Raw genomic sequence first — 115,343 nt, 5'->3', positions numbered from 1 at the left:
ATCTAATTGAATAAAATAGGCCAATAGCTGTGGTCCTGACATTAACTGACCAAACCATGGCTCTTTGAAGGAATTACCTCCGGATTCCACCAGTTCATTTAGTAAAGTTCGATTGAATAATTCGTATAGTACCGAGGACTTATCTGTTAATATCTCCTTCAATTGATGTTGAACAGCACGTGTATATTCTGGATTATGGGTTTTTGGATACGGACTTTTCTTACGATAGAGTACTTCATCAGGAATAATTCCTTCAAATGCTTTTCTTAAAATCCCCTTTTCCCTGCCATGAACCATTTTTATATCCCACGGTATGTTCCAGACGTATTCCACAAGACGATGGTCCGCAAAAGGGACTCTGACTTCTAGACTTGCTCCCATACTCATTCTATCTTTACGGTCAAGGAGCGTTGTCATAAAATGTGTCATATTAATATAAAAAAGCTCCCGCCGTTTTGCTTCTTCGATGCTTTCTCCATCCAATTTAGGAGTTTCCTGTACGGCTTGCTTATACTTTTCAATCACGTAATCCGTTAATTTAAGTCTTTGCTGCCAATCCGCTCTTAATAAGTTATTTCTTTCATTAACCGAACGCATCCAAGGGAAACCTGGTCTCTCTAAATCTTCCTTGCGGTGAAACCAAGGGTAACCGCCAAAAATCTCATCCGCACATTCCCCAGAAAGACTAACAACAAAGTCCTTTTTTATTTCCTTACAAAACCAAAGCAAGGAAGAATCAATGTCAGCCATACCAGGACAGTCACGAACATGAACCGCTTCTGTTAAGTCTTTCACTAATTGCTCCTGAGAAATGGTTTTAAAATGGTGTCTTGTATCAAACTCGCTTGTCACAATTTTAATCCACTTCTCATCCGCATTTGGCTGGAATTCGTTTGCTTTGAAAAAGCGGTCGTTTCCTTCATAGTCAATAGAATACGTATGAAGCTGACCTTTACCTTGGTTCTTAAAGCCTTGTGCAGCAATAGCGGTAATAATACTTGAATCAAGCCCGCCTGATAAGAAGGTAGAAAGCGGAACATCGGATACAAGCTGTCTTGTTACAGCATCTGTTACCAAATAACGTACTTTTTCAGCTGTTTCTTCTACACTATCCCTGTGCACATCACTCTTTACATTCCAATAGCGCCAAATCTTTAAGCCCTTTTTTGAAAATGTCATGGCGTGTGCCGGCCGCAGCTCCTTAATGCCTTTAAAAATTCCAGATCCTGGAGTCCTTGAAGGTCCTAAACCAAAAATTTCAGCAAGCCCCTCATATTCTAGCTCTGTTTTCATTCCAGGGTTCGCAAGAATTGCCTTTATTTCCGAAGCAAATACAATCCCATTATTTAATTCTGTAAAAAACAATGGTTTAACTCCTAATCGATCCCGTCCAATAAAAAGCTGCTCTCTCTTTTGGTCCCAAATAGCAAAAGCATAGATACCATTTAAATGATTTACGCACTCTTCTGCCCATTCTATATAGGCATTTAACAGAACTTCTGTATCAGAATGACCTTTGAAAGAATATCCTTTAGTAAGGAGAATTTTGCGGATATCTTCAGTATTGTACAACTCCCCATTGTAACAAATCGTATATTGTATACCATCTTTTTGTTTAGTCATTGGCTGTCTTCCCCCTTCAGGGTCCACAACTATCAGCCGCTTATGACCAAAGCCAACATGAGTTTTCAGCCAAAGGTTAGTCTCATCTGGCCCCCTTTTCGCAAGGGTATTTGCCATTTTTTCCAATGTATCTTTTTCACTCTTAATATCAATTGTAAAATCAACCCACCCTGTTACTCCGCACATAATATACTCTCCTCTCTCCAGTTTATAAGCTGGATAAACGTTACATGTTTTATAGTATTCAGCCCAATTTATTTGGTAAATTGTCCAAATTAAAGATAAACAAGTTATAAAATCTCATAAAGATGTCTACAAAGAAAATGAAGTATTAGGCACGGAGGTTAAACATGAATCGACAACAAAGAACGAAACTTTTGGATTTTCAACTGAGGGCCTATAACGAAGGAACAGTTGAACAAATAAGTGATCAATGGATATTTTTTGATCAAGAAACAGAAGAAGCAGCAATGCTGGATGACTTTCTTCAACAAGAGATTGAAATATTTCGCGTTAATCGATGGAAGAAAGGAATTTTAATTGAAACTGGGAAGATACGAAGTGGAAATGAGGTCATTATGCTTCGTGACCATGATTTGGTTAGAATAAGGAAGCATTTAATCTACTCGTTGGAAAGACTTTTAGAGGGAATGAATGATGACGCCTTTTTTCAATTTGTCACAACATTAAACTCGTTAGATTTTTCTATATATGATTGTATCTATTGTTACAATCACCTATCTTTCTTATCAGATGAAAAAAGTAGAGATGGGGTAAATTTTATTGTTTTCGATAACCAGGAACAAATCTGTAATGTGCAGCATCATTTTTGTTATTTTGAAAAAGTCAATGATCGCTTTGAATTCACCTTAAATACCGGAAAACGATTGGTTATCGAAAAGATGATTTCATAATGACAAAAGGTGTGTTTTTTCATAAAGGCTATATTATAACGTCTGTTGATTTACGTTCCAGGCGCTTCGCTTTCCGCAGGCGGTTCGGGAAGCCTCCTCGGCGCTAAAGCGCCTGCGGGGTCTCCCCTGTCCCGTCCTCCTGCAGGAGTCTCGCGCCTTCCACTCCAATCAACAATGTGTTTTATCATTGCCTTTAAAAAGAAAAACACACCCTTTTTCTATTTTTTAGTTTCCTATATATTTTGAATAGAGGGATTTTACTTTTACGATGTCATTTGTTCCATGGACAAGAACTCTACCATCCTTGAATACTACAATGATTGTTTCTGGATCAGGTGAGAACCGAAGTAAAAATTGGTTTCCGGTAACTTTTCCATTCTTTTTTAAGTGTTCACTAAGTTTTGTTAAGTCTCGTTCGCGCTTTTCTCTAAAATAGATTTGCACGGTATCTCGACCGCAAAGAGAACTATAAGCTTCTTGAAGGGCTGACGAACGATCTAGAAAGTCATATTGATGGTGTACACATGCAGGACATTGTGGATTTTTCCCTGCACTTATATCCATTGAAAAAAAGGTAGTATCCCATATATCAATTTGCTCAAGGTTAGAACTTGTGGAGGCTCCTATTAATAGTTTAATTGCTTCCATTGCTTGAAAGGAACCAATTATATCTGTTATTGGTGACAGAACACCAATCGTGTCACAGGTTTCACCCCTGCCAGCTGGCACTTGTGGAAATAGACAGCGATAGCACGGAGTAATTCCAGGTTTAATAACGGCAAACATTCCTCTTGAGCTGACGGCTGCCCCATGGACCCAAGGAATCCCATACTTAACAGCAACATCATTGATTAAGTAACGGGTCATAAAATTATCCGTACCATCAACAATGACATCAAATCCTTCTAATAATTCCTCTGCATTATCAAGGTTTAAATCTGTGATAACGGCGTCAACAGTAACAGTAGAGTTAATCGTTTGCAGCCTCTTCCCCGCTGCAACTGCCTTTGGAAGATTTAGATTAACATCTTCTTCGTTAAAAAGTGATTGACGCTGCAGATTAGAAAGGTCAACTACATCTCTATCAATTAACCTTATGTATCCCACACCCGATCGGACCAAATGATTGGCACATACTGTTCCGAGTGCTCCAACACCGACAATAGCCACCTTGCTTTTCAGCAATTTCACCTGTCCCTCTTTCCCTATTCCTGAAAAAAGAATTTGTCTTCCGTATCGTCCTAAATCGTCCATATGTGATCCTCTTTTCTAGATTAGTAATACATACTAACGAGTCACGTAATCTACGTTAATTTTAATTGAAATTTAGAAAACTTTAAATATTAAATATATAAAAATAATTGTATAATAGGAATTGGGTTTATTTATTAATTTTGAGAGGAATATCCTATTTATATTTTTTACTATGAATAGGAGATAAGCTTCAATTTATTAATGAAAGAGAGGGAAAAACATTGAATTTAGGTGGTTTCTTAAACAAAGAAGTGGTAGTTGATTTAACAGCAGGTACGATTAATTACAGACCTATTAACGAAGAAGATGCAACAAAGTACATTGGCGGCCGAGGTCTTGGAGTTAAGTATGTACTTGATAACGGTCCTGAAGTGGAGCCATTATCGCCTGAAAACATGCTTTGTATCATGACTGGTCCTGTAACGGGCTCACGTTCTTCTATGAGTGGACGTCTTTGTGTTGTTACGAAGTCTCCGTTAACAGGTACTGTCACTGATTCTCATATGGGAGGATGGACCGCAGCACGCTTAAAGTGGGCAGGGGTCGATAATATCATCCTTACAGGTAAAAGCGACAAGCCTGTTTATCTTTATATCGAGGATGGTAAGGCGGAACTGCGTGATGCGTCAGAGCTTTGGGGCAAAGGAACAAGAGAAACAGTAAAAACGATGCAGGCAAGATACGGTGAACAAGATCTTAGTGTCATGACGATTGGTCAAGCCGGTGAAAACACAGTTAAGTTCGCCTCTTTTATTAACGAGCATGACCGAGCTGCTGGACGTGGCGGAACAGCCGCAGTTGCAGGATATAAAAAATTGAAAGCGGTTGTAATTAAGGCACCTCAAAAAGGGAATATGCCACAGCCTAAATTAGAAACTGAATATAAAGAAGCGAACAAAAAGGCGGTAAAGGCAATCCTTGACGGAGGATTAACAGCACCCAATAAAGGCGGCCTTTCCGTATATGGCACGAATGTTTTAACCAACATTATCAATGAAGTCGGTGCACTTCCTACCAAGAATTCTCAGTTCACACATTGGGAAGAAGCAGAAAAGCACAGTGGTGAATATGTAAACCAGCATTTGCTTGTTAAAAACAATACATGCCATGCTTGCCCTGTAGGCTGCAAAATCGAGGTTGAAGTAAAGGATGGCAAGTATAAAACAAGAGTCGAAAGCTTTGAATTTGAATCCTCCTGGTCACTTGGCTCGAACTGCTTATTAAGTGATGCGGAAGCTATCTCTTATTTGATTGACCAGTGTAATGAGTATGGACTTGATACTATTGAGCTCGGCCATTGCTTCTCTGTTACAATGGAAGCCTATGAAAAAGGGTTAATCACAGAAGAACTCATCTGGGGCGATGCCGATTCCATGATTGATTTAACAAAGAAAATTGCATTCCGTGAAGGCTTTGGCGGCATCCTTGCAGAGGGTCCTGCAAAAGCAACAGCTTCTTGGGGTGCACCTGAGCTTTCTATGTCTGTAAAAGGACAGTCGATTCCTGCCTATGATCCACGTGGAATTCAAGGTATTGGTCTTGGTTATGCAACAAGTAACCGCGGTGCCTGCCATTTACGCGGATATACGGTTGCGAGTGAGATTGCTGGTATTCCAGAACCAACAGATCGTCTTAAGCCTGAAGGAAAAGGTGAGTTATTAAAAGTATTCCAAGATATGCTTGCATTCTCTGATTCTATGAATATTTGTAAGTTTTCCTCCTTTTCTGAAAACGCGGAGCATTATGCAGAACAATATAGTGCGATGACTGGTATTTCGATGACAGCTGATGATGTGATGAAGGCTGGAGAAAGAATTTATAACCTAGAGCGTTATTATAATAACCTCGCCGGGTTCGATAAGGAAGAAGATGACTATCTTCCAAAACGGTTCACCGAAGAGCCTGCCTCTGGTAATAGTGCTGGGGAAGTTAGCAGAATGGATATCATGCTTGGAGAGTACTATCAAGTACGCGGCTGGGAAAACGGAAAAGTTACCGATGCAAAACTTCGGGAGCTTGAAATCATCGATCCGGAAAATCAGCTAGTATAATAAAATATTCGGAGGCTTCTGCATATTTTGCAGAAGCCTTTTGTTTTAGAAATTTAACTATCCGCCTATCCTTCTAGTTTTCACCCGATAATTTTTGATAAGCTCTTTAAGCGTCATATCATCTGAAGCATTAAAGCGAATATGTACAGAATTGACTTTAAATGTAGAAGTAATTGAAAGCTCTTCTTCCCTAACTATTGCTCCGCACCATTCATTAGATTTATAAACATAGGGGAAATCATCTGTCATTTGTTTTCCGCCTAACTCTTCAAAATACATTCCAAGATGCTTCCGATTGATTCCACGAAACTCCAATTCCTGCTCTGGCATATTAACCACCTGCAACTGGAGGAAATAACGCAAATTGATCGGTTTCTTTTACAATGGTTTCAAGACCCTCCAAATGAATAATATTTCTTCCGTTTATAAAAACATGAACAAATGGAAGCAGTTGTTTTTCAAGTGTAAATATTTCATTCTTTAAATCAGGAAACATTTCAACCATTTTATCTAGTACATCAATAACACGTTGACCATCCGGGTTAACCTCTACTCCAACTCCGCCGCAAATTTCCCGGAGATTAGCAAAAACTCTAACTAGCATATGAAACACTCCTCTCCCCTTACTTAAATAGTAAAACTATTTGCAATTCTTGTCATCCTTTTTTGTGCATAAAAAAGGAGCTGCCAAGAAACCGGACAGCTCAGTTAAATAAACAGATATTATACATAAAAAATGGACATTGGTAATTTATCAAAACCTAAGTAGAGTACAAGCAAGAACGCGATAGCAAACTGTATCCACAAAACGGAAGTTTTTCTGTTTTGTGCAACCTTACTAAGGATCATTTCAAAAAGGCCAATTACCCAAATCCCTACGACTGCTTTTAGTATATACAACAAATCAATATTGGAAAGCATGAATAGTAGTCCAACACCTGTTGCAATTATCAATAAATAAAGAACTCGCAGTATCATTTGGACAATTTTAGCGCCCTTTTCTTTTCCGCCTTTTAGTAAAAATATAGCTACAATAAATAAAATTAATGCCAAAACCCAAGCTGTTACGTGACCATGAATCATTTATTCTTCCTCCTATGTATGCAATGCTTATAGCAACACTATCATACCATAGGCATCCCTAAAATCCTAAAAAAAAGAAGGTTCTAATAATAAGAACCTTCGAGAAGATTAACAGAAAAAATATCTCTAAGCACAATATTTTCCCCTTCGATTCCCTGAACCTCTGTTATCTTCGTGATTTTTCTTGTTCCATCATTTATTCGTGAAAGGTGGACAATGATGTCAATAGTACTGGCGATTTTTTCCCTAATCGCTTTGATAGGCAAATTCATCCCTTCAAGATAGGCAATGATTTCCAAGCGATCAATCATATTACTTGGACTGCTGGAGTGTCCTGTTGCAAGAAAACCATCAAGTCCTTTATTTTCTGTCCGGAGTATTTCACGTCCTGCCTTTTCACGAACATCTCCAATCATATTCCTTTCCGCTTTTGGGATGAAAGTGGAAAGAGCATTGACAAGGGTTGTTTTACCAGCCCCTGTTCCCCCGCTAACTAGAATATTTAATCTAGCTTTTACACATGTACAGAGGTAGAGAGCCATTTCTTTTGACATTGTCCCGTTACGAATTAGATCCTGCAACTCTAAAGGTTTCCATGAATTCCTTCTATTAGTCAGCCTTTTCGACTGGTACAATTTGTGCTCTGCACCTTGTCCCTGATTATTTTGTTGAACCTGTTTTAATAGTCCCATACAATGCCACCCGCCTTATTCTAGTTTTTTTGAAAACCGCTTTGATCACAAAACATAAAGAAGAAACGATCGGTTTGGCAGGGTTGGTGAATTAGAATAGAAATAACCCCGCCTTTACCGAAAGGGGGGTTAACAATGTAGTACAACAATCCACATAGACATCCCTATGTATATATTGCTGCAGCATAGTAAAACACCCTGTTCTTTCGGTAACTGGCTGGCGTAGTGCAAATGCACCTTAGCCCCTTTAGCTTTGCGTCACTGATTTTCACCAGTTTTGCCTTTATCGAGAATCAGTGTTTTTATTTTCCGACTGACCTCTTAAACACATCATAAGTCCTTTTCTCTTTATCTTATATCCTACTAATATACCATTTTTGATAATTGTATAGGTATTTATACCTAATCCTATTATTTTCCCAACATACAACGGTAAGATTTTCAAAAGGAACACTTTTTACTTTTATTGGGCGAATGAATCACATTACACCAACCCATACATACGATATTAGGAGAAAAAAAGGTGAAGGGTGTTGTTTATGCCAGCGATTGTAGGAGTTGCTCAAGTCATTTCACTTGGCAGCAGTTCAGTTTTTCATATTGGAGATGTCTATAAAATCATGCCATTTTCATCTGCAAGAACTTTCTCCGGGGCTGGGTCCTTTAATACGGGTGAAAGTTTAAATGTTCATAATAATAATTTAAGTAATACGAACACAAATGATTCAGACGGTATTGATCAAGGAATCTTCCTTAATGCCTAAGGAAAGGTTGGTTTTTAAATGAATTTTTATATCCAGCAATCCATTCAAATAAATTTCATTAAAATTAACAGTATTACAAATTCCTCTGTTCTGCAAATTGGCAGCGCGGGAATTATTAAACCTGCTTCTTATCTATATAACACTGGCGGTTTTAAAGCTCCAGCCCCGACAGCAGGAGGCCCTCAAACAACAAACGGGCAAACTAGCAGTGTTGCAGTACCTTTGGGCGGCGCGGGAAGAGAAGAAGCTAAACAGTGAGGTGATGGTATGTATCAGGATTATTCACAACTTCTTCAATGGGTCCAAATGACTTTACAAACACAGGAAAAGAGAATTGCCATACTGGAACAGACCATTCAAAAACTACAGGAAGAAATGAAGCAATTAAAGGATAAGCCTAGCATTAAGGTTGATAAGATTGAATATAAATTCGATCAATTGAAGGTTGAAACTCTTGACGGAACATTAAACATTGGGCTAAACCCATCGGATTTGGCAAATATTGAAGATTTCGCTGTTCAAAATCAATCGATAAATACACCCATACATCCTAAGGCACAAATGCAGCGGTCTATGAAAATAGAAGAATCTATTTATCATTATTTAGAAACCGACCTGCCAGCACTATTTAAGGAAACCCAAAATCAATTAAATGTAAGTTTAGACGACTCCTATTTAGACTTTATCAAACAAGATATCTTGAAGCAGCTTCCAGCTAGGATAGATTATCATATACAAAATTCTTCAGCCTCTAACCGTGAAGGTGAAGTTCATACAGAGGAAAGTATTGTTGAATTAATTAAACAGGAAATCAGAAAAGGTATTTTAATATTTATAAATCATTTACCAGAGAACGTGAAAGGAATGAATACACAGAATGAACTTTGAAGTATATAATCGTGAACTCAATGTAGATACCATAAGAATTATGGGAGTAGCAAGTTCTTCACTCGTATTTGTTGGCGACACCCAAACCATTCAATTAGCTTCCACTTTTGACACTCCTGCAGAATCACTTATAATCGGACCATTTGTGCCGTTATTTTAGGCAGGCTTAAGAATATGCTCCAGAGAACTTCTGTAGTAAATGCCATTAAAGTGAACTCGGCTTCCTTTGCCTCTACCATTCAACTCGGAGATTCCCGAATCATTAATGGTTTTTCACGAGCCTTAGCTGTTCAACGGGAAGCTGATGTATTCTATGCCAAAGAAGGAAATTTTTCAAGATATCCTGTTTTTTCAGAACCAATTCCTTTACTGCCAATCAACGAAAAAATAACAATGTCGACTCATAATACTCTTCCTGTCATTAAGGTCAATAATATCTCCATCCTCGCAATGTCTTCCGCTGCCATTCTTCATGTCGGAAACAGTGAAATCGTCTCAATGGAAGCCAGGGTTAAACATATCAGGCAGCTATTCCATAAAGACAATGAACAAGGCAATTGACTTTTGAATAGGATATCACATAATTTGTAAGTGTTAATAATGAAAAGGATGTATTAAAAATGCCAGCGATAATTGGTCCAGTTCAGATTGTTAATGTAAGCGGTGGAGTTGTACAGTTCGGGGATACCGTCTATATCTCTCCAAAAAGTGCCTCAAAGACTAATGCAGGTTCAGGAGGCTTTAATACCGGAGGGATTATTTTCACAGCCAGCGGCATAAGTGGTACAAATGTACTAGATGCTGATTTGATCGACCAGCCAATTGGCGGGAATAATTAAATAGAAAAGCGGAAGCGCCTTGACCAGCCCCGACAAGCATAAGACAAGCGCTGACAGAAGGCGTTTTTTGCCTTCCGAAGTGATTGACTTATGCCTCGAGGGGATAGGCGCTGTAGCTAAACAATAAACGACATAAACCACAATAGGTTTATGTCGTCTATTTTATTTTTCTAGATTTAAAATATGAGCTCCATCAAAGAAGAATAAATATCTTTCATTGACTTTTCGCTTCCAGATTTGTTCCAATGCTTTTGTATATAAATTGATTTGCAATCGGTATCGCTCTTCTAGTATTGGTTTTGCTTGAATAAATCCACCCTTGTAACGATCAGAAATGCCATCTGATTTAAAGTCAATAAGTACAAGTCCATTCTCATCCTCAAAAACACAGTCGATTATCCCTTGGACAAAAACAGATTCATCTTCATCTTTCCATGCTGGATAGACTTCTGATGCAGGCAATGAAAGAGTAAAGGGTATTTCTCGATTGACCACTTTTGCATTCATAATCCTTTTGCCTAAATCTGACTCGAAAAATTCTACAATTAGCTGGGTATTAATGGCCTCTGCCTGCTCAACCGTTAACAGTTCATCGTTAACCATCCGCTCTACTTGATCCTCAATGTTCTCTAACGTAACAGGTCTTGTCAAATCGACATGCTGCATGACCATATGGAGGGCTGTCCCTCTCTCAGCAGGGCTCAAGGACTTTTCCTGCATAAACTTAGGACGTTTCGTGATTGATTTTTTAAACTTACTTAGCAATTCGGTACCGCTTTGCTCATCAGACATTTCCCGCTGACGCTTCATTTCTGAAACGGATTGCTTCGAGCGATGTGTCGAGGCATTGGCAAAGGAATATTCCCATGTTAATCGAGACTTAATTTCTTGCCCAAAGGGAGAAGTTTTTGGAATAATTTCCTTTTTTTCTACCCGCTCTAGTATAGTGTCTGTTTCCATATTCTTAATGATTTCCTGACTTTTTACTTCTTCAGCACTCATTACTGTCATTTTCCATGCCGAAGGGTGACAGGTAATCTCGGTTGGAATAAGCGTATTATCAGATTTTCTGAATTCTTGGCTATCCTGATGCCGAATAAGCGCTGGCCCAACCCAATCCATATAACAGCCTGCCGCTGCTCTTTCATAATCCTTAAGAAGCCAATCTGTATTCGCAGTTACATCATTCCACTGTTCTATTTTTTTATCTGCATCCTTCAAGGTGCCTATTAAATAAAGCTTTTCTTTCGCCCGAGTCAAGGCCACGTATAGAACCCGCATTTCTTCTGCCAGCATTTCCATTTTCTTTCGACGCTTAAATGCGATTTGAGGTAAAGATGGATAAGAAATTCTCTTTTCAATATTTACATATTTTGCTGCTATGCCGTACTCTTTATCAAGCATATATGGTTTACGGATATCAGACATATTAAAGTTCCGCGACAATCCTGCAATAAATACAACTGGAAATTCAAGCCCTTTACTGCTATGAATGGTCATGATCCGAACAACATCTTCCTGCTCGCCAAGCGCTCTTGCTGCTCCCAGGTCGTCTCCTCTTTCAATCATTCTCTCAACAAAACGTAAAAAGCGGAATAACCCTCGAAATGAAGTCTGCTCATATTGCCTAGCCCTATCGTACAAAGCACGTAAGTTTGCCTGCCGCTGTTTCCCGCCTGGCAGCCCTCCTACAAAGTCATAAAACTGTGTATCCCGGTACAGCTGCCAAATTAGTTCTGAAAGTGATCCCTGGCGCGCCATGGAACGCCATTCGTCCAAATTATCATAAAAATGCCGGACCTTTTCGTATACCTGCTCATTCTTTTCGGTAGGTGTGCTTTGACAGAACCTCTTAAGAGACTCCCAAAAAGTTCCCTTATTGTGCAGTCGTATTTGTGCAAGTTCCTCCTCGTTTAGCCCGACGATAGGAGAGCGCAAGACAGAAGCCAACGGAATATCTTGGAATGGGTTATCAATTACCCTTAACAACGACATCATAATCGCAACTTCAGTTGCCTCAAAATATCCAGAGGAAAGGTTAGCATAAATCGGGATTCCTTGTTGTTTGAACTCTTCGATTATTTGAGGTGCCCAAGTCATGGAACGGAGCAGAATCACCATATCCCGATACATTACTGGACGGTATGATGCTGTTTTTGGATTATAAACTTTCGTTTCATTTGTAATTAATTGTTTAATCTTTGAAGCCATCACTCTAGCTTCAAGCTGCGACTTTTCTAAATCCACCTCATCAAATTCAGAAGGTACGGTCTCTGTTTCTGATTCAGCAGCCTCTGGTGGCAATTCTTTACCATCATTATTTTGATTTATCAACAATAGCTCGATTGGAAATGGTTCATCCTCAGGGTATGGCGCACCGAGCCGGAGTTCAGCGGCTTCATCGTATTCTATTTCTCCAACCCGTACACCCATGATTTGTTTAAATAAATAGTTTGTTCCTTCAAGGACCTCTTTCCGGCTTCTAAAATTACGGGCAAGATCAATTCGTAATCCAGTCCCATTACCGTCCTGCCTGAAACGATTATATTTTCCCAAAAATAGATTTGGTTCTGCTAAACGAAACCGATAGTAGGGTAAGAATCCAGCGCCTTGCTACATTTCTGCAGTAGGTTTCTAGAAACTCCCCCCCGAACCGTACGTACTCCTCTCAGAGTATACGGCTCTCCACTTACAAATATCTATCTTTATTTATGAATTTCAATATGACATTTTTTACATACAACCAATGTTTTCCGTTGTTTTGCAATCATCGCCCATTCCCAATATTTCTTTCCTTTAAGATTCTTCACTTTGTTGATATGATGAATCTCAAATTTCGTGTCAGGATGATTATCTCCACATAGTTCACATTGTTTTGCACTCAACCGTTTTTCTAAGTCGTTTCTTCCTTGATATACATAAAGGTTAGGTTTTTCATCAATATCAAATTTGTAGAATTCTTTTTTCTTATCGAATCCGTCTTTATAGAAATACGCTATTTTTTCACCATGCTTTGTTTCGTACTTTACTCCCCAGTCCTTACCTTGCTTGTTTTTTACTTTCATCTTACCAACTGTGGATTTGAATTTATTCGCAAGTGTTTTTAAACAACTGTATTCCATGACGTATCGTAATTGCCACATTTTTTGATTGACGTTTTCCGCTAGACAATAAAAATTATATAATCCACGGAGTTCAGCGTTATACGTTTCGATGATTTCTAAGTCAGATAGACCGATTAATGCAGGTCTGTGAAGCATATCCCATTGCTTCGCATCTATATCTTTGACCATTTTACGATTGATAATCACTTTTTCAATCGTTCCATTAGGAATTCGCAGCTGTACATAGCCACGATATTTTCGCTTAACCACACCGTTTTTATCTTTTGCTGCACTTAAGTCATGGCTAATTAAAATGTCATAACCCAAAAATCTTGCAGGATTGGTACTGTGTGTAATAAGCGTTTTTTCTTCCGACATTTCTAGCTGAAGATGTTCTTTTAGAAATTCCCCTACACATTTTTTTAGTTGCTCGCAATCCTCTTTACTGCCATTGACACCGATAATAAAATCATCGGCGTATCTTACGTATTTCATGCTTTTATAGCCTTCATTACTCAACTCATAATAGGGTAAGTTTAAAAGAATCTTTTTGTTCTCTTTGTACTCTTTAATTAGAGTCTCGCGAAGTTTTTCTTCGGTGGTCTCCTTAATTTTCTTCTTTAATCGTTGATTTCGCATATCGTATTTTCGGTATTCTGTATTTCTTTTGCGTTTCTTAGGAGTTCCGATATCAAAGGATGGTTTCAGTTCATTTTCAATAAACATATCGAATTCATTCAAATAGATATTAGCTAATAGCGGGCTAATGATTCCGCCTTGTGGTGTTCCACTATAGGTGTTTTCGAATCTCCAATTTTCTACGAAACCTGCTTTTAGGAATTTCCACATAAGCCGAATGAATTTCTCATCATTAATTCGCTTTCTCAAAATGTTGATAAGCACTTGATGATTAATATTGTCAAAGAATCCTTTAATATCCCCTTCTAAAAACCAGTTTACGCCCGAAAATGTATTTTTAACTTCGATTAAAGCGGTGTGACAACTTCTTTTTTCCCGAAACCCATGTGAGTGTTGTGAGAATGTTGGCTCGTAGATAGCTTCTAAAATCATGCGACAAACTTCTTGAACTATTCGATCTGAAAATGTTGGGATTCCTAATGGTCTTGTCTTACCGTTTTTCTTTGGGATATTTATTCTACGGACTGGCTTCGGTTGATAGCTCTCATCTTTTAGTGAGTCAATAATTGCTTTTATCTTTTCCTCACCGAATCCATCAGCTGTTTCATCATCGATTCCTTTTGTTGCACTGCCTTTATTTTTGTATATCTTAGAATAAGCTTTTAGATAGAAACCTTCATTATAAAGATTTCGGTATAAGCGGTCATATTGATAATTTTCTTTCGTTGCTTGTTTCGATAGATTGTATAATACAATATCTGAACTTTGCATAGAGCATTTCGCTCCCTTCTTCATTGTTTATACATTGTAAGCTGCTCCCCTTTGCCATGTAATAGGCTTTCCCTATTTCGGACTACTACGGGAGCTCCGTTACCATATTGGATATTCAGTACCTTTGTACATAGCCAGGTGGCATTCCAACTTAGGTAATCCCCATTTAGTATATTGTATATAGGCTGCGATTCGTTGCCGGAAGGAACACTCATCCTTTTTCTCAATCTTGAGACGCGTCCATTCTTTACATTTCAGAAACTAGGTTTGTGCATCAATCTAGTACACTCGCCCATACTTCATCCCTCCATATATAGGATAAAGTAAGAATGGATTCTAGGTTTCAAACGGTTTCCTAGACGGTCAGCATGCCCCCGCTCGGATTGTTCTTCAAGCAGTTTAGCCTTCTTCCTTATACGAATCTTTGATATCTCGCCATTCAGTCGTAACCTTTCCGTTTAGGTTAACTTATGACTTTAACCGACATGCTACACTCCCTCTTTGGTTTCCCGCCAAGATAAGTCGGCTGATATATAAACCGTTTCTGTAGTTTATTCACCGCCCAATGGTGAAATACACAATACCCTTATGGGCGCACGATAGATTGCTTTACGTCGCCGACCATAAACAGATTACCATTTATCTCATCTTCTTTTGCAACCAGCCTTAAGATGGTTTCCTGAACCATATTGACGTCCTGATACTCATCAACAAATACTTCGTTAAAATGGTTTCTATAGGTTAATGCAGCTTCTGAGGGGAGAAACACTCCAGTAGAGCTGAATTCCCCGGTTAAAATGGCTAGACAATAGTGTTCCAAATCTGCATAATCAACCAAACCCTTTTCACGTTTCGCTTTCTCAAAGCGCTCAGAAAAAGCAGTAACCAAATGGACAAGAGTTTGTATTAGAGGGCGCATTTGGTCCATATCACGTAAGAAGCCTTCTGGCTTTCTTAAAAAAAGTTCTTCTTTAATATCTTGAATCTTCTTTTTTGCTTTATCGCGGAGTTTTTGAGCTTTCTCAGTCAACTCTTTATCATAATGATCCCCTTTTACTTGTTTTGCTCTTGAGAAAGACCATGTCTGCATGGCATTGTAAAGTGCTGACCATGAATCGCGATTTGCCTGTATAAGCGTATTAATGACATTTAGATCATCTAGAAAATTCTCTGCCCTTGGTGCCGGACCACCTGGAAGCTTTGTTACTTCCAATCCACGCTGTATCATTTCCTTTGCACCATCTAGTTGAAGCTCAATATCAAACAACAGTGCTTGAATAAATGGTAAATCTTCTAGATTCGCTGCCTTAGTAGTATCATACATATCAATCATGGACTGTAAATAGTTACTTGGCATAGGATTCGACACAGCAAAATCATAAATATCCCGGACGATATCCATTAAAGCACTATCGCTCCGATCGCTGGTAAAAGAATCAACTAACCGAAAAAATGGCTCATTATCCTTTAACCCATATTCCTCTTCAAACAGCTCATCCATTACTTCATCCCGAATCAATTGTGCCTCTGTCTCATCGGCAATTCTAAAACCAGGATCTACATCAATGAGATAATAGTATTTTCGGATAACCTCCATACAAAAGGAGTGCAAGGTCGAAATGGATGCTTTATTTAGTAAGCTTAGCTGTTTTCGTAAATGCCTTGATTTTGGGTCTTTATTTATCGCCTTTTCCAACGCTTCGCCGATTCGATGACGCATTTCAGCTGCAGATGCGTTCGTAAATGTTACGACTAATAATTCATCGACATCAATCGGGTTATCTTCCGAAAGAATTTTTTGGATAATCCTTTCTACCAAGACAGCCGTTTTACCAGAGCCTGCTGCTGCTGCGACAAGGATATCTTTATTTTTTTCCATAATGGCTTTCCATTGGTCATCTGTCCAAGTTGCCCCTTCTGGTTTAGGCGGTATTACAAAACTACTCATTTACTCCTGCCTCCTTTCTTATTAATTCAAAGATTGTTTCCTTTGGCTGCGGTGTTAGAATTCGGTAATGATTTTCAATTGACTCATCAAATTGGCAAACAGATTTGTAGGAACAAAATGTACAAGGTGTTTTGTCCTTCAGTTTAAAAGGAGAAATGGAAACTTGACCATCAATAATAGCGTCTCCCGTAGTTTGATAGAGCTTTCGAACATAATTCCTTAGATCATCAAATTCATTTAAGCTCGCTACTTTTGATTTCTTCGTAAGGTTGCCATCCTTTTTAATACCCGCAGAAATAATTTGTGAGTCACCCGATTCAAGGGTTTGGTCCATTAACTTAAGAACATTTTGGTCGCCGACCATTAACCCATTCATCTTAAACTTTTTCATGATTTCCTTTTCTATTTCATCAACCGTGAGCAATTTGTTCGTGCTTATCATTGGGTTGTGAACATGGAAATAAAGGACTCCCGCGGGACTTGCTTTCATTTCTATCAGTTCGTCCGAATGCGTAATGACGATATCTAAGTAGGTTAACATTTGGAGGGCAAGTCCATAATATACCTCGTTTAAATTAACATCCTTTTCACTCGATTTATAATCAATGACACGTAAATAAGTATTGTTATTTTCACCTTTTGCTTGATCGACCCTATCAATTCGGCCAGCCAATTCCATTCGTTTTCCATTTTTTAATGAAAACGTTAATGGCGGGAGCTTGCCATTCTTTCCAAAGCTCAGCTCTAATCCAATTGGCGAGAAGCCACTTACTTTTGCGTGATCACTTAAAACTTCAGATGCCCTTGTAATAATTTGTTCTAATTTACGCTTTATATAATGATGACGCTCAGAGCTTAAGAGTATTTCGTTTTGGAGCTTTGGAGCTAAAGCATTCACTGCCGCCTTGGCCAGTTCTTCACATTGCTTCTTAGAAAGAGAATCCCAGCTAAGTTTTTGCTCATTGACAAAATCAGATATATACTTTAAGGCCGCGTGAAATAGCTCACCTATGTCAGGAGCTTCCAGCCGATAGACTTGTCGTTCACGAAGCTTTAGCCCGTGTTGTGCAAAATGAGAAAAGGCACAGCCATTATATAGTTCCATCCTTGAAACACTTGCCTGTATGGTTTCACCATACAATTCATCCGCAGTTTCCTTAGATAACTGAACCGTCTGGTTGGTATAAAAGAGAGAAGAGAACACCTTCTCTGCCCTTGTCTTCCACTCATTTGTGATATAAAAGTTATATACATCCCACCACAGGTCTGAAATGGGATAATTACGCTTTTTCAACTGAAGCTGTGAGGTCAAGAAGGACAGTGTTGTTTTGTGGTTAGTAACAAAGTTCAACTGCTCCTTTTCTGTTAACTCAGCAGGATCTGTACCATAAAAATGCTCTTCTAATTCTGGATACATATCTTTCAATCTCTTAATAAACGATGAAGGTATTAATGCTTTTCCCTCATCATTTGCAAGCGGGTAGCTGACATAAAGAGCTTCTGAAGGTGTGGTTAGTGCTTTGTAGGCAATAAAGTTCTCATCCAATAAACGTGTCCTGCTGCTGGGTGCCACTGTTAAATCTGCGCCTATTAACATTTCACGCTCTTCATCAGATAATATCCCTTCATCGGCAATTTTAGCAGGTAGTATTCCCTCATTTACACCAACAACAAAGGCTGCCTTTATATCTGTTAATCTAGATTTTTCTAAGTCTCCGATTATTACCTGATCCAGGGCCGGTGGAATGAGTGAAAAGTAAAGAGATTCAAATCCTGCTTCTAATATAGTGGAGAATGACTTTAAAGAAACATTTTCATCCCCTAATATTTCAACATACTGATCTAAGAGATCAATACATGCATTCCATACTTGTTCATGTTCACGCATATTTACTAGATTGCCTTTTTGTTCAGCTTCTATTTTTAAATTTTCTAGTTTTGAAGGAATATCTAATTCTTCTAAATATAAATAGATTGCTTCACAAAGCTTTCTCCCTGAATCAGCTTTTTTCAGCCTTCTAGACAAGCGCAGAATCGGGGCTGATATCATAAGTTTCAATTCATTCAATTGCTGTTCCATTTCTTTTTCAGCATCTGTTTGGACATTCGCTTCCATTTCTAAGCCCTTGAAACGGCGATACGTCCAACGTTCTTTTTTCGTCCATTTACTCCCTTTAATTCCATATGCGAGTACATAGTTTTCTAACCTATCCATTTTCTCCCGCATTTTATCTGGATTTTCCTGAAGTGGATATAACAATTCTGTTTTAATTACCCTAAAAACAGGCTCATAACGCCAAAATGACTGAATCACTTCAAGGGTTGACCGAATTAATTCAATTAATGGATGATTCAGCATGGTTCTTTTTTGGTCAATAAAATAGGGAATTTGATAATCGGAGAAAACAGGCTCTACGATTTCATGATAATCACTGCCATTTCTAATCAATAGCGCAACATCCTTGTAGCGAAGGTTCTTAGTCCGAACTAACTGGAGAATTTCACGTGCAATTCCCTCAATTTCCGCTCTACGATTAGCTGCTTGACCAATATGGATGTCTGCTTTTCCATAATAAGGGGAAGCTGGTCTAGTATCGAAATTCCGCTCTAAATGACCTAGAGATGGATTATTCCATTTTTGTTGATGGGATAGGAAGGTTGGATTCTCCATTTCGATTCCTTCAGATTTTGCCAATTCCTGTATTGCGTAACTTGCCTCCGTCGACAAGCGAAACAAATCTAATTCATCCGGAGGTGCTGTAAAGGAATCTCGATCTGTCGTCATTGTAATTGTCACTCTAGGACAATGTTTCATTAATTCTTTCATAACAAGTAATTCCTGTGGGGTAAAGCTATTAAAACCATCTATATAAATTTCTGCATCTTTCAAGTAAGTCGATAGTGAGATCTTTTCTGCAAGCAAACGAAAATAGTCTTCGGAATCGATGTATTTCCCAAAGACCTCATCTTCAAATTGTCGATAAATAATTTCTAAATCATTCAGCTTATCCTGCAAGGCTCTTGAAGCTGTTTCACCATTTCCATTATTCTTTTCAGCCTCTTGCGTCAGTTCTTCTGGTGTAATGCAATACCGTTTAAATTCAGTAATCATCTGTTCAACTTGCTGAACAAAGCCGTTTTTATCAGCTGCACGCTGAAACAGTCTTAATTGGTCTTTCTTTTCTTCAATAATTCTCCGAATGAGCATGCTTATTCCAACACTGCTTAGATGATAACGGCTAATACCGCCAGTCTCCTGCAGTATTCTCCAAGCTAATCGTGAGAAACTGTACACCTGTGCACGAATCATTCCACCAAGTATGGGATTCGTCGCCAATCGATATTCTGTTGAAAACGTCATCTGCTCTGGAACGATATAAATAATTGGTGCTCCCTCTGGATTTTCCAGCAGCCGGTCTTGTATTTCGTTCATACACAATTGAGTTTTACCGCTTCCCGACCTTCCAGTTATCATTCTTAAAGACATGTTTCACCCCCGCTTTCCGATTACCTCTCTATCATTTAATACACTCATTTTATCACAAAAAGAGCACAAACGTTTGGAACACTTCATAGAGATTAAAACCAGTAATGGTAATTTTTAAACAAAAAAAAGAGACGATATCCTATCATCGTACTCTCAGATTTCTATTCTAATTAGAATTGTACATCCATTTCGTTAAGCGGCCAGTAACGGAGGTCAACTTTTCCAACTACCTGGCTGACTGAGATGAAGCCAAAATGCCTGCTGTCCCAGCTTCCTAAGCGGTTATCCCCAAGTACAAATAACTTTCCTTCTGGTACAGTACTTTCTCCCGTAATCTCCTTCAAACTAAAATCACCTGTAAGTTTAATTCCAGGTATTTCTTGCTTATAAACAGATAAAAACGGTTCCTGGTACTTTTGTCCGTTGATATATAATTGATCGTCTCTAAATTCAATTTTGTCCCCTGGGAGACCGATTACGCGTTTCACAAAATCCTCTTTCTCATTGGCATGGAATACAATGACGTCAAAACGACTCAAATCACTAATTTGGTAGCCTAGCTTATTGACTACTAATTTGTTTCCATCCTGAAGAGTAGGCATCATAGATTCTCCCTCAACAACATAGTTAGAAAAGAAAAATGTTCGTATAAAAGCAAAAATGATAATTCCAATTGCAAAAGCTTTAATCCATTCAATCCCCTCTTTTTTCCATTCAATATTCATCATTTTCAGCTCCTCCTTTTCTTCCATTCTTTCCCTCTATTTATCTCCTCATTATGGTCATTTTCCATGCTCTTATTCAATCTTACTTCAATTCTTTTTCCAACATACCAAAGAATAAAAATAATTAGAAAAACAACTGCTGTACGGTAAGGCTGAGTAATCAAAGAATGAAGATCATAACCCACAAAACTCATGGTGAAAATCATCACCATTTTGCCAATTGCCACGGCAAGCATATATTGGTAAATACTGATTTTTGAAAGAGCCGCTACAATATTTACAATAACTGAGGGTGTGAACGGGAAACATAGCAGCAAAAAGAGCGGACCAAAACCGTGACGATCAACCCAATCCATCAACTTTCTAACCTTTGGGTGTTTTGAGAGAAATGAAAATACCCTTTTTTGTCCATATTTTCTTATAAGTAAAAAAAGTATTAATGCCCCTATACAAGACCCCAGCCAAGAATACAAAAAACCCAGCCAGAGCCCAAAAGCACTTGCATTCGCCATTACAAATAATACCAGCGGCAGAAACGGCAAAAATGCTTCAATCATGGGCAGCATGATCCCTGGTAATGGCCCAAAGGAACGATACTCCTGAATTAAGTCCATTATATTTTCTAGTGTGAACCATGCCTTAAATGCTTCAAAGTCCATATGATTGCTCCTTAATTTAATGCTTTGTACTGTTTGTTTTCTTATTGAGTTAAGAATTGGTGAAAGGCCTCTTTATTCTCCTCTAAATCTAACACCAAAACAGCACCTTCCCCTTTTATATTTGCATCTTTATACCCATTCTCTTCTCAACTTCACCCTTCTATGTAATATTTTTAATCCCTAATGGAATTTTACATCATTTAATGTGTCTATATATAATTCATTTTCCCCGAGTTCATATCCTTCTATCAAAAACTTTCTCATACAAGTACCAAATTTTGCAAATAAAAAACGCAAGCTTTTTTAGCATTGCGTTTTCAACAAGATTTTTGTATGATAGATGAGAACACTTGTTCTTGCAGATAGAAAGGAGCCGATAATGGGATGACCAGAATTCCAGAGGATGATCGTAATATAATGGAAAAAGCCATCTATTTGCCAATGGTATTAATTATCTTAAATCGGGATTTGTCCGTTGTGGAAAAGAGTCCATTTAAATTAAAAAAACCCTATATAGTACTAATTGAAGAAACAATGAAAATCATTCAAAAGGAATTAGCAGAAGTTAAACAATATATGAAGAAGAATAACCTCAAAGTAATCGAAACCAAACGTGACGATGCTTTTACCATGTATATGTTTTTATATAAAGGCTATGAAGAAGCTCATAATTACTTTAATCCAAGAATACGCAATAAAGTTCAAGAATTAATGGAATTTTATTATCTCAAACAGCACCCGTCTTTATAAGCTGTTAATGTTTATCCTTAATCTTCTTTTTACCATATTCGAAAGATTCTTCTGATGCTTCCAGAGACTTTGGACGCTGCAATAAATAAAATGACTTTCTTTCATTATATTCAATTCTTTGCATTAACTTTGTCCTTAAATACGATGTCCTCTCCAGTTGAGAAGTAATCGAACTGCACGATACAGGTAATTCAAATGATTGATTATTATTAAAAAGGATTAAAGTTTCTTGAGGATTAATTCGGACCGGCTTTTTTACGTGTTCATGAGAAATCCAAATACACTCTTGACGGTTTGGTGATGTGGTAGGGAAGAAAAAAATGCGGTTGGTGGGATCAATCGCAATCGGAATTTTATGTGCATAACCAACTAACTGTTTTGTACCATTCCGGCGGCCTTCATAATCACATCCATAATACTCACAACTATTTTTGATAATATCGAGCGGTTTAAAAGGGGATAAAAATTCATCTTCTACTTCAATAATCTCTGAATAAATTTTACTGCCATACACGATTGGTTTTATGAACATCGTAAACGGGTTTACCTCATATTCTTCAATTTGCTTCAGCTTCAAAATCTTCAACTCCATTTAGCAATTTTACCCATCATACCATGATTAATTTATGGTTTATTTATTTTTCTGAATTGTTGCGAATATATTCACAAAGTTATTACAAAAATATATGTCAGAAAATTATAAATAATCATTGATATTATCAAAAAAAATCCATATAATATTAAAAAGCATCAGAGGTGATTTTGATGAATGAGAAATCATACACGGAATTAATGAAACTTGGTGCCATGAAACGTCAACGAAAAGAGAATTTTGTCCAGGATTTGTACATTGATATGCTCTTATCAGAAATTCAGTTAACGGTTGAAAAAGAAAAACTTCTAAAAAAAATTGATTGTGCTATTGACCATCGGGATAAAAAGGACTTTTACCTTTTATCCAAACAGCTTATAGAGATAAATAAACGATTTGGGACGTAAAGACACATTTAAAAAAGGAATGGGAAAGGAGATCACTCTCTCCTGTCCCATTCCTTTTTTTGGTTATTTATTCTTCAGTTTTACTTCATATTCTTCCAGCATAGAAATTCGTTCAAGCATAGTAGGATGACTGTAACGGAAAATCTTCACCAATAATGGCGGATTGACCTGACTTAAGCCTGAGCGGGTTAATTCCTGGAAAGAAGTTATTGCAGCCTCAGGGTTCCCAGTCATATTTATTGCATATCTATCAGCCCGTGTTTCCTCATACCGAGAAATTAAATTTGAAAAAGGACTGGTCGTAAACAGTAACATCGAAAGAATCATGAAAAAAAGTGGTAAGGATCGAATATCTCTTGGATCTGGGATTTTTAGTTCTTTCCCAAAACGTACAATCACCCAATTCATAATTCGATAGGTCAGATATAAACCTAACAGTGATAACAGTAAATACAAGGCTATTCCAATATAAATATGATTTTCAACATAGTGACAGATTTCATGTGCCATGATAAATAAAATTTGGTCATCCGATAATTTATTTAAGGTTGTGTCCCATAGTACGATTCTTGCATTTGCACCAATACCGGTTACATAGGCATTTAATGAATTGGTTTCGGCAGACATATTCACTTCAAAGACATGTTCTGCTGGAATTTGAGCCTTGTCTGCTAATTCTAATATCTTTGTTTCTAATTCTTTATTTTTTAAAGGATAAAAATCATTATATAACGGATCGATAACAACAGGCTGTAAAAACATCATGAACAGTGTAAAAGGTATCGATAAAGCCCAAGCATAGAGCCACCAGCGTTTAGCACTTTTTTTCATCAGCCAATATAATACCGGAACAATGATCAGTAACGTTCCGTAATTGATCCAAAAGTCGATTAGTTCCTCCTTCATCCATAACGCAAAGCTTTGAGTTGAGATGTTATACGTTTTTGATAAGGAATAACTAATATAGCTTAAAGGGAATGTCGCCACAAAAGCAAAAAACGAAAGCCATATAAGGTAAATAGCCGTTTGAAGAAGCTTGTACTTAGACGAACTCTCTGCCCATTTTTTAAACGCCTTCGAAAATCCAAATAATAATATAAAAAAATAGAAAAGCCATTCAAAAGGTGTTGAAAGAAAGAATAACAAATTCCTTATTCTCGAATACTCTTCACTCAACATTAACTCTCTGCCATTTAAAAAAGTTGCTGGGTCTGCTTTTGTTCCTTGATATTCAAAAGGCAGGCTTGTGTCTGCGAAGTGAAATAAATACCAGTAGAAAAATACCCCATATAATACATAGGCCAAGACTGCATAAAAACCCATTTTTCTAACCATTTAATGTGTTGTCCCTCCTTTTTGTACAACCTCTCTATACATAGTTTAGTTATAAAGATAATTTTTAGAACAAAAAAAGCCGGATTTACCGACTTATAGAAAATAAGAATATAGGGCAAGGACTGTGATTGAACCTAATACCACAATAATGACATTTGCCCCTAAGAAAGCAGCAGCAAATGCGGCGGCAGCACCTGCTATTCCATACCAGATATCATCCTTTTGCAGCAAAAGGATTGCTGGGAAAATTAATGCTCCCAATGTTGCATATGGGACGTTTTTTAGCACACCTTGGATAAAGGGAGGAAGCTCCTTACCTTTAAACAATACAAATGGAAGCATCCTTGGTATATATGTAACTAAACCCATCCCAATAATCATCCAAAGTATTTCACTTTTCATCGTTAACACCCCCATGCTTTGCCTTCACCATCTCAATCAACTCCATCAAAACAGCAGACAGAATCGTTGAAGTCACAATTGACCATCCTTGTGCCATCATGCCGCCAAGCGTAAAAATTGAATTAAAGATTGCGGCAAGTGCAGCTAGAAATAACACCTTACCACTTTTTTTCAAAGATGGTACCAAGAGACCCACAAACATCGCATAGAGGGCAATTCCCATACTTTCTTGTAACGTTTGAGGAAGACTTGCCCCTATCAAATGACCAACCCCAGTAAATATAACCCAGCTTGAATACGCCAATAAATTTACCCCAAACATGAATCCAGTCGAAGCTGTTCCTTCTTTGGTAGCCACGACTGAAAATGTCTCATCGGTAATTCCAAATGAATAAACCATTTTATTCCCAAGATGGTCATCTTCACATTTTTCATTTAAAGTTGTCGACATTAGAAAATGGCGAATGTTTACGATAAAGGTTGTTAAAACAATTTCAAGTATCCCCGTCCCATAGGCAATCAAGCTTAATGAAATATACTGTGAAGCGCCTGCAAACACTATCATACTCATTAACACAGATTCATATATAGATAGTCCAGTTGTTTTAGCAAGGAGGCCAAACGTCAATGCAATCGGAAAATATCCAATCCCAATGCTTATCCCTGCATGCAGACCCTTTTTAAATTCAGATGATTCCTTTCCGATAGCAAACTCAGACACTTTATTATCCCTTCTCTCTGCATAGTTCAAAAATAAATTTTATCAAATTTTCAGAAAGAATGAAATAAAAAAACATGGCCAGGATTCAGCCATGTTATTTTCCTTATATCTATCATGTCTTTATACGGTCTGAGTAATTTGAGTTTTTAGTGCCCTTCGCAAAATTTTCCCGGTTGTGTTTTTTGGAAGTTCTTCTAAGAACTCAATCGAAGAAGGAACTTTATACTTCGCTAAGTGTTTTCTACAATACTCAAGTAAATACTCTTCGGTTGTATTTGGATTTTTCCTTACTACAAAGCATTTTACTGATTCACCGAGATCCGAATCTGGTTCCCCGAGTACGGCCACTTCTACTACATCTGGATGGTTATAAAGGACTTCTTCGACCTCACGAGGATAAACATTATACCCGCCTACTATTATCAAATCTTTCTTTCTATCAACGATATAGAAATAGCCCTCTTCATCCATTCTTGCCAAGTCCCCTGTATATAGCCAGCCTTCACGGATGGCTGCAGCAGATTCTTCCGGCATTTTATAATAGCCTTTCATGACATTCGGACCAGAAACAATTAATTCACCAACTTCTCCAACAGGAAGTTCCTCCCCAAGTTCATTAACTATTTTGTTTTCAACATGAAGAATAGACGTTCCAATAGAACCAGCCTTTCGCGGGCGATCTAGCGGATTAAAACAGGTAACCGGTGAAGCCTCCGACAAACCATACCCCTCTGATACCGTGACATTAAATTTCTTTTCAAAATTAGTAAGCAGCGCAACAGGTAAGGAGGCACCTCCAGAAATACATAACCTTAATGATTTGAAATCATCTGGATTAGCCTCTGGATATTGATAAAGGAAATTATACATGGTTGGTACTCCAGCAAAAACAGTTGCTTCATACTCTCTTGCCAAATCAAAAATTTCCTTAGGACTAAATCTTGGTGCGATCAAGATGGTTGCACCACTCAACAATGGTGCATTTAAAGCTACCGTTAAGCAGAATACATGGAACATAGGAAGAGTCGTGATGACGCGGTCTTGTTCATTCATCTTTAAATAATCGCCGACATCACTGGCATTGCTGTATAAATTTTTGTGCGTTAGCATTGCACCTTTTGGTTTCCCTGTGGTTCCAGAGGTATAAAGAATAATGGCGGTGTCATCATCCAGCAGCTCAGGTCCTTTAAAGGAGAGGTCACCTGACGCAACCACTTTTGTAAACGATTTCATTTTAGGGTAAAGGGTAAGTGATTCAATATTATGCTTAGCCATTCCATTTTCACTAGTTTCACAGAATACAAAATTCTCTACCTTAGGCAAGAAGGCATGTACTTTTTCAGCTAGAGGGATGGCCATATCCAGCGCGACTACAAGCTTTACATCACCGTTATTTAATATATATCCAATCTCATCTGCTGTGTATATAGGATTAACAGGAATCACTGTAGCCCCTAACCGTAATGCCCCGTATAAACCAATAACAAAATGCGGTGTGTTTCCCAGTAATAAAGCAATATGGTCCCCTTGCTTTACTCCTAATTTTTCTAAGCCAGAAGCAAACTTTGTAATCGCTCCATCCAATTCAGCGTATGTAGTACCTTGTCCCATAAAATAATAAGCAGTTTTGCTGGCTGACTCTCTAGCAGTTTCTTGAAGTTTTGATGATATATTCATAATTTCCCTCCTTTTGTGAATGAATACTCATTCACCTAATAATAATAATTTTCTAAATATATTATATTTAAAGAAATTTAAGTATACAAGCATAAAATTTTAGAGATTTCATTCCTTTCCCACTTCCACTAAAAAAGAACCCCATACTGATTATGGAGTTCCTTTTTATTCTTGTTTTAAGTGAAAGGTAATTTCATTGGCTGCTTGCTTCGCTATAATTTGGGCTTCTTCCATCGTAGTTCCTTTTGCAATAACATATGCATAACGGTGCCCCATAGATAATGGCGGAGTGAGGTAGGTTCCTATTTTTGGCTTTACATATACTTCTTCCACTCCAGGTGTATCCGCTGCCCTTCCCTTACCTGTGACCTTTTCTAAAATGCCGCTGGATTCAAGAATTAGGTGTTGAGTATAAACGAAATAATTTGTGCGCTTGTCTAGTGATGGGGATTCTCCAACTAACATTTTTAGCGTTTCTTCTACTAAGCTATAACCAAAAGCTGTTTGGATCATCTTGTTCATCGCTCCGCCAGAAATTCTCGGATTAATTTCAATAAGTTTCCAGCCTTCGTCCGTTAATCTTAACTCTAAATGAAAGGCACCTGTTTTAAGATTTAAGGATGAAACAATGGTATCAATCACATCCCGTAAACTTTCTTCTAAATACGAAGGTACTTCTGCCAATACACCGTACCCGGTAACAATAAATCGTCTCCCCTTTGTTATTTCCTGCTTTATTATAGCGCCTATTAGGATTTGCCCCTCGGAAACTAGGACCTCCACTAAGTATTGATCGCCTTCTATATATTCTTCAATAAGAATGGTTTCATTAGGGTTTTTCGTTTGCAGTCTGACCACACAGTTCTCTAATTTTCTCATGTTTGATGCAAATAGAACATCTTTTGATCCAGTCGATGAAGCACACTTTACTACGACTGGAAATTTTATTTTACGATGGGAAAGCATAAATGGCAGCTGAATACCCTGCGAAATTACTTTAAATCTAGGTGTAAAGGATTGGTTCGAGAAGAAATTTCTTGTATTTTCCTTATTTTCCATAATCGCAATGGCCTCCGTTGATAAAAGGTTATCACAAAATTTATCAGCGAGTGCAGAAGCGATTCGAACATAGCTATCTACAAAACTAGTGATTAAGACAATTTCATTTCCACTCTCCTGCAATAAACTTATTGGTTCTATTAATTCTTCCCTATTAATGGGATTCACAAGAGTGAGTTGATGAACTTCCTGATATTCACTTCTTTGCTCGATTTGTTTTTCCTGATCAGTAAAAACAACTGTATAATATCCTAAATCCATTGCAGCTTTTACAGCATCTCTGCTGGACCCGGATTTATTTAATCCGATAAAAATGATTGTTTTCATTCTCCTCACTCCGATTTCCCCTGAAAAAGATTAATGCCCTATATGTTATGAAGGATATATAGATTTGTTTATGACCATACACAACATTTCAAATAATTTGTACAGAAGAACAGTAAACGTTATTCAATTAACACTAAAATAGGCAAGAAAACACGGTGATTTATTCTCACCGTGTTTTCTGCTTTAATAAATTAAGTTGATGAATTCTTCTTTTGAAATATTTCCAAAATAATAGGATGTGTCAATATCGTTAAGTGCTGCTTCTAATTCTACCTTTTCGTAGCGAACATGCTTCAGTTTATTCTCAATCTCACTTACATCGCCAACGCCAAAAAAGTCACCATATATTTTACAGTTTTCAATAATACCTTTATCCACATCTAATCGAACATCAATTTGCCCCACAGGGAACCGGTGGGAATGCTGGAGATTAAACTTTGGCGATTTCCCATAGTTCCAGTCCCAATTTTGATAGCGTTCCTTAGAAAGCTGGTGAATTTTCTCCCAATCCTCTTCCGTAAGCACATACTCCGTTACTTCTTCGCCTTGAAAAATAAACTTCAACAAGGCAGAACGAAACTCTTCAACAGATATTTTCTCTGTCAAAAATTCTGAAATATTAGCCACTCTGCTGCGGACTGATTTAATTCCCTTAGATTCAATTTTATCCTTTTTCACCCTTAAAGCGGAGACAATATGATCCATTTCCGAATTAAAAAGGAGCGTTCCATGAGTGAACATTCGGCCCTTTGTTGAGAATTGGGCATTCCCGGATATTTTCCTTCCTTCAGCTAAAATATCATTTCTGCCGCTTAATTCTGCATTTATCCCCATCTGTTTAAGAGCTGCAATAACCGGTTCTGTAAATTTGCGGAAATTGTGAAAGCTGTCTCCGTCATCTTTTGTAATAAAGCTATAATTTAGGTTGCCAAGATCATGATATACCGCTCCGCCGCCAGACAATCTGCGTACCACATGTATCCCATTGCTTTCAACATACTCCGTATTGATTTCTTCTATTGAATTCTGGTTTTTCCCAATGATAATCGACGGCTCATTTATGTAAAATAATAAATACGTTTCATTGATATCAAGATTTTTCAAGGCATACTCTTCAATGGCGAGATTTATACGTGGATCGGTGATGCCTTTATTATCGATAAATAACATACTATCCTTCCCTTTCCTATAGTGAAATGGTTTGAAATTCTTCTGCAAGTTTTATTATACCAGTATATTCAGAGCTTGCCTCACTGATAAGCTTTGATAGATCTCCGTAATGAGGAAGATGGGTTAGAATTAATTGTTTAACTCCTGCTCTTGCTGCAAATCCCCCTGCATCCATGCTATTCATATGACCTGCAGACTTCCCATTTTGATGCTGATAGAAATTACATTCACATAATAATAAATCCGCATCTTTACCAAACTCAATAAATTCTTCTTTGAAGGAGCTGTCACCTGTATAAACGATTGATTTTCCATTCACCTCTATTCTCATTGCATAGCAAGGTACTGGATGGTCTGTTTTTAAGAAGGAAACCTGAAATGGTCCGACAGTAAGAACCTCATTAGGCGAATAGGCCATTCCCTTTGTAATTTCTTTATAGGTTAATTTTGCAAATTCTGTTTGGTCATAGGAAGGTCCATAGATAGGCAGGGTCGGAAAACTCTTGCCTAAAAAGCCCTGAATTAAGCGGGCATGCTGTAATACACCAATATCTGCAATATGATCTGGATGATAATGGGAGATTAACAACGCATCAAGCTCTTCAGGCTCAACAATATTTTGCATTTTCGCAAGAACACCACTGCCACAATCCATTAATAGTTTAAAACCTTCATGTTCAAGTAAGTATCCAGAACTTGCACCATTTTGTTTCGGATATCCACCCCAAAAACCAATAATTGTCAACTTCAACTAAGTGCCTCCTTTTTATAAAAAAAGAAGCTATTATTAAAACAGCTTCCGGTTCATTGATTTACGTTAAGATACTCTAATACACCTTTTACAGCTTCCTCACCCTGGTCTATACAATCAGGAAGTCCGACACCGCCGAAGGATGCACTGGCTAAAAAGACTCCAGGCAGTTCAGATTTAATATGGTTTCTAATGGACTCGAGGCGCTGTTTATGACCCACAGTGTATTGCGGCATTGAATCTTTCCAGCGTGAAACGATGGCAAAATCAGGCTGCATTCCAATCTCCATTGTCCTGCTTAAATCATCAAGTACAATCTTAATAATCCTATCATCAGAAAGTTCAACGATTGTTTCGTCCCCGGCTCTTCCTACATAACAGCGCAGCAGCACTTTACCCTTCGGAGTAGAGTGTTCCCACTTTTTATGTGTCCAAGTACAGGCAGTAATAGAATAATCACCATTCCTAGAAACAACAAATCCTGTTCCATCAATATCCTTTTTTATGGCTTCTTCAGGAAATGCAAGGGCCACCGTGGCAACAGATGTGGACGGGACTGACTTAAATGGATCAAAAAAATGATAGTCTGAGAACATCGATTGCGTAATTTTATGTGGTGTTGCTGCAACAACACAATCAGCAGCTAATGTTTCACCGTTATTTAGATAAAGCTCATACTGCTTATTTGGCTTTGTTATTTTATCAACCCGATGCCCTTTCAGGATGGAATTAGGGTCTAGCTTCGCTTCAATCGCCTCAGCAAAGGACTGCAGGCCAGATTTAAAGGTTAAAAAAACACCCTTATTCTTCTCGGCAGGTTCTTGGGTTTTCGGTTTTGCAGGTGAGACCTTTTTCATCCCTAAAATGAGGCTCCGGTGCTTTTGTTCCACCTCATAGAATTGTGGGAAGGTCGACATTAAGCTCATTTGATCGATATCACCGGCGTAAATTCCTGATAATAACGGTTCAATTAGATTCTCAACCACCTCATCGCCTAACCTTCTTCGAAAGAATTCTCCTAAAGACTGGTCCCTATTACCTGGTGATCTCGGTAATATAAAATCTGCAGCTGCTCTGACCTTCCCTGGAATCGAGAATAACCCTGTTGTAATAAAAGGCCCTATTTCAGTTGGGATTCCCATTATTGAACCCCCAGGCATTGAATGAAGCTTGTCATCAACAAGGACATAAGATTTCCCTGTTGAATTAGAAACTAATTGTTCCTCCATTCCTACTTCCTTTGCAAGTCTAATCATGCTCACTTTTCTAGCAAGGAAGGAATCAGGACCTCTTTCAATGGTAAAACCGTCCCTTATCACGGTTTGCATTTTACCTCCGAGACGGTGAGATGCTTCAATAAGTTTGATTTCGATAGGCAGCTTTTTTTCATTGATAATTTTTTGAAGGTAGTATGCTGCAGTAAGCCCGGCAATTCCTCCCCCAATGATGGCTACCTTCTGTTTTTCTTCCGCCACGGATATCGACCTTCTTTCTTTTTACGATTCTGATCAGTTGGCTAATCTTTTTAAAATAACAGTAGACATTGCATCAATTAGATCATCATGTGCGTTTGGCATTGCAGGACGATAATAACTCGCCCCAACTTCCTCAGCTGCTATTTTGCATTCATAGTCGTTATCATAGAGTACTTCTAAATGTTCACAAACAAAGCCGACAGGTGCATAAACAAATGCTTTGTATGGGTGTTCTTTCGCCAAGTCCCGAGTTAAATCCTGAACATCTGGTCCCAACCAAGGATCTGGTGTATTTCCCGCACTTTGCCAGCCAATCGCATACTTACTTATTCCAGCTTGCTTTGCAATTAAATCAGCTGTTTCTTGAAGCTGACTTGGATATGGGTCTCCAAATTGCAAAATCTTCTCAGGAAGACTATGAGCGGAGACAATCATCATAGCGTTATCTTTTTCTTCTTGAGGCATTTGCTCATAAATTCCTTTTAACTTTTCTACCCAGTAGGTAATAAACTTAGGTTCATCATACCAGCTGTCAATGGATGTGATGTTAATGCCACCGAGTTTTTCGGCTTCTTCCTTTGCTCTGTTATTATAAGATTTAATACTAAATGTTGAAAAATGCGGTGCTAAGACAATACTAACAGCCTCGTTAATCCCATCTGCATGCATTTCCTTAACAGCATCTTCGATAAATGGTTCTATATGCTTTAAGCCAAGGTACATTTTAAACTCTATATCATCCTGGATCTGATTTAAATGTTCTTCTAGTTTTTCAGCCTGCTCTATTGTAATCTTTGCAAGAGGTGATATACCGCCTATTGCTTCGTAGCGGCTTCGTAACTCTTCAATCATTTCTGGAGTGGGCTTTCTGCCATGCCGTATATGTGTATAGTATCGTTCTAAGTCATCTAATTGATATGGGGTTCCGTATGCCATTACGAGTAATCCCATTTTCTTTTTAGTCATCATTCGCACCTCGTTTTTAAGTCTCGTTGCCCTATCCCAAATCTTAAGACCTTAAAATGGCCTCATTCGGATTTAGAGGGCCGCTAAGTGTTTAGGGCCCTCTTTTTTCATGCATATTATATTGTGCCAAAAAAACAGCTTTCTTACCAATATTAGCACTCAAATAGCGGTTTTATCTGCTGCGTTTTGCTGCGGAATACTCATGAACAAATGAGGTTAATCTTTTTAACGTTTCAGGGTTAACGGACGGGAATACGCCATGGCCAAGATTAAAGATATAGCCTCCCTGAGCCATGCCTTGATCTAGAATGACTTTAGCTCTTTCTTCAATCACTTCCCAAGGTGCTAACAGGATTGCTGGGTCAAGATTACCTTGAACGGTTTTTTGAATTCCTAATTCTCTAGCTTGTTGAATCGGCAAACGCCAGTCTAATCCAACGACATCAAGCGGAAGGTCATTCCACTCTAAAGCAAGATGGCTCGCACCTACGCCAAACATAATAAGTGGAGCATTCTCTTCTTTCAGTTCTGTGAAAATTCTATTCATGACCGGCTTAATAAAGTAGCGGTAGTCCTCAACATTCAAGGCACCAACCCAAGAATCAAAGATTTGAATCGCTTTAGCTCCAGCCTTAATTTGTGATTTCACATATGTAATAATCATATCAGCAAGTTTTTCCATTAAAGCAAACCATGCTTTAGGCTCAGAGTACATAAAAGCTTTTGTCTTATTATAGTTTTTAGAAGGTCCGCCTTCGATCATGTAACTTGCAAGTGTAAAAGGAGCCCCAGAAAATCCAATTAACGGAACAGACAATTGTTCTTGAGTTAATAATTTAATCGTATCTAAAACATATGGTACGTCCTGCTCAGGATAAATTTCACCAAGTTTTTCAACATCTGCTAATGATGTGATTGGGTTATCAATAACAGGTCCAATCCCAGACTTTATTTCCACCTGCATTCCAATCGCTGGAAGCGGAGTCATGATATCTTTATATAAAATAGCCGCGTCAACATTGTACTGCTCAACTGGAAGACGGGTAACATACGCACACAGTTCAGGCTGGTGAGTAATTTCAAACAAAGAGTATTTTTCTTTAATCTCTCTATATTCTGGCTGCGAACGTCCTGCCTGACGCATAAACCAAACAGGTACATGGTCTGTTTGTTCCCCTCTTGCTGCTTTTAAAAATGTTTCATTGATTTGCTTCGTCATCTAAATAAATCCACCTTTCGAAAGACATGTCTAATTATATTCTAATATATGTAGCATAAAATTAAAAACTTCATAGTGTACATAACACAGTTCTCACTATATCGATTAATCCTATTTGTGTATAGCTTACGATGAAAAGTGTCAAAAAAAAGTCGTTTTTACGTTTAATATTTATTCAAAACCCTTTCACCACTTTAATGCAGATTCATATTCTGTAATACATCTGCGGGCGAATACCTATATTTGTCCTTTTGATGAAGGTGAAAGGGGGTCATTTTATGCTTATTGAGCTTTCAGCTCTCCATTGGATATATGTTGTCTTTATTGCTCTTATTATCGGATTTATGGTCAAGCGAAGAGATACCACGCTTATCTGTATCGTCGGGATATTCCTGATTGCGATTACGGCAACGGGATCATTAAGCAGTTCAGTTAGCAGTATTTTCAACAGTTTTATATATGCGATTACAGAGCTGTTATCAACCATCCTAGTCATTTCCATCATTGTGGCTATGAGCAAAACTTTAACTTCTACCGGGATAAACGATGTAATGATTTCACCTTTTACAAAATTAATCCGTAACCCTGCACTCGCATATTGGACCATTGGTATCTTAATGATGGTCATTTCCTGGTTCTTCTGGCCATCCCCAGCAGTTGCCCTTCTAGGAGCAGTGCTTCTTCCGGTTGCCTTACGGGCGGGACTTCCAGCCTTGGGTGTTGCGATGGCAATGAACTTGTTTGGACACGGTATAGCTTTATCAGGTGACTTTGTCATACAGGCTGCCCCGAAATTAACTTCAGATGCTGCTGGAATTCCAATCGGTGATGTCATCAGTGCTAGTATACCCTTAGTATTTGTAATGGGGATTGTAACAACGATTGCTGCCTTCTATTTCCTAAGGAGAGATATGAAAAACGGAGTATTAAAGCCAACTCCATATGTACCTATGGAGACAAATGAAGAAACCGCAGCCGAGAAAAATCTCCTTACTATTGGCCAAAAACGATTCTTTGCCATTCTTGTTCCGATATTATTCGTCATTGACGTTGCAGCTATGTTTATCCTTGACCTGACTGGCGGTGACGCAACAGCATTAGTTGGTGGGACATCGATTTTCATCCTTCTCCTAATCACCATGGTCAGCCATAAAAATAAGGGTCTTGAGAAAACAACAACCTATTTAATTGAAGGATTTACCTTCGGGTTTAAGGTCTTTGGCCCAGTTATCCCAATCGCAGCCTTCTTCTATTTAGGTGATGCCGGTTTTGGAAAGATTATCGGTGACTTTTTACCAGATGGGTCTCAAGGTATCGTGAATGATCTTGGTATTGCGTTAGCCAATATCGTTCCATTAAGTAAAGTGGTCGGAGCAGTGACGCTAACCACCGTAGGAGCGATTACAGGTTTAGACGGCTCTGGATTTTCAGGAATCTCCCTCGCAGGGTCTGTCGCCGGCTTGTTTGCGGTTGCAATCGGTAAAGGTGTCGCCACTCTAACTGCACTTGGTCAAATTGCAGCCATCTGGGTTGGGGGCGGAACTTTGGTCCCTTGGGCATTAATCCCTGCTGCCGCTATTTGTAACGTTGACCCATTTGAGTTAGCAAGGCGAAATTTACTTCCAGTCGTAATCGGTCTTGTTGTCACAACGATCGTGGCAATGTTTCTAATATAAAAAAGAGGCAATAGCCTCTTTTTTTGTTACTTTCTTAATTTCTTTTTAAAGAAGCTGTAAATAAATATAGATGCCAACACCCAAATATAGCCAAATGCAAAGCCGCCAATAACATCAGTAGGGTAATGGACTTGAAGAATGACACGGCTTGCACCAATCAGCAATAGTAACAATACAGTTACAGTCATGACGATTCTTTTCGCTAACGCTGAATTCATCCCTTCTATAACGAGATAGGCAATAAAAAAGTAAAACGTCAATCCAACCATCGCATGTCCACTAGGAAAACTTAAACTATCAACATGTGCCAAATGTTCGAGTTCTGGCCTTGGACGTGCAATCCAGTCTTTTAATAGCTTATTCACTTCATTTCCCAGTGCTGTTGATAAGGCAATAGCGGCTGCTCCCAAGAAGTGCCGTTTTATCAATAATAACCACACTAAAACAATCAACGCGACTATACCAATGCCCTTCTTATCTCCCAATTCAGTTAGCAAAAGAAAAAAAGGGTTTAGAGCGTCGGGTACATAGGCAAATATGTCCGCAAGTTTATCATCCAACCAAAAGGTTTGTTTAGCAGCTACTTTAATAGAAGTATAGATTGCTATGAGAATAGCAAAACCTAAAAGTAAGTATGTATAACTATTTCCTTTTTTCATCGTGTACATTATCCTTTCTCTCTGTCAAAACTCTATAAAATTATAAAGAAAACAAACTTAAAAATCTATATAATAGTGTAAAAGTGTTAAAATAGTTTGTAACTACTACTACTATGTTGTTGGGGGGGAATTTTAATGATTAATCAATTGTTTTCTAAATTAGAAGGTTACTATGATGAAATGGTAGCCATTCGCAGGTTTATGCACCAGCATCCTGAATTGTCCTTTCAAGAATATAATACTGCACAGTTTATCAAGACATTTTATGAAAAGCTTGGAATAGAAGTAAAAGGAAATGTTGGTGGTAACGGGGTTGTTGCGAAAATATACGGCAAAAAGCCTGGTAAAACGGTAGCATTAAGAGCGGATTTCGATGCGCTCCCTATCCATGATGAAAAGGAAGTTCCTTATAAATCATTAGTTCCGGGGGTCATGCATGCCTGCGGCCATGATGGACATACAGCCACGCTTCTTGTACTCGCGAAGGTACTAGATGAATTGAAAGATGAGCTGGAAGGTAATTATGTCTTTATCCATCAGCATGCCGAGGAATTTGCACCAGGCGGAGCCATTACAATGATTGAAGATGGCTGCTTAGAAGGTGTTGATGTTATATTTGGAACTCATTTATGGGCAAGTGAGCCAACCGGCACCATCCAATATCGAACAGGTCCGATTATGGCGGCAGCTGATCGTTTTGAAATTGATATTCAGGGCAAAGGCGGACATGGAGCACAGCCTCATAAGACAAAGGATGCCATTGTCACCGCTTCACAGCTAGTTTTAAATTTACAACAAATTGTAAGCCGGAAGGTGAATCCAGTTGAGTCCGCGGTTGTTACAGTAGGAACATTTATGTCTGAAAATGCGTTTAACGTAATAGCAGATAAAGCAAAGCTTGTTGGGACCGTCCGAACCTTTAATGATGATGTTCGTCAATACATTGAAGAAGAAATGGAGAGAACTATTAAAGGAACTTGTTTCTTATCAGACAGCACCTATAAATTTTTGTACGAAAGAGGTTATCCAGCAGTAGTCAACCATACAAAAGAAACAGATTTTCTTATTTCAGCAGCTAAGGAAGTTCCTGAAGTTCTTACCATCGAAGAATCTGAACCGCAAATGGGTGGAGAGGATTTTGCTTATTACTTAAAGAAGATACCAGGCACCTTCTTTTTCACAGGTGCTAAACCTCCTGGTGCCGCACCAGGCTACCCTCATCACCATCCGAAATTTGATATCGATGAGAATGCGATGTTAATAGCTGCAAAAACACTAGGTACTGCAGCAATTAAAATACACCAAGAAGATTAATGCAAAAGCCCCTGAACGTGATTAAAGTTCAGGGGCTTTTTTTAGAATTCTTAATCGATAAACGTTCATAGCCGTCTCACCTAATTGTTTCAACAAGTTGTTATTGGCATATGCACCCACAAATGCACCAATGCCCGGCACTAACTGGAACATCTTAACAAGGTCAATATAATCCCTATATTCCTGTTGAAATTTGCGCCAATCCATTTCCACCAGTGTCTGCTTTCTCTCTTCCCAGTTTTCAATGTCAGACAAGGTTTCTCGGCGAATATCATCACTTGAGAAAGCAAGCTGGAAGATATGCAGTAAAAATAGCCGTTCTTCAAATTCCTTTGTGTTAAATCCGTAAATAGCAGCTGCTTCAAAAAGAAATTTCATTTTTATGGAAAGCAGTAATGGAAAATCGGCTAGACCCAGCAGTATTCCCCCTGCGCCCGTCCCTGCCCCCTCTATGAGAGCAGTTTTCTGAAATACAGCACACTTTTTTCTCATTAATTCATCACGTTCTTCTAGGGTAAGACCTGCAGCTTGATTTTTGTTAGTCGTGAGTTGGGACCCAAATAAGGTGGTTTTGACCATTCCCTTTATGCTTTCTGTCATGACCTCGTGGACCTTTTCTGGGATCATTTCATTAATTTTCCCTTGAGCCTTTTTGGATATTCGATTCATCATCCCTGAACGTCTTGTTAATTTTCTTTTCCATTCAACCACTTCACCGTATACCTTTAACTCATATTCATTCATACCCTCACTCCCCTCAGCAAAAGAATATTAGATAGTTTCCGAATCCATTCATGCTTTTAGTCTTTTCTTACTATAAACATTTACAAATAAAAAACTAAACAATAATCCTGAGAGTAGAACTGCTAACGAATAGACCCATTCCCCTTTTATCAAAACAATCAAGGTAAAAACGGTAGATTGAATATAGAGAATAGTTTTTAGAATAGATTGGAATGCAGCCATTTTGTGCTTTTTTGAAACAGGATATAATTCAATCCAAAGCTTGTTTTGGTGATGATTCCATAAGGGCAGCAGTTGAAATCCAGTTAAATATATAAACAAGAGTGACAGAACTATTTGCCCCCACCCAAAGGAAATAAAGTACAGTGCTAAAGCGCCAATTACGGTTAGACGAATAAATAGACCTAGATAATCAGATGCTCTCATAAATGTTCGTGCAAATAAGTAATGATAGGTTTTATTCTGTAAAAAAGAAATGGATTGAATAAATACGTCCAGCCATTTTCTTCTCTTAACAGTATCCTTTAATTTCGGTACATCTGTGAATAAATTAGCTAGTCGATAAAAGGAAGCCATTCGCTTCTCTTCTTGAGCAATAAGTAAATCCCACTTCAACCCCATTCTTTTCGTTCTAACATAGAAGGAATGATAGTAAAATGCCAAAATGAAGGCAAATATCAGTAAGAAAAGTATATTGGCGCTGCTAAATAATAAAAAGGTAAAGATTACATTAATGAAATAACGGACGAACATGTCCCACATATAAACCGAGGGCTGAACATAATAGTGAATTCTCCAATTAACGGCAAGATTCCATGCTTTTATTATTAACAGTACCAATAAAAAAATAAAAAATGATTGAAAACCATTTGAACTCACGTGTGCATACATTGGCATCAAAATGGCTAACACCATTAATAAGATATATCCTTGAAAAACTAAACTTATTAACCCAGAGCGCAAGAAATATCCCTTTAACCTAGTTTCAAGTGGTATCAAAAATACCTGATCAGCTTCAAGTAAAAAAGTATATACAGGGCTATGTGTTAAAAAAAGCCCTATAATAAAAGCAATAATAATCTCCGCAGGAAACTCAGTTGATAAATAACTTATCCACTCTTGATAATAAAAGGCAGCCGTACCAATTAGAAATAGCAGGACAACAACCAGATGACCATTTAATATATAACGAAGATAAACCCCAAATTCTTTTAAACGTTGGACAGATCTTTCTTTCCACAGCTTTTTCTCATCAAACATATTTTTCTTCCTTTGTTAATTGGATATATAAATCATCTAATGAAGCTGTGGGCATTGAAAATTCCTTTCTGAGATCAACAAGTGTCCCTTTGGCACGAACTTTTCCTTCATGCAGAATGATAAATGAGTCACAGTATTTTTCGGCAGTGGTAAGAATATGGGTTGACATTAGTATACCTGCACCGTTTTCCTTCATTTTTTTCATTAGATCAAGCAATGATTGAATCCCTAGCGGGTCAAGACCAACAAATGGCTCATCCACGATATAAAGAGATGGCTGCACCAAAAAGGCACACATAATCATCACTTTTTGTTTCATTCCTTTGGAAAAATGAGCTGGAAACCATTTCAGTCTTTTTTCCATTCGAAATTCAGCTAATAATTTCTCAATTCTTGTTTTATATGTAGTCTCATCTAATCCATATGCCATTGCCGTTAATCTTAAATGTTCCTCGAGGGTGAGTTCTTCGTATAAAACAGGCGTTTCTGGAACAAAAGTAAACATTTTTCGATAAGCTTCTTTATCTTCGGTTATTGTACGTCCATTTATTTTCACTTTTCCGCTATGCGGTTCCATTAACCCAATAATATGTTTAATCGTTGTACTTTTACCAGCACCATTTAGTCCAATTAATCCAACCAATTCTTTTTCTTTTACTTCAAAGGATACATCTTTTAGAACTGGGTTTCTTGTATAACCGCCAGTTAGGCCTTCAATTGATAATAAAGACATGATTTCCGTCCTTCCTATATCATGATTTCCTTACATTTTACCAAATCGCAGTTAATAAAAATAGGAATTCAAATTTTTGATATTTTTTTTGTATATTTCAACTCAAACGGGTTATCATAATATTCGAAGGGGAAACACCTACTACTCGATGAAGTGATTCATCAAAAATTTGAAATGAGGTGTCTGTCAAAGACATTTAACTTTTCAAACAAGTAGCTTCTAAACGTTTCAAATAAGGGGATGGTTGTTTTGCACAAGTTGCCTTGTAACCATTTAGAGTTCAAATAACACCAGCTATTTATCAAAAAAATAAATGAGGTGTTTACTGCAGATTATCATCCGTTTTTATAAGTTGGGAAAACTATAAAAACACATAGGGGATGGTCAGCTTGAACAATGATTACTGTTTATAAAAAACACTAAATTGTCAAATGAGGTGTTTATCAAACGTAATTCCTGAATGAACGTATAAAATGAAGCAATGCCCCTTCGAGAGGACAGGATTCCATGCGGATCCTGTCTCTTTCTTTTTTTATTGCTGATACATATGGTAAAATACGGATATCAAAACCAATAAAGGGGTTGTCTATAAAATGAGTGATTGCATTTTTTGTAAAATAGTTAATGGTGAAATTCCAGCGGCAAAAGTATTTGAAAATGATCATGTTTTGGCCTTTCTGGATATCAGTCAGGTAACAAAAGGACATACACTGGTCATTCCTAAAGTACATAAGGAAAATTTGTTTGAACTAACTCCCGACATCGCTAAAAACCTTTTCGAATCTGTTCCAGCGATTGCAAATGCATTAAAAGAAGAATATAAGCCACTCGGCTTAAACTTAGTTAATAACAATGGTGAACAAGCGGGTCAAACGGTATTTCATTTCCACGTGCATTTAATTCCACGCTACGGTCAAGGAGATGGATTTGGAGCCGTTTGGAAATCAAATACAAGCGATTATACTCCACAAATGCTAAAAGAGATGGCGGCAAATATCAGTAAGCATTTCTAAAAGAAAGAATAAATTATCTGAAAATTATATCTTTATTATTTTTATATACCTGTGCTATAATGATATAAAGTTTTTCGCTGTAGGCATTAGCGCACTACAGGAGGAACAAATAGCTGAGTTCAGCAGAGGAGAGATGAGAAATGAATACAAAGAATCTAGTAGTCCTATCACTTTTGGCGGGAATTGGGGTAGTCTTGCACACGGTTATGCCAGCCTTTCTTACCATTAAACCAGATATGATGCTTGCAATGATGTTTTTAGGAATTATTCTGATTCCAGATATTAAGAGTGTTATGCTGTTGTCCATTGTGACCGGAGCATTATCTGCACTAACTACTGGTTTTCCAGGAGGCCAGATTCCAAATATCATTGATAAGCCCATTACAGCATTGGTCTTTTTTGGTTTATTTTTGGCATTAAAGCAATACCGTAATTCTATCATAAGTGTTGCAGTTTTAACTGCTATTGGGACATTGGTTTCAGGCTCTGTCTTTTTAGGAGCAGCCCATTTCATTGTTGGCCTGCCAAGTTCTTTCGCTGCACTTTTTGCTGCAGGTGTCTTACCTGCAATTGCCCTGAATACAATTATTATGGTTATTTTGTATCCAGTTGCACTTTCAGTTGCCAAAAGAACGAAGTCGTCATCATCTATTATCATTTCCAAATAATACAGAGAGAAAAGAACCTAAGAAAGGTTCTTTTCTTTCTATAAATCCTGACAATAATTAATTAAAAACTTGATAGTATAATAGCCACTATCAAAAAAACACCTCCACCTCCTGCTAATGCTGAAGCTCTTTTCTTTAAGACTTGCTTAGGTGGGTAAAACCCTGGTCTTTTTAAGGCTAACGTATTCCAAATAGCACCAACAAAGAGCAATACACTTAGTAAAAAAAGAATCGTACTTACGCTTTTCATATCCTACCCCCTATTGAAGACCCAAGAGTTGATACTTTCATTCATATGTTTTAGTGACCATCTCTATGTAGAATATTCAAAAGGTTGAAATTATTAGGAGGAAAAACGAAATAAAAAGAGAAATAATTGTTATAGATTTTATAAAAATAAAATTTTCAAGTAGAAAAATACGTAATTTCTAAAAATTTTGTGAATTTACACTTTATTAATTTTTATTTTATTGGCATAATGTTAATAGAGAAATAAAAAAGTAGGTGAAATTGGGGATGTCGGAGAAACAGTATTCAATGAAAGAAGCAATGCTATTTAGCCAACGTATTGCACAGTTAAGCAAAGCCTTGTGGAAATCAATTGAGAAAGATTGGCAGCAATGGATAAAGCCTTTTGATTTAAATATTAATGAACATCATATCCTTTGGATTGCATACCATTTAAATGGGGCTTCCATTTCCGATGTGGCGAAGTTTGGGGTCATGCATGTCTCAACAGCGTTTAATTTTTCAAAAAAGTTAGAAGAAAGAGGATTGCTTCAATTTTCAAAGAAAGAGAACGATAAAAGGAATACGTATATTCAACTCACCCCTGAAGGTGAAGAGATTTTTCTTCGTATAATGGAATCCTATCAGCCAACCGGCAATGCTGCATTTGCTGGAGCTTTACCGTTAAGAGACCTATATGGGAAGTTTCCCGATATTATTGAAATGATGGCCATTGTACGCAATATCTATGGTGATGATTTTATGGAGATCTTTGAGCGTTCTTTCCATAACATCGAAACAGAATTTAACGAAGATGCTGGTAAACTCAGGAAGTCCGAAAAAACTGAAAAAGAACTACTTTAATGTTTAAAGGCATTTATGGAACTCTCTAAAAAGATGTTCGAAAAGTCGTTGATTTAAACAAGTTTGAATGACTTCCTTCGCGTCAAATTTTGCTGGCAACGAATATTGAAACTCATTGAAAAGCGGATGAAAATTAATAAACCCTTCCGCTTTTTGTTCTTCCATTTTTTTGTTCATTTCCTCACAAAGTTTATTGAAGGCTTGTACTTCCTGTTCTGATATTCCATTTTCAATGACCAATCTATAGAATTCGAGATTTGGGGCAGATAACATTTTTAAAAGCAACCTTTGATGGTATTCAAGAAGATTCACTCTAGATTGTAATTCGACAAACTTATCCATACACTTCGACCTCCGAACATTCTATACATTTCTTATATTCATTATTTACCTTATTAGGTCAGAGGTAAACCTTTTTCTTAAATGGTTTTGTTCCTTGGTAAACACCAGTGGTAAACTTTATAGGCAGCTATTTCAATTTATTTCCTACTTTTCTACCAATCCTTTTAACTATCTTTTTTTGTAAATTTTTGATAATGTATTAACATAAATGAACATCAGGGAGGGAATCGTTGATGATCCCCACTTTTATTGTCTTGGCCATTTTTATTTTATATTATGTAAACAAAATGACCAATTCCCTTTGTATTCAAAAGGATATTCCAGAGGAACGTCAGCACAAAGTATTTCGCACAATAAATGTACTTGTCACGATATTACTGATTTCATCCTATGTAGAAATACTGTATACATAGGCTTAATTCATTCAGTTTTATATTGTAACAGAAAAATAGAAGCGATGAGAAATTTTCTCATCGCTTTTTATTTTGTCTTCAGGTTATAGCCAAGAAGCCCCAATAATTATTAACAGGATGAAAAGAACAACGATTAACGCAAATCCTCCACCGTGGAATCCAGTACCAGACACACAATTCTCCCCTTTCTTAAATGGTAAAGCTGTTGTCTGCATCAGGTGTTACCCTTTATTAAAACCAAGATGCTCCAACAATAATCAATAGAATGAATAGGACTACAATCAATGCAAATCCTGCTCCGTATCCGTGTCCACCACTCATCGTAATACCTCCTTTATGATTTTCTACGATATACTATTCAAGCTGTATTCATTTCGACTAGACTCTTACCTTATTTTCTTATGAAAAAGTCCACCTTTTTCATAATGGGTAATCATCCATTGAGAAATTTCTGCTTAGTCACTGGGCAGTTGAATAGTATTCTTTTTTCTTACATTGTATCGTATGTACAAATTCCGAAATCGCGATAGGTATATGCCCAAAATTCTGTAAACAACACAGGAAATATTTTTGCAGTGGTTACCATTTATGTTATAGTATAGTTTGTGGACAAAAACCCACAAGAATTTACTGTTTAGGAGAGGTTCCTCATGAAAAAATGGATGTTAGCCCTTACATTAGCTGGCGGGGTTATTGCCTTAAGCGCATGTAATCAAAGTGGTTCTACTGTGGCAGAAAGCAGTGCTGGAGATGTTACACAGGAAGAGCTTTATGAAGCAATGAAGGAAAAGGTGGGGGCACAAGCATTACAACAGCTTGTCTATGAAAAAGTCCTTTCCGAGAAATACGAAGTAACCGACAAAGAATTAGATGCCAAGGTTGCTGAATTAAAAGAACAGCTTGGAGAAAACTTTGAAGCTGCACTAGCACAATACGGCTATGCGGATGAAGAAGACTTTAAAGAAACGATGAAACTTGGCATGATGCAAGAAAAAGCTGCTATGAAGTCAATCAAAGTAACTGATAAAGAAGTAAAGGAATACTACGATAACTATAAGCCTGAAATTAAGGCTCGTCATATTCTAGTTGCGGATGAAAAGACAGCACTAGAAGTGAAACAAAAGCTTGATGCTGGAGAGAAATTTGAAGATGTAAGCAATACATATTCTACGGATGAGGCGGCTAAAGCAGCTGGCGGAGACTTAGGATGGTTTGGTCCGGGAGCAATGGATCCTGTTTTTGAAGAGGCAGCATATGCCCTTAAAAAGGATGAAATCAGTGCACCTGTTAAAACTTCATTTGGATATCATGTTATTCAATTAACGGACAAAAAAGAGAAGAAATCCTATGAAGAAATGAAAGAACAAATGGAAAAAGAATTAAAATCTTCAAAATTAACCACCGAAAAGATTAACGAAATCATGCAAAAAGAAATTAAGGATGCAAAAGTGAAAATAAGTGATAAAGACTTAGAAAACGCTCTTGATCCACAAGCTGCTGTACCAGCACAATAATTTAGCAAAAAGAAGGAACTCTGATTAATCGAGTCCCTTCTTTTTTTATTCCGCAGTGGCTCTATCTCCTTCACGTCTTTCCTTTTCTTGTTCTAGACGGGTTAAATAAATTTCTCCCTCTTTTTCGATATTCTCCATTTCTAACAAACGTTCTTCTCTGCCTGTTTTGATTGCCATCAACGCACTTATTACAATACCAACCACGACTGCATATACCCAAATAGGAATAGTCATTTATTATTGCTCCCTTCGTTAGTGGTTGTCCACTTTTTATACAACATATTCGAGTAATAAATAAATATTCTGTGTGCTCAAAAAAAATAACCCAATTGGGTTATTTTATTTATGAAAGATTGGCTTATAAAAAGAGCGGTTATCTAAGGCATATACTCTTTCTGTAAATTCTCCAGGTTTCACTCTTTCTAAGGCACGATCGAGCATGTTCATTTTTGCGTCAAGATTATCAATATAATGAAGAATTTCAGCTTCCTTAATTAACGGCGGCTTAGGACTTCCCCACTCCGCTTTTCCATGGTGGCTTAAAACAAGGTGCTGAAGAATTAAAACTTCCTCACCAACTATTCCTAGCTCCTCAGCGGCTTTGCCGATTTCATTTACCATTATCGTAATGTGACCAAGTAAATTTCCTTCGACTGTATAAACAGTAGAAATGGGTCCTGATAATTCCACGACCTTTCCCATATCATGCAAAATCACGCCTGCATAAAGTAAATCCTTATCGAGACTAGGATATAGTGTTGCAATGGATTTCGCCAAATCAAGCATACTTACAACATGATAGACTAGTCCTGATACAAACTCGTGATGATTCTTCGTAGCTGCTGGATATTCTAAAAAAGCCTGCTGGTGCTTTTTCAATAGATGACGGGTAATTCTTTGGATATTTGGGTTTTTCATGTCAAAAATATATTGTGTCAGTTTACTTGTCATTTCCTCTTGGCTTAATGGAGCCGTAGCTAAAAAATCTTCCAACTTTACTGTATCACTAGGTCCTGTTCTTCGAATCTGGCGAATTTTCAGCTGGCTTTTACCTCGATAGTTATGAGTATCCCCGATAATTTTAACAATTTTTTGTGCAATGTAATTCTTTTCATCCTCTTCATTAGCGTCCCAAAGTTTTGCTTCTATCTCTCCGCTTTGATCTTGAAGAATAAGGGTTAAGAATGGCTTTCCATTACTCGCTATCCCTTTTGTGGCGCTTTTAATAAGTAAATACAGATCAACCTGTACGCCAAAATCATAATTTAGAATTCCTTTATTCATCTTGCTCGCTCCTTCCCATTAGTACAAGTATAACATTCTCTATCAAATTACTTCGACTGCACCTTTATGAAGATACAGAACTTTCTCAGGTTGAACGTATTGAAGTAAATGTGTATGACAGGTAAAGAATAAAATTTGATTATGTTCGAGTGTTGTTAATAGCTCCATCACCTTTTTTGTACGGCTTGCATCAAAATTTACAAAGCTATCATCGATAATGATCGGAAAGTGATACTTTTCATATAGTGTAGTGGCAAGCGCAAGTCTAATTGAAACGTATACTTGCTCTGCAGTAGCTTGACTTAATTCATTTGCTTCAAATAAAGTGTGATCACTTCTTTCAATCAGAAAACCAGATCCGGACTGCTGCAGATGTATACGCTCATATTGTTCCTCAGTAAGAAAAAGCAGGTATTCCTCTGCTTTAGCCAGCATCCTAGGCAAATGGACGGTTTTATATTTTTCAACCGTTTTGGATAGGATGTTTTGAGCTAAAGAAAAAACGGACCATTCCTTTGCTGCTTCTTCTAACTCAAACTTTTGCTGTTTATAGTGGTGAAGGATCTCAGAGTAAGATCCGCCCTCTTCAAGAATTTGAATCTGGTAGTTAGTTGCTGCTTGTTTTTCTTGCAGTTCATTTAATCTAGAGGATAAGGTTTCTTTCTCCCCATGATAATGGATTAATAGTTCTTCGACATTATGAATTTGAATGAGTCTTTCTATCTCGTCTTCCTTTAGGAAAGAATATTGGACCTGCTTACTTAAATCTGCAAGCCTTTCGATCAGCTTACTCTTTTTTTCTACTTTTTTACCAAGCTCATAGTATGCCTCTTCTTCCTCTACATGGGCTTCTTCAAGGAGCTTTTTCTTTTCCGAAATGAGATGTGCTTGCTCCTGTTTTATTTGATTTAGGTCTGCTTCAAGGTCATCAAGCTTTCCTTGCTTTTCTTGAATTTTTATTAATTTTCCATGTTCTTCCTTTAATTTGTTCCGCAATAAATAGGCAATTTTTGAAAAATCACTACCCTCATCGGCTATATATTGTTTTGAATAATATGTGAGTATTTCTGTAATGTTTGCCTGCTCCAGATTAATCTTTTCCAACCTTGCCAGCAAATACTTTTTTTCTCTTCCTACAAGTTTATATTGTTCAATTAGCTGAAATGCTTCCAGGAAAAATGCTTGGGCAATATATTCAGGTATATGAAGTTCACTGCTCAGTTTCAATAACATTTCCTTATTTTCTGCGGCTTCGATTTCCCAATCCTCAAATTTCCTGATTACTTTTTCATATTGTGATTGCTGCTGTTCGAGCTTAATTTTTAATAACTGATACTGCTCTTTCCGAAGATTATCTTGATTCAATTTTTCTTGAATGGCTGGGATGTTACTATTTTTATATTCCTCAAGTTTTTGAATTAACTTTTTTTCATTTTCTAACAACTGACTTAGAGCCTGATGGATCTTTGTTTCATTTTTTCGGGTAAAGCTTTTACTAAGATAAAACCCAATTAGTAAACTTCCTAATACCCCAACAAATAACAGTGTCCATTGCTTTGTAACCAAACCATAAAGTGATAGAACCAGCATTATCGCTCCAATGGTTAGAAATTGAATTTGTTTTTGCTTGTTTATCTTTGCAAATGTTTTTTTGTCTTGCTCATGTGTATGTTGATAATACTCTATTTTATCTTGGACTGCCTTAAGTTCATATTCTACTTCCCTTTTTTCACCTTCCTCATCAACTAACTTTTCAAGCCTTGATCTTTCATGAGCTGGGATTATTTGTGTCACTGCAATGCGAACTTTTCCTTCAAGCTCCTCAAGAGTGCTTTTTTCTTCACGAAATTTCTCTTCAAGATCCTGCTTTACTTCTAAAAGCTTTTGCTTTTTACCTGCTGTCTGCTCCACTTGATTTTTCATATAGATATTGGTGTTTATCGTTAGGACCTCTTCTTCCTTTAAAGGAAGGTGCAGTTTTTCGGTTATGATGGAGATTTTCTCTTCCAAATCAACCAATTTCAATTCACATTGTTGTTTTTCTATGGTCAGCTGTTCATATATGGGTATTTGTTCTAATGAAGCAAGAAGCTGGGATTCATCAGCAAGAAATTGGGCTTCAGGTTGTATCGTGGCAATTTCTTTTTTTAAATGAGTGATTCTTTCCATTAAACTTGAAATCTGAGCATTATAAGGGTAGATTAGCTGATTTACTTTTTCCAGCCGTTCGACCCCTCTAACAGGGAATGAACTATCCCCTATTAACTTGATTTCAGTAGTGATCCATCTTTCCTCTTTGACAAGTGAATGAATCCTTTGCCATTCATTTAATTTTTCAACCTCGCCTTTTACTTCCTGCAGAGAATTATTTATCCTCTCTATTTCCTTTTGTAAATTTTCTTTATTTGAAATTAGAGCTTCGTATTCTTGATTTTTAGCTGCAGCCTTTTTTAGCTCGCCATTAAGTTCGTGAATGGCTTTTAGTTTTTCATTGACCACAGGCTTCTTTCCGCTTGGTTTAAAACGGGCTTCTAATTCCTTCTGGAGCTCTGCCTCTGACTTTTGCAGACGTTCTGTTCCGAGTGTACCAGTAGAAAATAAAAACTTGCCCAATTCCTCCCCTTTCATTTGGTGGATATTTTGCAGCCCATGTATATTGAATGAAAAAATGGCTTGGAATAACCCTTTATCCATGTTTCCAAGTAATTGCTTAAGTAGAGTCTCATCGCCTGTTGTTCCGTCCGCAAGCGTTACCGTAACATCCCCAGAAGCTTTTCCTCTAACTCTCTCAATGGTGACAATTCCAATCTCATCAAATAAAATTCTTAGCTTCCCGCCATAATTCGAACCGTTTTTTGGCACATAGTGAAGTTCTGAAGATTGCTTCGTTGGGAACCCAAATAGTATTCCATGAATAAATGCCATAATCGTGGATTTTCCTGCTTCATTTTCACCATAAAATACTTGATAATCAGATAGGTCTTTTATGACCGTATTATTTAATTGACCATAGCCGTATATATGTATCTCCTGGATTTTCAGGCCCATCATCTCCCTTCTTTATTGATACAATAACCCAATTAAAAGCTTCTCAGCTTTTTCCAATAATTCTTTCTGTTCGCTTTCTGATAAACTATTTAAATATTTTCTGCCCATTTGATGATCGTATAATGGGGCTATTGCAGCATCAGGATTCTGATAGTCATCAATAGTTGCAAACAACTCAGAAAAAAAATCTGCTTCTTTCCTTAAATTTTTTCTATCAAGCTGCTGGTTATCCTCTAGGGATAAATTAACAATCCAAACAAATGATTCTTCATCATTTTCATAATCTAATAGTAATTCTAGAAGTTCAGTATCTAAAGCTCTTTTCTCTTGGTAATCATCCAATTGAACATTTTTTAGGTTCAAGGTAAGCAGAGTTCCAATACCGGCTTTACGAAAACGTTCCATGGTAATTTGACATAATTGAAAGATTTCTTGAAAGCTTTGTGCCAAAGCAGCATCGACAGTAACTTCTTCCCAAACCACATCTGAAGTTGCAACAAATTCCTTTTTTGCCTCGAATTCATTCAACGTAATACAATAGCAGCCTTTTACTCCGACTTCCTTTTTATTACGTCCTTGGAGGTTTCCTGGATAAACGATTGGCGGCGTTTCAGATAATATCGTTCGTTTATGGATATGTCCTAAAGCCCAATAATCAAATTCTTTCTCATTCAGGTCCTTGATAGAAAATGGGGCGTAATTATCGTGGTCAGTACCGCCGCCTTCATTTCCATGGAGTATCCCGATATGAAAATCTGCACGCTCTTGTTTATGATAGTCATCAATTCTTTTATCAAGAATATGTCTTTGTAGATAACTGAAGCCGTATAAATGGACCTTTTCACCACGTTTTGAATGGAATATTTTCATTTCGACATCACTGCTAAATACATGTACATTCGAGGGCATATCTAGGTGTACCCATGAGCCATTTAAATGATCATGGTTTCCATGAATAACATAAACAGGAATATCCTTTTGTGAGAGTTTTTGCATTTCATTCCGGAAACGTGATTGTGCACGTAAGCTCCTGTCTTCACCATCATATAAGTCTCCAGCTAAAATAACAAAATCAACGTTGTTATCAATTGCTGCTGCTGTGAGCTTTCCTAAAGCTGTAAAGGTACTCTCTCTCACTCTTGAAAGTATGTTAGCAGGCAAATGCTTTAAGCCAACCATTGGGCTGTCCAAATGCAGGTCAGCAGCGTGTATAAATGATATCTGTTTCATAATAAAGCTCCTTTCAGTGAGTTTTTCTTTATTGTAACATCCCGAAAATACGAATGCACGTTCTGAATAGAAATTTTAAAAAAGCTTTGCCAGTTTTGACAAAGCCTACACTTTTTATTCTTTTTTGGTTAATTGCAGTGCCTTTTTTATATCCTTAAAGGAATTTGATTTTCCGTACATTAATACTCCGCCGCGGTAGACTCGGGCACCAAATACGGCTAAGAAAGCTATAGTTGAAAGCAGGATCGCAATCCCTAATGCTGTTTCCCAGACTGGAATATTCAGCATACCAACACGTAAAAACATAATCATTGGGGTGAAGAATGGTATATAGGATGTAATGACAATAAAAGGCGAATCCGGTTTACCAAGACCAAACATCGCAATCATAAATCCTGCTACAACGAGTAATGTCATAGGTGTAATCATTTGCTGCACATCTTCAATCCTGCTGACCAATGATCCTAGAAAGGCGGCAAGGGTAGCATAGAGGAAATACCCTAAGATAAAGAAGATAACCGCATAAGCGATGGTTGATAACGAAATATTACCAAATCCAAAGTCGTCAAAAAAACCACCTTCTAATGAGGACATATTCCGTTTAATTGAAAAATAACCTACTGATAAAAGTACTGCAAGCTGAGTTAAGCTTAACAGACCAATACCCAGTATTTTTGCAAACATCTGCTTGATTGGTGATACACTGGAAATCAGGATTTCCATCACCCTTGAAGACTTCTCTGTAGCAACTTCCATGGCAATCATGCTGGCATACATAATAACAGCAAAATAGATGACAAACAGGAGAACATAAACAAGTCCTCTAGCTTGATTCAATTCTTCCTCCGTTTTCGCATTTTCTTCAAGAGCAATTTTCTCAAAAGAAACTGGTTCATAAAGCTGCTGAAGCTGCTCTGGAGTTAGATTAATTTTCGAAGCCGCAAACATGGTTTTCATTTGTTGAAGTCCTGCCTGAAGATCAGTAAATAATGATGAATCCGCTACACTCATTGCTTTATATGTAGCTTCTGGTAAATCCTCTGCATCATAACGCAGCTGGACAAATCCTGCATATTCTCCTTCTTCTACTGCCTTTTCAGCCTCTTTTTCTGTGCCGTCGAACTCTGTCAGTTGAAGGTTTTTATTTAAAGCACTCATTTGTTCTTTAAGCGGTGCATATAGCTGACCTGTTTCATCTAGAACAGCAACCTTTTCTTTACCACCGCCTTTATCAAAAACTTCTATGATACTATTCATATTGGTCAAGGCTAAGGTGATGATTAAAGTCATCAATGTTGTGATTAGAAATGATTTTGTCTTAAATTTATTTACATATGTATGAATTAAAATAATCCAAAATTTATTCATAGGAATCACCTACTTTCTCGATAAAAATATCATTTAAAGAAGGCTCTTCAAGATCAAATTTTCTGATGAATCCTTTGTTTACAATATCTTTAAGTATCTTTTCTGCAATATATTCTCCCTCGATTTGCAAATGGATTCCCTCTGTTGTCGATTTAGTCTTAACCACTCCTGGATAATCCTTCAGAGAATCCAATGGAAAATCTGCATGAATAACAAGGTTCTTTTTACCAAAAGCACGTTTTATTTCTTTTAATGAACCATGTACAACCTGAGTTCCTTTATGCATAATACAAAGATGCTCACACATCTCTTCTACATGGTGCATTTGGTGGCTTGAAAAAACAATGGTCGTTCCTTTTTCCTTTAAAGAGAGGACAGCCTCTTTAAGCATTTCAACATTAACCGGATCCAAACCGCTGAATGGTTCATCGAGAATTAATAATTTTGGTTTATGTATGACTGCTGCAATAAATTGTATTTTCTGTTGGTTTCCTTTTGAAAGCTCTTCTACTTTTTTATTTTCATATTCTGGCACTTTAAATCTTTCCAGCCAATATTTTAATTCAGAAAGTGCTTCACTTTTAGCCATGCCTCTTAATCTCGCAAGGTAGACAATTTGTTCGCTGACCTTTAATTTTGGGTATAAACCTCTTTCTTCAGGCAGATAGCCAACTAAATGGCTGGTTGAATAATTGATAGGTTTCTCGTCCCAGGTAATTCTGCCATCACTAGAATCGAGCAGTCCTAGGATCATTCTAAATGTTGTTGTCTTCCCTGCACCATTTGCGCCTAAAAAGCCAAACATTTCTTTTTCAGGTATTTCAATGGATAAATCCTTAACCGCGATAAAATCACCAAACCGTTTTGTTACATGTTCAAGTTTCAAAACCATACGAATTCCTCCTCTCCAAAATTACTACGTATTTCCATATAAAAAGTTTCACCTTTACAATATATCGCTAATTATGCAAATATTATAATATCAATATTATCAGGGAGGATACAGGATGAAGACTTACAAATTAACTGCCTTTGAAGCAAATGGGGAAAAAATAGTAGATGAGGCGTTCCAGGCTGATCATGATGAGGCAGCAAAAGAATTAGCTGAAAAACTTTTAGCTGAAAAGAATTTACTAGATAAAACACATCGCTGCACATCACCAAGTGGAAAGCTTTTATTATTCCATTCCTAGTCTTTAGAAAGAAAAAAGAAGCAGCAAATGCTTCTTTTTCTCTTAATTATTTTCCTATAAATTTCGCTGGTCTCTTTTCTATAAATGCTCTAATTCCTTCTTGGTGATCAAAAGTTCGACGCATATTTAATTGCCCTTGTTTTTCTAGTTCTAATATCTTAAGTAATTGCGGGCGGTTACTATCTGCTAATATTTTTTTCGTTTTTATCATTGCCTGAACTGGGCGGCTCAGCCAATCAGATATTCTTGCTTCTAACGTTTCTTCTAGATTTCCTTCGGCCACTTCCTGGACCAGCCCTAATTCTAAGGCTACTTGTGCATTCATCATTTTTCCATCCCAGATGACCTGCTTCGCTTTTATTTCGCCTAATCTCTTTTCTAAAAAGAAGTGGGAACCACCATCTGGTATTAACCCGATTCCAATAAAATTCATTGCCAGTTTGCTTCTATTGTCGGCTATGATATGATCGGTAGCCAATGCTAGACTGAATCCAAGCCCTGCTGCAGCACCATTTACGGCGCTAATGGTTAATTTAGGAATACTGTATAAAGTAATGATTAATTCGCTAATGCAGTCCATCACTGGGAAGAATTCGCTTTCATTCAAGTCAGAAAGCATCGTTTTAATATCCCCCCCTGCGGAGAAGGCTTTGCCACTACCAGTTAATATGACAATATCAATATCATCCGAATCAGATATTTCTTTTAATTTAGAGGCTAACCCTTTTATCATTTCCACATCGAGTGCATTTAATGCTTCCGGTCTATTCATTTCTACCGTTGCAACCCGGCCGTTAACCCTCACCTTTACCTTATCTGTTACAAAATTAATACTCACCCCAAACGCCTCCCATTCACTTTATTCATTTCTATTATAGCTTGAATTGGTTTGATAAAAAATAAATTTTCATAATATATGGAATTTTCACTGCCACTATTTACTAAAACTATTTTTTACAGCAAAAAGGACAAAGAGCAGCCCCTTTGTCCTTTTACAAACCTACTTACTTCCTTAGTACTTCCTTTTGTACCTGCTCTCTAAGTGTCATCTTTAAAAACTTCCCTACAGAGGTCTTCGGAATTTCCTCTAAGAACAAGATTTCATCAGGTAACCACCACTTAGCAAACTGTGGTGTTAAAAATTCAATTAATTCTTCTTTCGTCACCTTATCTTTATAGACATCTTTTAAAACCACACAAGCAACCGGTCTTTCCTGCCATTGTTCGTGCGGTACAGCAACAACTGCCGCTTCAAACACCGATTCATGGGCCATCAAAGCATTTTCCAAATCAACGGAAGAAATCCATTCTCCGCCGCTTTTAATTAAATCCTTTGTCCGATCGACAATTTTCACAAAGCCTTCCTCGTCGATTGTTACAACATCTCCAGTGTGAAGCCAGCCATCATGGAAGGCATCTAGTGTTCTCTCATCCTTATAATACTCAGAGGCAATCCATGGGCCCTTGATGCATAGTTCACCCATTTCCTGACCATCCCAAGCCACTTCTCCGTTCTTGCCGACAACTTTTATGCTCAAGCCTGGAACAAGAACTCCTTGCTTTGCTCTTATTTCGAGTCTTTCCTCATAATCTAAATTTTCTTGATAGCTTTTTAGTGTGGAAATAACCACCAGCGGACTTGTTTCAGTCATACCATATGCATGTAAGAACGGCACTTTGTGACGTTGTTCAAATGCCCTAATCATTCCTTTTGGAGCTGCTGATCCGCCGCAAAGTACTCCTCTTAAACTACTAAGGTCGTAAGAACCCTCGTCAAGTTCTTTTAACAACCCGAGCCATATGGTTGGAACACCCGCGGTAATGGTTACTTTTTCATTTTCTATGAGCTCTGCTAGTAGTTTCGGAGTAAAATATGGTCCTGGCAGCACTAAGGAGGTCCCAAACCATACAGCTGCAAATGGCATCCCCCAAGCATTGGCATGGAACATTGGCACAACTGGCAATGCAATGTCTTTTTCACTCATCGCCGCACTATCCGCAAGACCTAACGCCATACTATGGAGAAAAATCCCTCTATGCGAGTATACGACTCCTTTTGGATTTCCTGTGGTCGCAGAGGTATAACACATACCTGCTGGATCATTTTCTTCGATATCTTCAGGATAGTTAAAATTAGGATTCGCTTCAGCTAGCAGATCTTCGTAATGATAAATAGGTGAAAGGCTGGTTTCAGGAAGTTCCTTATCATCCGTCATGATTACATAAGCCTTCACGCTTTTTAGCTCTGATGCACATTTTTCAAGTAATGGAATTATGTCTGGGTCTACTAAGAGGACACTATCTTCTGCATGATTAATAATATAGGAAATATGATGTGGAGAAAGACGGATGTTAATCGTATGAAGAACAGCACCGATACATGGAATCGCAAAATAGGCTTCTAGATGACGGTGATGATTCCACGCAAGTGTTCCTACCCTGTCACCTTTTTCTACTCCTAGTCTTTTTAGACTATCTGCGAGTCTTCTCGTTCTATCTCCGATTTGTTTATACGTAAAACGATGAATGCCGCTAGATGTTCTCGAAACAACCTGTTTCTTTGGAAAATACTTCTCTGCTCTTTCAATCATCTGTGTCATTGTTAAAGGCGTCTGCATCATTACTAAATCCCCTCCATAACTGAAAGCGTTTTCAAATCATATAAAATATTCTCCATAATTATGACAATTCCTCTATTAAGAACGAGAATCAAAAAAAAAAAAAATCTCCTGCCTATTAAGCATGAGATCCTTTTTCAGTGAATAGTTCATCTAATATTTTTATCTTTTCTTCCGTGTAAGCTTCAAAGCTTTCATTATATGTTTTTGGATCTTTCGGATTAGCAAACTGCGTGATTTTCCCTGTCTCCGGGTCAATAAATTTACTTGCTGCTCCGCATCCAAGTCCAATAATGGTCTGCTGTTCTTCCATAATCATGATATTATAAATGCTTTCTTGATTTGGAAATGCATAGCCGACATTTTCGAGATTACCAAGAATGTTTTTTTGACGGTAGAGATAATAGGGAACATAGCCGTGGCTGTCTGTCCACTCTGTTGCTAGATTCATCATTTGTTCTACTTCTTCACGACCTGCCACTTTGTATTTATCTTTGTTTCTCGTCATTTCTGAGGCACGCTTAAATGATAAAGTATGAACGGTTAGAGATTCGGGCATTAACTTTTCCGTTTCAGCAAGTGAATGTGTAAATTCAGCTATACCTTCGCCTGGCAGGCCAATAATGAGATCCATATTGATATTATTCATGCCCATTTCTCTAGCTAAGTGATATTTATCGATTGTTTCTGTAACCGTGTGATGACGCCCAATGGCCTTTAAGGTTTCTTGTGTATAGGATTGTGGGTTAATACTAATCCGGTCGATCTTCCATTTCTTTAACACTTCTAACTTTTCAGAGGTAATCGTATCAGGACGTCCTGCTTCGACTGTGATCTCACGTATCTTTTCAACCTCTGGGAATGAAGCATACATTTCTTCGTAAAGCATATCCATTTCTTCAGCTGTAATACTCGTTGGTGTACCGCCGCCATAGTAAACGGTGGTGATCCTTACACCCTTTGCTTTCAGCCATTCTCCGATTTTCTTTATTTCATAATGCAGCCCGCCTAAGAACGAATCAACTGAACCTTGTCGACCGTTGATTGCATATGCCGGGAATGTACAATATGCACATTTTGTTGGACAAAAAGGAATACCAATATAGATGCTAACCTCCTTTTGAAGTGAATAGAGGTCCGGAACAATGGCAAGCTGTCTGTCGACGATTTGCTGCATCAGATTTATCTTTTCATCCGTAATAAGGTAATCCTCTTTTAATTGTTGGTGGGCGATTTCTTGAGGAATCCCCTCTTGGACCTTACGATGTAATAGCTTTGTGGGTCTGATTCCGGTTAGAATCCCCCACTTTTGGATGATTCCTGTCCAATTCTGCAGAAGTTTTAAATAAACATGAGCAACTGCATTTTTTATTTGTTTGAACTTTTCCTTTTCTGATTGGGATTGGAGGAATTCCTTTTCATAGCTATCTGTAAAAGAATTTCCGTCTTGATCTTTATAATCAGCAGAAACATTAATAAAGTCATTTTCTACTAAAGAAAAATTTATAATTAAATCAGCAGCTTCATCTTTAACTTTCAAAATCTCTGTTTCTTCAAAAAATAAATTTCCAATTAACTGCAACATCCGATTAAATCGTTCATCGTCTAAACCTAAAATACAAATACGCACTATAAATCACCTTTTCCTATAGAAAAACTTCTTTAAGTTTACAGAATCAAGAATATAAGGTCAATATAATGGAAAGCATTGACAAAGATAAAGAGACATCATCGTATATGATGATGTCTCTTTTATTACTTTTTAATAATATTCATTTTCCGTAAAAACTCAATTGGCTGCTGCTTTCTAAAGTGTTCCTTAACCATATAGGCAACGCCGTGCTCATTTTTCGATCTGGTTACCCAGTCAGCTGCTCTTTTTACATTAAATGCGGCATTCCACATAGCCACACCTAATCCAGCAGCCTCAATAGCTGGAATATCATCTAATCCTTCTCCAATGACAACCATTTCCTTTAACTGAATCCCAAGGTGGCTGCCAAGATACGCAAGCCCCTTTAACTTTGAGACACCTGCTGGGACAATATCTAATCGCAAAGCGTCAAGCTGTATCGTCTCAATTTCTGTAAACATCTTTTCGATTGCCTTTTTTGCATCCTGAAGATCACTTTCCTCTTCAAAATAAACCTCTATTTTCGGTGGAGTAACCGGTTGATCATGCAAGTATTCACTAAGTGACGAAACAAATTGCTGTGAATAAAATACTGGATCTCCTGATGTAAATACAGTTTTAGCTAACAAATTGGTGTTTAACTTCAACCTATTTGCTAACGAATATTGTTCATGAACCAATCTAATTTGACAAGGCATACCCTCGAGGAAACGGACTGTATCATACGTGATATTTTCGTGTATTCTTTGGACAAGATTTTGTTTATCTTGAATGTTTGCAATATAGGCACCTTGATGAGTGATTAGCGGGTTCTTTATTTTTAATGCCCTTGCCACCTTCTTGGCTGAGGGAAAACTCCGTGATGTCATAAGCGTTACATAAATTCCCTTTTGCTGAACATACTCAATGGCTTCCTTCGTTGACTTATGGATTTTTCCATTACTCTGTAAGAGAGTTCCATCAATATTTAATGCAAGCAAACGATAAATCATTATGCTGCCCCCTGTTCTTGGTGAAGTTACCCTTATAACACTTTTATGATTTTTCACCGAAAGATAGAACAAGGGCTGATTAGAAAAGAAAAAACTTCCGAAAAAATCGGAAGCGTTTAAATCCTATTATAAATTTCCGTAAAGCTCCTCTAGCGGCTTCATAATAACTTGGTTTAACTCACCAATAATCATGCTCATCCGCTGTTCTGCCTGCATAAGTCGAGATATTCTTTCATTTTGCTGGACAAGAGCTACCGTTGATTGCGCATGCTGGACCTCTTGTTCGGATATTTCCTGACCCATCATTTGTTTTTGTTGTAAATTCATTTGAATTTGGCGAAAGTTATCAAACATATTTTTTGCTGTTGGATCAGCATTGACTTCATTATACATTTGCTGTAAGTGTTTATATTCATCACTTTGACGAATCGCTTTTTCTAAGGCATAAGCTGCATCGTATAAATTAACGGACATTGATTCCACTCCTCTTAAGAAAATAATCTTAATAACTATAACAAACTATGTTTGTAAATGCGAGGATGTTCAACTACGCCACAATTATGTATCACCAACTATTGGGCGGTAACATACGATACCATATCAAAGAATGCCTATTTAAACACATATTCGCCGATAAATGAGGAGTGACTATGCCCCTAATCACAATTGTTCCGATGAAATCAGTTAACAGGACAGATCATTTTGTTCAGATGTCCTCAAAACTTTTTATACAGTTACAGCTTGAAACAAATGAAATCAAGATCTCTGTTGGAAAGAAAATGGTGAAAGTAAAAATAAGTATGGTTGAGATGTCTCCTAACGAGATTCATTTCCCTGAAAATCTATTTCAACTTTTTTGTTTACCCATTCAATGTTATAAATTTCATTCCATTTATAAGGAAGATAGCCATTCACTTTTCTTGGGCCCAGTCATTGGTCTGGTAACAGACTTTAAGAATAATGGAAATGAAGAACCCTATTTTCGCTCAATCCATAGTTTTTGTGAAGAACTTCATCATGGTTTAACGGAGAATGGCGGTTTCTTATATATATTTTCATATCCAGAATTTTCTGTTCAAGGTTATTATTTTGAAGTCGGGAAATGGAAATCTGCAGAACTCCCTCTTCCTGATGTCATTTATAATCGTATCCATTCTCGTAAAATTGAATTCGGCAAGAAATACCATTTATTTCGTCAAAGACTTACTGAGTTAAGTATTCCTATTTTTAATGATCGCTTTCTTTCAAAATGGGAGGTTCACGAGCACTTAATCCATGAAAATCATCTTCATTCCTATATACCTGAGACAAATTTGTTTACTAAGGATCATTTAGCCGCATTTGCAAACAAATATGAGACTGTTTTTATTAAACCTGTACATGGAAGTCAAGGGAGAAACATATTCAAACTAAAAAAAGAGAATACCAACTTGATATTGGACTCCTCTGTTAAATTGCACCCAGCAAATAAGCAGGTCCTATTGTCCTTTGAAGAGATATATCAGCATATTAAACCATTATTGAACAATAGAATCTATATTATCCAGCAAGGAATTCCCCTCCTTACCTATCAAAATAGAGGGATGGACTTTAGAGTATTGTGTCATAAAAATCAACGAAACAACTGGAAAGCTACCTCGTTGGTGGCCAGAATATCAGCAGAGGATGAGATTGTTTCCAATATTGCCAGAGGCGGAGAAATAATGACTCCCATAAATGCATTAAAAGATAGTATGAGTTTAAATGATGCAAAGCGGCTTATCGCACAAGTGAAAGATTTGGCCATTGAAACTGCAATGATTATTGAAAGGAAGTCAACCGGAATTATTGGAGAACTCGGAATCGATATTGGAATTGACCAAGAAGGTAACCCCTGGCTAATTGAAGTCAATTCAAAGCCATCTAAAAACTTTGAAGATGGTCAAATGAAAATAAGACCATCTGCCAAAGCAATTATTCAGTTTTGCACCAAGCTAGCATTAGATACAACCTCAGAAATGGAGGATTCATAGATGATTACCTTTGGAATTATGACCTTAAATTTAGAAAGTGAAGCAGCCTATCTTCATGAAATTGCTGCCCGCGGTCATTCTTGCGGCATGGAATGTTACCACTTTCTTCCTTCTAATATTAATCCTCGTACCACACAGGTTCTAGGGAGACGTTTTGATACAGTAAAACAATGCTGGGTAGAAGATGAATTTATCATCCCTACCATCATCTATGACCGTTGTTTTTACGGTGATGACGAACATTCAAAGCAATGTATCCCCATTGTTTCTTGGCTAAAAAGTAGAGAGGATATTACTTTTTTAGGATTTGGGCTTCCAAATAAACTAGAATTATATGATACCCTACGCAATTCTCGATTAGTTCCTTATTTACCTTACTCACAGCCTATTAAAGATTGCTCACAAGTAGGAAATTCCTTACGAAAACAGAAAAAAGTCATTATTAAACCAATAAATGGTTCTCAAGGATATGGTATCTATTATTTAAAGAAAAACGATAAAACCATCCATGTCAAAACCGAAAAAAATAAGAAAATTATCTCGAGGATCTTTCCTAATGAGAAAAAGTTATTTCAATGGCTCCAACCCTTACTAAACTTCCGGCCATACCTTCTTCAGCCCTATCTTGAATTATCTAATGCTGCTTCACAGCCATTTGATATTCGAATTTTACTTCAAAAAGATGAACAAGGGCTATGGGTTGAACGTGGAAAGGCTATTCGTCAAGGCAATACTGGAGGTATTCTTTCAAACTTAAGTGCAGGAGGCTCAAGCGTTGACTTTACTGACTGGTCCTCTTCCCTCGCTTTAGCCAGCAAAGATTATATTTTATCAGAATTAAATTTTATTACCAAAAACCTCCCACATATTCTCGAAAGTGAAATTCTTCCGTTATTTGAAATTGGCATTGATATTGGAATGGCAAAGGATGGTGCCCTTTGGATTCTCGATATAAATTCAAAGCCAGGGAGAAAGGTAATCTTACAAACTCAGCCAGATTTAGAAGAAACCTTATTCCTAGCCCCTCTTCTTTATGGGAAACACCTTACTCAGGCTGATCGTAAAGAAAGGAAGAGCTACGATGAGAAATCGTTATACCATTGAGATTGCTGATAACAGCCATTTAGTTGTTTACTGTCCTCAAGAGCTCTTAAAAGATAATGTGTTAAAAAAAATTGCCTTTGGGTCTAAAGCAATTGAAGCTGACTTAAGACCTCATCCTAAGAAAAATAATCATATAGTGATAAGCAACGAGATTCAAAAGCTCTTACTTTTTCCAGACTTTTCTATAAAGATGCATGTATTTGTTCAACATCAAGTTCTCCATATTGGACCGCTTGTTGGAATATTTACAGCAGGCTTCACCCCATTCCCTCACCGTCCAATTGGTGAGAGAACGAACTTTTTCTCCAAATTGTTATCGGTAAAAACCAATGTTGGAGCTATACCATTTGTTTTTGGAGAACAGCATATTAACTGGGAAATGGGTACGATTAGTGGTTATTTTTATCATGATAACCATTGGCAGAATATGGAGGTTCCCTTTCCTCATGTTATTTATGATCGGATTCCGAATCGGAAAAGTGAAAGAAATCCCAAACTAGTTAAGGTGAAGGAAACACTACAAAAGGACTACCTGATTCCTTGGTATAACCCAGGATTCTTTAGTAAGTTAGATATTTATGAAAGATTACAGCAGGACAAATCTGCGGCTGTCTATCTTCCAGAAACCCATCCTTTTACGTCCTTTTCATTGATTGAAGACATGCTCTCTAAATATGGTCATGTCTATCTTAAACCAATAAATGGAAGTCTAGGTTTAGGTGTCCATCAAATTCTCTACGATAAAATCCAAGATGAATATTATTGCCGCTATCAAGATCGTGATGGTGTGAACCTTCTGCGAAAATTCACTTCCTTAGAGGGCTTGTTTCAAACTGTTTTTGCTAATCGTAATTTAGAAAAGATGCTTGTTCAGCAAGGAATACACCTCCTCAGACAAGAACAGCGCCCGATTGATTTTCGCATACACAGTAATAAAGATGATGCTGGTGTATGGCATGTTACAGCATTAGCTGCAAAATTAGCAGGCCGAGGCAGCGTAACTACTCATGCCCGAAGCGGGGGAGAAGTCAAAACAGTGTCAGAACTTTTTCAGCAGGAAGAAAGTCAACTTTATACAGAAAAGCTGGTTCATGCTGCTCTGTTATTAAGTAACAGCCTCTCAAACAACATGGAAGGAATTATTGGCGAAATTGGATTTGATTTAGGTATTGATAAACATGGTGATGTCTGGTTATTTGAAGCAAACTCTAAACCAGGCAGATCTATTTTCAGTCACCCGGAACTAAAGGATTTCGATAAACTCACGTGTAAACTATCACTAGCTTTTGCGGTTTTTTTAACGGAACAAACCATTTTGCACCCTGAGGACGATTTCAAATGGTAGTCATCAATCCATGGAGTAAAAGAATGCAGCCTGTCATTGGAATTTTGACTGCAAAGAAAAAGGATGGAACAATTGGCGGGAATGGATCCCTATTTATTGAGCTGCAAAAGAAGCTTATTTCACTTAATGGAATAAGCTTTATCTTTACACTTGACGGGGTTCAAGATGATTCAATAGATGGGTTCACATTTATCCCAGAGAAGAATGAATGGGAAAGGATTATTTCCCCCTACCCGGACCTTGTATACAACCGAATACCCTTTCGAAAGTCAGAAGAAGAAATAAAAAATAGTGCGTTTTTTTCTCACTTAAATGATAAAAATATCCCTTTTTTTAATCCTGGCTTTATTGATAAATATGAACTATATCAACTCTTTAAAGAACACCCCATTCTTCAAACTTATATGCCTGCTACCATCCCGGCTTTTCAAAAACAAAAACTTTCTGCATTTTTGTCTCAATACCAAACCATTTACTTAAAACCTTCTCAATCTGCAAGGGGAAATGGCATTTTTAGATTAGAACTAGCTACAGAGAAAAAGCTTATGTTAAATGGAATAAGAAAGAGCGAGGAATTCATTACTTTTGATCATTTTTGGAACGAGTGGGAAAACATACTTAGGGAGAAAAATTACTTGGCTCAAGAGGAAATACAGTCTAAAACGTATAATGGTAAACGGTTCGATTTACGAATTCTCGCTCATGCTGAAAATGACAAATATATTGTTACAGGTGTTGGAATAAGACAATCGCAAAAGCAGGATATAACCACTCATATTCCATCAGGAGGAAAGCTTTTACCATATACTCTATTCAAAACGAAGGAGCTCGATTTTTTTATTGAAAGTGTTGTTGAACAAATTGGGATTGCACTCTCACAGAAGTTTGGCTTTTTTGGTGAATTTTCCATAGATGCTGGTATAAGTGAGACTGGACACTATTATATTTACGAAGTCAACTCAAAACCAATGAGTTTTGATGAAAGTGAAATAGAAACAAAAAAAATTGAACACCTCTGTCAGTTGTTCCTACAGCTTACGGTTCATAACAACTACTGAAAAATGTACTGGAATGTATTTATTATTTCCCTTAAGCTAGAAGTAACCACTAGTTGATTAAGGGAGATGGATAATAATGTTGACACATTTTCAATTTAAGCCCCTATTTGAAAATAAAAATATTCCTGGTTGGAATTTTTCCTTTTACTATAAAAAACAAAGATATTCTGGTATCTATCATCAAACCGGAAAAATTGAATGGTCAGCCAATACTCCCGAACAGGATGACATTGACGCACTAACCAGCCAAATCCACGAGTTAATGCTCTTCCATGTATATGAATAATGATTATGAATGAAAAAATACCCTTTCCGTAAACTAAAGAAAAACTAGGAAAGGAAATGATTGCTGTGAAAGAAGGAAAAAAAGACTTGCAGTATGAAGGAAAAGACAAGGTTTACCTTGATATTGACAGAATAATTAACGAAGGATTGTCAGGAGGTTCCGTCCATTCTCGTCATGATACTGCCAATATTGAAGAAGCACGTAACCTTACCGAAGAAGAACCTCCTTTACAATCAACATAATAATTAAAAAAGGCTAACTCGTTGAAATGATCACGAGTTAGCCTTTTTATCTGATCTCTAAATTAATGCTATAATTAGTGTATTATTCTTAAAATTATCAGTTTGGAGAAGTTGATCTTGCTAAAAAAAATCATGTCCTTATACAAAAATTCCGTACTGTCTTCTGTGCAGCCAACATACACTTCTGACCAATATTACATATTTTATGACCAATCTGAAAAGAACTGGCTTTCCATTCCGAAAACAAATTTAACAGAAAACGAACTAAACCTTCTAAACGTTCTGTATGAACAAGTTAAAATGTCTTCTTCCATGCCGCTGAGCTCACTTTCTAGAAAATGGCATGATTTTTTGCTGTTAGATGGATCAATCCCTACTCTAAGTAGTGAAAGTAATTTTCGCTTCATCCAGTTCCATATCAAAGGTCATGGCGTTGACCCAACAGAAATCGAGTCAGCCATTAAAGGTTTTTTTTCTGATGAAGTACAAATTATTTGGCAAGATGACCATAATGGGATTGTCATCGAAGAAAGAAGACAATTATCTCTCACCGAAAGTGAGTTATCTTCCATAGCTGATACTTTAGAAAGTGACTTTTATGTAAAAGTGTCCTTTTATATTGGCAGGCTCTACCCTGCTTCCAATCAATTGCGAAGCCATTTTCAACAAGAAAAGGAGTATTTTGAATTTGCTAAGAAAAATCTAACAAGCACAAATGTCATTTCCTTTGAAAAGATATTTCCAGCTTTTGTTGCATTTAATTTGCCTAATGACATTAAAGATAAAGTTAATAAGGAACTTTCTTCGGTATTCTTAGAGGATCCCGAGTTATATACAACCATAAAAGTATTCTTAGAAAATAATTTAAATGCCAGCTTAACGGCTAAAAAATTATTTATTCATCGTAATACACTCCAATACCGACTTGATAAATTTATTGATAAGACTGGAGTACAATTAAAAGACTTTTATGGAGCCTTTACCGTCTTTTTAGCATGTTTACTATTTGAACAAAAATAAATAGGACACAGTGCACAAAATTCATTTTAGGAACTTTGTGCATTGTGTCCATATTGTTTGTAAACCTTTTCATGTAAACTGAAATTAATCAAATCAGGGAGGGTTTACACAATGGCTGAATTAAAATTAGATCATATTTATAAAATTTACGATAATAAGGTTACAGCGGTTACAGACTTTAATCTACATATTCAAGATAAGGAGTTTATCGTATTTGTCGGTCCTTCTGGCTGCGGAAAATCAACAACTTTACGTATGGTTGCTGGTCTTGAAGAAATTTCAAAAGGTGACTTTTATATTGATGGAAAAAGAGTGAATGATGTAGCTCCTAAAGATCGTGATATCGCGATGGTATTCCAAAACTATGCCCTATATCCGCATATGACGGTATATGATAATATGGCTTTCGGTTTAAAACTTCGTAAGTTTCCGAAGGATGAAATTGATCGTCGTGTAAATGAAGCAGCAAAAATTCTTGGATTAGAAGCTTATTTAAAGAGAAAGCCGAAGGCATTATCCGGTGGTCAACGTCAGCGTGTTGCACTAGGACGTGCAATTGTCCGTGACGCAAAGGTATTCTTAATGGACGAGCCACTTTCAAACCTTGATGCAAAACTTCGTGTAGCGATGCGTGCTGAAATCGCTAAGCTTCACCGTCGTTTAAACACAACAACTATTTATGTAACACATGACCAAACAGAAGCAATGACAATGGCTTCAAGACTTGTAGTTATGAAGGATGGTCTTATTCAACAAGTGGGAACACCAAAAGAAGTATATGAAAAGCCTGAAAACGTTTTTGTTGGCGGATTTATCGGTTCACCTGCAATGAACTTCTTCAATGGTAAACTTGAAGATGGCAAGTTTGTAGCTGGCAAAACTTCTATCGCCGTTCCAGAAGGTAAGATGAAAGTTCTTCGTGAGCAGGGATATGTAGGAAAAGAAATTATCCTTGGTGTTCGTCCAGAAGATATCCATGATGAGCCAGTATTTATCGAAGCATCTGCTGGTACAAAAATTACAACTAATGTGGATGTAGCTGAGTTAACTGGTGCAGAATTAATGGTTTACTCTAGTATTGATGGTCAGGACTTCGTGGCCCGCCTTGATTCAAGAGCTGACATTCACCCAGGAGATTCACTTGATCTAGCTTTTGATTTAAACAAAGGTCATTTCTTTGACGCTGAAACAGAGTCCCGCATCCGCGTGGCTAACGAATAGAAAAGAACCAAAAGGTCCCGAATTTTCGGGACCTTTTGCATTTATTCTTTAATAAAGATCACTTCATCCATTTGACAGGATGGACATTGATATAAGTGAGGGCATTTTCCCCCTGTGTTACTGTCCGGATAACCGTCTTCTATCTTCATTAAATCAATTTCCATATACGGACTGTAATCATCATAGAAATCCATTAACCTTCCTCTATCTAACATTTGTTCGCCACAATGTGTGCATAATAGAGATACTTCACGTAAACCATTGCAAATTGGGCATATCGACATTCCCATTCACCCTCTAAGTTATTGTATACGCTTAGTTTGCGTTACTATTTCGGCACTATGTAACGGAATAAATTACCAGTAAAATCTAGTGAATAAGTTGCCCATTTTTAATCATAATAATATTACAAAGCAAGCAACAACCCAGCAACACAAAAGAAAGTATGAAGCATCTCCAACATCTAATAACTTTTAAGATGGGTTAGGCCAAGGTGGCAATGGTTAATCTTAACCATATGGTTCAATTCCATACTGACCCCAAAATTATTAAGAGGAGTGTTATTCAACTATGGCTAGTAACAACAACTCTAATCAACTTTTAGTACCTGGAGTGGAGCAAGCACTTCAACAAATGAAGTATGAAATTGCAACAGAATTTGGTGTACAACTTGGTGGAGACACTACTTCACGTGCAAATGGTTCTGTCGGTGGAGAAATCACTAAGCGTCTAGTTGCAATGGCAGAATCACAACTTGGCGGCGGATTCCAACGCTAATTTTCAAAAAGCACAGTACAACAAATAAATAACATGGCTTAAGCCCCCTCCATTACGGAGGGGGCTTTCAATGATCTAGAACATATTCTCTGGTTTAACCCACACATCAAATTGCTGTGGGGAAACATATCCTGTTTTGACAGCCGCTTCTCTTAACGTGCTATTTTCCTTATAGGCCAGCTTGGCAATCTCGGCGGCTTTTTCATAACCAATATAAGGATTTAACGCTGTAACCAGCATTAATGATCGCTCTACATGCTTTTTGACCACTTCTTCGTTAACTTCAATACCAATCGCACATTTTTCATTAAAGGAACGGATGCTGTCCGTTAAAAGGGCGATAGATTGAATGAGATTGTAAATAATGACAGGCTTAAAAACATTTAATTCAAAATTCCCCTGGCTTGCCGCAAACCCGATGGTGGCATCATTCCCAAAAACCTGGCAGGCAACCATCGTTAACGCTTCGCTTTGGGTAGGATTTACCTTACCGGGCATAATGGAGCTTCCAGGCTCATTTGCCGGTATCGTTAACTCTCCTATCCCGCTGCGCGGCCCGCTTGCCAGCCACCTGACATCATTGGCAATTTTCATTAAATCTGCTGCTAGTGCCTTTAGGGCACCGTGCACAAAGACGATTTCATCATGACTCGTTAACGCATGAAATTTATTCGACGAAGTCTGAAAGGAGTAACCCGTCAATGTTGAGAACTGTTCCGCCATTTTCTCCCCAAATTCAGGATGAGCGTTTATTCCTGTGCCAACTGCAGTTCCGCCAATAGCAAGGTTCAGTAAATACCTGCTTGAATCGGCAGCCATCTTTTCAGCCTTTTCGAGCATAACTCTCCAGCCGCTTATTTCTTGACCAAAAGTCAATGGCGTGGCATCCTGCAAATGAGTTCGGCCAATCTTCACCACATCTCTAAATGTCTTTTCCTTTTTTATCAAGGTAGCTTTTAGCTCCCCAATTACGGGAAGCAAATTCTCCGTTAATTTTATGTAGGCAGCAATATGCATGGCCGTCGGAAATGTATCATTCGAACTCTGCGACATATTGACGTCATCATTTGGATGAATCCGTTCTTTACTTCCTTGACTCATTAATAAATCATTAGCTCGATTTGCTATGACCTCATTCACATTCATATTGGTTTGGGTGCCGCTTCCGGTTTGCCAGACTGCAAGTGGAAAATGGCTGTTATATTTCCCGGCAAGGATTGGGTCGCAGGCAGCAGCAATTGCCTTCATTTTACTTTCAGTTAATTTTCCTAATTGATGATTGACAATTGCACCAGCTTTTTTAATTAAGGTTAACGCATAAACTACTTCAATCGGCATTTTTTCGGTACCTATATCGAAGTTGTTCAAGCTCCTCTGTGTTTGTGCACCCCAAAATTTATTAGACGGAACCTGAACCTCACCGAGTGTATCTCTTTCTATTCTAAAGTTTTCCATAAATGATTTCACCTCACTATCATATATACCCAATAAATAGAAAAAAACTACAGACAAATGTCTGCAGTTTAATTTTTAACAACGATATATCCGATAAAGTACGAAAGAATTAAGAGACTGCCAATAACATTAACGATTGAATAATCTGCCATCTAATCCACCCCTTTTTTATGGAAAAGCTTAAACACATTTAAGTTATCATAATAAAGGGAGTTTATATGTGATAAAAATAACAAGTTATCGGTATAACTGTGAAATTTCTGTGAATCTTTACCCAGTCAACTCAGCGCATCCTTTTTGAAGTTCATACAATTGATAATACTTTCCGTTTACTAACATCAATTCTTCATGTGTGCCGCGCTCGACAATCTTTCCGCGGTCTAGAACCAGAATTAGATCAGCGTTGCGAATGGTGGATAATCTGTGCGCAATAATAAAGGTGGTTCTTCCTTTTTTCAAGACATCCATCGCCTCTTGAATAATGGCCTCTGTTTCGGTATCAATACTCGATGTAGCTTCATCAAGAATTAAGATTGCCGGGTTAAATGCAAGCGCTCTGGCAAAGGAGATTAACTGGCGCTGTCCGCTTGATAGGGTGCTTCCTTTTTCGATCACAGGTTCATCGTATCCATTTTCCAAGTTTTTAAAGACTTGGTCTGCCCCAACATCCTTTAAAGCCTTTTCCACCATTTCTCTTGTTATGGATTGCTCGTTAAGACTTACATTTGAGGCAATCGTGCCAGTAAACAAGTATGGGTCCTGTAACACTATCCCCATATGATTTCGAATCGTTTGGCGAGGTATACTGACAATATCCTTGCCATCAATTAGAATCTTCCCTTTTTGACAATCATAGAAACGGAAAAGCAGATTCATAATCGAGCTTTTTCCTGAACCAGTGTGTCCGACGAGTGCAACTGTCTGACCCTGTTTAGCTTCAAAGTGAATATCTTTAAGTACATATTCACCCTCTTTGTATCCAAAGTACACATGATCAAATTCTACATTGCCTTGAAATCTTTCGATTCGTTCAGTACTTACATTCTCTCCCTGTTCATCCATAAGCTTAAACACTCTTTCACCTGCAACGAGCGCTGTCTCCAAATTGGCTAATTGATTGACAATCCCCTGTACGGGCTGAAAAAGACGATTAATGTAATCAACAAAAGCATAAAGTACACCGAGAGAAATGACAGAAGAAGGATTCAACGACTGACCCCCAAAGTACCAAATGAATGCAACAAAAACGAGATTTCTAAGTACCCCCACTAAATTGTGTGAAGTTAAAGCATTCAAGCTTAATAATTTATTTTGAAATGTAAAATGTTCAGTATTAAGCTTTTCGAATTCCTTTTCAGTCTCTTTTTCCCTTCGAAAGGCTTGAATAATACTCATACCGCCAATCGATTCATTAATAGTGGCATTAATGTCACTTATTCGAGAACGAATAACATGATTATATTTTGAAGCAAACTTTCGATATAATAACATCCACCCATAAAGAATTGGCAAAAGTAATAAACAAATGGCTGCCAGCTTCACATCTAAGATAAATAGTGCCGCATATATTCCTGTGATATATATAGCACTAGTAAAAAATTGGGCTAATACAGTCACATATAATTCGCGTATTGCTTCAGTATCATTGGTAACCCTTGCAACCACTTTTCCTGCTGGAAGGTTATCAAAGTATTGAATTGGAAGCCGTTGGATTTGTCCGTATACATCCTCCCGCATTTTTTGTATGATTCGATTTGCTGACTTCTGCAGCAGAAACCGTTGTCCATACTGAAAAATAGCAGATATCACTAAAAGACAGAAATATATAATCAGCAGTTTCATAATCCCTGGAATTTCAAGTTGATAGAACGCCATTAACTCCCTAGTGGTAAGTTCCTTTGCGTCATATTCAACCTTCTCTGTTCCTTTTTGAAGGGTTATGACCCCATTTTCAAATGTTCTTTTCCCATCGAATTCAAGCTTGTCTTCCACCATGACAAACTTTGCTCCAACCTGCAAAATTCTAATTTCTTTCCCCTGTTCTTCACCATTGGAGAAATTCTTTTCTTTTTTATAAAATTGCTCGTTATATTCAGCTGTGTTTTTTCCTTCTGTTGTTTGATACCAAATGGACTCGATGCCTAAAATGTGTTCATCGATAATATTTTTTGCAATGAATGGCCCTGCCAAATCAGTAGCTACGGAAATACTCAGCATGAATAATGCAGCAATAATGATTTTTTTATAGTTTAAGGCATACTGGGTTAATCGCCAGCCTGTACTCATGTCGTCACCTCCTCTTCAAGATTATTTTCAACTTGTTGTCGTAAATATTGTTCTTTATACCAGCCATCAGCAGCAAGGAGCTGTTCATGGGTCCCTTCTTCAATGATCCGGCCTTCATCAAGAACAAGGATTTGGTCTGCATGCTGAACGGCTGACATTCTGTGAGTGGTGATAATGGTTGTTTTGTCATTTCTTATTTCACGAATATTGTCAATGATTCTCTTTTCTGTTTTTGCATCAACTGCAGACAAGGAATCATCAAGAATAAGAATTTCAGGATTTCTTATTAGCGCACGTGCGATTGAAATTCTTTGCTTTTGACCGCCAGAAAGTGCTACTCCTTTTTCACCCACAAGAGTTTCTAACCCTTCCGGGAGCAATTCTAAATCCTTTCTAAATGCAGATAGGTCGATGGCTTTCTCCAATTCTCCTTCAGTTGCTTCACTGTTCCCGAAAAGAATATTTTCTTTTACACTTTTTGAAAAAAGGACATGGTCCTGAGGCACATAACCAATCCATTTACGAACTTGATTCAGAGTCTGCTCTTTAAGGTGAACACCTGAGATGGATAGTTCACCACTTCCAAGCGGATATTGTCTTAATAGCTGTTTGATAAATGTTGTTTTTCCACTACCGGTTTTTCCAACAATACCTAATGTCTGCCCTTGAAGCAATTGTACAGAAATATTCGTTAAATTATCTTCCTTAGATGAAGGGTATCGAAACGTTACCTTTTCAAAATCAATTCGCTCTGGATTTTCGACCTTAATAGGCTGAGCAGGATTCTCTACGGTCTCTTGAAAGGAAAGAGTTTCATTTACCCGATCTAAGGATGCATTTCCTCGCTGCATGATATTAATTAATTCGCCTATCGCAAACATCGGCCAAATTAGCATCCCTAAATAGACATTAAAGGCAACAAGGTCACCTAAGGTAATAGCCTGATTAAAGACTAAGTAGGCACCATAACCAAGACCAATCATATAGCTTAATCCGACTAGTATTTTTACAGTTGGATCAAATAACGAGTCAATCCTTGCAACTTTGATATTTTTTTCAAAGACATCCTCTGTTAACTGGTGGAACCTTCTCCCATCTGCTTCTTCCTGAACATAGGCACGAATAACTCTTACACCTGCAACAGATTCCAAAACGCGGTCATTTAACTCCCCGAACGCATCCTGTGCATCCATAAAGCGCTTATGAATTCTTTTCCCGTAAATTTGCATGATGTAAGCCATAATCGGAAGAGGCAGGATTGCTGCAATCGTTAGCTTCCAACTAATTAATAGCCCCATGGTGATGATAAGCGTAAGCATCCAGACACTTGAATCGACTAGCGTCAATATCCCAAACCCTGCGGTGATGGAAATTGCCTTTAGGTCATTTGTTGCTCTCGCCATTAAATCGCCCGTTCTATTTTTTTCATAAAAGGTTGGAGACATTTTTAATAAATGTTTCATAAATCTCGACCTCAACTTTCTTTCTACAAGAAAAGCCCCGCCGAATAACTTATACATCCAAACATAGGTAATTCCATATGAAAAAACCATTATTAATAAAAGAAAACCCACATATTTTACTATTTTTCCATTACTCATTTCGCCAACCTGAATATCATCAATGGCCATTCCAATTAATTTTGGCGGCACAACATCCAAGATTCCAACTAGAATTAATAAGGAAATGGCAATGACATAACGCTTCCAATATTCTTTAAAAAACCAACTTAATTTCTTTAAAACCGAAAACATACTGATTCCCCCCTATGCAAAAAGAAAAAGGCATACCGCAAAAGTGCAGTATGCCTCAAAACTAAAAAAAGAGACAAAAAAACACACGTTACGTACGATAAAAAACGCAACCTGTGTTTTGATTTTCATCTAATTAAAATATGGAATCATTAAAAAGAGATCATAATGGACCAGGTTACATTCAAGTATTCAGTTGCTGATAAAGTGCTGTGTAATACAATCATTTCGTAACCCTCCATTTCCTTTTTTTTCATCCTTTGTTAGATTATCACCAGTTCATTTAAATGTCAATTCCCATTTTTCAGAATTTTCCTATTTGATTAATCTGTCCTTTTTCGAAATATCTTACGAATAAATACTAAGTAAAAAAGAGTTGGCATCGGAGCTTGAATGAGGCCGACGATTCCCCATAACCAATAGTTGTGATTTCGTTTCCTAGCATCTAAGAATAAATAGATACTTTGGAGAAAAAGAATAGCAGCAACAATAACGATAAGAGTTGGTGAGTAATCATTATTCATTGATTTTTCACCTTCTTACGAAACCTAGAAATTGTATAGTATGCAATAAATACCGGAGTAATGATTTGAATGAAAATAAAAACTACTGGCATCTGATAAAAAGAAACAATGATTCCACTTAAGATAAATAAGGCAATTATCAGAAATATGGATAGTTCTTTCCTTAATTTTTTTCTGCTATTTTCCTTCTCAGTTCGTACCATGTTTTCAAACCACTGGAGATCCGGAGTATATACAGGGAATTGATCAACCTTGCTCCACCCTTCTTGCATTTTGTGAATAGCATCCAAGTCATGTTTATTTTGTTGTTCGTTGTCGAGTATGACGACCTTCTGTTTCTTCACCTAGTTTCAGCTCCCTTCTTACCGCCAAAATTCCATTATGAACTCTTGATTTCACCGTTCCAGAGGATATTTTCATCCATGCACCAATCTCATCATAGGAGTAACCATAATAATGCTTCAGTACAATGGGAACCCTAACGTCAACAGGTAATTTACCTAATGCCTCTAGCGCATCGTTCCATTCCTCATTCCGGCTTTCAAAATGCCATTTCAGCTTTCGATAAACTTCTTCTTGTCCTTTCCATTGGTTTTCTCTTTTTTGTTTTCTGCATTGGTCAATATAAGCATTGGTAGCAATGGAAATCAGCCAAGTGGAAAATTTGCTTTGACCATTATAGAGATGAATTTTTTGAATACATTTTGCCATTGTTTCCTGTGCAAGTTCCTCTGCAATATCTGGATTCATTGTAATTTTCATTAAGTACTTTACAAGGAACGGATAATTTTCTTTAAACAACATGGCAAATGCAAGATGATCCCCTTCTTTTGCACTTTTTATTAACGGATCCATCACACTTGTCCTCTCTTTCCCCCATCTATCCCTCTTTTTCTGTTTATGTATAAGACGGTAAAGTATTAATTTCGTTCATATTTTATAATATTTTTATTGAATATATAAATCTCTAACACAAAAGGCACGAATAATTTCGTGCCTTACGCATTAGTGATTCATATTAGGGCCAATTTTTTTCCAGCGCTTTTCCCACTTTTCCTTTTGTTTCCTCCACTTTTCTTCCCATTTCCTTGCACCTTTATTAATATGCTCTTCAATTGCATCTAGGTCCATTTCTATTTCTTCCTCTTGCTTCTTTTGAATCAATCCATCGATGAATGGGACATTAAAGCTGGTTGAAGGCGTGCCTTTTAATGCCTCCTTCATGACTTCACGAAATACAATGGCTGCACCTGCACTGCTAGTTGTTTTCAAATAATGTTTTTCATCTGTTTTATCATAGCCGACCCAGACCGCTCCAACTAATTGTGGAGTATAACCTACAAACCATTGATCCTTGACACCTTTAACTCCTTCAATTGGTACTTGCGTTGAGCCTGTTTTTCCGGCAATTTCTCTACCAGGGATTTGAGCGTTTTTTCCAGACCCGTGGTCAACAACACCAAGCAGCATTGTGTTTATGTCCTCTGATACAGCTTTTGTAGTGACTCTTTCCTTTCTTTCCTTCCATTCTGCTACTGTATTCCCTTCTGCATCCACAATCTTTTTAATAACATGGGCTTTCATCCGAACCCCATTATTTGAGAAGGCAGAATAGGCCTCAGCCATTATCAACGGAGATACTCCTTCTTCTACTCCTCCAAGTGCAAGTGATAGATTGCGGTCACCCTTTTCTAGTGGTATTCCAAAACGTTCGGCCGAATCTAATCCCTTTTCAATCCCAATTTCGTTCAATAACCAGACAGCTGCAACATTTTTTGAATCCCTTACTGCTTCATACATAGGAACTTCCCCAGCGTATTCATGGTTGTAATTGCTCGGCTCATATTCACCAAAGCTCATCGGTTCATCCTTTAACATATCGGTTATTTCCCAGCCATTTTCGAGTGCAGGAGTATAGACTGCGAGCGGTTTAATGGATGAACCTGGCTGTGCCTTTAACCCCGTTGCTCGATTATATCCTCTAAAAGTGTGCTCTCCGCGTCCACCAACAATGGCGCGGATTCCACCTGTTTTGGGATCAATTAATATTCCGCCGCTTTGGACCATTTGGTCAGTACCTTTTGGGAATAACTCATCTTTTTGATAGGTTTTCTCCATAGCATTCTGCATAGTAGAATCAAGCTCAGTGTAAATCTGATATCCGCCAGTTAATAATTCATCCTGTGATAAATGATATACATTAATCGCCTCTTCAAAGACTTGGTCAACATAGTGAGGATACTTCCCTCGGAACGGGTCTCCTCCTTTATCATTTAATATTACTTTTTCATTCATGGCTTGTTCATACTGCTGAATCGTTATATATCCCTGGTTCTTCATTTGTGCTAAAACAAGATTTCTCCTTTGTGTTGCTTTTTCTAAGTGGTGATAGGGATTTAAAGCAGAAGGTGCTTTAATCAAACCTGCCAGCAATGCCGATTCGCTAATGGACAGATCCTTGACATCTTTTCCAAAGTAATTTCGTGCAGCATGCTTTATCCCCCAAGCACCATCACCAAAATATATCTGGTTTAAATACATTTGAAGGATTTCCTGTTTGCTGTATTGTCGCTCAATTTGCATGGCAAGGAATACCTCATCTACTTTTCTCTTTAACGTTTTTTGAGAGGTAAGCAGTGTGTTTTTCGTTAATTGCTGGGTAATGGTACTGCCGCCTTCTACCATACCACGAGCTTTGATATCCCTTATCAGTGCTCTTGTAATACCAATATAATCGACGCCATGATGCTCGTAGAATCGGTGGTCCTCTATGGCAATGACGGCATTCTTCAAAGAGTCAGGTACCTGATTGATAGGGACACCTTCATTTTTATTTGCTGAAACTTTACTTGCAACCTCTCCATTCAAATCATAAAATACAGTTGCCTGGGGAAGCTCATTCCTTAGTGAAGAAATATCCGCATCCATTGAATATGCATATACGATACCTAGAAAGCCTAAAACTAAAAGCGAAAACGAGAGAACCATTAGTTGGTTCATATGCCATCGCTTCCAATTATTCACTACCTTTTTCATGGTTCCTCCTAAAAAAATAAAAATAGTAATGCAGGACATCATTTTCTTTTTCCCTAAATAGGGTAAAATTATCCAAAAAGAAAAGCATTCGAAAAAAATTCGAATGCTTTTCTTTAATCGTTCTTTGTTAATTCTTTAAATCGTATTTTTGATTGTTTTTCATCAAAGCTGCTGTATACCCGATAATGTTTGTCATCCAATATTCGGAAATGCTTGCTAAGAATATTCTGTTGAAGGATGAATCCGTTTTTCCTTGAGACCTCACGCCACCAAATTCGGCCTCCAAACGTTTTCATTTTCCGATAATCAATACCTTCGCGAGCAACAGTCTCCAAAACTTCAAGCGGTTCATTTCCAAATAGAAATTGGACCGTTTCTGTCTCCCTGAATAAAGCACATACAGTAACAACAGTAGACCAGCCTGCAAGGACCCTTCCTTTTTCGACCTGTACTAGGGTTTTCTTTGACACTCCAATGATTTCCGCCATTTTATCCTGGGTATAGCCTGCTTCTGTACGAATCAATCGCAATTTATCTGAAACTAGCATAATGATTTCTTCCCTATTCATGCTAAGACCTTCTTTCAAAAACCTACTAGTGTAATTTTACACAAGTTGCCTTATTTTTAAAAGAAAAAACTGCTATCGTTTAAATGATAGCAGTTTTAGCGTTTTATTTAGGAGGAATCCCACATTGACTTTGAGTAGAACAGGACTTTTCAAGATCACATGCTGCACATTTTCCTTTTTTTGATTTATTAATAAACTTCACTAATGCCCATGCTGCATAACCAAAAATTGCAGCGCCTATTATGAAACTACCTATATTTGCTATCATACGGAACACCTACCTAATTAGACTAATCCAAACAGTTTACCGCCTTGATAAATGACCAAACACAAAACATATGCAATAAATAGTGCGTAAAGGATAGAAAATGCAGTCCATTTCTTTGAACCTGTTTCTTTATAAATGGTTGCAGCAGTGGCTAAACATGGTATATATAATAGTATAAAAACCATAAAGCTATAGGCAGCCAGCGGTGTGTAAAAATCACTCAATAAACCTTGCAGACTCGCGTTTTCTGGAACAAAGTAAATAATATTCATGGTTGAAATAATTGCTTCTTTTGCTAAGAATCCTGTTATTAAAGATGCTGCAGCCTGCCAAGTACCAAATCCTATTGGCTCTAATAGCGGTGCAAACAAATTACCTATTGCAGCTAAAAAGCTGTCATCCATATCCACTTTTAATCCATTCGGGCCTGAATATGATAATAGCCAAATGAAAACGGAGCCTGCAAAGATAAACGTTCCTGCCTTTCTAACAAAACCTTTGCCCTTATCCCAGGTACTTCTCCAAAGCGATTGAACTTGAGGAAGACGATATGGCGGCAGCTCTATAACGAATAAAGATATTTCTGATTTTAATAATGTTTTAGTAAATATTTTTGCTAGTAGTAACGCGACAACGATTCCTAGAACATAAAGACTTAATACCACTAGTGCTTTATGACCCACAAAAAATGCTCCAACAAATAATGCATAAACCGGTAAGCGTGCTGAGCATGACATTAATGGTGTCAATAATATGGTCATTAGTCTCTCTCTTGGTGTTTCTATCGTTCTTGCAGCCATAATTCCAGGAACATTACAGCCAAATCCAATCATCATTGGAATAAATGCCTTTCCATTTAGTCCAACAGACTCCATAATCCGGTCCATTACGAGGGCAACCCTAGCCATGTACCCAGAATCCTCTAACAGGGAAATAAAAAAGAAGAGAATAAATATCTGTGGAACAAATACCAGTACCCCGCCGACACCAGCAATCAGTCCTTCAATAATCAATGCATGGATAAAGTCTGAAGCATGAATAACACCAAGGAATTTTTCGAAGCCTGTTGTCACTGGTCCTGTTAATATCCCGTCCAAAATATCAGATAATGGAGTACCCAGCCAATCAAAGGTCAGCATAAACATCAAATACATACATATTAGGAAGATTGGCATTCCTAAATAGTGATTGGTTACGATGGCGTCAATTCTTTCAGACAAAGGTACAATGGTACTCCCCTTTTGAACAGATGCCTCTACTATTTTTTCTATAACTTCTTTTCTCTTCCGATAAATATAGTTTGCCAGCGATTTAACATGACTATTTTCTTGTTTTACGACTGATTCCAAATTTGAAACAAGTGATACCAGTATACTAGGTTCTACAAGATCAGAAAGATAATGATTTACGTATTCATTCCCCTCAAATAGTTGTAGGGCGAGCCATCTTGGTGAATGCTCTGTTTTTCCTATTAGCTCCATACTTAATTTGGTTATACCGTCCTCGATTGCTTTTCCATAGTAAACATGTTTTTTTACCTTTGAATGATCCGTACTTGTTGAGATAACTTCTATTAAAGTGTCGCAGCCTTTACCACTTCTTGCCACAACTGGTACAACGGGTACACCTAAAATCTGGGATAACTTATCTGTATCTATATTAATGCCGCGATTATTCGCGACGTCAATCATATTCAAACCAATCAAGGCAGGTTTCTCATATTCGAGAAGCTGCAAGGTCAAATGCAAATTTCGTTCTAATTGAGAAGCATCGAGAATATTTAACAGTCTATCAACTTGTTCCTCTAGAAAGTAAGTGGTAACGACTCCTTCATCCTTTGATAATGGATTCAAGGAATATATTCCAGGCAAATCAATTAATTTTCCTATATGATTCTTGAAAACCCCGACTTTCTTTTCAACTGTAACGCCGCTCCAGTTGCCCACATACTCATAGGATCCTGTAAGATTATTAAACAATGAGGTTTTACCTGTATTTGGGTTTCCAATAAGGGCAATTTCCATTACACTCTCTCCACTTCTATTAAACACGCTTCTTTGCGACGGAGTCCTACACACTGTCCACAAGACTCAATCATGACTGGCCCGCCAAAAGGCATAACACATTTTACACAAACTTCAGATCCTTCTGTTATTCCTAGGTCCAATAACCTTCTTTGGACTAGGCGTCCAACCTTAGAAATATTAATTATTTTCCCTTTTTCTCCTATTTTAAAAGAACCGAACATCCTTATCACCCTATCGCATTTTAATTGAGAATGATTATCTTTATTTATACCCTCATTTTACCATTGAAAAATAAATCATTCTGTGACAAAAATTTGAAAAAAAAATAGAAAAGTCACAGACTTTTCTATTTTTCAACTTATAGCATTTTTTTTGGTGCTGCACTAATGACAAGGATTACAAGGACTGCGCTTACGATAAAGCTTGGAAGCATATATGTTCCATTGTAAACAAAGGAATAAACTGCAACTGGCTGACCAGCAGGTGCATATTCACCAAAGAATACGATACCCGAATACACATGAGCAAGATAACGCAAGGCACTTCCTAAAAACGTTCCTAAAAGAACAAATGTAACCCAATTTCTTGTATTATTCTTAAGAGAAGACTTCACCTGTGAAGCAAAAATTCCAGCTAAACCAACCACTGAAAAAGCAATTCCATAATCAATAATTCCTTGAAGAAGGGTATAAATTTGAGAAAATCCAAGGATGAATTGAAGTAAACCTAGTAAAAATCCAGACAAGATTCCTCCTTTTATTCCCCAACGAAATGACATTAGGAAAATCGGAATCATCGCGATTGAAATCGAACCTCCTTGTGGCCATATCTTTAATGACAATAGCCCCGAAACAAGATCCAATAAATAAGCAAGTGCAGAAAATACGCTCACTTCAACTAAAAATAATGTGTTATTACGTTTTTTTTCCATAAATGTTCCCCCCTATAGTTTGTGTATTGGAGAACGTTCGATAGGTATTACTCCTAAGAATTAATATGGCGCCTTAAAAACAAAAAAACAATGCAGGACAGTTAGGATTGTCTGCATTGTTAACTTTTAATAGTTGGCAAACCACATCCCTACGCTAGCGTTAACTAACAGGTTCATAGGGTCAGAACTCGAACGATCACTCTCAGCCGCCATAAGCAGCTCCCCCTGTGGAAATATTTAATTGATTTCATAAACGAATATACTATTTTTATAGAACTTTTACAAGGAAAAACTTCCATACATGGTATAATAATAAATAACTAGTCAGTTTGACATGTCCTAGGAGGAAAACTGTGATGTTATCTGAAGTACAAACGGAATTAATAGCCTTTTTTGATGAGAATAAAGAAAGTTTAGTACGTGAGTGGGAAAAGTCAATTGTCATTTCTAACGGGGATCCCTATAAAGAAAAAATACGTGAAAATGGAATTGCTTTATTTAATGTTATCCTAACTATGCATACAATGAGTGAGGAAGAGCTATTAGAGATTATCAAAAAATATGCTCTTGAAATTTCTGAGGAAAGAGCTCTGGCGAATATTAATATCGGTGACTTTGTTTATAATGTTAATCTTGGCAGAAGTGTGTTCTACAGTTATCTACACAGGGCTGGTCTTCAGTGGGAAGACCTTCAGGAATCGATTAATAAGATAAATTATACTTTTGATAAATTTCTATATTATGCGGTTACACACTATACAGAAGCTAAAAACAAAATCATTGAAGAAAAAACAATGTTTATTGATTCAACTCATCAGGACCGATTAACACTTCTTGGACAAATGACATCTAGTTTTATTCATGAATTTCGAAACCCTCTAACATCGATTCAAGGTTTTGTTCAGCTGCTTAAGGCTGACCATCCTAATATGAAATATTTAGAGATTATTTCCAGTGAGTTAGAACAGTTGAATTTCCGGATTTCGCAATTTTTACTTCTATCTAAAAAAGAACTAATTGGAAAAGAAAAAGAACAGTTTCATCTAAATAAATTGATTGATGAAGTCTTAAATTTCTTATATCCGAGTATTTTAGATGGGAAAGTAAAAATAAAGAAAGAAATCGTCGATGAGATCACACTTTATGGATATGCGGATGAAATGCGGCAAGTACTCATCAATATTATATTTAATGCGATTGACGTGTTAAATCATCACAGAATCTCTAATCCAATTATTGAGATTAAAAGTCATATAGAGAATCATACACATGTTTTTTTCTCCATTTCCAATAATGGTCCAATGATTCCTTCAGAATTAAGTAAAACAATATTCGAGCCATTCTTTACAACCAAAAAACTCGGTACTGGACTTGGGCTTTTCGTTTGTAAAGAAATCATTGAAAAACATAAGGGTGATTTAACCTGTATTTCAACTCCAGAATTAACCGTTTTTACACTTAAATTACCTCTTGCTGCGTCTCCTATGTAGGAGACGTTTATTTCTGATTATTTTTTGAAAATTTATAATTTTACAATTCATATAGACAGGACTTTTTTCATAAAATGTTGATACCAACTAATATACTAACTAGAACGTTTGACTGTACAGTTGTAATTTACTATAATTGTTTGTAAATTTAGTTACCGAGGTGATTTGATGGGGCTGTCTATCGTATCGGTGAATTAGCAGAAATTGCAATGGTTTCCAAACGAACAATTGATTATTATACATCAATTGGTTTATTAAGCGCAGAACGTTCGAAATCTAATTACCGAATTTATTCTGATGATTCCTTAAGGGATTTAAAGTTTATTGAAGAGTGTAAGAATTTACACTATCCGCTTGAAGAGATTAAAAGAAAACTAGATAGGAAGAAAGAAAAAAAAATTCGTGATTCAGAAGTGGAGAAACATGTAGATGCAGTAACACAGCAAATGCAGCAGTTACAAAATGATTTAGTTGACCTAATCCCAGTTGTTGAAAAATTAGATGACCTGCAGAAAGAGAAATTCACAACAAATCTAATGTTGCTAAAATCAGTCTTGATGAAATCCCTTTTGAATGTAACGAGTTAATTTTTTTAAATTACTAGGAGGTGACTCCTTAACTCGTATTTAACGAGCTAAGGGAACTTATTTGGACATATTTAACTTGGTTATAATAGCCATTTTAATTGCATTAACTGCCTTTTTTGTAACTTCAGAGTTTGCTATTGTCAAGATTCGAAGTTCAAGAATTGATCAGTTAATTGAAGAAGGTAATTCGAGTGCTATTTCAGCAAAAAAAGTAATTTCAAACCTGGATGAATATCTTTCAGCCTGTCAGTTAGGAATTACCATTACTGCCCTGGCTTTAGGTTGGATTGGGGAATCAACGATTGAGCATTTACTCGCTCCCCTTTTTAATGGGCTGGAGATCCCTGAAGGTGTTTCCCACATCTTATCGATTGGGATTGCCTTCGCGACAATTACATTTTTACATGTTGTCGTAGGAGAGCTTGCACCTAAAACACTGGCTATACAGAAAGCTGAAATGATTACTCTGCTTATGTCACGGCCTTTAATTCTCTTTTATAAAGTGATGTATCCCTTTATTTGGTTATTAAATGGGTCAGCACGGATCGTAACGAGCATTTTTGGTCTTAAGCCAGTCTCTGAGAGCGAAATGGCACATACAGAGGAAGAGCTTCGAATTATCCTTTCTGAAAGCTATAAAAGCGGCGAAATTAACCAATCTGAGTTTAAGTATGTAAATAAAATTTTTGAATTTGATAACCGGATTGCCAAAGAAATTATGGTTCCCCGGACGGAAATCGTTTCATTGTCGAAAGATGATACATTAGATACTTTTCTCCAAGTAATTCGCGAGGAAAAATATACCAGATATCCGATTATTGATGGTGATAAAGACCATATCATTGGTCTAGTTAATATTAAAGAAATGGTGACAGATTTAATTAGTAAAGAAACCCTTTCAACTAAAACGCTGGAGCATTATACCCGCCCAATTATTAGAGTAATTGAAACGATTCCCATTCATGATTTACTCGTCAAAATGCAGAAAGATCGAATGCATATGGCTATATTAATGGATGAATATGGCGGAACATCGGGATTAGTTACAGTTGAAGATATTCTCGAGGAAATTGTTGGTGAAATCCGCGATGAATTTGATTCCGATGAAATACCTATGATACGTAAAATTAAGGAACATCACTATATTATCGACTCAAAGGTTTTAGTTACAGAAGTCAATGACTTGTTAGGAGTCGACATTGATGATGAAGATATAGACACTATTGGCGGCTGGATATTAACTGAAAATTATGAAGCAAAAGAAGGAGACTCCATCCATCACGAATCATATAGCTTTAAAATACTCGATATGGAGGAGCATCACATTAAGTATATTGAGGTAACAAAGAAAATCAATGAAGAGGAACCAAGCGAAAATAAAATTTCCTTACCACAAACAGAGGTACTCTCCTAAAAACAGACCCGAAAAAAACAGGCCAATTTCGGTCTGTTTTTTTGTAATAAAATTGTAATATTACTTCTATAATCCAATCAACTCCCCCTTTGAGAACATATTCTAAACTAAAGGGGGGAGAACTTACGATGGAATTAATTTTCTTATTTTTAGCGTCTATACTTTCTGGCTTTGCCTTAATGAGCTTTGAGCCGGTATCATTTTTAAGTTTCTTAGGTCCAGTTTTTGATATCGTTGGCGCCTTAGCAATCATTATCTTTTCTTCAGCACTACTATTTAAAGGGGTTAAATCACTATTTAAATAGATTTGTAAACGGCTACATTTTTTTGTAAAATATCAAATGAAAAAAGGTCAGATTTTTACTTCTGATCTTTTTTCATTGCAATTATTTGTTTTTTAAGATTATGATGTCTTCTTCTGCTCGGGCTAATTTGATGAGGTGTGAATCCAGACGTCGATTAATATGTTGAATATCCTCACCTTTTCCTGAATGATTCTTTATTTCCTTTACTACAGTGCTCTGTACTTCTTCAATACGCTGCAGGCATTCTTTTATATCTGATAAGTCAATCTGGTTAACCTCTACTCGATGCTCAATACTATCCATTTGTTCTAATCGAGAAAGTCTGTGCTCAATATTTTCTAATGTTTTATTAAAAGTATGAATTAACGTTTTTATATCGGATATGTCCTCTGTCAATTTATCAAGTTTATGCTCCATCATAATAACTCCCTTTTCGTAGTAAGTATATTTTATCATCTTTAACAATTTAAATATGTTACAAATTCCAAAACAATACTGAACGATTTTTATTTTAGTATCCACCATTTAAGATGATTATTGCAGAAATATGAACGATTTATAAAATCAGCCTTCTAATAGGTATCCTCGTGAAAAATGTCACATGCAATTCTAATAAAAAGCCTTAATCTAATATCATAAGAAATGATAATAGTTCTTTTACATTTCCCGGGTTTTCAATCTTAGTTTTGGATATTACCATTTTGAAAAGGTTGGTGCATTTTATATGTTAATTTCAATTGATGAAAAAGCTGCAAAGTGGTTTACAAGTGAATTCGAGATCAATACCGTAAGAATGTTTCCGCGATACAGTGGTTTCGGTGAAAAAAACAAGGGCTTTAGCCTTGCATTTTCAGCAGAGGCACCAACAAATGTTGGCTTTACGAAAGAAATTAATGGGATTAACTTCTATGTTGAAGGAAATGATGTATGGTTCTTCGAGGATACTGAAACCTGTCTATCATTTAACGATGAAATGAATGAAATTCAAATAACTTTTAAGGAAACTATGGCGGTAAACTAGTTCTCCTCCAAAAAACAACTTAGGGCAGCCATCTTAACTGGCTGCCCTTATTCCTTTATTATTACTATTCAAATCAAAATAAATTGTATAAGCAACTATATATTAAAATTGTTTGTAACCTTGCTAACTTTATAATTCTGAAAATTAGCAATAAATTGTGAACTATGTTGCAATAATATTTGATTGGCTTTATAATGAAAGCGCTAACCTAGTAAATATTTCCTATGTCTTAAGCAATAAAGCTTATTTAACCTATAATAGAAAGGGGTTAGACATCATGGAACATTCTAGGCCACAAGTAGTACTTTTTAATTTGACCTTCGATTTATCCATCATTTTGACCACCACCATCGCAGCCATTCTGGTCTTTTTCATTGCTTACCTTGCTACAAGAAACCTCACAGAAGGTATACCTAAAAAATGGCAAAACTTTATGGAATGGATCATGGACTTTGTTAGGGATATCATGAATAATTCAATGGGTCCAAACAATAATTTATTTATTTTGTCCACCGGGGTATCTCTTTTAATGTATTTGTTTATTGCCAATCTTTTAGGCGTCCCCTTTTCAATCATAACCATTGAAGAACACCCTGTTTCATGGTGGCGCTCCCCGACCGCTGATGCTCATGTTACCATGACATTAGCCATCATGATCATCGCCTACACACATTTCATCGACATTCGTCTACATGGATTTAAACATTATTTGCGCAGCTTTTTCAAACCCTTTAAAGCCTTGTTTACCATTAATATCTTGGAACAATTTGCTACAACTTTAACCTTAGGGCTAAGATTATTTGGTAATATATATGCTGGGGAAGTAATGCTTGCTCTCCTTGCTGGTGCTGTAACCCATGGATTCGCAGTCGCTTCACTAGCCGCTATTCCTCTCCTCATTTGGCAGGCATTTTGTGTCTTCATCGGTGCTATTCAGGCTTACATATTTGTAACACTTACAATGGTTTATATTGCTCACCGCTTAACATAAAAAGAAAATACGAAAAGCGGAAGTAAACAAATAAAATGAAAGGAGTTGAATTACTATGGGTGATATTACACTGTTTGGACTTCCCATCTCTTTTGGAACCATGATTTATCAAGCTCTTATTTTTACTGTTTTAGTCTTTATTTTAAAGAAACTTGTTTTCAAGAAGTTAGTTGAAGTCTTGGATAGCAGAAAACAACATATTGAAAATCAGCTTCAATTAACAGACCAATATAAGCAGGAAGCTGAGAAAAATTTGGAACTTAGTGCCGAAGTTCTTAATCAAGCTAGAAAAGACGCCAGGGAAATAATGAGGCATAGTGAACACGAAGCCAGATTAATGATTTTGGACGCTAAAGCACAGGCTAAAGAAATACTAATGGAAGTGAAAGAGAAATCATTCCGTTCCCAATCATTTGTGCATAAAGATAGTAAGGGGGCGTAAAATATGAGACACAAGTTTACCAAGTACTTAGGCAGTGTAACTGAGAATCTTGAATTAGGTTTTGAAGAAAAATTTATTTACGTTCATTACACAAAAGGAAAAACAGAAAAAACAGCTTGTATTTTAAAAAATAATGAAAAAACGAAAAGTGAATATTTAGAGTCCTTCTTCGAAGAAAACAAGGTGTCTGAAGAAATGAAAAAGGAGGTAAGAAAATTTCTTAACAATGAAAAAAACTTTAACAATCAACATTGGAACGAGTTTTCAAACTTTTTAATGAAAACCCTTTCACTCAATATGGTATTTGGATTAACAATCGCCTTAACGGTCTTCGGGTTTTATAAAATTGGATCTTTCTTAGATGCCCAATACGGTTTCCAACCGTGGTTAACCGTTTTATTTACTTTTATTGGAATTGGAATTGGAGGACTTACAGGGTTCGTAATGGTCCAAAAGTATTTTAAAACACCTGTAAAAGACACTTCTCAGAAAGATTATGACGTACAAAGAGAACAAAATGAAACTACTGACTATCCCATGATTGATGTTACCATTGATCAAGTTCGGAAAGCTGTGAGACAATTTTCAGATAACCTGCCAAAAGGTGTATACCGTACGATTATTGTTCAGGAGGATAACAGTATCGATTTTAAACAGCTGGCCAATATTCTAGGTGGGCTTCCTACCAAGAAGTATTATATGTCTAAAGAAACCTATGATCTTTTTGAGGAAAAAGACAAGAATATTCCTGTTGAAATGGACATGGTACAAAAAGCAGTAGACTTGTTTGTAAAGGAACGCAAGGAATACCCAATGCTGCGCTTTGATCCAAATCGAAGAGTTAACTATTACCAATTACTTCAAGAAAAATATTTGAAATCTGCACCCGAAACACAGTTTTATATCACGGAATTGGATGGGCTTATAACACATATTAAACCTGAAAAGAGAAAATTGGAAAACTCCTCTCATTAAGATAGGAGTTTTTTTTTGCTTTTTTTTGCGATATTGAGATAATAGCATTAGCAATGCATACTTTAGTAAAAAATGAGGGATTCAAAGATGTCGAGAAAAAAGAATAAATCGAAGCACTTAGCGACGATTTCTCTAGCTGTAATGGGATTAGGTTTTGTCGTGACCTTCCCTTTTCAGGATTCCCTATGGGGAATAATCCTTCAAGGGGGATTTGAAGCAGGGTTGGTCGGAGGACTTGCCGATTGGTTTGCAGTTACTGCATTATTTCGTCACCCTCTAGGTATACCAATACCTCATACAGCACTTTTACCAAAAAATCGTAAAAGAATTATAGCAGCGATTATTTCAATGCTTGAAAATGATTGGCTGACCAAAGAAAGCATTAGAAAAAAAATATCGAGCATTTCATTTACCGAGAAACTATTTCATTTAGCACAGAATTCGTTAAGCGGACAGCCTGTGAGAAATGCTGTTGTTAACTTGATTCAACATTTACTTCATTCTATTGAAAGTAAAAAGCTGGCACCCATCATCGCAGAAGAATTAGAATTAAAGCTTAAAGATTTAAACGTAAGTAACTACCTTCCCTCAGCCATTGATCAACTGTTAAATAGGAAGTATGATGAAAAAGCACTCGATTTCATTCTAAAAGAAGTAGATGATTGGGCAAAAAGGGAAAGTACAAAAGAAAGACTTGGCAGGATGGCAGTAGATGCACTTGAAAATATCAAAGCAGATGGTTTTATGCAATTTGCACTTAAATCATTTACGAACATTGTTAATGAGGAAAAATTAGGGAATATTATTCAAGGTCTTATACAAAAAGGTGTAAAAAGCTTTAGTGACCCTTTTAATCCAAATAGGCAAACCTTACTTTTTCATATAAACACAAAACTACAAGATATTAAATCCGACGAAAATCTCGCTTTGGAATTAAACACCATAAAGGAACAAATGATTTCAGAATGGGAGTTAGAGGATAAAATCACGGAATTTGTTGAACAGTTAAAACAAAAAGCAAGTTCCCTTATCAAAGCACCTAACTTTTACGAAGGTTATCTCCTCCCTCTCTTATCCAAGGCACTTGAAAACCTGAAAGCAGATAATGACAAATTCGAGGCTATTGAGTCTTGGATTCAGGATCAAATTTCTATTTTTGTGGATAATAATCATGCGAAAATTGGAAAGCTTGTTGAGGAGAACTTAGAAAAATTGGATAATGAAACTCTCATTGACATGATAGAAAATAATGTTGGAAAGGACCTGCAATGGATCCGAGTAAACGGCGCCGTCTGCGGATTCCTAATCGGCCTAATCCTAGTAGGATTGAAATTGATTTTTTAAAAATGCAGACTGTATTAAAAGGTGAATATTAATTAGTTTAAATAAGTTGATTTGTGCGGAGGGCGCTCGACTCCTGCGGGAGAACGGGGCAGGGGAGACCCCGCAGGCGCTTCAGCGCCGAGGAGGCTCCCCGGACCGCCCGCGGAAAGCGTAGCGCCCGGAGCCCAAATCAACGGACTAATTTATTATAAAAATTGGGCTATCTTGATCTACAAGATAGCTTTTTTTTATAAAAATCACCTTAAATGAACAACCTATTAAGTAATAAATAATAAAGGAGCGATGTTATGAGAAAATTATTGTTAACTCTTTTTGTCATCCTTTTAACCTGCAGCCCTCCATTTCATGAAATAGTTCTAGCTTCTAAACCATTTCCAGAACCTATCAGAGGTATCTATGTAAATGCTCCCAATACAAATAAACCTATATTTAACCAATTGCTTTCACTCGTTAACAGCACCGATTTAAACGCAATGGTCATTGATATTAAAGATGATCATGGGAATCTTACCTTCATCCCTTCAAAAAAATCACCCTATTACACAATAGGACGTCCATACATTCCAAATCCTTCTTCACTCATGAATACATTAAAAAAGAATAACATCTACCCAATCGCCAGAATTGTCGTCTTTAAGGACAATGTATTAGCGAATAAGAATTCAAATTTAACTTATAAAACCACTAATGGAATATGGAAAAATGCCCGGGGAGATTCCTTCACTAACCCCTTTCTTAAGGAAGTTTGGGATTATAATATCGGGATAGCTATGGAAGCAGTAAGAATTGGATTTAAAGAAATTCAATTTGATTATGTACGATTCCCTGAGAAGTTTGAAAAGGTAGAAAACCAACTTATTTACGATAAATCGGCATTTAAAGGAAATAGGGTTGCAGCTGTAAGCGAGTTTGTAAGATACGCTAAAGAAAAACTCAAGCCCTATAATGTGAAGGTTTCAGTCGATGTCTTTGGAAATGCAACCGTCATTCCTGAAGCAGCAGGAATTGGCCAGAATTTCACAAATATCGCTCAGAACGTTGATGTTATTTCTGCGATGATTTATCCAAGTCATTGGACAGCAATATTTGGTATTCAAAAGCCTGATTTACAGCCCTATCACCTCGTTGAGGGCTATGCTAAGGTTGAAAATGAACGATTAAAGAAGTTAAATAATCCCCCAATATCTCGGCCATGGCTGCAAGATTTTACTGCTTCTTGGCTTGGAAATGGTAATTATAAGGTCTATGGCAAGAAAGAAGTAGAAGATCAAATCCGAGCTTTACATACACAGGGAATCAATGAGTACTTGTTATGGAATGCAACCAATAACTATACGCCAAACGTTGATTATACACCCTATTAATGTAAGTTCAAAAATCAATAGATCGGGTGATTTATTTTCTCTATCAGCACTCAAAATAGTGAAGCTGCAGAAACATTTGCCTCTGCAGCTTAATTTTTTGGTTTCCAAAGTTGTTCAAAAATAAGCACTAGAAATGTTCCTACTAATAAACCATTTTTACCTATATTTTGAATGGTATATGGAAGACCTTTAAAGGTCTCATCGGGTAAAAACATGACTCCAATACCAAATAGTAAAGATATCCCAATAATAGTAATATTCCTGTCATTTAACGGCTGTTTTGTCAGTGAACGAATTGCTATTCCCAGCATCTCGATTAGTGTGGCTAGAAGTGCTGCGCTGGCTACTGGTAAAGGTAAGGTGGACAACAAGCCAACAATACTTGGAGACAATGAAATGATTACCATAATCCCACAAGCAAACAGAAAAGGAATAGTACGATATTGTTTTGTTAATCTGACAAAACCGGCTGTAGCTGGCAATGGTACAACAGCAATTGTTGAGAATACTGCTGAAAAAAGATGAGAAACTCCCCCTATCCACGTTCCCCGAATAAGTTTTTCATGGAATTGTCCTTTATTATTTGGAATTGATTCCTCTGCAGCAGAAATGGCAGCAAATGTATTAGAAATGAGCAAAAAGGTGAATAAAATAGCTGTAACCAATACACCGCCAGTTATTTTTGGAAAACCCCATGGGAAAATTTCCGGGAGCTCAATAAAATCAGTATAAATTGAAATGCTAAGATGACCTTTTCCAAAAACAATAAATGTAATCCACCCTGCTAAGATTCCTAATAAGATGGCATAGCTCTTTATCCAGCCTTTAGCTTTTGAAGAAAATATAATAATAATAAAAAAAACAAAAATAGAGAGGAGAAAGCTGACCACATCCATCTGTCCGGTCCTGTTATCTATTGACACCATCCCTTTAATAAAGACTCCACTTAATTGGATGGCTAAAATAAACAGAAACGTGCCAGTTACAATTGGTGTAAAGAGAAACAATAAATGTTTAACCCATTTTGTTATCCCTAGTATAAATAATAATAATCCAGCAACGATTAAACCAGCCTCAAGTGTTTGTAATGTCTCGATCATGGTCATTCCTTGCTGCGTGCCAATACTTGCAAAAATAACAAAAATACTTACCCAAGAACCGGCTGGCCCATCTGCAATGGGAAATCGATGGCCGAATTTCGCCTGCATAAACGAACTAAGCCCGACAATAAAAAAAGTTCGCTGCATTAAAGCTGATATTTCAGTTGCAGTAAGCTGAAATACATTTCCAATTACAATTGGAAGTGCAATAGAATTAGCCAGCAAATAGACAAACCATTGAAACCCACTTAAGTATTTGTTTTCTGTATTCATAGAGGATTTAGTAACCTTTCAAATTTCTAAAAGTATCCAAGTTCGGATCATATTTCGTAGTGAAAAAACAAAGTTTTAGAAAAACTTCTAATATTTTATGGTTATCTTGCCCAAAATAACATCATTCAAGTTATGCAATATGCACAAAAAATTATATTTAACTTGACTGAAGATACCTACAGGGTAAATATACCTCCTTTTTAATAAAAAGATTCATTTTAAGCAAAGGAGTAAGTAATAATAACTTTCTATCCCTTATTACATATACCATTTTAATTCTAAAGCCTATAATCGTCATTGTTTAACTGAACCAAAAAGACTTGAATTCATTTGAGCATGTTGTACAATTAATAGTGACGAAATGATAATTTAGGATGTGTAAAGATTGTTGACTGTTAAGGACCTTATTGAAATTAAAGCCATTGATGGATTAAAAATAGTAGCTGGGGAAAAAGGGATTAATAATGAGATAACCATTGTTAATATTATTGAAAATCCTGAGGCTTTCGACTGGCTTTCACCAAATGAACTTCTTTTATCTACAGGATATATCTTTAAAGACAATAAAGAATTACAGAATCGAATCATTAAGGAGCTTTCAGACATTAACTGCGCGGGACTAGTTATCAAAATGAAAAGATATTTTGATGAACTCCCACAAAACATGATCGACCAAGCAAACAAACTTGGATTACCTTTACTAGAGTTACCATTTGAATATACTTTATCAAAAGTCATCTCGATTATTAATGAAAAAGCATCAGGTAGATACGATTTATTAAATAGAAAAACCCTAGACATTCATAACTTATTTTTTAGAATTACACTAGAAGGCGGCGGAATTGATAGAATATTATCAATGTTATCTGAGACCATTAATAATCCGATTATTTTTGTAAATGAAGATTGGAAGCTAGTTGACTTTACAGAACACGTAAATAATAAAGTCCCGCTTTCATACTGTCTTGACTTGGTGAAAAATAGACCCGTATTCTCAAAAGAATTCATTGACTCTATTCCAAAAAATGTTAGTGAAATTAAAAAGACGATTAAACGAATTTATTATTTAGAAGGCATGGAAATAAAATGCAGAATCCTGCCTGTTGCAGCAGGAAACTCTATTTATGGATATATAATTGTATGGCAAACAGTAAGAGAATTGGCTGAATTTGACTTCATTATTTTAGAACAGGCATCGACAAACATTGCACTTGAAAGGATAAAAGCCAAGGAAATAGAGGAAGTAAAATTAAAAATCAGACAGGACTTTTTCGATGATTTACTAACTGGAAAAATTACCTCTAGCGAAACCATCCATACACTAAGTGAAATGCATGGACTTCATTCAAATTATATGTATTACTGTATTGTGATTAATTTAGAATCAGAGGAGTTTCAGCAGTATGAGGATATGGTGGCTAGAAGGGTTAGCTTGGAGAATAAAGCTAGAAAATGTGTAGAGTTAATTTATGATTACGCTAATAAAGCAGACGGAGAAGTTACCTGCTTTCATCGAAACAATCGAATCATCATCTTAATTGGACAGCACGAAAACCGGCCAGCAGTTTCTGTATACGAAGCAAAACAATACACGAATAACCTATACAGTATCCTGAATAAGCAAATTAGCAATTCTACCTTCTTAATCGGAATTGGCAGACAGTATGGAACGATTCGTTCTCTTCATAAAAGCTTTTCAGAAGCTAATGAATCAATAAGATTAATGCAAAAGTTTGAAGACAATGGTGGAGTTTCTCACTTTGAGGATCATTCTATCTATCACTTTTTAGATTCCAATATTAAAGACATGGAATTAGAAGAATTTTTTATGAAGCGGCTCGGAAAAGTTTATGAAAACGATCAATTACATGGAACAAGCTACATTATTACATTAGAGAATTATTTTCAGAATAACCTTAATATCAGCGAAACATCAAAAGCGATGTTCTTGCACCGGAACACACTCATCTATAGAATAGAGAAAATCAAAGAAATATTAAATTCTGATTTAAAGAATTCAGAGGAACTGCTTCAAATCCAATTAGCATTAAAGATTTTTAGACTTTTAAATAAGAAACTTCACACAGATTCATAAGACGAAACAATGCCCCGTTAATTCCTAAACTAGCGGGGCATTTAATTTATAATTGTCCTGATACTACTTTACCTTTAAAAATAACTGCCTCACGCTTCGGCGTTCTTGCAACCGCCTCCGCTGAACAAGATGCATTGACAAGTACTAGACTTGCTTCATCTCCAGGAAGAGGCCAGGCTACTTCACCTTCATTCGTTAAAGGGGTTGGCCCGCCCGTCGCAAACTTTAAGGATTGTGCTAATGAGCGTTCATCACTTCTTCGATAAAGTTCACCGTAGCGTGTTACCTTTTCTAATACATCCCCTGTTCCATAAGGTCCCCAAGAATCATAGAATCCGTCACAGCCTAAATAGACGTTAACTCCCTTTTTATCTAAAAGGTCAATTGGCGGCAATGATTTTGTGATTGGGATTGTGGACATAATCGACATTCCAAGCGCACTTAATTTATCAGCGATTTCTTCCTGCTGAGGTACCGGCACCTCCCCTAAGCTAAAAGCATGACTTACAGCTGCGCGATTGTGCCATTTTGCTTCTTCAACCATTTCAGTAAATTTATCAACTGTATAAAAGCCTACATGGCCGCCATCATGTAAATGAATATCAATATCAGCATCAAATTCGGTCGCAAGATTCATTACTTCATAGAGTGATTGTTCAATGTTGCGGTCGATTCCTGCTGGGTCTAGCCCTCCTACCAAGTTAGCGCCTGACCTCATCGCTTCTTTCATCAATGGAATAACATTTTCTCTTAATAATCCATGCTGTGGGAAAGCTACGATTTCATACGTTAGTTTATCTGAATAATCCTCGAGAGCAGCTTTAACACCCTCAAGATTCTTCAAACCAATATAAGGATCGATATTTACATGTGACCGAATGTGTGTCGAGCCATGAGAAAGAAGCAATTCAATCATAGCACTTGCACGCTGTTTTGTTGTTGACGCTAATTCCTTGAGCTCCATCGCTTCTAATCGCAGCCGTTCTTCTAAATTTTTAGCAGGTATAGGCGCCTTCCAATCAAGCGAAAGATAAGTTTTATCTAAATGATTGTGCATTTCTTTGAAAGTTGGTAATGCTAATAATCCTTTTCCATCCTTTGTATTTTCCCCTGTTTGAATGATAAAGCTATTACTTTGCTTTTCTACAATTCTTCCATCCTCAATTTTCAAGTGAAAAAGTTCTGTTTTTGTTTCGTAAGCACCTTTTTCATCCTGTATATATCCTGTTTCTAATCTTACATTTGTTAACCAATATGGAGTGGTCATACTATTTCCTCCTTTATACCTGCACCGAATTTGATTCTGTTCGCTTGCCTTTTACCTTTTTCCCTTTAAAAAATACCGATTCTACAGAAGCCCTCCTTGCGACTGCTTCAGCAGAACAGGATGCCTTAACTAGCATCATGGTTGCATCATCGCCAACCTTTGGCCAGACTCGCTCACCTTTTTCATTTAGCGGTGTTACACCGCCTGTTCCATATTTCAAGGTTGTTGAAAGGGAATATTCGTCAGACAATCGGAATCGTTCTGCAAGTATTCCAAGCTTTTGAATCGTATTCCCTGTTCCAAACGGAGACCAGTGATCTGTAATGCTATCGTGTCCAACAGAAACTTTAATATCGTACTTATCTAGAGTAGGAATGGGTATAGTGGCACGATTTACTGGGACAGTAGTGGTGACATCTATTTCTTGTTCTTTTAAAATAGCCGCCATTTCAGATAGAGCTTCCCCTTGTAAATCACCTAATGCTATCCCATGGCTGATGGTGGCTCTGCCTTTAAGCCCCGCTTCTTTCGTATATTGTGCCATTCTTTCAAATGTAAATGCCCCTAAAGTGTTGGGGTCATGTAAATGGAGATCAACACCTTTATTGTTTTCAACGGCAATTTCAAAAATCGTATATAAAGATTTTTCGATATTACGGTCTACCGTTGCTGGATCAACGCCGCCAACTAATGTAGCCCCATTTTTCATCGCATCTCGAATCAATTGGACAGAGTCACTTTTTAATAAGCCATGCTGTGGGAAGGCAACGATTTCATAGGTTAAAACATCCTCATATTTTTTCATAGCATTCACTGTCGCCTCTAAATTTTTAAGACCAATTACAGGATCTACATTACAATGAGTACGAATATGGGTATGCCCATTTTTCAAATACATTTCAATCATTTTCTCTGCTCTTTCTTGAGCAGTTGGCAGCAACTTCGGCAATAATTCTTTTTCCTCTTCTAATCTAGTAAATATTCCTTTTGTGAGTGGAGTACAAGCCTTCCATGGCCCTCCGTAGTATGTTTTATCAATGTGTATATGCATATCGCGTAACGAAGGAAGAAGGAGTTGATGACAAGCATCAACCTGTCCCTCTTCTGTATTTGGGTAATCATTTGTGATCTCGACAATTTTCCCATCTTCGATTTTCAAATGGCAAATTTCCGTCTCGGTTCCAGTAATACGTTGATTATCGTATTTGAAGCCCTTTTCTAAACGGACATTTGCCAGCCAAAAAGTAGTCATTGCAATTCCTCCTATTGTTAAAATAGGGAAAGTACTTTTTTATGAAAAAGTACTTTCCCATTGAATATTAGAACCTCAATTACTTAATCACTACATCATCAATCATAAGGTAGTTTGCTGCGTTTAACCAAAAACCGCTGACGTTTTTACTATGAGCTGCTAAGTGCTCGTAATTACGAATTGGAATATACACCGCGTCGTCCATTTCGATTTGCATAACTTCTTCATATAGCTTTAAACGTTTAGCTTCATCTGTTTCTTGACGGGCCGCTTCGATTTTTTCATCTACCTCTGGATTACTATAGTAGAAATGATTACCTGCAGGACCCTGTGATGCAGTGTGGAATAAATTATACTGGTTATAATCTCCGTCACCAGTTGCATTTCCCCAACCATTGATTACTAATTCATGTTCACCATTATTGATCATTTCAATGAAAGCACCATATTCCATTACTTGGATTTCTACATTTACGCCGATCCCTTTTAATTGGGATTGGATTACTTCTGCCATGTTAATTCGTTCTTTACGGTCACTAGTTAATAATTTAATTTCTAAACCATTTTCATATCCGGCTTCTTTTAACAATTGCTTTGCTTCATTCAAATCATAATCATAAGGCTTAACTTTATCGCTATATCCTAATACTTTAGGGCTCATCGCAACATTTGCGAGTGTTCCTACATTATTATAAACACCTTTAATAATCGCTTCTCTTTCAATCGCATGGCTGATTGCTTTACGAACTTTTACATCATCAAATGGCTTTTTCTTTGTGTTAAATCCTAGAAATTCAACAGCTAGTCCTTCTGTACGATAGAGACCCATTGTATCGGAAGCTTCGATTCGTTCAATTTCAGTTACCGGCACTTGGTCGTTGATATGTGCTTCACCCGTTTCGATCATTGCAAGACGTGTAGCATCCTCTGGAACGACCTTAAATACGACACCGTCAATATTAGGTTTCTTCCCCCAGTATTTTTCATTCTTCTTTAGTGAAATTTCTTGACCACTTTTCCACTCTCCAAACACGAATGGACCAGTTCCAACTGGATGCTCAGCTAGTTTTTCAGGATTCTCAGCTAAAGCTTTTGGACTGATGATGCTGCCTTCCTGACTTGCCAATATAGATAAAAGTGGTGCATAAGGGTAGGCAAGCAGTAATTGTACAGTGTACTCATCTATTACCTTAACTTCAGTAATCATTTCAAATTTCGACCGTTGCGGTGAGCCAGTATTTGGGTCTAATAAACGATCAAATGTTGCTTTTACTGCCTCAGCATTAAATGGTGTTCCATCATGGAATGTTACATCATCTCTTAATTTAAATTCCCAAGTTGTATCATTTACTACCGTCCATTCTTTTGCTAAAAGTGGTTGAACTTTAAAATCCTTATCCGGTGCCACAAGTCCCTGATAAACCTTTTGGTAAATAATGTTTGCTGATGGAATATCTGTGATAAAATGCGGGTCTAGCTTGGTTGCATCAGAAAGTCGGACAACGGTTAATGTTCCACCCTCTTTTGTTTCTTCCTTGCTGCCTGAAGCTTCATTAGAAGAATTTGATTTTGTCGAACATGCCTGAGCTACTATTAACATTAATCCTACTAAAACTAATAAAATACCTTTTTTTATGAATCGTTTTTGTCTCTCCATTTTCCGTCACTCCTTTGTTGTATTTTTGTAGGATTTTGAATTTAAGGGAGAAATGATTTCCCTATACCTTTGAAATCCTTAACTGAATTATAGAAGATGATTCGCTGGAATATTTACAGAATATTTACAAGAATTTAAACTATTTTGACAAAAAAATTAAAAAATATTTACTTTCCCATTAATTTTGATAATTTTGTACATAACTCAAAAAAAAATAATAGTTTCTGAAAGGAGGATTAGGACAGCTAGAAACGGCATCATTCTTTCAAATATGAATTAGGGAGGGTTTTACATGACACTAGAGGCAAAAACAGAACAGCCAGTTGTAATAACACAAACAATGAATCAACCGAAAGAATCCAAAATAAAAGATTTCTTATCTATTTTAACCATGAACAAAGCTGCAATGGTCGGTGCTATCATCATTCTTTTCTATATTGTTGTCGCACTCTTCGCACCACTACTTGCGCCCTATGATCCATACGAAATCAATTTGGATAATAAATTAATACCTCCCTCTGCAGATCACTGGATGGGTACAGATGATAAGGGAAGGGATATTTTAAGCCGAATCCTATATGGTTCGAGACTATCGATGGGAATAGGAATAACCGCTGTAATCTTTGGAGCCTTCTTTGGAATAATTTTAGGTCTTATCGCTGGCTATTATGGAAAATGGATTGATTCTACTATTATGAGGATTATGGATATTCTCTTAGCATTTCCTGGTATTTTACTTGCTTTAGCCATCATTAGTGCACTTGGACCTGGTTTAATAAATGTAACGATAGCTGTCGGTGCATACTCTATTCCATTATTCGCCAGGATTGTACGCGGCTCAACCTTAGAAGTGAAACGACTCGAGTATATTGACGCCGTACGTTCACTAGGAGCAAATGATGTAACGATTATTTTTAAACATATTTTACCGAATATTCTTTCACCTATTATTGTACAAGGTACACTAAGACTAGCTACCGTCATTCTTTCTGCAGCAGGTTTATCATTCCTTGGTCTTGGTGCCCAGCCACCATCTCCAGAATGGGGAACAATGTTAAGCAGTGGAAGGGATTTCTTATTCTCAGCACCTTATATCGCTATTTTTCCAGGGCTGGCTATTTCTATACTAGTTTTAGGTTTTAATATTTTTGGTGATGGATTACGTGATGCTTTTGATCCAAGAATGAAGAAATAGAGGAGGTATATTAGATGTTGATGTTTATAGTACGCCGATTAATGCAAACGATCCCGGTCATTATAGGGGTAACCTTTGTCGTATTCTTTATAATGCAGTTAGTCCCAGGTGACCCAGCAGTCTTGCTTGCTGGTGAAGGTGCCTCAAAGGAAACCATTGAAGCCATACGAGAGCAATTAGGTTTAAATAGACCATTATTGGTACAATACTTCGATTACTTAACGAGCGTTTTTCGTGGAGATTTTGGAGTGTCACTTAAGAATAGTCAGCCTGTCCTAGATGAAGTTTTAGTGAGATTACCTATTACAATTGAGCTTGCCTTTTTTAGTATTCTTATAACGATTGTTTTAGGAATGGCTGCTGGAATTATTTCTGCGATTAAGCCTTATTCCCTAAAGGATACAACAGTTATGATTGTAGCCTTATTAGGGATTTCATTACCAAGCTTTTGGTTTGGTTTAATGTTAATGTATTTCTTCTCAGTAAAACTGCAAATCCTTCCTGTTGCTGGCTGGGATAGCATACTTCATGTTATCCTGCCTGCGCTGACATTAGGTGCAGGGGGGGCAGCCATTGTAGCCCGAATGACAAGATCTAGTATGCTCGATGTTATACGTCAGGATTATATCCGAACAGCTCGTGCTAAAGGGGTACGTGAAAGTGTAATTATTTATAAGCACGGATTACGTAATGCTTTAATTCCAGTTATTACAGTAGTTGGATTACAATTCGGGGCTTTACTTGGCGGGACAGTTCTAGTTGAATCAATCTTCGCTATTAATGGACTGGGAAGAATGATTGTCGACTCGATTCGCATGAGGGATTTACCAATGGTTCAAGGTGGGGTATTAGTTGCTTCTCTCGTTTTCGTCGTAGTGAACTTGATTGTCGATGTACTATACCGATTCTTTAATAAACGGATTGAATTAAATTAATAGGTGGTGAAAGATGATGACGGAGAATAACAAACCGATTTTAGAAGTAAAAGGATTAAAAACACATTTCTTTACAAAGCGCGGTGTAAGTAAGGCGGTTGATGGCATCGACTTTAATTTGCATAAAGGAGAAACCTTAGGAATTGTCGGTGAATCTGGATGTGGAAAAAGTATAACATCTCTTTCCATTCTGCGTTTAATCCCCTCACCTCCTGGGAAAATAGCGGGCGGACAAGTTCTGTTTAAAGGAAAAGATCTGGTGACAATGTCTGAAGATGAAATGAGAAAAGTCCGTGGAAATGAGATTTCGATGATTTTTCAGGAACCGATGACATCATTGAATCCTGTTTTACCGGTAGGAGAGCAAATTGCTGAAGCGTTACGAATGCACCAAAAAATGGGACGTAAAGCCGCGTGGGAAAAGTCCGTTGAAATGTTAAAGCTTGTTGGTATTCCTTCCCCGGAAAAGAGAGCTAAACAAGAGCCTTTCCAATTAAGCGGCGGTATGCGTCAGCGTGTCATGATTGCGATGGCACTTGCTTGTACCCCTGAGGTATTAATAGCAGACGAACCTACAACAGCATTGGATGTAACCATTCAAGCACAAATCCTAGAGTTGATTAAAGATTTGCAAAATAAGCTGGGCATGGGGGTTATTATGATTACCCATGATTTAGGTGTCGTTGCCGAAACCTGTGATACCGTAGCCGTCATGTACGCAGGTAATATTATTGAACATGCACCAACAGAGAAAATTTTTGCTAATCCAAGACATCCATACACACAAGGTTTACTAGATTCACTTCCTAAAATTCATGAGGATCAGGAAGAATTACAAACGATTGAAGGCAGTGTCCCAAGCCCCTACAATATGCCTGCTGGCTGCCGCTTTGCTTCTAGATGCCCTCACCAGCAGCCGATTTGTCATCAGCAGCAGCCAGAACTTATTGAACAAAATGATGGAGTAAAGGTTCGCTGCTGGATGTATACAGATCAGTGGAATGCAAAAAGTGTAAAAGAGGAGGCGGTAAAATAATGCAGGCTGCAGTAGATAAGAAAGTATTATTAGAGGTAGAACATCTAAAGCAATATTTTCCAGTTAAAACAGACTCCCTTTTTAAGCCTAAAGCCTATGTACAAGCAGTAGACGACATCTCCTTCAAGCTATACGAGGGAGAGACTTTAAGTATCGTAGGTGAATCTGGCTGCGGAAAATCCACAACTGGCCGTGCAATTTTAAGACTGGATGAACCTACAGACGGAAAGGTTTATTATTCAGGGACAGACATTTTAGGATTAAATAAGAAGGAAATGAGAAAGCTTAGAGGGGATTTACAGGTTATATTTCAAGATCCTTTTGCTTCACTTAACCCAAGGCAAACCGTTAAGCAAATTTTAAATGAAGCCATGGCCATTCAAGATGTAGTGGAAAAGTCAAAAAGAATGGATCGAATGCTTGAACTACTTGGCTATGTCGGGCTTCCCTCTGAGGCACTTGACCGCTACCCTCACGAATTCAGCGGCGGTCAGCGGCAGCGAATTGGGATTGCGAGAGCCCTTGCAGTTAATCCTAAATTAATAATTTGCGATGAAGCTGTTTCTGCCTTGGATGTATCTGTTCAAGCACAAGTCTTAAATCTACTAAAGAAACTGCAAAAGCAGTTTGGACTTACCTTTTTATTTATCTCCCACGATTTGAGTGTAGTCAGACATATTTCTGATCGGGTCATGGTTATGTACCTTGGGAAAGTCGTTGAGATTGCTGATAAAAAGGATTTATTTGATACACCGCTGCATCCATATACTCGTGCATTGTTATCATCGATTCCTGTACCAAATCCGGAATTAAAACGGGAGCGGATCATCCTAAAAGGAGACGTACCCTCCCCTATTAATCCACCAAAAGGCTGCAGATTCCATACCCGTTGTCCATTTGCAACAGAGAAATGCAAAGTAGAAGAACCAGATTTAAGAGAATTGGATACAAATCATATGGTCAGCTGTCATTACGCAGAAAAATTCATGTAAGATTATTTTTTAATTATAAGAAAATAAGGTAAAATATTATATTAAAAAAGGGAGAGGCAAACGCCTCCCTTTTTCTTCATATAAAGGAGAATTTCGGTTATGTTAACAGTTGAAGCTTTCTCCCTAAATATTATGATTGCGGCCCTTGCACCTTTACTAGGAGCCTTTACATTGCTTTTTTTATTTATTTTTGAAAAGCGAATTGACCTGCTGGAAAAAAAAACACGGGAAATTGCTTTAGAAAGAGAGCTGCAAACTGCTCTTTACAACCAATTGAATCAAGAGATTCAGCCTCACTTCTTTTTTAACACATTAAATTCAATATTAAGCTTAGCAAGACTGGATCGAAAAACTGAATTAATCCGATCAATTGAGACGCTATCAAAGCTGCTTAAATTTAAGTATCAAACAAATAACACTTTTATTACAATTGATGAGGAAATATCCTATGTTAATTATTATTTAGAAATACAAAAAATACGATTTCGGGACAGGCTTCATTACGAATTTTCAATCGACCCAAATGTAAACCAAGCAATTACCATCCCGTTTATTATTCAAACCTTTATTGAAAATGCTTTTAAACATTCTTTTGAGAAATATGTTGGTGAAGCATTTTTAAAAACAACCATTGAAAAAAGGGAAGAAGAAATCCATATAACAGTATGGAATAATGCCGTGGAAGGTCCAGAGGAACTGTCACTGGAAAGGGGACTTGGTTTAGAAAACATTACAAAAAGGCTGGAGTTATTATTCCCGGATGGTAAAACATCTGTTCAATTAATCAACTCAGACAATGGGACAAGTGTTTTAGCTATTTTTCCATTTATACTGAAAAATGAAATTTAAGGAAGGTGAAAATTACGAATGAATATACTGCTAGTTGATGATGAACCTCTAGAATTAGAGCAGCTCGAGTATTTAATTCTTAACAAATTTCCAAACTGGAAGATTTTCAAGGCTCAAGATGCTTCCATAGCACTCCAAATCGTTAAGCAGCATGACATCTTTCTTGCATTTCTAGATATTCAAATTCCTGGGAAAAATGGCTTGGATTTAGCTAAAGAATTAACACAAACTTATACGATTGACATTATAATGGTTACTGCTTTTCAAAATTTTGAATATGCTCAGACTTCGATAAGACTTGGGGTCATTGATTACATAACCAAACCAATTATTGAAGTTGAATTAATGACCGTATTAAGCAAGTATGAAAGATTAGGGCGTTATACTGAGCAAATTGTAAATGCAATAAGCATTATTCACGCGGAATATAGTGAAAAATTAACGTTAAATTATTTAGCTTCAAAAATTCATATTAATCCCGCTTATTTAAGCAGAAAATTTCATGAGGAAGTTGGGATGGGCTTTTCCGAGTATTTAAACGAGTTTCGCTTAAAGGAAGCTCAAAAAATGCTCGTTGAGTATCCTGATTTAAGTATTAGTACGGTTTCTGAAAGATGCGGTTTTAACAGCCAGCATTATTTCAGCCAAATTTTCCGAAAAATGACAGGACAATCACCAAGGGATTTTCGCTTAAGGGAGACATTCCATTGAAAAATAATGATTATCAGTTATATATCAGTGGTCCCATTAAACTCGGGGTAAGCTTTGGAGTTGTTAGTTTATTAGCTCGATGGGTAACAGGAAATACCATCCTTTCCTCTCCGGAAACCTTGATCAAATATGGGATTATCGGTGGAATTGGATACTCACTAGTGGGGGCGTTATCCTCTATTTTATTTGGATTTTTAGCAAAAAGAATCCGTGAGAATTTCCCTGGTAAGCATACGATCGGAGATGTTTTAAGACAAAAATTAACACCAAGCGGATATTGGTTAATGATAACAGTTCTTATTCTTACAAGCTTTCATTCCTTATTTGTCCAAGCTATGGGCGCAGGAATTCTTATCCATATGATTTTTCCGATTCCTCATTTTATTGGGTTATTGCTTTTTTTGGCCTTTTGTTTTTTTATCGGAGGAGTCGGAGGCATGCAGCGCCTTCACCAAGTGGCTGGTGTTAATGTCACCCTTATTTTTGCATCCGTCATTATTATCCCAGTCTACTTTTATATTCAAGAAGGAGTTTATCCTGTTTATGACGGAATTAAGCTATATCATCCTTATTTATTGTATATAAAGAACACGGATGCCTTTTGGTTTATTTTCACAGCAATCGTTGTCTTTTTTGGTCAAATTTTGATTGACCGTGCTTCATGGCAAAGAATGTTTATCATTCAAAAGGAAAAAGTTCAAATAACCTTTACCTTAACAGGATTAATTTGGGCAACCATCCCACTAGCTTTATCCTCCTTGTTAATGATTACAATTTTCGGCAGAAGCTTTGAAAATATTTATTCCTTGTTCTCTGAATTAGTCAACAGAATCCAATCATCTCTATTAATCGTCCTATTTGTTGTCTTTATTTTTAGTTCAATCGCTTCTGCCCTCAGTGCAGAATTGCACGCCACAACTACCCTATTTGTAAAAAATATACTTGAAATGTTTTCAACTCTAACAAACGATGAGAAATGGAAATACACTTATATTTTTTCAGGGGCTGTAAGTGTATGTTTACTTGTCATAGTCAGTATTGTTACTCCTAGGCCGCTCACGCTATTGTTTTTCACTGGGAATATTTATGCGGCGATAATCATCCCAATTTTATATATCATCCTAAGTAAAGATATTCTCCCTTTCATAGTCCCCTTTTCATCCTTTATTGGAGCTGCTGGAGGCTATATTTTTGTAACAATAACGGAAGACTTTAAAGGAATATGGCTTAGCTTTACGATTTCAACAGTACTTTGTTTACTTGTCTTACTATATAAGACAATAACTAGAAATAAAAGTAAGGTATTATAGGGGGCGGCTTTGTTTGAGACAAAATCATGTAATAATAGAAAATCAAGCCCATTTTAGCCCAGATTTATTACCAACTTCATCTGAAGCTAGAACATGGAAGATAGGTCAATTTTTCTCCATCTGGATGGGCTCTGTCCATAACGTGCCTTCCTATGTAACAATTGGCGGGTTCTTTGCATTAGGCTTATCAATTTGGCAGGTATTCTCTATCATTATCTTTTCTTCCATATTACTATCAGTCATGATGGTATTGAATGGGCATGCTGGCAGCAAATATGGAATTCCATTTTCTATTCTGCTCCGTGCAAGCTATGGGAAAAAGGGTGCTCTCATTCCGGGGGTCCTAAGAGGCGTAATTGCCGCGATTATGTGGTTTGGTCTTCAAACCTATGCTGGCAGTCTAGCCATTTGTATATTAATAGGGGAATTTTGGCCAGAGTATTTATCTTTAGGCGGAAGTTTTAACTTTTTTGGATTAAACCTTTCTGGTCTCCTTTCCTTTCTACTCTTCTGGATTATTAATGTTTTATTCATTTTTGCTGGCATCGATCGATTAGGGAAGTTAACAAAAATTGTATCCCCATTAATTTTTGTGGTTTTTGGCGGAATGGCTATCTGGTCGATTAAACTGGCAGGTGGAATTGAACCAATAATAAACTATAGTTCAAGAGGGGTTGATGGAAATAGTATTTTGGTTTTCATAAGTTGTGTTTCGGCCATTATGGCAACATGGGTTGCACAAATTCTAAGTGTTTCTGATATTACTAGGTTTTCTCGTTCTAATAAAGATCAATCAATTGGACAGATTTCTGGGCTGATTATTACATATTTATTATTTGCTGTAGCCAGCATTTCAATCATTGTGGGTTCAGAGATTGCTTTTGGAGTTCCGATTTGGAATGTACTTGAAGTGGTGGAGAGATTCGATAGTAGATTTGCCATTACCCTTTCACTTCTAACGATTTGCTTATCAACTTTATCAGTTAATATTGTTGGAAATATCATACCTGCCGGCTATCAACTTGCTTCTCTTTTCCCAAAGAGACTGAATTTTAAAACAGGGGCTCTAGCCGCAACCATTATCGGTATAGTTATTATGCCTTGGAAGCTAATGGAGAACCCAACAAGCATATTCGCCTTTTTAAATATTGTTGGAGGATTGTTAAGTCCCGTCATTGGTGTGATGCTGACGAATTATTTCCTAATTTGTAAAAAAGAAATTAATTTACAAGAATTATATTCTATTAACCACAATCGAAATTCCAACGGGATTAATCTCCCCGCTATGCTTGCAACCCTCTTCGCAGGCATAATAAGCCTGATGGGAAATTTTGTACCCTTCCTTGGTCCGTTAACAAGTATTTCTTGGTTTACAGGGATATTTCTAGCCATTCCTTTATATTTAGCTTTATATTATTTTAATAAGCAATTTGAATTAAGTCCAATAAAAGAATAGAAAGAAGAGGCTGATTCTAAATGGTTATCACTTACCAACCATTAGAACCAGCCTCTCCTATTATTTATTGTTTATTTAATTGAAACATCATTGATTTCTAAATAACCGGCAGCACTTATTCTAAAGCCATCAATCTTTTTTGAAACAGCAGCTACGTTTTCAATGACACGTACAGGTACATATACAGCATCCTGCATTTCTAATTCTTGTGCCTCCGCATAAATCTGTATGCGTTTTTCTGGATCACTCTCAATTCGTCCAGCATTAACTAACTGATCAACCCTTTCATTACTGTAAAAGAAGACATTACCAGCAGGTCCCTTTGAAGACGAGTGGAAAAGATTGTATTGATTGTAATCGGCGTCACCAGTTGCATTTCTCCAGCTATTAATAAACATTTGTGATTCGCCTCTATTTCTTTTCTCAATAAAAGTTCCAGCTTCAAATACCTGTATTTCTACGTCAACACCAATCCCTTTTAACTGTGATTGAACAACTTCTGCAAGACTTACTCTTTCCTTTACATCATTGGTTGACAAGATTGTTTTTAAACCATTAGGATATCCTGCTTCTGCCAATAATCTCTTAGCTTCATTTAAGTTATATTCATAAGCTTTCAAACCTTCATGATATCCAAATACTTGAGATCCTAATAGAGAATTCGCTTTTTTTCCTACGTTATTAAATACACCCTTGATAATAGAATCCATTTCAATGGCATGTGCAATCGCTTTTCGGACACGGATATCATTAAATGGTTTTTTCTCCGTGTTAAAACCAATATATTCCGTACCAAAACCTTCACTCCGATAGACTTCCATTGCTGATGAAGCATCTACTGTATCCATCATCGTTACAGAAAGCGGCTCTGCTATATGTGCTTCACCTGTCTCAATCATTGAGGTTCTGGTTGTTTCCTCTGGAACAATTTTAAAAATAACTTTATCGACCTTTGCTTTATCTCCAAAATATTGATCATTTTTAGCTAATACTATTTCTTGGCCTGGTGTCCAAGATTCAAATGAAAAAGGCCCGGTTCCATTTGGTTCATTGATGATGTTCTTGCCAAACTTCTCAATCGCCTTTGGACTAATAATTCCTCCCTCATGACTGGCTAGGATGGAGAGTAAAGGTGCAAACGGTTCATCTAAGATAAATTGAACTGTAAATTCATCGATGACTTTCACTTCACTAACCATTTTGAAAACACCGGCTCTAGGTGCTTTTACATTCGGATCTAAAAGCCGGTCAAAATTCGTTTTGACAGCGCTTGCATTAAAAAGTGTTCCATCATGAAATTTCACATCATCTCTTAATTTAAATTCCCATGTTTTACTATCCATCTGTTGCCACGAATTTGCCAATAGAGGCTGGATTTGAGCATCTTTATCTCGTCCTACTAAACCCTCATACACTTTTCCATGAGTTACACTTGCTGCATTAATGGTATTCATAAAATGGTGATCCAAATTCTCTGCGTCTGCTAAACGAACTATCACTAAAGTACCGCCATCTTTAGCTTTATCTTCCTTTTCATCACCATTGGAGCTGGCACTTTGATTTGTAGAACAACCAGTAAATAACATTACCATTAGCAGTGCTAGAATAAATTTTCTGATAATTAGTTTTTCTTTCATGAACTCTCCCCCTTGTTTCATCGTATTTTTCTATCTATTCTAATTATAAAAAATATTCAGTATATTTTTATTGAAAATCTTTACTATTATTTTCGTTATCTTTACTGCTTTTAGTAGTTTCTTACCGTCCTAAAAATCTACTAAAAACCTATCAAACAAGAGGATGTAAAAATCCATCCCCTTTATCATTGATTTACCGTTACAAGAATAATGAATTAATACAAAGAACCAAAAACTACGTTACCTTTATAGATAACTGCTTTACGTTTTGAACGTCTAGCAACCGCCTCAGCCGCACAGCTGGCTTCTACAAGGACGATATTCGCAGCAACACCTGCCTTTGGCCATAGCTGGTTCCCATCCTTATCTAATAGAGTTTTTCCACCTGTAATATACTTTAAGGCTTGACCAAGTGAAACCTCATCTGTCCATCTGAATCGTTCAATCAGACGTCCAGCCCTCTCAAGAACATCACCATTTCCTGTAGGCCACCAAGAATCATAGATATTATCGTTTCCTACAGCTACATCTACTCCATATTCATTTAAAAGGTTTACGGGTGGGATATTCCGTCCTATTGGAAGGCTGGTCACAATAGAGATTCCTGCTTCTCTTAAAATTCCTGCCATTTCAATTGCTTCTTCTTTCGAGACATCTCCTAATCCGAATGCATGACTGACTGCTACCCTTCCTTCCCAGCCTGCTTGTTTAGTTAAATAGGCAAGTCGTTTCATCGTGAAAGTTCCTAAATGGCCGGGGTCATGTAAATGCAAGTCGATATCAGCATTTCCTTCAACAGCCAAGTCCAGTAACTGTACTAATGAGGCTTCAATATTATTATCTACCGTTGCCGGGTCAACTGCCCCCACAATCCCTGCACCGTTTCTCAATGCTTCTCTAACCAATTGTACAGTACCAGGACGCAGCAAGCCATGCTGGGCAAAGGCAACTATTTCTGAACTTAACCTATTAGAATATGTTTCAAGTGCTAGACTGACCCCATCCAAATTGTGCAATCCTGCTTCCGGATAGATGTCCACATGTGTTCTTACATGGGTTGAGCCATAGGACAATAAAACGTCCAGCAAAGCTTCTGCGCGTTGCTGTGTACTGGAAGGTATAGAAGCTAGAATATTTTTTTCAATTTCACATCGTTCAATAACGCCTGAAGCGGGGATACAAGCCCGCCAGTCCTCCCCCATATAAGTCTTATCTAGATGAACATGCTTTTCAATAAATGAGGGAAGCAGCAGCAAACCATTTGCATCCCTTACAGGTAAATCATTTCCGACAGACTCTGCTTCTTTGATAATTTTTTCTATCCTGCCATCCTCTATTAATAAGTGAAAAAGCTCTGTTTTTGTTCCTTTTACTCTATCATTTTCTTTTATATATCCCGTTTCTAGGCGGGCATTTGTTAACCAATAGGTACGGCTCATAATAAAACATCCTTTCTTTACTTTTACAAGATAAAAGGGCGTATCCCACTTGGAAATCCCTCTTATCTTTTTACCTATTTAATTGAAACATCATTGATTTCTAAATAACCTGAGGGACTAATTTCAAAACCATCCACATTTTTTGCTACAGCTGCTAGATTTTCAATTACTCTAACTGGAATATATATTGCATCTTCCATTTCTAATTCTTGTGATTTCGCATACAGTTCGATTCGTTTATTTGGGTCTTTTTCTTTGCGCGCAGCATCAATTAAACGATCAACCTCTTGATTGCTATAAAAGAAGGTATTGCCAGCTGCTCCTTGAGAATTAGTATGGAAAAGATTGTATTGATTGTAATCGGCATCGCCGGTTGCGTTTCTCCAGCTGAGAATAAACATTTCAGAATCCCCGCTGTTAGCTTGCTCAACAAACGTACCGTACTCTAAAACTTGTATATTTACTTTCACACCGATTCCTTTTAACTGAGACTGAATTACCTCTGCCATATTAATTCTTTCTTTACTATCCATTGTTTTTAATGTTGTTTCAAAACCATCTGGATATCCGGCTTCTGCTAGCAATTTCTTTGCTTCATTAAGGTTATATTCATAGGCTTCCATCTCAGCGTGATAGCCAAAAACCTTTGAGCCTAATAATGAATTCGCTTTTTTACCAACATTATTGTATACGCCCTTTATAATCGAATCCATTTCAACAGCATGTGAAATTGCTTTACGTACACGGATATCATTAAATGGCTCTTTTTGGACGTTAAAGCCAATATATTCCGTACCAAATCCTTCACTTCGGTAGACCTCTACTTTTGACGAAGCTTCTACAGTAGACATCATCGGTACTGAGAGTGGTTCAGCAATATTGGCCTCCCCAGTTTCGAGCATTGAGATTCTTGTCGTTTCTTCTGGTACAACTTTAAATACAACTTTATCTACATTAGCCTTTGTTCCCCAGTATTCATTGTTCTTAGTAAAGACAATTTCTTGTCCAGGGGTCCAGGATTCAAAAACAAAGGGACCCGTACCATTCGGTTCATTGATAATTTCTTTACCAAACTTTTCAATCGCTTTTGGACTGATAATACCGCCTTCATGGCTTGCTAGAATAGAAAGTAATGGTGAGAATGGCTCAGATAAAATAATTTGAACTGTAAATTCATCCACTGCCTTCACTTCTTTTACCATTTTAAATACAACTGCTCTTGGTGAACCAACATTTGGATCCAACAGACGATCAAATGTCGCTTTTACCGCTTCTGCATTAAAGGCTGTTCCATCATGGAACTTTACATCTTGTCTAAGTTTAAATTCCCATGTTAAATCATCAAGCTGTTTCCACTCTTCTGCAAGTAAAGGTTTAATTTCGGCATTTTTATCACGCCCTACAAGCCCCTCATATATTTTACTGTGGGTAACACTTGCCGCGTTAATCGTTGACATGAAATGATGATCTAAGTTCTCAGCATCCGATAAGCGGGCAATGACTAGTGTACCGCCATCTTTTTTTGCGATACCGCTGTTATTATCCTCTGTGCTGACATCCTTTTTAGTTGAACATCCAGTAATAACGATTGCTAATAGCATAACGAGTAAAAATCTTCCTAATCTCCATTTCATGGACCAAAACCCCCTGAATATTTTTATATGCATTTGTCTAATTATAAGAAATATTCAGACTACTTGTTTTTAAAATATTTACTTTATTTTTCATTATCTTTACTACTTGAATAAATTAAAAAAAGTCCACTATCTTAAAGGATGAAGGCAGCAGCTCATTCTCGGGAAGCTGTTGATAATCTCTTTCCAAATATCCCTTTTTCATTTTATTAAAATACTTTTGTCCCTTGGATTTAATTTCTTCTAAATCCAGGTTAGGAATGACTCTATCCTTCATAACTACCCTGCCATTAATGATTGAAAATTTCACATCTCTTCCTGACCCGCTAGCAATCATTGTACGAATCGGGTCATCTATCACTCCTATATGGAAGCCGTCCAAGTCTATTGCTATGATATCTGCCTTTGCGCCTGCTGTAAGTCTGCCAAGGTCTTCCCTTCCTAGAAAGTTGGCTCCACCAATTGTTGCAGCCCGAAATAAATCAGCATAGGATGAATCCTCTACTTCTTTTTCAATCAGCCTGGATAGCATACTGCCTGTTCGGATATTTTGAAACATATCTGGTGGAAAGGTGTCTGTACCCAGTGCTAAATTAATACCTGCCCTTTTGTATTTTGCAAATGATTCTAAAGCAGAGCTATGCCTTCCGATGATTAAAGGACAATGGATAACGGTTGTATTGGTTTCTGTTAGCAGCGCTTTATCATCGCCATCACCGGTTTGCGCTTCACTATAACCAGCAATAAAATGTGCGTGTGGAATTCCAGTTTTTGGTCCTAAAAAGCCGAGATCATACAAATAACGAATCGGTGTTACCCCATGTTTTTCTAAGATTGTGTGATATTCAAAGCTCCCCTGTGCTGCATGAAGTTTAATTGGAACATTTAACTTTTCACTATAATATTTAGTCAGTTTCAGGCTTTCTTCAGTTTGACTCTCAATTCGTTCAGGTGCCAACATTCCTTTAACCAAGCCATCATAGGCACCATCAAATTCTTCTATAAACTTTACAGCACGCTCGAGCCCTGCTCTCCCTGCATCTTCATCCCAATAAAGATTGATTGTTCCATCTGGCTCCACGACTCTAATTCCAGATTGATAACTTGGGCCTAAGTAAATCCTTAATCCTAATCCGCCTGCATGGTTGGCTGCTGCGGCTAATTCCTCATATGTCTCTGCCCATTTTTTATAAAAAACAGATGTAATCGGCATCGCAGTAGTCACACCATGAAGAATCAACTGAGAATAGGCATACAATGATTTAAATTCTTCTTCTTCCGCTGTCATAACTTCATGATGACCGTTTTCAACATAACTCTTTGACCAGAGCAGGTTTTTCTGTTTGTCGCTAGCTGCTTCTAAATGCAGGATATCATGATCAATATCACCTAGTGCATTTAAATCGATAAATCCTGGACTAATGACTGCGTTCCCAGCATCAATAACTTCATCCACTTTTCCAGTGTAATTTTTACCTACATATAAAATAGTATCATTTTCATACACTACCTCTGAATCCTCTAAAATTACATGATCATCCCCATCAAAACCAATCACATATTTTCCTTTAAGTTTTGTTTTCATTTATTATTCTCCTTTCAATCTAGCAAAACTATAATCTTCTTCGTTATATCTCATTTCATCAACATAGCCTCGTGCATGCCCCCAAAAATACTTGGAGGGTTCCATATACTTCCTAAGGCCCGCCCGCTCGACAGTTGAATTGGCCTCTTCATTGGCCTCATACAACACTGTTTTTTCATCAGCGGTTTGAACTTTTCGACCTTCCATAATTACCTTACCATCTACAATCACATGATAGACATCATTTGCAACTGCTTGATATACCAAGCGATGGACATGCATAAATTCTGGAGTTAAGTGGGGCTGATTAAGGTTCACCGTAATGACGTCGGCTTTTTTACCAATTTCAAGAGAACCAAGTTCGTCATCCCAGCCAATGCATCTCGCTGCATCAATTGTTACCATTTCTAATAGTTTTCCAGGAGGCAAATAAAATTCATCTCTAAGAGCAGATTGGTGAATAAACTGCGTTTTTCTCATCGCTTGAAACATATCAAAGCTTGTACATGGGGATGTACCATCGGTAGAGATAGCCACCGTTGCACCCAATTCAATTAACTCAGGTACCGGAGTTCTCGCACTAGCCTGGGTTATGCCTGGGGAGGCACTCACATTCGTACCTGTATCCGCTAAAATTCGTGCCTCATCGAATGAAATTCCACGGCAGTGCTGAAGGTGAACATCTGGTCCTAACAGGGCGTTTTTCCAATCTTTTACAGCCATATGAATCATACCGCCAAAGGCATCAGAATGGATCCGTGTTTGATACTTTCTAGCAATCTCACGTATTCTCTTTGCTTGATATAGGTCATGCTCTGTTAACCCATAAAGCCTCCCTGGTGATGTTGGGCCTGATGGTTCGACTGAGGTAACGATGACAAAAGGGGTAATAAATGCACGTGTCCGGTCTTCATTCGCATGATTCAATGCTTCAATGACTGCTTCTGCACCTTGCAGCACTTCTTCGTACGTTACTTCTTTCGCAATCCGTTTACCATCCACCCAGCGGCTGAATAAGTGTGGCCATGGCGGATTACAAGGGCCTGTACAAACAACATCTCTAATACCAACCTCTGCGTATGCTCTTGCATGATTGATCGCGAAGATCGGGTCATCAGACCGCGGCATCGACCCTAAAACAGATACACCTGTAGTTATCCCAGCTTTTAAACGCTCTAGTGCAGAGAGTTTTCCTTCGTAATACCAAAAATCATCGGTTACAAAATGTTTATACGTATTGGTCATAATTTGCATCCAAAAATCATTATCGATGGCAATAGTCTTAAACATAGAGTGTCCGCCATGTCCGTGAACATCGATTAATCCAGGTAAAATACACTGATGACTGCAATCAATCACTTTTTTTGCCTCATATTTTAATGCTAGAATTTCTGTTAAGCCAATATCTAAAAGTCTGCCATCGTTAATAGCAACAGCACCATCTTGAAGAATTCGCCTGTTGGCATCCATAGTGATAACAGTACCGTGAATTAACAGCAAATCAATCAATTAGTCTTCCTCCTTTTCTATCTATTCAGGTGTGTTTTACAATTTTGTTTATTAGTTTAATTATAGGAAATGGTAAATGAAATTATTTTCAGAATTATTACTCTTTTTTAAGATTTTTCTACTTCTTTTCCACATCATATTTACTTAAAATATCCTTTTGTTTAAATTAAATGAAAGAACTGGATGGGAAACTTTACTGAGGGGCTGCATAAAAATGAATGTCTTATTACTTGATGATGAACCATTAGAGTTAGAACAACTAGAATACTTGTTGCTATCTGAATTTCCTTCATGGAAGTTTTTCAAGGCTTCAGATGCGAGTCAAGCACATTCAATTAATCTAAATCATGAAATTGATTTAGCATTTTTAGATATTAATCTTCCAGGAAAATCAGGCCTTAAATGTTATTGATTTATTATATAGTCCAGAAATTGACGATATTAGGTGTCCGTATTTTGACGGAATATCTGTCCAAAATT

Annotated in this window: 110 protein-coding genes, 2 pseudogenes and 2 riboswitches (1 of these 114 running past the window's edge); of the genes and pseudogenes, 47 read left to right on the top strand and 65 right to left on the bottom strand. The window is 37.1% G+C overall.

Annotation, left to right across the window (positions count from 1 at the left end; genetic code table 11):
• Window positions 1–1,809 carry the 5' portion of an asparagine synthase (glutamine-hydrolyzing) gene (gene asnB, locus MLOOGBEN_RS10950; protein WP_179158295.1) on the bottom strand. It extends 42 nt beyond the left edge of the window, so the window shows 1,809 of its 1,851 coding nt (coding positions 1–1,809); it begins with the start codon at window positions 1,807–1,809; its stop codon lies off the left edge, out of view.
• Between the two features lie 164 nt (window positions 1,810–1,973).
• Here asnB and MLOOGBEN_RS10945 point away from each other — a divergent pair, with 164 nt between their 5' ends.
• Complete coding sequence (locus MLOOGBEN_RS10945; RefSeq protein ID WP_179158294.1) at window positions 1,974–2,537, top strand: DUF2777 domain-containing protein; 564 nt, start codon at window positions 1,974–1,976, stop codon at window positions 2,535–2,537.
• Window positions 2,538–2,762: 225 nt separating this feature from the next.
• Here MLOOGBEN_RS10945 and MLOOGBEN_RS10940 read toward each other — a convergent pair whose 3' ends face one another.
• Window positions 2,763–3,791 carry a ThiF family adenylyltransferase gene (locus MLOOGBEN_RS10940; protein ID WP_179158293.1) on the bottom strand — a complete coding sequence of 343 codons (1,029 nt, stop codon included), beginning with the start codon at window positions 3,789–3,791 and terminating at the stop codon, window positions 2,763–2,765.
• Window positions 3,792–4,012: 221 nt separating this feature from the next.
• Between MLOOGBEN_RS10940 and MLOOGBEN_RS10935 the strand changes: the two genes are divergently transcribed.
• Window positions 4,013–5,842, top strand: a complete 1,830-nt coding sequence (locus MLOOGBEN_RS10935; RefSeq protein WP_179158292.1) for an aldehyde ferredoxin oxidoreductase family protein — start codon at window positions 4,013–4,015, stop codon at window positions 5,840–5,842.
• Between the two features lie 57 nt (window positions 5,843–5,899).
• On the opposite strand, the gene MLOOGBEN_RS10930 is transcribed toward MLOOGBEN_RS10935, so the two are convergent.
• The 4 genes from MLOOGBEN_RS10930 to MLOOGBEN_RS10915 all read right to left on the bottom strand — a co-directional run bounded on the left by MLOOGBEN_RS10930 (window position 5,900) and on the right by MLOOGBEN_RS10915 (window position 7,617).
• A complete protein-coding gene (locus MLOOGBEN_RS10930) occupies window positions 5,900–6,172 on the bottom strand; it encodes a MoaD-like domain-containing protein (RefSeq protein ID WP_179158291.1) in 273 nt (90 codons plus the stop codon).
• Window position 6,173: 1 nt separating this feature from the next.
• Window positions 6,174–6,446: a ubiquitin-like small modifier protein 1 gene (locus MLOOGBEN_RS10925; RefSeq protein WP_179158290.1), complete on the bottom strand. Its 273-nt coding sequence runs from the start codon at window positions 6,444–6,446 to the stop codon at window positions 6,174–6,176.
• 119 nt (window positions 6,447–6,565) lie between these two features.
• A complete protein-coding gene (locus MLOOGBEN_RS10920) occupies window positions 6,566–6,925 on the bottom strand; it encodes a YisL family protein (protein ID WP_179158289.1) in 360 nt (119 codons plus the stop codon).
• An 83-nt stretch (window positions 6,926–7,008) separates the two neighbouring features.
• On the bottom strand, window positions 7,009–7,617 hold the full coding sequence (locus MLOOGBEN_RS10915) for an ATPase, T2SS/T4P/T4SS family (RefSeq protein WP_179158288.1): 609 nt from the start codon (window positions 7,615–7,617) through the stop codon (window positions 7,009–7,011).
• Window positions 7,618–7,822: 205 nt separating this feature from the next.
• Window positions 7,823–7,909, bottom strand: a riboswitch (cyclic di-GMP riboswitch).
• Between the two features lie 247 nt (window positions 7,910–8,156).
• On the opposite strand from MLOOGBEN_RS10915, the gene MLOOGBEN_RS10910 reads away from it, so the two are divergent.
• The 6 genes from MLOOGBEN_RS10910 to MLOOGBEN_RS10885 are packed head-to-tail and all read left to right on the top strand — an operon-like array spanning window position 8,157 to window position 10,108.
• A complete protein-coding gene (locus MLOOGBEN_RS10910) occupies window positions 8,157–8,381 on the top strand; it encodes a spore germination protein (protein WP_063253175.1) in 225 nt (74 codons plus the stop codon).
• A gap of 18 nt (window positions 8,382–8,399) precedes the next feature.
• On the top strand, window positions 8,400–8,639 hold the full coding sequence (locus MLOOGBEN_RS10905) for a spore germination protein GerPB (RefSeq protein ID WP_179158287.1): 240 nt from the start codon (window positions 8,400–8,402) through the stop codon (window positions 8,637–8,639).
• A gap of 9 nt (window positions 8,640–8,648) precedes the next feature.
• Window positions 8,649–9,269, top strand: a complete 621-nt coding sequence (gene gerPC / locus MLOOGBEN_RS10900) for a spore germination protein GerPC (RefSeq protein WP_179158286.1) — start codon at window positions 8,649–8,651, stop codon at window positions 9,267–9,269.
• A complete protein-coding gene (locus MLOOGBEN_RS10895) occupies window positions 9,259–9,429 on the top strand; it encodes a spore gernimation protein GerPD (protein WP_179158285.1) in 171 nt (56 codons plus the stop codon). The genes gerPC and MLOOGBEN_RS10895 overlap by 11 nt, the downstream gene beginning before the upstream one ends.
• Before the next feature lie 14 nt (window positions 9,430–9,443).
• On the top strand, window positions 9,444–9,830 hold the full coding sequence (locus tag MLOOGBEN_RS10890) for a spore germination protein GerPE (protein WP_179158284.1): 387 nt from the start codon (window positions 9,444–9,446) through the stop codon (window positions 9,828–9,830).
• A 59-nt stretch (window positions 9,831–9,889) separates the two neighbouring features.
• The gene (locus MLOOGBEN_RS10885) at window positions 9,890–10,108 is read left to right on the top strand and encodes a spore germination protein (RefSeq protein WP_179158283.1); all 219 of its coding nucleotides are present in this window, start codon (window positions 9,890–9,892) and stop codon (window positions 10,106–10,108) included.
• A gap of 162 nt (window positions 10,109–10,270) precedes the next feature.
• Here MLOOGBEN_RS10885 and addA read toward each other — a convergent pair.
• The 6 genes and pseudogenes from addA to MLOOGBEN_RS10855 form a co-directional block, all read right to left on the bottom strand.
• Window positions 10,271–12,697, bottom strand: a pseudogene (gene addA, locus MLOOGBEN_RS10880) (helicase-exonuclease AddAB subunit AddA); the annotation flags it as partial.
• A 116-nt stretch (window positions 12,698–12,813) separates the two neighbouring features.
• The gene (ltrA, locus tag MLOOGBEN_RS10875; protein WP_179158281.1) at window positions 12,814–14,622 is read right to left on the bottom strand and encodes a group II intron reverse transcriptase/maturase; all 1,809 of its coding nucleotides are present in this window, start codon (window positions 14,620–14,622) and stop codon (window positions 12,814–12,816) included.
• A gap of 592 nt (window positions 14,623–15,214) precedes the next feature.
• Window positions 15,215–16,570 (bottom strand): annotated as a pseudogene (locus MLOOGBEN_RS10870) (UvrD-helicase domain-containing protein); the annotation flags it as partial.
• A complete protein-coding gene (addB, locus tag MLOOGBEN_RS10865; protein WP_179158280.1) occupies window positions 16,563–20,057 on the bottom strand; it encodes a helicase-exonuclease AddAB subunit AddB in 3,495 nt (1,164 codons plus the stop codon). The gene addB and the pseudogene MLOOGBEN_RS10870, both read right to left, overlap by 8 nt.
• A gap of 170 nt (window positions 20,058–20,227) precedes the next feature.
• Window positions 20,228–20,782: a signal peptidase I gene (gene lepB, locus MLOOGBEN_RS10860; protein ID WP_179158487.1), complete on the bottom strand. Its 555-nt coding sequence runs from the start codon at window positions 20,780–20,782 to the stop codon at window positions 20,228–20,230.
• Window positions 20,783–20,787: 5 nt separating this feature from the next.
• On the bottom strand, window positions 20,788–21,441 hold the full coding sequence (locus tag MLOOGBEN_RS10855) for a TVP38/TMEM64 family protein (protein WP_179158279.1): 654 nt from the start codon (window positions 21,439–21,441) through the stop codon (window positions 20,788–20,790).
• A 384-nt stretch (window positions 21,442–21,825) separates the two neighbouring features.
• Here MLOOGBEN_RS10855 and MLOOGBEN_RS10850 point away from each other — a divergent pair, with 384 nt between their 5' ends.
• Window positions 21,826–22,191, top strand: coding sequence for a YhjD family protein (locus MLOOGBEN_RS10850; RefSeq protein WP_179158278.1), 366 nt, complete (start codon window positions 21,826–21,828; stop codon window positions 22,189–22,191).
• 4 nt (window positions 22,192–22,195) lie between these two features.
• Here MLOOGBEN_RS10850 and MLOOGBEN_RS10845 read toward each other — a convergent pair whose 3' ends face one another.
• The gene (locus tag MLOOGBEN_RS10845; protein ID WP_256989042.1) at window positions 22,196–22,768 is read right to left on the bottom strand and encodes a competence protein ComK; all 573 of its coding nucleotides are present in this window, start codon (window positions 22,766–22,768) and stop codon (window positions 22,196–22,198) included.
• A 188-nt stretch (window positions 22,769–22,956) separates the two neighbouring features.
• Here MLOOGBEN_RS10845 and MLOOGBEN_RS10840 point away from each other — a divergent pair, with 188 nt between their 5' ends.
• Complete coding sequence (locus MLOOGBEN_RS10840) at window positions 22,957–23,190, top strand: IDEAL domain-containing protein (RefSeq protein WP_095248569.1); 234 nt, start codon at window positions 22,957–22,959, stop codon at window positions 23,188–23,190.
• A gap of 63 nt (window positions 23,191–23,253) precedes the next feature.
• Here the strand turns inward: MLOOGBEN_RS10840 and MLOOGBEN_RS10835 are convergent, their stop codons facing one another.
• The 10 genes from MLOOGBEN_RS10835 to hemE all read right to left on the bottom strand — a co-directional run bounded on the left by MLOOGBEN_RS10835 (window position 23,254) and on the right by hemE (window position 34,292).
• Window positions 23,254–24,525, bottom strand: coding sequence for a M48 family metallopeptidase (locus MLOOGBEN_RS10835; RefSeq protein WP_179158276.1), 1,272 nt, complete (start codon window positions 24,523–24,525; stop codon window positions 23,254–23,256).
• Between the two features lie 93 nt (window positions 24,526–24,618).
• Window positions 24,619–24,927, bottom strand: coding sequence for an AzlD domain-containing protein (locus tag MLOOGBEN_RS10830; protein WP_179158275.1), 309 nt, complete (start codon window positions 24,925–24,927; stop codon window positions 24,619–24,621).
• Entirely contained in the window at window positions 24,917–25,648 is a 732-nt protein-coding gene (locus MLOOGBEN_RS10825; protein ID WP_179158274.1) for an AzlC family ABC transporter permease, read from the bottom strand. The genes MLOOGBEN_RS10830 and MLOOGBEN_RS10825 overlap by 11 nt, the downstream gene beginning before the upstream one ends.
• Window positions 25,649–25,768: 120 nt before the next feature.
• Window positions 25,769–27,325: a fatty acid--CoA ligase family protein gene (locus tag MLOOGBEN_RS10820; protein WP_179158273.1), complete on the bottom strand. Its 1,557-nt coding sequence runs from the start codon at window positions 27,323–27,325 to the stop codon at window positions 25,769–25,771.
• Window positions 27,326–27,490: 165 nt separating this feature from the next.
• On the bottom strand, window positions 27,491–28,711 hold the full coding sequence (locus MLOOGBEN_RS10815; RefSeq protein WP_179158272.1) for an ATP-grasp domain-containing protein: 1,221 nt from the start codon (window positions 28,709–28,711) through the stop codon (window positions 27,491–27,493).
• A 183-nt stretch (window positions 28,712–28,894) separates the two neighbouring features.
• On the bottom strand, window positions 28,895–29,881 hold the full coding sequence (gene lplA, locus MLOOGBEN_RS10810; RefSeq protein WP_179158271.1) for a lipoate--protein ligase: 987 nt from the start codon (window positions 29,879–29,881) through the stop codon (window positions 28,895–28,897).
• A 16-nt stretch (window positions 29,882–29,897) separates the two neighbouring features.
• Window positions 29,898–30,632: an MBL fold metallo-hydrolase gene (locus MLOOGBEN_RS10805; RefSeq protein WP_179158270.1), complete on the bottom strand. Its 735-nt coding sequence runs from the start codon at window positions 30,630–30,632 to the stop codon at window positions 29,898–29,900.
• Between the two features lie 53 nt (window positions 30,633–30,685).
• Window positions 30,686–32,107 carry a protoporphyrinogen oxidase gene (hemY, locus tag MLOOGBEN_RS10800; protein ID WP_179158269.1) on the bottom strand — a complete coding sequence of 474 codons (1,422 nt, stop codon included), beginning with the start codon at window positions 32,105–32,107 and terminating at the stop codon, window positions 30,686–30,688.
• Between the two features lie 33 nt (window positions 32,108–32,140).
• Window positions 32,141–33,073, bottom strand: a complete 933-nt coding sequence (gene hemH, locus MLOOGBEN_RS10795; protein ID WP_179158268.1) for a ferrochelatase — start codon at window positions 33,071–33,073, stop codon at window positions 32,141–32,143.
• Between the two features lie 172 nt (window positions 33,074–33,245).
• Complete coding sequence (gene hemE, locus MLOOGBEN_RS10790; protein ID WP_179158267.1) at window positions 33,246–34,292, bottom strand: uroporphyrinogen decarboxylase; 1,047 nt, start codon at window positions 34,290–34,292, stop codon at window positions 33,246–33,248.
• 278 nt (window positions 34,293–34,570) lie between these two features.
• On the opposite strand from hemE, the gene MLOOGBEN_RS10785 reads away from it, so the two are divergent.
• Entirely contained in the window at window positions 34,571–35,968 is a 1,398-nt protein-coding gene (locus MLOOGBEN_RS10785; protein WP_179158266.1) for a hypothetical protein, read from the top strand.
• 26 nt (window positions 35,969–35,994) lie between these two features.
• On the opposite strand, the gene MLOOGBEN_RS10780 is transcribed toward MLOOGBEN_RS10785, so the two are convergent.
• A complete protein-coding gene (locus MLOOGBEN_RS10780) occupies window positions 35,995–36,627 on the bottom strand; it encodes a phosphatase PAP2 family protein (protein ID WP_179158265.1) in 633 nt (210 codons plus the stop codon).
• A 135-nt stretch (window positions 36,628–36,762) separates the two neighbouring features.
• Between MLOOGBEN_RS10780 and MLOOGBEN_RS10775 the strand changes: the two genes are divergently transcribed.
• Window positions 36,763–37,941, top strand: coding sequence for a M20 family metallopeptidase (locus tag MLOOGBEN_RS10775; RefSeq protein WP_179158264.1), 1,179 nt, complete (start codon window positions 36,763–36,765; stop codon window positions 37,939–37,941).
• Between the two features lie 21 nt (window positions 37,942–37,962).
• Here MLOOGBEN_RS10775 and MLOOGBEN_RS10770 read toward each other — a convergent pair whose 3' ends face one another.
• From MLOOGBEN_RS10770 to MLOOGBEN_RS10760, 3 genes are read right to left on the bottom strand one after another with little or no spacing between them, the layout of a single operon-like run.
• Window positions 37,963–38,685 (bottom strand): EcsC family protein, encoded by a 723-nt coding sequence (locus MLOOGBEN_RS10770; RefSeq protein ID WP_179158263.1) that lies wholly within the window; start codon window positions 38,683–38,685, stop codon window positions 37,963–37,965.
• A gap of 48 nt (window positions 38,686–38,733) precedes the next feature.
• Window positions 38,734–39,945, bottom strand: coding sequence for an ABC transporter permease (locus tag MLOOGBEN_RS10765; protein ID WP_179158262.1), 1,212 nt, complete (start codon window positions 39,943–39,945; stop codon window positions 38,734–38,736).
• A complete protein-coding gene (locus MLOOGBEN_RS10760) occupies window positions 39,938–40,678 on the bottom strand; it encodes an ABC transporter ATP-binding protein (RefSeq protein WP_179158261.1) in 741 nt (246 codons plus the stop codon). Before MLOOGBEN_RS10760 ends, MLOOGBEN_RS10765 begins: the two co-directional genes overlap by 8 nt.
• Before the next feature lie 593 nt (window positions 40,679–41,271).
• Here MLOOGBEN_RS10760 and MLOOGBEN_RS10755 point away from each other — a divergent pair.
• A complete protein-coding gene (locus MLOOGBEN_RS10755) occupies window positions 41,272–41,691 on the top strand; it encodes an HIT family protein (RefSeq protein WP_179158260.1) in 420 nt (139 codons plus the stop codon).
• A 140-nt stretch (window positions 41,692–41,831) separates the two neighbouring features.
• Window positions 41,832–42,359 (top strand): tryptophan transporter, encoded by a 528-nt coding sequence (locus MLOOGBEN_RS10750; protein WP_179158259.1) that lies wholly within the window; start codon window positions 41,832–41,834, stop codon window positions 42,357–42,359.
• A gap of 61 nt (window positions 42,360–42,420) precedes the next feature.
• Here MLOOGBEN_RS10750 and yhzF read toward each other — a convergent pair whose 3' ends face one another.
• The gene (gene yhzF / locus MLOOGBEN_RS10745) at window positions 42,421–42,609 is read right to left on the bottom strand and encodes a membrane protein YhzF (protein ID WP_179158258.1); all 189 of its coding nucleotides are present in this window, start codon (window positions 42,607–42,609) and stop codon (window positions 42,421–42,423) included.
• 266 nt (window positions 42,610–42,875) lie between these two features.
• Here yhzF and MLOOGBEN_RS10740 point away from each other — a divergent pair, with 266 nt between their 5' ends.
• Window positions 42,876–43,451 (top strand): HTH-type transcriptional regulator Hpr, encoded by a 576-nt coding sequence (locus tag MLOOGBEN_RS10740; protein ID WP_179158257.1) that lies wholly within the window; start codon window positions 42,876–42,878, stop codon window positions 43,449–43,451.
• A gap of 3 nt (window positions 43,452–43,454) precedes the next feature.
• On the opposite strand, the gene MLOOGBEN_RS10735 is transcribed toward MLOOGBEN_RS10740, so the two are convergent.
• Window positions 43,455–43,793, bottom strand: coding sequence for a DUF1878 family protein (locus tag MLOOGBEN_RS10735; RefSeq protein WP_179158256.1), 339 nt, complete (start codon window positions 43,791–43,793; stop codon window positions 43,455–43,457).
• 233 nt (window positions 43,794–44,026) lie between these two features.
• On the opposite strand from MLOOGBEN_RS10735, the gene MLOOGBEN_RS10730 reads away from it, so the two are divergent.
• Complete coding sequence (locus tag MLOOGBEN_RS10730) at window positions 44,027–44,206, top strand: hypothetical protein (RefSeq protein ID WP_179158255.1); 180 nt, start codon at window positions 44,027–44,029, stop codon at window positions 44,204–44,206.
• 83 nt (window positions 44,207–44,289) lie between these two features.
• Here MLOOGBEN_RS10730 and MLOOGBEN_RS10725 read toward each other — a convergent pair whose 3' ends face one another.
• Together MLOOGBEN_RS10725 and MLOOGBEN_RS10720 are read right to left on the bottom strand one after the other, a co-directional pair.
• Window positions 44,290–44,421 carry a YjcZ family sporulation protein gene (locus tag MLOOGBEN_RS10725; protein WP_218781143.1) on the bottom strand — a complete coding sequence of 44 codons (132 nt, stop codon included), beginning with the start codon at window positions 44,419–44,421 and terminating at the stop codon, window positions 44,290–44,292.
• A gap of 16 nt (window positions 44,422–44,437) precedes the next feature.
• On the bottom strand, window positions 44,438–44,527 hold the full coding sequence (locus tag MLOOGBEN_RS10720; protein WP_179158254.1) for a YjcZ family sporulation protein: 90 nt from the start codon (window positions 44,525–44,527) through the stop codon (window positions 44,438–44,440).
• Between the two features lie 329 nt (window positions 44,528–44,856).
• On the opposite strand from MLOOGBEN_RS10720, the gene MLOOGBEN_RS10715 reads away from it, so the two are divergent.
• Window positions 44,857–45,720 (top strand): peptidylprolyl isomerase, encoded by an 864-nt coding sequence (locus MLOOGBEN_RS10715; RefSeq protein WP_179158253.1) that lies wholly within the window; start codon window positions 44,857–44,859, stop codon window positions 45,718–45,720.
• A 45-nt stretch (window positions 45,721–45,765) separates the two neighbouring features.
• Here the strand turns inward: MLOOGBEN_RS10715 and MLOOGBEN_RS10710 are convergent, their stop codons facing one another.
• The 6 genes from MLOOGBEN_RS10710 to MLOOGBEN_RS10685 all read right to left on the bottom strand — a co-directional run bounded on the left by MLOOGBEN_RS10710 (window position 45,766) and on the right by MLOOGBEN_RS10685 (window position 53,542).
• Entirely contained in the window at window positions 45,766–45,954 is a 189-nt protein-coding gene (locus MLOOGBEN_RS10710) for a sporulation YhaL family protein (RefSeq protein ID WP_179158252.1), read from the bottom strand.
• A 105-nt stretch (window positions 45,955–46,059) separates the two neighbouring features.
• Window positions 46,060–47,004: a 3'-5' exoribonuclease YhaM gene (gene yhaM, locus MLOOGBEN_RS10705; protein ID WP_179158251.1), complete on the bottom strand. Its 945-nt coding sequence runs from the start codon at window positions 47,002–47,004 to the stop codon at window positions 46,060–46,062.
• Window positions 47,005–47,046: 42 nt separating this feature from the next.
• Window positions 47,047–50,052, bottom strand: coding sequence for an ATP-binding protein (locus MLOOGBEN_RS10700; protein WP_179158250.1), 3,006 nt, complete (start codon window positions 50,050–50,052; stop codon window positions 47,047–47,049).
• Between the two features lie 12 nt (window positions 50,053–50,064).
• Window positions 50,065–51,282 carry a metallophosphoesterase family protein gene (locus tag MLOOGBEN_RS10695; protein ID WP_179158249.1) on the bottom strand — a complete coding sequence of 406 codons (1,218 nt, stop codon included), beginning with the start codon at window positions 51,280–51,282 and terminating at the stop codon, window positions 50,065–50,067.
• Between the two features lie 114 nt (window positions 51,283–51,396).
• Window positions 51,397–52,650: an ABC transporter permease gene (locus tag MLOOGBEN_RS10690; protein ID WP_179158248.1), complete on the bottom strand. Its 1,254-nt coding sequence runs from the start codon at window positions 52,648–52,650 to the stop codon at window positions 51,397–51,399.
• On the bottom strand, window positions 52,643–53,542 hold the full coding sequence (locus MLOOGBEN_RS10685) for an ABC transporter ATP-binding protein (protein WP_179158247.1): 900 nt from the start codon (window positions 53,540–53,542) through the stop codon (window positions 52,643–52,645). Before MLOOGBEN_RS10685 ends, MLOOGBEN_RS10690 begins: the two co-directional genes overlap by 8 nt.
• Window positions 53,543–53,657: 115 nt before the next feature.
• On the opposite strand from MLOOGBEN_RS10685, the gene MLOOGBEN_RS10680 reads away from it, so the two are divergent.
• The gene (locus MLOOGBEN_RS10680) at window positions 53,658–53,843 is read left to right on the top strand and encodes a YhzD family protein (protein ID WP_179158246.1); all 186 of its coding nucleotides are present in this window, start codon (window positions 53,658–53,660) and stop codon (window positions 53,841–53,843) included.
• A gap of 46 nt (window positions 53,844–53,889) precedes the next feature.
• Here MLOOGBEN_RS10680 and MLOOGBEN_RS10675 read toward each other — a convergent pair whose 3' ends face one another.
• The 5 genes from MLOOGBEN_RS10675 to MLOOGBEN_RS10655 form a co-directional block, all read right to left on the bottom strand.
• Window positions 53,890–54,681, bottom strand: coding sequence for an enoyl-CoA hydratase (locus MLOOGBEN_RS10675; protein WP_179158245.1), 792 nt, complete (start codon window positions 54,679–54,681; stop codon window positions 53,890–53,892).
• Between the two features lie 166 nt (window positions 54,682–54,847).
• Window positions 54,848–56,464, bottom strand: coding sequence for a long-chain fatty acid--CoA ligase (locus MLOOGBEN_RS10670; RefSeq protein ID WP_179158244.1), 1,617 nt, complete (start codon window positions 56,462–56,464; stop codon window positions 54,848–54,850).
• Between the two features lie 115 nt (window positions 56,465–56,579).
• Window positions 56,580–58,091 (bottom strand): coproporphyrinogen III oxidase, encoded by a 1,512-nt coding sequence (locus MLOOGBEN_RS10665; RefSeq protein ID WP_179158243.1) that lies wholly within the window; start codon window positions 58,089–58,091, stop codon window positions 56,580–56,582.
• A 125-nt stretch (window positions 58,092–58,216) separates the two neighbouring features.
• On the bottom strand, window positions 58,217–59,086 hold the full coding sequence (locus tag MLOOGBEN_RS10660; RefSeq protein ID WP_179158242.1) for a Cof-type HAD-IIB family hydrolase: 870 nt from the start codon (window positions 59,084–59,086) through the stop codon (window positions 58,217–58,219).
• Between the two features lie 126 nt (window positions 59,087–59,212).
• Entirely contained in the window at window positions 59,213–59,560 is a 348-nt protein-coding gene (locus MLOOGBEN_RS10655; RefSeq protein WP_179158241.1) for a YlbF/YmcA family competence regulator, read from the bottom strand.
• Window positions 59,561–59,760: 200 nt separating this feature from the next.
• Here MLOOGBEN_RS10655 and MLOOGBEN_RS10650 point away from each other — a divergent pair, with 200 nt between their 5' ends.
• From MLOOGBEN_RS10650 to MLOOGBEN_RS10615, 8 genes are all read left to right on the top strand, one after another.
• Window positions 59,761–61,098 (top strand): YheC/YheD family endospore coat-associated protein, encoded by a 1,338-nt coding sequence (locus MLOOGBEN_RS10650; RefSeq protein ID WP_218781142.1) that lies wholly within the window; start codon window positions 59,761–59,763, stop codon window positions 61,096–61,098.
• Window positions 61,099–62,202, top strand: coding sequence for a YheC/YheD family endospore coat-associated protein (locus MLOOGBEN_RS10645; RefSeq protein ID WP_179158239.1), 1,104 nt, complete (start codon window positions 61,099–61,101; stop codon window positions 62,200–62,202).
• Window positions 62,180–63,547, top strand: a complete 1,368-nt coding sequence (locus MLOOGBEN_RS10640; RefSeq protein ID WP_179158238.1) for a YheC/YheD family endospore coat-associated protein — start codon at window positions 62,180–62,182, stop codon at window positions 63,545–63,547. Before MLOOGBEN_RS10645 ends, MLOOGBEN_RS10640 begins: the two co-directional genes overlap by 23 nt.
• Window positions 63,541–64,605, top strand: coding sequence for a YheC/YheD family endospore coat-associated protein (locus MLOOGBEN_RS10635; RefSeq protein WP_256989041.1), 1,065 nt, complete (start codon window positions 63,541–63,543; stop codon window positions 64,603–64,605). Before MLOOGBEN_RS10640 ends, MLOOGBEN_RS10635 begins: the two co-directional genes overlap by 7 nt.
• A 76-nt stretch (window positions 64,606–64,681) precedes the next feature.
• Window positions 64,682–64,891: a YheE family protein gene (locus MLOOGBEN_RS10630; protein ID WP_179158237.1), complete on the top strand. Its 210-nt coding sequence runs from the start codon at window positions 64,682–64,684 to the stop codon at window positions 64,889–64,891.
• A gap of 65 nt (window positions 64,892–64,956) precedes the next feature.
• Window positions 64,957–65,133 (top strand): hypothetical protein, encoded by a 177-nt coding sequence (locus tag MLOOGBEN_RS10625; RefSeq protein WP_464869857.1) that lies wholly within the window; start codon window positions 64,957–64,959, stop codon window positions 65,131–65,133.
• A 132-nt stretch (window positions 65,134–65,265) separates the two neighbouring features.
• Complete coding sequence (locus MLOOGBEN_RS10620; protein WP_218781141.1) at window positions 65,266–66,153, top strand: PucR family transcriptional regulator; 888 nt, start codon at window positions 65,266–65,268, stop codon at window positions 66,151–66,153.
• Window positions 66,154–66,264: 111 nt separating this feature from the next.
• Complete coding sequence (locus MLOOGBEN_RS10615) at window positions 66,265–67,374, top strand: ABC transporter ATP-binding protein (protein WP_179158234.1); 1,110 nt, start codon at window positions 66,265–66,267, stop codon at window positions 67,372–67,374.
• Between the two features lie 41 nt (window positions 67,375–67,415).
• Here MLOOGBEN_RS10615 and MLOOGBEN_RS10610 read toward each other — a convergent pair whose 3' ends face one another.
• A complete protein-coding gene (locus MLOOGBEN_RS10610) occupies window positions 67,416–67,658 on the bottom strand; it encodes a hypothetical protein (protein ID WP_179158233.1) in 243 nt (80 codons plus the stop codon).
• 286 nt (window positions 67,659–67,944) lie between these two features.
• On the opposite strand from MLOOGBEN_RS10610, the gene MLOOGBEN_RS10605 reads away from it, so the two are divergent.
• The gene (locus MLOOGBEN_RS10605; protein ID WP_179158232.1) at window positions 67,945–68,151 is read left to right on the top strand and encodes an alpha/beta-type small acid-soluble spore protein; all 207 of its coding nucleotides are present in this window, start codon (window positions 67,945–67,947) and stop codon (window positions 68,149–68,151) included.
• Between the two features lie 75 nt (window positions 68,152–68,226).
• On the opposite strand, the gene fumC is transcribed toward MLOOGBEN_RS10605, so the two are convergent.
• The 12 genes from fumC to thiT form a co-directional block, all read right to left on the bottom strand.
• The gene (fumC, locus tag MLOOGBEN_RS10600) at window positions 68,227–69,606 is read right to left on the bottom strand and encodes a class II fumarate hydratase (RefSeq protein WP_179158231.1); all 1,380 of its coding nucleotides are present in this window, start codon (window positions 69,604–69,606) and stop codon (window positions 68,227–68,229) included.
• 270 nt (window positions 69,607–69,876) lie between these two features.
• Window positions 69,877–71,892, bottom strand: coding sequence for an ABC transporter ATP-binding protein (locus MLOOGBEN_RS10595; protein ID WP_179158230.1), 2,016 nt, complete (start codon window positions 71,890–71,892; stop codon window positions 69,877–69,879).
• Window positions 71,889–73,646 carry an ABC transporter ATP-binding protein gene (locus MLOOGBEN_RS10590; protein ID WP_179158229.1) on the bottom strand — a complete coding sequence of 586 codons (1,758 nt, stop codon included), beginning with the start codon at window positions 73,644–73,646 and terminating at the stop codon, window positions 71,889–71,891. Before MLOOGBEN_RS10590 ends, MLOOGBEN_RS10595 begins: the two co-directional genes overlap by 4 nt.
• Before the next feature lie 320 nt (window positions 73,647–73,966).
• A complete protein-coding gene (locus MLOOGBEN_RS10585; RefSeq protein ID WP_179158228.1) occupies window positions 73,967–74,167 on the bottom strand; it encodes a sigma-Y antisigma factor component in 201 nt (66 codons plus the stop codon).
• Complete coding sequence (locus MLOOGBEN_RS10580; RefSeq protein ID WP_179158227.1) at window positions 74,164–74,511, bottom strand: YxlC family protein; 348 nt, start codon at window positions 74,509–74,511, stop codon at window positions 74,164–74,166. The genes MLOOGBEN_RS10585 and MLOOGBEN_RS10580 overlap by 4 nt, the downstream gene beginning before the upstream one ends.
• On the bottom strand, window positions 74,465–75,022 hold the full coding sequence (gene sigY, locus MLOOGBEN_RS10575) for an RNA polymerase sigma factor SigY (RefSeq protein ID WP_179158226.1): 558 nt from the start codon (window positions 75,020–75,022) through the stop codon (window positions 74,465–74,467). Before sigY ends, MLOOGBEN_RS10580 begins: the two co-directional genes overlap by 47 nt.
• Window positions 75,023–75,172: 150 nt before the next feature.
• The gene (locus MLOOGBEN_RS10570) at window positions 75,173–77,203 is read right to left on the bottom strand and encodes a transglycosylase domain-containing protein (protein ID WP_218781140.1); all 2,031 of its coding nucleotides are present in this window, start codon (window positions 77,201–77,203) and stop codon (window positions 75,173–75,175) included.
• A gap of 113 nt (window positions 77,204–77,316) precedes the next feature.
• Window positions 77,317–77,772 (bottom strand): helix-turn-helix transcriptional regulator, encoded by a 456-nt coding sequence (locus MLOOGBEN_RS10565; protein WP_179158225.1) that lies wholly within the window; start codon window positions 77,770–77,772, stop codon window positions 77,317–77,319.
• 103 nt (window positions 77,773–77,875) lie between these two features.
• Window positions 77,876–78,040 (bottom strand): FeoB-associated Cys-rich membrane protein, encoded by a 165-nt coding sequence (locus MLOOGBEN_RS10560; protein ID WP_179158224.1) that lies wholly within the window; start codon window positions 78,038–78,040, stop codon window positions 77,876–77,878.
• Window positions 78,041–78,057: 17 nt separating this feature from the next.
• The gene (gene feoB / locus MLOOGBEN_RS10555; protein WP_179158223.1) at window positions 78,058–80,064 is read right to left on the bottom strand and encodes a ferrous iron transport protein B; all 2,007 of its coding nucleotides are present in this window, start codon (window positions 80,062–80,064) and stop codon (window positions 78,058–78,060) included.
• Complete coding sequence (locus MLOOGBEN_RS10550) at window positions 80,064–80,288, bottom strand: FeoA family protein (RefSeq protein WP_179158222.1); 225 nt, start codon at window positions 80,286–80,288, stop codon at window positions 80,064–80,066. The genes feoB and MLOOGBEN_RS10550 overlap by 1 nt, the downstream gene beginning before the upstream one ends.
• 137 nt (window positions 80,289–80,425) lie before the next feature.
• Window positions 80,426–80,998 carry an energy-coupled thiamine transporter ThiT gene (gene thiT, locus MLOOGBEN_RS10545; protein ID WP_179158221.1) on the bottom strand — a complete coding sequence of 191 codons (573 nt, stop codon included), beginning with the start codon at window positions 80,996–80,998 and terminating at the stop codon, window positions 80,426–80,428.
• 129 nt (window positions 80,999–81,127) lie between these two features.
• Window positions 81,128–81,234: riboswitch (TPP riboswitch) on the bottom strand.
• A 120-nt stretch (window positions 81,235–81,354) separates the two neighbouring features.
• Here thiT and MLOOGBEN_RS10540 point away from each other — a divergent pair.
• The 4 genes from MLOOGBEN_RS10540 to MLOOGBEN_RS10525 all read left to right on the top strand — a co-directional run bounded on the left by MLOOGBEN_RS10540 (window position 81,355) and on the right by MLOOGBEN_RS10525 (window position 84,794).
• Window positions 81,355–82,488: a histidine kinase N-terminal domain-containing protein gene (locus MLOOGBEN_RS10540; protein WP_179158220.1), complete on the top strand. Its 1,134-nt coding sequence runs from the start codon at window positions 81,355–81,357 to the stop codon at window positions 82,486–82,488.
• 209 nt (window positions 82,489–82,697) lie between these two features.
• On the top strand, window positions 82,698–83,075 hold the full coding sequence (locus tag MLOOGBEN_RS10535; protein ID WP_218781139.1) for a MerR family transcriptional regulator: 378 nt from the start codon (window positions 82,698–82,700) through the stop codon (window positions 83,073–83,075).
• Window positions 83,076–83,136: 61 nt separating this feature from the next.
• Window positions 83,137–84,489, top strand: coding sequence for a hemolysin family protein (locus MLOOGBEN_RS10530; RefSeq protein ID WP_179158219.1), 1,353 nt, complete (start codon window positions 83,137–83,139; stop codon window positions 84,487–84,489).
• Between the two features lie 128 nt (window positions 84,490–84,617).
• Window positions 84,618–84,794 carry a hypothetical protein gene (locus tag MLOOGBEN_RS10525; RefSeq protein ID WP_179158218.1) on the top strand — a complete coding sequence of 59 codons (177 nt, stop codon included), beginning with the start codon at window positions 84,618–84,620 and terminating at the stop codon, window positions 84,792–84,794.
• 81 nt (window positions 84,795–84,875) lie between these two features.
• Here MLOOGBEN_RS10525 and MLOOGBEN_RS10520 read toward each other — a convergent pair whose 3' ends face one another.
• The gene (locus MLOOGBEN_RS10520; protein WP_256989040.1) at window positions 84,876–85,211 is read right to left on the bottom strand and encodes a hypothetical protein; all 336 of its coding nucleotides are present in this window, start codon (window positions 85,209–85,211) and stop codon (window positions 84,876–84,878) included.
• Between the two features lie 307 nt (window positions 85,212–85,518).
• Between MLOOGBEN_RS10520 and MLOOGBEN_RS10515 the strand changes: the two genes are divergently transcribed.
• The 6 genes from MLOOGBEN_RS10515 (at window position 85,519) to MLOOGBEN_RS10490 (ending at window position 90,931) form a co-directional block, all read left to right on the top strand.
• On the top strand, window positions 85,519–85,815 hold the full coding sequence (locus MLOOGBEN_RS10515; RefSeq protein ID WP_179158217.1) for a HesB/YadR/YfhF family protein: 297 nt from the start codon (window positions 85,519–85,521) through the stop codon (window positions 85,813–85,815).
• Between the two features lie 277 nt (window positions 85,816–86,092).
• The gene (atpB, locus tag MLOOGBEN_RS10510) at window positions 86,093–86,806 is read left to right on the top strand and encodes a F0F1 ATP synthase subunit A (RefSeq protein ID WP_179158216.1); all 714 of its coding nucleotides are present in this window, start codon (window positions 86,093–86,095) and stop codon (window positions 86,804–86,806) included.
• A 55-nt stretch (window positions 86,807–86,861) separates the two neighbouring features.
• On the top strand, window positions 86,862–87,248 hold the full coding sequence (locus tag MLOOGBEN_RS10505; RefSeq protein ID WP_179158215.1) for a F0F1 ATP synthase subunit B: 387 nt from the start codon (window positions 86,862–86,864) through the stop codon (window positions 87,246–87,248).
• A 3-nt stretch (window positions 87,249–87,251) separates the two neighbouring features.
• Entirely contained in the window at window positions 87,252–88,223 is a 972-nt protein-coding gene (locus MLOOGBEN_RS10500) for an AtpZ/AtpI family protein (protein ID WP_179158214.1), read from the top strand.
• 87 nt (window positions 88,224–88,310) lie between these two features.
• Window positions 88,311–89,567 carry a DUF445 domain-containing protein gene (locus MLOOGBEN_RS10495; RefSeq protein ID WP_179158213.1) on the top strand — a complete coding sequence of 419 codons (1,257 nt, stop codon included), beginning with the start codon at window positions 88,311–88,313 and terminating at the stop codon, window positions 89,565–89,567.
• A 287-nt stretch (window positions 89,568–89,854) separates the two neighbouring features.
• A complete protein-coding gene (locus tag MLOOGBEN_RS10490) occupies window positions 89,855–90,931 on the top strand; it encodes a putative glycoside hydrolase (RefSeq protein ID WP_179158212.1) in 1,077 nt (358 codons plus the stop codon).
• A gap of 89 nt (window positions 90,932–91,020) precedes the next feature.
• Here the strand turns inward: MLOOGBEN_RS10490 and MLOOGBEN_RS10485 are convergent, their stop codons facing one another.
• Window positions 91,021–92,304, bottom strand: coding sequence for a purine/pyrimidine permease (locus MLOOGBEN_RS10485; protein ID WP_179158211.1), 1,284 nt, complete (start codon window positions 92,302–92,304; stop codon window positions 91,021–91,023).
• Window positions 92,305–92,689: 385 nt separating this feature from the next.
• On the opposite strand from MLOOGBEN_RS10485, the gene MLOOGBEN_RS10480 reads away from it, so the two are divergent.
• Complete coding sequence (locus tag MLOOGBEN_RS10480; protein ID WP_179158210.1) at window positions 92,690–94,399, top strand: PucR family transcriptional regulator; 1,710 nt, start codon at window positions 92,690–92,692, stop codon at window positions 94,397–94,399.
• A gap of 46 nt (window positions 94,400–94,445) precedes the next feature.
• Here MLOOGBEN_RS10480 and MLOOGBEN_RS10475 read toward each other — a convergent pair whose 3' ends face one another.
• From MLOOGBEN_RS10475 to MLOOGBEN_RS10465, 3 genes are all read right to left on the bottom strand, one after another.
• Window positions 94,446–95,666 carry an amidohydrolase family protein gene (locus MLOOGBEN_RS10475; RefSeq protein ID WP_179158209.1) on the bottom strand — a complete coding sequence of 407 codons (1,221 nt, stop codon included), beginning with the start codon at window positions 95,664–95,666 and terminating at the stop codon, window positions 94,446–94,448.
• Between the two features lie 13 nt (window positions 95,667–95,679).
• On the bottom strand, window positions 95,680–96,918 hold the full coding sequence (locus tag MLOOGBEN_RS10470; RefSeq protein ID WP_179158208.1) for an amidohydrolase family protein: 1,239 nt from the start codon (window positions 96,916–96,918) through the stop codon (window positions 95,680–95,682).
• Between the two features lie 79 nt (window positions 96,919–96,997).
• Window positions 96,998–98,575 carry a glutathione ABC transporter substrate-binding protein gene (locus MLOOGBEN_RS10465; protein ID WP_179158207.1) on the bottom strand — a complete coding sequence of 526 codons (1,578 nt, stop codon included), beginning with the start codon at window positions 98,573–98,575 and terminating at the stop codon, window positions 96,998–97,000.
• A gap of 340 nt (window positions 98,576–98,915) precedes the next feature.
• On the opposite strand from MLOOGBEN_RS10465, the gene MLOOGBEN_RS10460 reads away from it, so the two are divergent.
• The 8 genes from MLOOGBEN_RS10460 to ncs1 all read left to right on the top strand — a co-directional run bounded on the left by MLOOGBEN_RS10460 (window position 98,916) and on the right by ncs1 (window position 107,059).
• Entirely contained in the window at window positions 98,916–99,770 is an 855-nt protein-coding gene (locus MLOOGBEN_RS10460) for an ABC transporter permease (protein ID WP_256989057.1), read from the top strand.
• A gap of 14 nt (window positions 99,771–99,784) precedes the next feature.
• Window positions 99,785–100,705, top strand: a complete 921-nt coding sequence (gene nikB, locus MLOOGBEN_RS10455) for a nickel ABC transporter permease (protein ID WP_179158205.1) — start codon at window positions 99,785–99,787, stop codon at window positions 100,703–100,705.
• A 16-nt stretch (window positions 100,706–100,721) separates the two neighbouring features.
• Entirely contained in the window at window positions 100,722–101,741 is a 1,020-nt protein-coding gene (locus tag MLOOGBEN_RS10450) for an ABC transporter ATP-binding protein (protein WP_179158481.1), read from the top strand.
• Window positions 101,741–102,733, top strand: a complete 993-nt coding sequence (locus MLOOGBEN_RS10445; RefSeq protein WP_179158204.1) for an ABC transporter ATP-binding protein — start codon at window positions 101,741–101,743, stop codon at window positions 102,731–102,733. Before MLOOGBEN_RS10450 ends, MLOOGBEN_RS10445 begins: the two co-directional genes overlap by 1 nt.
• A gap of 99 nt (window positions 102,734–102,832) precedes the next feature.
• Window positions 102,833–103,582, top strand: coding sequence for a sensor histidine kinase (locus tag MLOOGBEN_RS10440; protein ID WP_179158203.1), 750 nt, complete (start codon window positions 102,833–102,835; stop codon window positions 103,580–103,582).
• An 18-nt stretch (window positions 103,583–103,600) separates the two neighbouring features.
• The gene (locus MLOOGBEN_RS10435; protein WP_179158202.1) at window positions 103,601–104,293 is read left to right on the top strand and encodes a response regulator transcription factor; all 693 of its coding nucleotides are present in this window, start codon (window positions 103,601–103,603) and stop codon (window positions 104,291–104,293) included.
• A complete protein-coding gene (locus tag MLOOGBEN_RS10430) occupies window positions 104,290–105,603 on the top strand; it encodes a sodium:solute symporter family transporter (protein ID WP_179158201.1) in 1,314 nt (437 codons plus the stop codon). The genes MLOOGBEN_RS10435 and MLOOGBEN_RS10430 overlap by 4 nt, the downstream gene beginning before the upstream one ends.
• A gap of 13 nt (window positions 105,604–105,616) precedes the next feature.
• Window positions 105,617–107,059, top strand: a complete 1,443-nt coding sequence (gene ncs1 / locus MLOOGBEN_RS10425) for an NCS1 family nucleobase:cation symporter (RefSeq protein WP_218781138.1) — start codon at window positions 105,617–105,619, stop codon at window positions 107,057–107,059.
• A 71-nt stretch (window positions 107,060–107,130) separates the two neighbouring features.
• Here ncs1 and MLOOGBEN_RS10420 read toward each other — a convergent pair whose 3' ends face one another.
• From MLOOGBEN_RS10420 to MLOOGBEN_RS10400, 5 genes are all read right to left on the bottom strand, one after another.
• Complete coding sequence (locus MLOOGBEN_RS10420) at window positions 107,131–108,696, bottom strand: glutathione ABC transporter substrate-binding protein (protein ID WP_179158200.1); 1,566 nt, start codon at window positions 108,694–108,696, stop codon at window positions 107,131–107,133.
• 215 nt (window positions 108,697–108,911) lie between these two features.
• A complete protein-coding gene (locus tag MLOOGBEN_RS10415) occupies window positions 108,912–110,135 on the bottom strand; it encodes an amidohydrolase (RefSeq protein WP_179158199.1) in 1,224 nt (407 codons plus the stop codon).
• Between the two features lie 74 nt (window positions 110,136–110,209).
• Window positions 110,210–111,769 (bottom strand): glutathione ABC transporter substrate-binding protein, encoded by a 1,560-nt coding sequence (locus MLOOGBEN_RS10410; protein WP_179158198.1) that lies wholly within the window; start codon window positions 111,767–111,769, stop codon window positions 110,210–110,212.
• A gap of 115 nt (window positions 111,770–111,884) precedes the next feature.
• Complete coding sequence (locus tag MLOOGBEN_RS10405) at window positions 111,885–113,354, bottom strand: amidohydrolase family protein (protein WP_179158197.1); 1,470 nt, start codon at window positions 113,352–113,354, stop codon at window positions 111,885–111,887.
• Window positions 113,355–113,357: 3 nt separating this feature from the next.
• Window positions 113,358–114,824, bottom strand: coding sequence for an amidohydrolase family protein (locus tag MLOOGBEN_RS10400; protein ID WP_179158479.1), 1,467 nt, complete (start codon window positions 114,822–114,824; stop codon window positions 113,358–113,360).
• A 253-nt stretch (window positions 114,825–115,077) separates the two neighbouring features.
• Between MLOOGBEN_RS10400 and MLOOGBEN_RS10395 the strand changes: the two genes are divergently transcribed.
• The gene (locus tag MLOOGBEN_RS10395; RefSeq protein ID WP_179158196.1) at window positions 115,078–115,275 is read left to right on the top strand and encodes a hypothetical protein; all 198 of its coding nucleotides are present in this window, start codon (window positions 115,078–115,080) and stop codon (window positions 115,273–115,275) included.
• Window positions 115,276–115,343: the final 68 nt, after the last annotated feature.

Origin of the sequence: Bacillus sp. EB106-08-02-XG196 (genome assembly GCF_013396335.1) — a bacterium.
GTDB lineage: Bacteria > Bacillota > Bacilli > Bacillales > Cytobacillaceae > Neobacillus.
Note: the sequence above shows the minus strand (reverse complement) of the source record. Positions and strands in the feature narration are given on the sequence as shown.

Excerpts from the sequence above, each read along its gene's own strand:
- MLOOGBEN_RS10945 (WP_179158294.1), top strand. The coding sequence starts at position 1,974 with ATGAATCGACAACAAAGAACGAAACTTTTGGATTTTCAACTGAGGGCC.
- MLOOGBEN_RS10940 (WP_179158293.1), bottom strand. The coding sequence starts at position 3,791 with ATGGACGATTTAGGACGATACGGAAGACAAATTCTTTTTTCAGGAATA.
- MLOOGBEN_RS10930 (WP_179158291.1), bottom strand. The coding sequence starts at position 6,172 with ATGCCAGAGCAGGAATTGGAGTTTCGTGGAATCAATCGGAAGCATCTT.
- MLOOGBEN_RS10925 (WP_179158290.1), bottom strand. The coding sequence starts at position 6,446 with ATGCTAGTTAGAGTTTTTGCTAATCTCCGGGAAATTTGCGGCGGAGTT.
- MLOOGBEN_RS10920 (WP_179158289.1), bottom strand. The coding sequence starts at position 6,925 with ATGATTCATGGTCACGTAACAGCTTGGGTTTTGGCATTAATTTTATTT.
- MLOOGBEN_RS10915 (WP_179158288.1), bottom strand. The coding sequence starts at position 7,617 with ATGGGACTATTAAAACAGGTTCAACAAAATAATCAGGGACAAGGTGCA.
- MLOOGBEN_RS10910 (WP_063253175.1), top strand. The coding sequence starts at position 8,157 with ATGCCAGCGATTGTAGGAGTTGCTCAAGTCATTTCACTTGGCAGCAGT.
- MLOOGBEN_RS10905 (WP_179158287.1), top strand. The coding sequence starts at position 8,400 with ATGAATTTTTATATCCAGCAATCCATTCAAATAAATTTCATTAAAATT.
- gerPC (WP_179158286.1), top strand. The coding sequence starts at position 8,649 with ATGTATCAGGATTATTCACAACTTCTTCAATGGGTCCAAATGACTTTA.
- MLOOGBEN_RS10895 (WP_179158285.1), top strand. The coding sequence starts at position 9,259 with ATGAACTTTGAAGTATATAATCGTGAACTCAATGTAGATACCATAAGA.
- MLOOGBEN_RS10890 (WP_179158284.1), top strand. The coding sequence starts at position 9,444 with ATGCTCCAGAGAACTTCTGTAGTAAATGCCATTAAAGTGAACTCGGCT.
- MLOOGBEN_RS10885 (WP_179158283.1), top strand. The coding sequence starts at position 9,890 with ATGCCAGCGATAATTGGTCCAGTTCAGATTGTTAATGTAAGCGGTGGA.
- ltrA (WP_179158281.1), bottom strand. The coding sequence starts at position 14,622 with ATGCAAAGTTCAGATATTGTATTATACAATCTATCGAAACAAGCAACG.
- addB (WP_179158280.1), bottom strand. The coding sequence starts at position 20,057 with ATGTCTTTAAGAATGATAACTGGAAGGTCGGGAAGCGGTAAAACTCAA.
- lepB (WP_179158487.1), bottom strand. The coding sequence starts at position 20,782 with ATGAATATTGAATGGAAAAAAGAGGGGATTGAATGGATTAAAGCTTTT.
- MLOOGBEN_RS10855 (WP_179158279.1), bottom strand. The coding sequence starts at position 21,441 with ATGGACTTTGAAGCATTTAAGGCATGGTTCACACTAGAAAATATAATG.
- MLOOGBEN_RS10850 (WP_179158278.1), top strand. The coding sequence starts at position 21,826 with ATGACCAGAATTCCAGAGGATGATCGTAATATAATGGAAAAAGCCATC.
- MLOOGBEN_RS10840 (WP_095248569.1), top strand. The coding sequence starts at position 22,957 with ATGAATGAGAAATCATACACGGAATTAATGAAACTTGGTGCCATGAAA.
- MLOOGBEN_RS10835 (WP_179158276.1), bottom strand. The coding sequence starts at position 24,525 with ATGGTTAGAAAAATGGGTTTTTATGCAGTCTTGGCCTATGTATTATAT.
- MLOOGBEN_RS10830 (WP_179158275.1), bottom strand. The coding sequence starts at position 24,927 with ATGAAAAGTGAAATACTTTGGATGATTATTGGGATGGGTTTAGTTACA.
- MLOOGBEN_RS10820 (WP_179158273.1), bottom strand. The coding sequence starts at position 27,325 with ATGAATATATCATCAAAACTTCAAGAAACTGCTAGAGAGTCAGCCAGC.
- MLOOGBEN_RS10815 (WP_179158272.1), bottom strand. The coding sequence starts at position 28,711 with ATGAAAACAATCATTTTTATCGGATTAAATAAATCCGGGTCCAGCAGA.
- lplA (WP_179158271.1), bottom strand. The coding sequence starts at position 29,881 with ATGTTATTTATCGATAATAAAGGCATCACCGATCCACGTATAAATCTC.
- hemH (WP_179158268.1), bottom strand. The coding sequence starts at position 33,073 with ATGACTAAAAAGAAAATGGGATTACTCGTAATGGCATACGGAACCCCA.
- hemE (WP_179158267.1), bottom strand. The coding sequence starts at position 34,292 with ATGACGAAGCAAATCAATGAAACATTTTTAAAAGCAGCAAGAGGGGAA.
- MLOOGBEN_RS10785 (WP_179158266.1), top strand. The coding sequence starts at position 34,571 with ATGCTTATTGAGCTTTCAGCTCTCCATTGGATATATGTTGTCTTTATT.
- MLOOGBEN_RS10780 (WP_179158265.1), bottom strand. The coding sequence starts at position 36,627 with ATGAAAAAAGGAAATAGTTATACATACTTACTTTTAGGTTTTGCTATT.
- MLOOGBEN_RS10775 (WP_179158264.1), top strand. The coding sequence starts at position 36,763 with ATGATTAATCAATTGTTTTCTAAATTAGAAGGTTACTATGATGAAATG.
- MLOOGBEN_RS10770 (WP_179158263.1), bottom strand. The coding sequence starts at position 38,685 with ATGAATGAATATGAGTTAAAGGTATACGGTGAAGTGGTTGAATGGAAA.
- MLOOGBEN_RS10765 (WP_179158262.1), bottom strand. The coding sequence starts at position 39,945 with ATGTTTGATGAGAAAAAGCTGTGGAAAGAAAGATCTGTCCAACGTTTA.
- MLOOGBEN_RS10760 (WP_179158261.1), bottom strand. The coding sequence starts at position 40,678 with ATGTCTTTATTATCAATTGAAGGCCTAACTGGCGGTTATACAAGAAAC.
- MLOOGBEN_RS10755 (WP_179158260.1), top strand. The coding sequence starts at position 41,272 with ATGAGTGATTGCATTTTTTGTAAAATAGTTAATGGTGAAATTCCAGCG.
- MLOOGBEN_RS10750 (WP_179158259.1), top strand. The coding sequence starts at position 41,832 with ATGAATACAAAGAATCTAGTAGTCCTATCACTTTTGGCGGGAATTGGG.
- yhzF (WP_179158258.1), bottom strand. The coding sequence starts at position 42,609 with ATGAAAAGCGTAAGTACGATTCTTTTTTTACTAAGTGTATTGCTCTTT.
- MLOOGBEN_RS10740 (WP_179158257.1), top strand. The coding sequence starts at position 42,876 with ATGTCGGAGAAACAGTATTCAATGAAAGAAGCAATGCTATTTAGCCAA.
- MLOOGBEN_RS10735 (WP_179158256.1), bottom strand. The coding sequence starts at position 43,793 with ATGGATAAGTTTGTCGAATTACAATCTAGAGTGAATCTTCTTGAATAC.
- MLOOGBEN_RS10730 (WP_179158255.1), top strand. The coding sequence starts at position 44,027 with ATGATCCCCACTTTTATTGTCTTGGCCATTTTTATTTTATATTATGTA.
- MLOOGBEN_RS10725 (WP_218781143.1), bottom strand. The coding sequence starts at position 44,421 with ATGCAGACAACAGCTTTACCATTTAAGAAAGGGGAGAATTGTGTGTCT.
- MLOOGBEN_RS10720 (WP_179158254.1), bottom strand. The coding sequence starts at position 44,527 with ATGAGTGGTGGACACGGATACGGAGCAGGATTTGCATTGATTGTAGTC.
- MLOOGBEN_RS10715 (WP_179158253.1), top strand. The coding sequence starts at position 44,857 with ATGAAAAAATGGATGTTAGCCCTTACATTAGCTGGCGGGGTTATTGCC.
- MLOOGBEN_RS10710 (WP_179158252.1), bottom strand. The coding sequence starts at position 45,954 with ATGACTATTCCTATTTGGGTATATGCAGTCGTGGTTGGTATTGTAATA.
- yhaM (WP_179158251.1), bottom strand. The coding sequence starts at position 47,004 with ATGAATAAAGGAATTCTAAATTATGATTTTGGCGTACAGGTTGATCTG.
- MLOOGBEN_RS10700 (WP_179158250.1), bottom strand. The coding sequence starts at position 50,052 with ATGGGCCTGAAAATCCAGGAGATACATATATACGGCTATGGTCAATTA.
- MLOOGBEN_RS10695 (WP_179158249.1), bottom strand. The coding sequence starts at position 51,282 with ATGAAACAGATATCATTTATACACGCTGCTGACCTGCATTTGGACAGC.
- MLOOGBEN_RS10690 (WP_179158248.1), bottom strand. The coding sequence starts at position 52,650 with ATGAATAAATTTTGGATTATTTTAATTCATACATATGTAAATAAATTT.
- MLOOGBEN_RS10685 (WP_179158247.1), bottom strand. The coding sequence starts at position 53,542 with ATGGTTTTGAAACTTGAACATGTAACAAAACGGTTTGGTGATTTTATC.
- MLOOGBEN_RS10680 (WP_179158246.1), top strand. The coding sequence starts at position 53,658 with ATGAAGACTTACAAATTAACTGCCTTTGAAGCAAATGGGGAAAAAATA.
- MLOOGBEN_RS10670 (WP_179158244.1), bottom strand. The coding sequence starts at position 56,464 with ATGATGCAGACGCCTTTAACAATGACACAGATGATTGAAAGAGCAGAG.
- MLOOGBEN_RS10660 (WP_179158242.1), bottom strand. The coding sequence starts at position 59,086 with ATGATTTATCGTTTGCTTGCATTAAATATTGATGGAACTCTCTTACAG.
- MLOOGBEN_RS10655 (WP_179158241.1), bottom strand. The coding sequence starts at position 59,560 with ATGTCCGTTAATTTATACGATGCAGCTTATGCCTTAGAAAAAGCGATT.
- MLOOGBEN_RS10650 (WP_218781142.1), top strand. The coding sequence starts at position 59,761 with ATGAAATCAGTTAACAGGACAGATCATTTTGTTCAGATGTCCTCAAAA.
- MLOOGBEN_RS10645 (WP_179158239.1), top strand. The coding sequence starts at position 61,099 with ATGATTACCTTTGGAATTATGACCTTAAATTTAGAAAGTGAAGCAGCC.
- MLOOGBEN_RS10640 (WP_179158238.1), top strand. The coding sequence starts at position 62,180 with ATGAGAAATCGTTATACCATTGAGATTGCTGATAACAGCCATTTAGTT.
- MLOOGBEN_RS10635 (WP_256989041.1), top strand. The coding sequence starts at position 63,541 with ATGGTAGTCATCAATCCATGGAGTAAAAGAATGCAGCCTGTCATTGGA.
- MLOOGBEN_RS10630 (WP_179158237.1), top strand. The coding sequence starts at position 64,682 with ATGTTGACACATTTTCAATTTAAGCCCCTATTTGAAAATAAAAATATT.
- MLOOGBEN_RS10620 (WP_218781141.1), top strand. The coding sequence starts at position 65,266 with ATGTCCTTATACAAAAATTCCGTACTGTCTTCTGTGCAGCCAACATAC.
- MLOOGBEN_RS10615 (WP_179158234.1), top strand. The coding sequence starts at position 66,265 with ATGGCTGAATTAAAATTAGATCATATTTATAAAATTTACGATAATAAG.
- MLOOGBEN_RS10610 (WP_179158233.1), bottom strand. The coding sequence starts at position 67,658 with ATGTCGATATGCCCAATTTGCAATGGTTTACGTGAAGTATCTCTATTA.
- MLOOGBEN_RS10605 (WP_179158232.1), top strand. The coding sequence starts at position 67,945 with ATGGCTAGTAACAACAACTCTAATCAACTTTTAGTACCTGGAGTGGAG.
- fumC (WP_179158231.1), bottom strand. The coding sequence starts at position 69,606 with ATGGAAAACTTTAGAATAGAAAGAGATACACTCGGTGAGGTTCAGGTT.
- MLOOGBEN_RS10595 (WP_179158230.1), bottom strand. The coding sequence starts at position 71,892 with ATGAGTACAGGCTGGCGATTAACCCAGTATGCCTTAAACTATAAAAAA.
- MLOOGBEN_RS10590 (WP_179158229.1), bottom strand. The coding sequence starts at position 73,646 with ATGTTTTCGGTTTTAAAGAAATTAAGTTGGTTTTTTAAAGAATATTGG.
- MLOOGBEN_RS10585 (WP_179158228.1), bottom strand. The coding sequence starts at position 74,167 with ATGAATAATGATTACTCACCAACTCTTATCGTTATTGTTGCTGCTATT.
- sigY (WP_179158226.1), bottom strand. The coding sequence starts at position 75,022 with ATGGATCCGTTAATAAAAAGTGCAAAAGAAGGGGATCATCTTGCATTT.
- MLOOGBEN_RS10570 (WP_218781140.1), bottom strand. The coding sequence starts at position 77,203 with ATGAAAAAGGTAGTGAATAATTGGAAGCGATGGCATATGAACCAACTA.
- MLOOGBEN_RS10565 (WP_179158225.1), bottom strand. The coding sequence starts at position 77,772 with ATGAATAGGGAAGAAATCATTATGCTAGTTTCAGATAAATTGCGATTG.
- MLOOGBEN_RS10560 (WP_179158224.1), bottom strand. The coding sequence starts at position 78,040 with ATGATAGCAAATATAGGTAGTTTCATAATAGGCGCTGCAATTTTTGGT.
- feoB (WP_179158223.1), bottom strand. The coding sequence starts at position 80,064 with ATGGAAATTGCCCTTATTGGAAACCCAAATACAGGTAAAACCTCATTG.
- MLOOGBEN_RS10550 (WP_179158222.1), bottom strand. The coding sequence starts at position 80,288 with ATGTTCGGTTCTTTTAAAATAGGAGAAAAAGGGAAAATAATTAATATT.
- thiT (WP_179158221.1), bottom strand. The coding sequence starts at position 80,998 with ATGGAAAAAAAACGTAATAACACATTATTTTTAGTTGAAGTGAGCGTA.
- MLOOGBEN_RS10540 (WP_179158220.1), top strand. The coding sequence starts at position 81,355 with ATGTTATCTGAAGTACAAACGGAATTAATAGCCTTTTTTGATGAGAAT.
- MLOOGBEN_RS10535 (WP_218781139.1), top strand. The coding sequence starts at position 82,698 with ATGGTTTCCAAACGAACAATTGATTATTATACATCAATTGGTTTATTA.
- MLOOGBEN_RS10525 (WP_179158218.1), top strand. The coding sequence starts at position 84,618 with ATGGAATTAATTTTCTTATTTTTAGCGTCTATACTTTCTGGCTTTGCC.
- MLOOGBEN_RS10520 (WP_256989040.1), bottom strand. The coding sequence starts at position 85,211 with ATGGAGCATAAACTTGATAAATTGACAGAGGACATATCCGATATAAAA.
- MLOOGBEN_RS10515 (WP_179158217.1), top strand. The coding sequence starts at position 85,519 with ATGTTAATTTCAATTGATGAAAAAGCTGCAAAGTGGTTTACAAGTGAA.
- atpB (WP_179158216.1), top strand. The coding sequence starts at position 86,093 with ATGGAACATTCTAGGCCACAAGTAGTACTTTTTAATTTGACCTTCGAT.
- MLOOGBEN_RS10505 (WP_179158215.1), top strand. The coding sequence starts at position 86,862 with ATGGGTGATATTACACTGTTTGGACTTCCCATCTCTTTTGGAACCATG.
- MLOOGBEN_RS10500 (WP_179158214.1), top strand. The coding sequence starts at position 87,252 with ATGAGACACAAGTTTACCAAGTACTTAGGCAGTGTAACTGAGAATCTT.
- MLOOGBEN_RS10495 (WP_179158213.1), top strand. The coding sequence starts at position 88,311 with ATGTCGAGAAAAAAGAATAAATCGAAGCACTTAGCGACGATTTCTCTA.
- MLOOGBEN_RS10490 (WP_179158212.1), top strand. The coding sequence starts at position 89,855 with ATGAGAAAATTATTGTTAACTCTTTTTGTCATCCTTTTAACCTGCAGC.
- MLOOGBEN_RS10485 (WP_179158211.1), bottom strand. The coding sequence starts at position 92,304 with ATGAATACAGAAAACAAATACTTAAGTGGGTTTCAATGGTTTGTCTAT.
- MLOOGBEN_RS10475 (WP_179158209.1), bottom strand. The coding sequence starts at position 95,666 with ATGACCACTCCATATTGGTTAACAAATGTAAGATTAGAAACAGGATAT.
- MLOOGBEN_RS10470 (WP_179158208.1), bottom strand. The coding sequence starts at position 96,918 with ATGACTACTTTTTGGCTGGCAAATGTCCGTTTAGAAAAGGGCTTCAAA.
- MLOOGBEN_RS10465 (WP_179158207.1), bottom strand. The coding sequence starts at position 98,575 with ATGGAGAGACAAAAACGATTCATAAAAAAAGGTATTTTATTAGTTTTA.
- MLOOGBEN_RS10460 (WP_256989057.1), top strand. The coding sequence starts at position 98,916 with ATGAATCAACCGAAAGAATCCAAAATAAAAGATTTCTTATCTATTTTA.
- nikB (WP_179158205.1), top strand. The coding sequence starts at position 99,785 with ATGTTGATGTTTATAGTACGCCGATTAATGCAAACGATCCCGGTCATT.
- MLOOGBEN_RS10450 (WP_179158481.1), top strand. The coding sequence starts at position 100,722 with ATGACGGAGAATAACAAACCGATTTTAGAAGTAAAAGGATTAAAAACA.
- MLOOGBEN_RS10445 (WP_179158204.1), top strand. The coding sequence starts at position 101,741 with ATGCAGGCTGCAGTAGATAAGAAAGTATTATTAGAGGTAGAACATCTA.
- MLOOGBEN_RS10440 (WP_179158203.1), top strand. The coding sequence starts at position 102,833 with ATGTTAACAGTTGAAGCTTTCTCCCTAAATATTATGATTGCGGCCCTT.
- MLOOGBEN_RS10435 (WP_179158202.1), top strand. The coding sequence starts at position 103,601 with ATGAATATACTGCTAGTTGATGATGAACCTCTAGAATTAGAGCAGCTC.
- MLOOGBEN_RS10420 (WP_179158200.1), bottom strand. The coding sequence starts at position 108,696 with ATGAAAGAAAAACTAATTATCAGAAAATTTATTCTAGCACTGCTAATG.
- MLOOGBEN_RS10415 (WP_179158199.1), bottom strand. The coding sequence starts at position 110,135 with ATGAGCCGTACCTATTGGTTAACAAATGCCCGCCTAGAAACGGGATAT.
- MLOOGBEN_RS10410 (WP_179158198.1), bottom strand. The coding sequence starts at position 111,769 with ATGAAATGGAGATTAGGAAGATTTTTACTCGTTATGCTATTAGCAATC.
- MLOOGBEN_RS10405 (WP_179158197.1), bottom strand. The coding sequence starts at position 113,354 with ATGAAAACAAAACTTAAAGGAAAATATGTGATTGGTTTTGATGGGGAT.
- MLOOGBEN_RS10400 (WP_179158479.1), bottom strand. The coding sequence starts at position 114,824 with ATGGATGCCAACAGGCGAATTCTTCAAGATGGTGCTGTTGCTATTAAC.
- MLOOGBEN_RS10395 (WP_179158196.1), top strand. The coding sequence starts at position 115,078 with ATGAATGTCTTATTACTTGATGATGAACCATTAGAGTTAGAACAACTA.